General features: G+C 65.1%; 94 protein-coding genes and 1 other RNA gene (1 of these 95 running past the window's edge). 42 read left to right on the top strand and 53 right to left on the bottom strand.

All coding sequences use genetic code 11. The features are described from left to right. On the top strand, positions 1–495 hold the 3' portion of the coding sequence (locus JQ592_RS25630; protein WP_211405552.1) for a response regulator transcription factor. Its footprint begins 141 nt before the window's first position; only the last 495 of its 636 coding nucleotides appear in the window; its start codon lies beyond the left edge, outside the window; its stop codon occupies positions 493–495. A gap of 49 nt (positions 496–544) precedes the next feature. On the opposite strand, the gene JQ592_RS25625 is transcribed toward JQ592_RS25630, so the two are convergent. Beyond that, positions 545–979 carry a DUF6789 family protein gene (locus JQ592_RS25625; RefSeq protein ID WP_246820661.1) on the bottom strand — a complete coding sequence of 145 codons (435 nt, stop codon included), beginning with the start codon at positions 977–979 and terminating at the stop codon, positions 545–547. 477 nt (positions 980–1,456) lie between these two features. Between JQ592_RS25625 and nhaA the strand changes: the two genes are divergently transcribed. Then, positions 1,457–2,809: a Na+/H+ antiporter NhaA gene (gene nhaA / locus JQ592_RS25620; RefSeq protein ID WP_211405550.1), complete on the top strand. Its 1,353-nt coding sequence runs from the start codon at positions 1,457–1,459 to the stop codon at positions 2,807–2,809. 361 nt (positions 2,810–3,170) lie between these two features. On the opposite strand, the gene JQ592_RS25615 is transcribed toward nhaA, so the two are convergent. The 3 genes from JQ592_RS25615 to JQ592_RS25605 all read right to left on the bottom strand — a co-directional run bounded on the left by JQ592_RS25615 (position 3,171) and on the right by JQ592_RS25605 (position 9,725). Further along, positions 3,171–5,756 carry an EAL domain-containing protein gene (locus JQ592_RS25615; RefSeq protein ID WP_211405628.1) on the bottom strand — a complete coding sequence of 862 codons (2,586 nt, stop codon included), beginning with the start codon at positions 5,754–5,756 and terminating at the stop codon, positions 3,171–3,173. Positions 5,757–5,912: 156 nt separating this feature from the next. Next, positions 5,913–7,208, bottom strand: coding sequence for an MFS transporter (locus tag JQ592_RS25610; protein WP_211405549.1), 1,296 nt, complete (start codon positions 7,206–7,208; stop codon positions 5,913–5,915). 87 nt (positions 7,209–7,295) lie between these two features. Beyond that, complete coding sequence (locus JQ592_RS25605) at positions 7,296–9,725, bottom strand: bifunctional diguanylate cyclase/phosphodiesterase (RefSeq protein WP_211405627.1); 2,430 nt, start codon at positions 9,723–9,725, stop codon at positions 7,296–7,298. Positions 9,726–10,011: 286 nt separating this feature from the next. Between JQ592_RS25605 and JQ592_RS25600 the strand changes: the two genes are divergently transcribed. Continuing rightward, positions 10,012–11,178 (top strand): ABC transporter substrate-binding protein, encoded by a 1,167-nt coding sequence (locus tag JQ592_RS25600; RefSeq protein ID WP_211405548.1) that lies wholly within the window; start codon positions 10,012–10,014, stop codon positions 11,176–11,178. A 7-nt stretch (positions 11,179–11,185) separates the two neighbouring features. Here JQ592_RS25600 and JQ592_RS25595 read toward each other — a convergent pair whose 3' ends face one another. The 4 genes from JQ592_RS25595 to JQ592_RS25580 all read right to left on the bottom strand — a co-directional run bounded on the left by JQ592_RS25595 (position 11,186) and on the right by JQ592_RS25580 (position 15,871). After that, positions 11,186–12,163: a hydroxyacid dehydrogenase gene (locus JQ592_RS25595; protein WP_211405547.1), complete on the bottom strand. Its 978-nt coding sequence runs from the start codon at positions 12,161–12,163 to the stop codon at positions 11,186–11,188. Between the two features lie 12 nt (positions 12,164–12,175). Beyond that, positions 12,176–14,029 carry a TRAP transporter large permease gene (locus tag JQ592_RS25590; RefSeq protein ID WP_211405626.1) on the bottom strand — a complete coding sequence of 618 codons (1,854 nt, stop codon included), beginning with the start codon at positions 14,027–14,029 and terminating at the stop codon, positions 12,176–12,178. 20 nt (positions 14,030–14,049) lie between these two features. Further along, positions 14,050–15,081, bottom strand: coding sequence for a TRAP transporter substrate-binding protein (locus tag JQ592_RS25585; protein WP_211405546.1), 1,032 nt, complete (start codon positions 15,079–15,081; stop codon positions 14,050–14,052). A 346-nt stretch (positions 15,082–15,427) separates the two neighbouring features. Further along, positions 15,428–15,871: a DoxX family protein gene (locus tag JQ592_RS25580; protein WP_211405545.1), complete on the bottom strand. Its 444-nt coding sequence runs from the start codon at positions 15,869–15,871 to the stop codon at positions 15,428–15,430. A 96-nt stretch (positions 15,872–15,967) separates the two neighbouring features. Between JQ592_RS25580 and JQ592_RS25575 the strand changes: the two genes are divergently transcribed. The 7 genes from JQ592_RS25575 to JQ592_RS25545 all read left to right on the top strand — a co-directional run bounded on the left by JQ592_RS25575 (position 15,968) and on the right by JQ592_RS25545 (position 25,226). Beyond that, positions 15,968–16,888 (top strand): LysR family transcriptional regulator, encoded by a 921-nt coding sequence (locus tag JQ592_RS25575; RefSeq protein ID WP_211405544.1) that lies wholly within the window; start codon positions 15,968–15,970, stop codon positions 16,886–16,888. Positions 16,889–17,031: 143 nt separating this feature from the next. Further along, on the top strand, positions 17,032–18,519 hold the full coding sequence (locus JQ592_RS25570) for a caspase family protein (protein ID WP_211405543.1): 1,488 nt from the start codon (positions 17,032–17,034) through the stop codon (positions 18,517–18,519). Positions 18,520–18,758: 239 nt separating this feature from the next. Beyond that, complete coding sequence (locus JQ592_RS25565; protein ID WP_211405542.1) at positions 18,759–20,438, top strand: SulP family inorganic anion transporter; 1,680 nt, start codon at positions 18,759–18,761, stop codon at positions 20,436–20,438. Positions 20,439–21,016: 578 nt separating this feature from the next. After that, a complete protein-coding gene (locus tag JQ592_RS25560; RefSeq protein ID WP_246820660.1) occupies positions 21,017–22,276 on the top strand; it encodes an ABC transporter substrate-binding protein in 1,260 nt (419 codons plus the stop codon). 154 nt (positions 22,277–22,430) lie between these two features. Further along, positions 22,431–23,273: a carbohydrate ABC transporter permease gene (locus tag JQ592_RS25555; RefSeq protein WP_349630490.1), complete on the top strand. Its 843-nt coding sequence runs from the start codon at positions 22,431–22,433 to the stop codon at positions 23,271–23,273. Positions 23,274–23,276: 3 nt separating this feature from the next. Further along, positions 23,277–24,128, top strand: a complete 852-nt coding sequence (locus JQ592_RS25550) for a carbohydrate ABC transporter permease (RefSeq protein WP_211405539.1) — start codon at positions 23,277–23,279, stop codon at positions 24,126–24,128. A gap of 6 nt (positions 24,129–24,134) precedes the next feature. After that, a complete protein-coding gene (locus JQ592_RS25545; protein WP_211405538.1) occupies positions 24,135–25,226 on the top strand; it encodes an ABC transporter ATP-binding protein in 1,092 nt (363 codons plus the stop codon). A 148-nt stretch (positions 25,227–25,374) separates the two neighbouring features. Here the strand turns inward: JQ592_RS25545 and JQ592_RS25540 are convergent, their stop codons facing one another. From JQ592_RS25540 to JQ592_RS25530, 3 genes are all read right to left on the bottom strand, one after another. Next, on the bottom strand, positions 25,375–25,734 hold the full coding sequence (locus tag JQ592_RS25540; RefSeq protein ID WP_211405537.1) for a hypothetical protein: 360 nt from the start codon (positions 25,732–25,734) through the stop codon (positions 25,375–25,377). A 116-nt stretch (positions 25,735–25,850) separates the two neighbouring features. Continuing rightward, complete coding sequence (locus JQ592_RS25535) at positions 25,851–27,173, bottom strand: Spy/CpxP family protein refolding chaperone (protein WP_211405536.1); 1,323 nt, start codon at positions 27,171–27,173, stop codon at positions 25,851–25,853. A gap of 90 nt (positions 27,174–27,263) precedes the next feature. Next, positions 27,264–28,688 carry an FAD-binding oxidoreductase gene (locus tag JQ592_RS25530; RefSeq protein WP_211405535.1) on the bottom strand — a complete coding sequence of 475 codons (1,425 nt, stop codon included), beginning with the start codon at positions 28,686–28,688 and terminating at the stop codon, positions 27,264–27,266. An 86-nt stretch (positions 28,689–28,774) separates the two neighbouring features. Between JQ592_RS25530 and JQ592_RS25525 the strand changes: the two genes are divergently transcribed. Together JQ592_RS25525 and JQ592_RS25520 are read left to right on the top strand one after the other, a co-directional pair. Continuing rightward, the gene (locus tag JQ592_RS25525; RefSeq protein ID WP_211405534.1) at positions 28,775–29,281 is read left to right on the top strand and encodes a thioesterase family protein; all 507 of its coding nucleotides are present in this window, start codon (positions 28,775–28,777) and stop codon (positions 29,279–29,281) included. Between the two features lie 239 nt (positions 29,282–29,520). Next, complete coding sequence (locus JQ592_RS25520) at positions 29,521–30,858, top strand: IS1182 family transposase (RefSeq protein WP_211405533.1); 1,338 nt, start codon at positions 29,521–29,523, stop codon at positions 30,856–30,858. A gap of 223 nt (positions 30,859–31,081) precedes the next feature. Here JQ592_RS25520 and JQ592_RS25515 read toward each other — a convergent pair whose 3' ends face one another. Continuing rightward, positions 31,082–31,255, bottom strand: a complete 174-nt coding sequence (locus tag JQ592_RS25515) for a DUF1328 domain-containing protein (RefSeq protein ID WP_008556598.1) — start codon at positions 31,253–31,255, stop codon at positions 31,082–31,084. 230 nt (positions 31,256–31,485) lie between these two features. Here JQ592_RS25515 and JQ592_RS25510 point away from each other — a divergent pair, with 230 nt between their 5' ends. The 8 genes from JQ592_RS25510 to JQ592_RS25475 all read left to right on the top strand — a co-directional run bounded on the left by JQ592_RS25510 (position 31,486) and on the right by JQ592_RS25475 (position 39,860). Then, positions 31,486–34,071, top strand: a complete 2,586-nt coding sequence (locus tag JQ592_RS25510) for an ATP-dependent helicase (protein ID WP_211405532.1) — start codon at positions 31,486–31,488, stop codon at positions 34,069–34,071. 276 nt (positions 34,072–34,347) lie between these two features. Beyond that, complete coding sequence (locus JQ592_RS25505; RefSeq protein WP_211405531.1) at positions 34,348–34,635, top strand: type II toxin-antitoxin system HicB family antitoxin; 288 nt, start codon at positions 34,348–34,350, stop codon at positions 34,633–34,635. An 88-nt stretch (positions 34,636–34,723) separates the two neighbouring features. After that, entirely contained in the window at positions 34,724–35,140 is a 417-nt protein-coding gene (locus tag JQ592_RS25500; RefSeq protein WP_211405530.1) for a hypothetical protein, read from the top strand. Then, positions 35,140–35,811, top strand: coding sequence for an OmpA family protein (locus JQ592_RS25495; protein ID WP_211405529.1), 672 nt, complete (start codon positions 35,140–35,142; stop codon positions 35,809–35,811). The genes JQ592_RS25500 and JQ592_RS25495 overlap by 1 nt, the downstream gene beginning before the upstream one ends. 173 nt (positions 35,812–35,984) lie before the next feature. Continuing rightward, a complete protein-coding gene (locus JQ592_RS25490; protein WP_211405528.1) occupies positions 35,985–36,503 on the top strand; it encodes a DUF962 domain-containing protein in 519 nt (172 codons plus the stop codon). A 29-nt stretch (positions 36,504–36,532) separates the two neighbouring features. Beyond that, a complete protein-coding gene (locus JQ592_RS25485; RefSeq protein WP_211405527.1) occupies positions 36,533–37,564 on the top strand; it encodes an NAD-dependent epimerase/dehydratase family protein in 1,032 nt (343 codons plus the stop codon). Between the two features lie 27 nt (positions 37,565–37,591). After that, positions 37,592–38,218, top strand: coding sequence for a methyltransferase family protein (locus tag JQ592_RS25480; RefSeq protein ID WP_211405526.1), 627 nt, complete (start codon positions 37,592–37,594; stop codon positions 38,216–38,218). Between the two features lie 337 nt (positions 38,219–38,555). Then, positions 38,556–39,860: a PQQ-dependent sugar dehydrogenase gene (locus JQ592_RS25475; RefSeq protein ID WP_211405525.1), complete on the top strand. Its 1,305-nt coding sequence runs from the start codon at positions 38,556–38,558 to the stop codon at positions 39,858–39,860. A gap of 3 nt (positions 39,861–39,863) precedes the next feature. On the opposite strand, the gene JQ592_RS25470 is transcribed toward JQ592_RS25475, so the two are convergent. Both JQ592_RS25470 and JQ592_RS25465 read right to left on the bottom strand, forming a co-directional pair. Next, the gene (locus tag JQ592_RS25470; RefSeq protein ID WP_211405524.1) at positions 39,864–40,688 is read right to left on the bottom strand and encodes an aspartate dehydrogenase; all 825 of its coding nucleotides are present in this window, start codon (positions 40,686–40,688) and stop codon (positions 39,864–39,866) included. Positions 40,689–40,723: 35 nt separating this feature from the next. Further along, positions 40,724–41,641 carry a LysR family transcriptional regulator gene (locus tag JQ592_RS25465; RefSeq protein WP_211405523.1) on the bottom strand — a complete coding sequence of 306 codons (918 nt, stop codon included), beginning with the start codon at positions 41,639–41,641 and terminating at the stop codon, positions 40,724–40,726. A 125-nt stretch (positions 41,642–41,766) separates the two neighbouring features. Here JQ592_RS25465 and JQ592_RS25460 point away from each other — a divergent pair, with 125 nt between their 5' ends. Then, on the top strand, positions 41,767–43,065 hold the full coding sequence (locus JQ592_RS25460) for an MFS transporter (protein WP_211405522.1): 1,299 nt from the start codon (positions 41,767–41,769) through the stop codon (positions 43,063–43,065). 21 nt (positions 43,066–43,086) lie between these two features. Then, on the top strand, positions 43,087–44,160 hold the full coding sequence (locus tag JQ592_RS25455) for a tartrate dehydrogenase (RefSeq protein ID WP_211405521.1): 1,074 nt from the start codon (positions 43,087–43,089) through the stop codon (positions 44,158–44,160). A 36-nt stretch (positions 44,161–44,196) separates the two neighbouring features. Here the strand turns inward: JQ592_RS25455 and JQ592_RS25450 are convergent, their stop codons facing one another. Further along, positions 44,197–45,051, bottom strand: a complete 855-nt coding sequence (locus JQ592_RS25450) for a tetratricopeptide repeat protein (RefSeq protein ID WP_211405520.1) — start codon at positions 45,049–45,051, stop codon at positions 44,197–44,199. 12 nt (positions 45,052–45,063) lie between these two features. After that, positions 45,064–45,708 (bottom strand): FecR family protein, encoded by a 645-nt coding sequence (locus tag JQ592_RS25445; protein ID WP_211405519.1) that lies wholly within the window; start codon positions 45,706–45,708, stop codon positions 45,064–45,066. Positions 45,709–46,142: 434 nt separating this feature from the next. Between JQ592_RS25445 and JQ592_RS25440 the strand changes: the two genes are divergently transcribed. Further along, on the top strand, positions 46,143–50,228 hold the full coding sequence (locus tag JQ592_RS25440; protein ID WP_211405518.1) for a VCBS domain-containing protein: 4,086 nt from the start codon (positions 46,143–46,145) through the stop codon (positions 50,226–50,228). Positions 50,229–50,255: 27 nt separating this feature from the next. Here the strand turns inward: JQ592_RS25440 and JQ592_RS25435 are convergent, their stop codons facing one another. After that, complete coding sequence (locus JQ592_RS25435; RefSeq protein WP_211405517.1) at positions 50,256–51,194, bottom strand: LysM peptidoglycan-binding domain-containing protein; 939 nt, start codon at positions 51,192–51,194, stop codon at positions 50,256–50,258. A gap of 152 nt (positions 51,195–51,346) precedes the next feature. Further along, entirely contained in the window at positions 51,347–51,943 is a 597-nt protein-coding gene (locus JQ592_RS25430) for a CGNR zinc finger domain-containing protein (RefSeq protein ID WP_211405625.1), read from the bottom strand. 142 nt (positions 51,944–52,085) lie between these two features. Here JQ592_RS25430 and JQ592_RS25425 point away from each other — a divergent pair, with 142 nt between their 5' ends. After that, a complete protein-coding gene (locus tag JQ592_RS25425; protein ID WP_211405516.1) occupies positions 52,086–52,937 on the top strand; it encodes an alpha/beta fold hydrolase in 852 nt (283 codons plus the stop codon). A gap of 42 nt (positions 52,938–52,979) precedes the next feature. Here JQ592_RS25425 and JQ592_RS25420 read toward each other — a convergent pair whose 3' ends face one another. Continuing rightward, a complete protein-coding gene (locus JQ592_RS25420) occupies positions 52,980–53,459 on the bottom strand; it encodes a MarR family winged helix-turn-helix transcriptional regulator (RefSeq protein WP_211405515.1) in 480 nt (159 codons plus the stop codon). A 100-nt stretch (positions 53,460–53,559) separates the two neighbouring features. Here JQ592_RS25420 and JQ592_RS25415 point away from each other — a divergent pair, with 100 nt between their 5' ends. Both JQ592_RS25415 and JQ592_RS25410 read left to right on the top strand, forming a co-directional pair. Continuing rightward, complete coding sequence (locus tag JQ592_RS25415) at positions 53,560–54,768, top strand: ABC transporter substrate-binding protein (protein ID WP_211405514.1); 1,209 nt, start codon at positions 53,560–53,562, stop codon at positions 54,766–54,768. Positions 54,769–54,782: 14 nt separating this feature from the next. Continuing rightward, the gene (locus JQ592_RS25410) at positions 54,783–55,961 is read left to right on the top strand and encodes a cytochrome P450 (protein ID WP_211405513.1); all 1,179 of its coding nucleotides are present in this window, start codon (positions 54,783–54,785) and stop codon (positions 55,959–55,961) included. A gap of 35 nt (positions 55,962–55,996) precedes the next feature. On the opposite strand, the gene JQ592_RS25405 is transcribed toward JQ592_RS25410, so the two are convergent. Continuing rightward, complete coding sequence (locus JQ592_RS25405) at positions 55,997–56,716, bottom strand: hypothetical protein (protein ID WP_211405512.1); 720 nt, start codon at positions 56,714–56,716, stop codon at positions 55,997–55,999. A gap of 288 nt (positions 56,717–57,004) precedes the next feature. Between JQ592_RS25405 and JQ592_RS25400 the strand changes: the two genes are divergently transcribed. Continuing rightward, positions 57,005–57,928 carry an ABC transporter ATP-binding protein gene (locus tag JQ592_RS25400; RefSeq protein ID WP_211405511.1) on the top strand — a complete coding sequence of 308 codons (924 nt, stop codon included), beginning with the start codon at positions 57,005–57,007 and terminating at the stop codon, positions 57,926–57,928. Beyond that, complete coding sequence (locus tag JQ592_RS25395) at positions 57,925–58,686, top strand: ABC transporter permease (RefSeq protein ID WP_211405510.1); 762 nt, start codon at positions 57,925–57,927, stop codon at positions 58,684–58,686. Before JQ592_RS25400 ends, JQ592_RS25395 begins: the two co-directional genes overlap by 4 nt. Before the next feature lie 108 nt (positions 58,687–58,794). Here JQ592_RS25395 and JQ592_RS25390 read toward each other — a convergent pair whose 3' ends face one another. Further along, positions 58,795–59,118, bottom strand: a complete 324-nt coding sequence (locus tag JQ592_RS25390; RefSeq protein ID WP_211405509.1) for a hypothetical protein — start codon at positions 59,116–59,118, stop codon at positions 58,795–58,797. 324 nt (positions 59,119–59,442) lie between these two features. Here JQ592_RS25390 and JQ592_RS25385 point away from each other — a divergent pair, with 324 nt between their 5' ends. Together JQ592_RS25385 and JQ592_RS25380 are read left to right on the top strand one after the other, a co-directional pair. Then, positions 59,443–60,228: a L,D-transpeptidase gene (locus JQ592_RS25385; protein ID WP_246820658.1), complete on the top strand. Its 786-nt coding sequence runs from the start codon at positions 59,443–59,445 to the stop codon at positions 60,226–60,228. A 38-nt stretch (positions 60,229–60,266) separates the two neighbouring features. Beyond that, a complete protein-coding gene (locus JQ592_RS25380; protein ID WP_211405507.1) occupies positions 60,267–61,265 on the top strand; it encodes a glycerophosphodiester phosphodiesterase in 999 nt (332 codons plus the stop codon). Between the two features lie 107 nt (positions 61,266–61,372). Here the strand turns inward: JQ592_RS25380 and JQ592_RS25375 are convergent, their stop codons facing one another. Continuing rightward, positions 61,373–63,652, bottom strand: coding sequence for a spermidine synthase (locus JQ592_RS25375; RefSeq protein ID WP_211405506.1), 2,280 nt, complete (start codon positions 63,650–63,652; stop codon positions 61,373–61,375). A gap of 221 nt (positions 63,653–63,873) precedes the next feature. On the opposite strand from JQ592_RS25375, the gene JQ592_RS25370 reads away from it, so the two are divergent. Next, positions 63,874–65,484, top strand: a complete 1,611-nt coding sequence (locus JQ592_RS25370; protein WP_211405505.1) for a phytoene desaturase family protein — start codon at positions 63,874–63,876, stop codon at positions 65,482–65,484. 163 nt (positions 65,485–65,647) lie between these two features. Beyond that, positions 65,648–65,962 carry an excalibur calcium-binding domain-containing protein gene (locus tag JQ592_RS25365; RefSeq protein ID WP_211405504.1) on the top strand — a complete coding sequence of 105 codons (315 nt, stop codon included), beginning with the start codon at positions 65,648–65,650 and terminating at the stop codon, positions 65,960–65,962. A gap of 234 nt (positions 65,963–66,196) precedes the next feature. Here JQ592_RS25365 and JQ592_RS25360 read toward each other — a convergent pair whose 3' ends face one another. Beyond that, positions 66,197–66,352: a Flp family type IVb pilin gene (locus tag JQ592_RS25360; protein ID WP_092021903.1), complete on the bottom strand. Its 156-nt coding sequence runs from the start codon at positions 66,350–66,352 to the stop codon at positions 66,197–66,199. Between the two features lie 163 nt (positions 66,353–66,515). Here JQ592_RS25360 and JQ592_RS25355 point away from each other — a divergent pair, with 163 nt between their 5' ends. After that, positions 66,516–67,403: a 50S ribosomal protein L11 methyltransferase gene (locus JQ592_RS25355; protein WP_211405503.1), complete on the top strand. Its 888-nt coding sequence runs from the start codon at positions 66,516–66,518 to the stop codon at positions 67,401–67,403. Positions 67,404–67,524: 121 nt separating this feature from the next. Here JQ592_RS25355 and JQ592_RS25350 read toward each other — a convergent pair whose 3' ends face one another. After that, the gene (locus JQ592_RS25350; RefSeq protein WP_211405502.1) at positions 67,525–67,704 is read right to left on the bottom strand and encodes a hypothetical protein; all 180 of its coding nucleotides are present in this window, start codon (positions 67,702–67,704) and stop codon (positions 67,525–67,527) included. 186 nt (positions 67,705–67,890) lie between these two features. Between JQ592_RS25350 and JQ592_RS25345 the strand changes: the two genes are divergently transcribed. The 3 genes from JQ592_RS25345 (at position 67,891) to JQ592_RS25335 (ending at position 72,055) form a co-directional block, all read left to right on the top strand. Beyond that, a complete protein-coding gene (locus tag JQ592_RS25345) occupies positions 67,891–69,720 on the top strand; it encodes an aminopeptidase P family protein (protein ID WP_211405501.1) in 1,830 nt (609 codons plus the stop codon). Positions 69,721–70,021: 301 nt separating this feature from the next. Beyond that, positions 70,022–71,299, top strand: coding sequence for a multidrug effflux MFS transporter (locus tag JQ592_RS25340; RefSeq protein ID WP_211405500.1), 1,278 nt, complete (start codon positions 70,022–70,024; stop codon positions 71,297–71,299). A 96-nt stretch (positions 71,300–71,395) separates the two neighbouring features. Next, the gene (locus tag JQ592_RS25335; RefSeq protein WP_211405499.1) at positions 71,396–72,055 is read left to right on the top strand and encodes a methyltransferase family protein; all 660 of its coding nucleotides are present in this window, start codon (positions 71,396–71,398) and stop codon (positions 72,053–72,055) included. 126 nt (positions 72,056–72,181) lie between these two features. Here the strand turns inward: JQ592_RS25335 and ligA are convergent, their stop codons facing one another. From ligA to rsmH, 20 genes are all read right to left on the bottom strand, one after another. Next, positions 72,182–74,329 (bottom strand): NAD-dependent DNA ligase LigA, encoded by a 2,148-nt coding sequence (ligA, locus tag JQ592_RS25330; RefSeq protein WP_211405498.1) that lies wholly within the window; start codon positions 74,327–74,329, stop codon positions 72,182–72,184. A gap of 177 nt (positions 74,330–74,506) precedes the next feature. Beyond that, the gene (gene recN, locus JQ592_RS25325; protein WP_211405497.1) at positions 74,507–76,195 is read right to left on the bottom strand and encodes a DNA repair protein RecN; all 1,689 of its coding nucleotides are present in this window, start codon (positions 76,193–76,195) and stop codon (positions 74,507–74,509) included. A gap of 16 nt (positions 76,196–76,211) precedes the next feature. Further along, positions 76,212–77,114 (bottom strand): outer membrane protein assembly factor BamD, encoded by a 903-nt coding sequence (locus JQ592_RS25320; RefSeq protein WP_211405496.1) that lies wholly within the window; start codon positions 77,112–77,114, stop codon positions 76,212–76,214. Positions 77,115–77,357: 243 nt separating this feature from the next. Further along, positions 77,358–78,320 (bottom strand): UDP-3-O-acyl-N-acetylglucosamine deacetylase, encoded by a 963-nt coding sequence (gene lpxC / locus JQ592_RS25315; protein ID WP_211405495.1) that lies wholly within the window; start codon positions 78,318–78,320, stop codon positions 77,358–77,360. A gap of 360 nt (positions 78,321–78,680) precedes the next feature. Continuing rightward, positions 78,681–80,468 (bottom strand): cell division protein FtsZ, encoded by a 1,788-nt coding sequence (gene ftsZ, locus JQ592_RS25310; RefSeq protein WP_211405494.1) that lies wholly within the window; start codon positions 80,466–80,468, stop codon positions 78,681–78,683. 87 nt (positions 80,469–80,555) lie between these two features. Further along, complete coding sequence (gene ftsA / locus JQ592_RS25305) at positions 80,556–81,878, bottom strand: cell division protein FtsA (protein ID WP_183241735.1); 1,323 nt, start codon at positions 81,876–81,878, stop codon at positions 80,556–80,558. Further along, positions 81,875–82,897, bottom strand: coding sequence for a cell division protein FtsQ/DivIB (locus tag JQ592_RS25300; RefSeq protein WP_211405493.1), 1,023 nt, complete (start codon positions 82,895–82,897; stop codon positions 81,875–81,877). The genes ftsA and JQ592_RS25300 overlap by 4 nt, the downstream gene beginning before the upstream one ends. 348 nt (positions 82,898–83,245) lie before the next feature. Continuing rightward, positions 83,246–84,232 carry a D-alanine--D-alanine ligase family protein gene (locus JQ592_RS25295; protein WP_211405492.1) on the bottom strand — a complete coding sequence of 329 codons (987 nt, stop codon included), beginning with the start codon at positions 84,230–84,232 and terminating at the stop codon, positions 83,246–83,248. Positions 84,233–84,353: 121 nt separating this feature from the next. Beyond that, positions 84,354–85,274 carry a UDP-N-acetylmuramate dehydrogenase gene (gene murB, locus JQ592_RS25290; RefSeq protein WP_211405491.1) on the bottom strand — a complete coding sequence of 307 codons (921 nt, stop codon included), beginning with the start codon at positions 85,272–85,274 and terminating at the stop codon, positions 84,354–84,356. 4 nt (positions 85,275–85,278) lie between these two features. After that, positions 85,279–86,682, bottom strand: coding sequence for a UDP-N-acetylmuramate--L-alanine ligase (gene murC / locus JQ592_RS25285; RefSeq protein WP_211405490.1), 1,404 nt, complete (start codon positions 86,680–86,682; stop codon positions 85,279–85,281). 122 nt (positions 86,683–86,804) lie between these two features. After that, a complete protein-coding gene (murG, locus tag JQ592_RS25280) occupies positions 86,805–87,905 on the bottom strand; it encodes an undecaprenyldiphospho-muramoylpentapeptide beta-N-acetylglucosaminyltransferase (protein WP_211405489.1) in 1,101 nt (366 codons plus the stop codon). Between the two features lie 109 nt (positions 87,906–88,014). After that, positions 88,015–89,166, bottom strand: coding sequence for a putative lipid II flippase FtsW (gene ftsW, locus JQ592_RS25275; protein ID WP_211405488.1), 1,152 nt, complete (start codon positions 89,164–89,166; stop codon positions 88,015–88,017). A gap of 101 nt (positions 89,167–89,267) precedes the next feature. Further along, a complete protein-coding gene (locus JQ592_RS25270; protein WP_211405487.1) occupies positions 89,268–89,561 on the bottom strand; it encodes a hypothetical protein in 294 nt (97 codons plus the stop codon). Positions 89,562–89,596: 35 nt separating this feature from the next. Next, positions 89,597–90,994: a UDP-N-acetylmuramoyl-L-alanine--D-glutamate ligase gene (gene murD / locus JQ592_RS25265; RefSeq protein WP_211405486.1), complete on the bottom strand. Its 1,398-nt coding sequence runs from the start codon at positions 90,992–90,994 to the stop codon at positions 89,597–89,599. 118 nt (positions 90,995–91,112) lie between these two features. Beyond that, a complete protein-coding gene (mraY, locus tag JQ592_RS25260) occupies positions 91,113–92,216 on the bottom strand; it encodes a phospho-N-acetylmuramoyl-pentapeptide-transferase (protein WP_211405485.1) in 1,104 nt (367 codons plus the stop codon). Between the two features lie 156 nt (positions 92,217–92,372). Continuing rightward, positions 92,373–93,752: a UDP-N-acetylmuramoyl-tripeptide--D-alanyl-D-alanine ligase gene (locus JQ592_RS25255; protein WP_211405484.1), complete on the bottom strand. Its 1,380-nt coding sequence runs from the start codon at positions 93,750–93,752 to the stop codon at positions 92,373–92,375. Continuing rightward, on the bottom strand, positions 93,749–95,221 hold the full coding sequence (locus JQ592_RS25250; RefSeq protein WP_211405483.1) for a UDP-N-acetylmuramoyl-L-alanyl-D-glutamate--2,6-diaminopimelate ligase: 1,473 nt from the start codon (positions 95,219–95,221) through the stop codon (positions 93,749–93,751). The genes JQ592_RS25255 and JQ592_RS25250 overlap by 4 nt, the downstream gene beginning before the upstream one ends. Before the next feature lie 84 nt (positions 95,222–95,305). Further along, entirely contained in the window at positions 95,306–97,060 is a 1,755-nt protein-coding gene (locus JQ592_RS25245; RefSeq protein ID WP_211405482.1) for a peptidoglycan D,D-transpeptidase FtsI family protein, read from the bottom strand. Next, positions 97,057–97,449, bottom strand: a complete 393-nt coding sequence (gene ftsL, locus JQ592_RS25240) for a cell division protein FtsL (protein WP_063689346.1) — start codon at positions 97,447–97,449, stop codon at positions 97,057–97,059. Before ftsL ends, JQ592_RS25245 begins: the two co-directional genes overlap by 4 nt. Before the next feature lie 3 nt (positions 97,450–97,452). After that, positions 97,453–98,442 (bottom strand): 16S rRNA (cytosine(1402)-N(4))-methyltransferase RsmH, encoded by a 990-nt coding sequence (rsmH, locus tag JQ592_RS25235; protein ID WP_211405481.1) that lies wholly within the window; start codon positions 98,440–98,442, stop codon positions 97,453–97,455. Positions 98,443–98,948: 506 nt separating this feature from the next. On the opposite strand from rsmH, the gene JQ592_RS25230 reads away from it, so the two are divergent. Then, a complete protein-coding gene (locus JQ592_RS25230) occupies positions 98,949–99,731 on the top strand; it encodes an N-acetylmuramoyl-L-alanine amidase (RefSeq protein WP_211405480.1) in 783 nt (260 codons plus the stop codon). A gap of 93 nt (positions 99,732–99,824) precedes the next feature. Here the strand turns inward: JQ592_RS25230 and JQ592_RS25225 are convergent, their stop codons facing one another. Both JQ592_RS25225 and JQ592_RS25220 read right to left on the bottom strand, forming a co-directional pair. Beyond that, a complete protein-coding gene (locus JQ592_RS25225; protein WP_211405479.1) occupies positions 99,825–101,060 on the bottom strand; it encodes an RNA polymerase sigma factor in 1,236 nt (411 codons plus the stop codon). A 121-nt stretch (positions 101,061–101,181) separates the two neighbouring features. Further along, a complete protein-coding gene (locus JQ592_RS25220) occupies positions 101,182–101,535 on the bottom strand; it encodes a YciI family protein (RefSeq protein ID WP_211405478.1) in 354 nt (117 codons plus the stop codon). Positions 101,536–101,685: 150 nt separating this feature from the next. Between JQ592_RS25220 and rnpB the strand changes: the two genes are divergently transcribed. Next, an RNA gene (gene rnpB / locus JQ592_RS25215) (RNase P RNA component class A) lies at positions 101,686–102,165 on the top strand. Between the two features lie 191 nt (positions 102,166–102,356). Here rnpB and JQ592_RS25210 read toward each other — a convergent pair. Beyond that, a complete protein-coding gene (locus tag JQ592_RS25210; protein ID WP_211405477.1) occupies positions 102,357–102,815 on the bottom strand; it encodes a DUF983 domain-containing protein in 459 nt (152 codons plus the stop codon). Positions 102,816–102,864: 49 nt separating this feature from the next. Between JQ592_RS25210 and JQ592_RS25205 the strand changes: the two genes are divergently transcribed. Next, the gene (locus tag JQ592_RS25205; RefSeq protein WP_211405476.1) at positions 102,865–104,235 is read left to right on the top strand and encodes a PLP-dependent aminotransferase family protein; all 1,371 of its coding nucleotides are present in this window, start codon (positions 102,865–102,867) and stop codon (positions 104,233–104,235) included. Between the two features lie 110 nt (positions 104,236–104,345). Here JQ592_RS25205 and JQ592_RS25200 read toward each other — a convergent pair whose 3' ends face one another. Continuing rightward, on the bottom strand, positions 104,346–104,606 hold the full coding sequence (locus JQ592_RS25200) for a hypothetical protein (RefSeq protein WP_211405475.1): 261 nt from the start codon (positions 104,604–104,606) through the stop codon (positions 104,346–104,348). Positions 104,607–104,822: 216 nt separating this feature from the next. Between JQ592_RS25200 and JQ592_RS25195 the strand changes: the two genes are divergently transcribed. Then, complete coding sequence (locus JQ592_RS25195; protein ID WP_211405474.1) at positions 104,823–105,566, top strand: sulfite exporter TauE/SafE family protein; 744 nt, start codon at positions 104,823–104,825, stop codon at positions 105,564–105,566. Positions 105,567–105,596: 30 nt separating this feature from the next. On the opposite strand, the gene JQ592_RS25190 is transcribed toward JQ592_RS25195, so the two are convergent. The 4 genes from JQ592_RS25190 to JQ592_RS25175 form a co-directional block, all read right to left on the bottom strand. Next, positions 105,597–107,003: an MATE family efflux transporter gene (locus tag JQ592_RS25190; protein ID WP_211405473.1), complete on the bottom strand. Its 1,407-nt coding sequence runs from the start codon at positions 107,001–107,003 to the stop codon at positions 105,597–105,599. Between the two features lie 66 nt (positions 107,004–107,069). Next, positions 107,070–108,869, bottom strand: coding sequence for an ABC transporter ATP-binding protein (locus JQ592_RS25185; protein ID WP_211405472.1), 1,800 nt, complete (start codon positions 108,867–108,869; stop codon positions 107,070–107,072). A 520-nt stretch (positions 108,870–109,389) separates the two neighbouring features. Beyond that, complete coding sequence (locus JQ592_RS25180) at positions 109,390–110,973, bottom strand: DHA2 family efflux MFS transporter permease subunit (RefSeq protein ID WP_211405471.1); 1,584 nt, start codon at positions 110,971–110,973, stop codon at positions 109,390–109,392. A 29-nt stretch (positions 110,974–111,002) separates the two neighbouring features. Further along, the gene (locus tag JQ592_RS25175; RefSeq protein WP_211405470.1) at positions 111,003–112,298 is read right to left on the bottom strand and encodes an HlyD family secretion protein; all 1,296 of its coding nucleotides are present in this window, start codon (positions 112,296–112,298) and stop codon (positions 111,003–111,005) included. A 193-nt stretch (positions 112,299–112,491) separates the two neighbouring features. On the opposite strand from JQ592_RS25175, the gene JQ592_RS25170 reads away from it, so the two are divergent. Together JQ592_RS25170 and JQ592_RS25165 are read left to right on the top strand one after the other, a co-directional pair. Beyond that, positions 112,492–113,127 carry a TetR/AcrR family transcriptional regulator gene (locus JQ592_RS25170; protein WP_211405469.1) on the top strand — a complete coding sequence of 212 codons (636 nt, stop codon included), beginning with the start codon at positions 112,492–112,494 and terminating at the stop codon, positions 113,125–113,127. A gap of 42 nt (positions 113,128–113,169) precedes the next feature. Beyond that, on the top strand, positions 113,170–113,505 hold the full coding sequence (locus JQ592_RS25165; RefSeq protein WP_211405468.1) for a DUF6665 family protein: 336 nt from the start codon (positions 113,170–113,172) through the stop codon (positions 113,503–113,505). A 104-nt stretch (positions 113,506–113,609) separates the two neighbouring features. Here JQ592_RS25165 and JQ592_RS25160 read toward each other — a convergent pair whose 3' ends face one another. Then, positions 113,610–114,818, bottom strand: coding sequence for an extensin-like domain-containing protein (locus JQ592_RS25160; RefSeq protein WP_211405467.1), 1,209 nt, complete (start codon positions 114,816–114,818; stop codon positions 113,610–113,612). Positions 114,819–115,343 lie beyond the last annotated feature (525 nt).

Below are 115,343 nucleotides of genomic sequence, written 5' to 3'. Positions count from 1 at the left end.
GGCTGCATTCTTCTGGATGTCAGGATGCCGGGCATGAGCGGGCTCGAGTTGCAGAGCCGCCTGACCGAGCGCGGCTCGACATTGCCCATCATCTTTCTGAGCGCTTATCCTGATGTCAGCATCACCGTGAAGGCGATCAAGGCGGGTGCGGACGACTTCTTCATCAAGCCTGTTGGCGCGGATGATCTCTTAAGCGCTATCGCACGCGCGATCGCGCGGCATCGCAATGCGCGCGAACTCGACGGCGAGCTGGAAGCACTTCGGGACCGGCTTTCGACGCTCACCCCGCGCCAGCGGCAAGTCTTCCAGATCATCGTCCAGGGTAAGACGAGCAAGCATGCCGCGCGCGAGCTCGGCAGTACCGAGCGGACCATCAAGGCGCATCGGAGCGCGATCATGGACAAGCTTCAGGTCCGTTCGGTGGTCGAAATGGTCAGGATCGCCGAGCGGCTCGGCGTGCTCGGCGCCAAGGACGAGCCAGGCGCGACCGGATGAGCGGGACGCGGTACTGGTGCTGGACATGCGCTGATCACATTCAAACAAGTCAGGAATTGAGTGCGCCGTAAACCATGCCCAGTGTTACACTGTAGATTAGGAGCATTGCCAGCGAGAACAGTGCGGGTGAAATGCCAAGTCCAACCTGGAGTGCGAATAGCCCAAGGCCGATCATAGGAAAGAACACCAGTCCCATAATCGCCCATCCGAGCACGCCGTATATCATTCCTTTGATAGCACCGACGTTGCCTGGCAGCCATCGATAAAGATGTCCAAAGATGAAACTGACGAAGGTTGAGCCATTCAGGAATGAAAGTAGCCAAGGCACCACCGGATGGATTGCAGTGCCGGTTACATGGCTCAGCGTCGCCTGGAGACTTTCGTAGGGCTGGAATGACGGAAGCAGTCCAGCCCAAGATTTGAAATACATCAGCAGGGAATGCGCGATGCTTCCGCACAACCCTGCAACAACTGCCTTCCACATCCTATCGCCTGAAGGCATGATATCGGTCGCTCATTGTCAGGAGTGGCTTTCCAAATACCACGCGGTCGCTGCTACTGGTGGCGATCCTTGACGCAATTCGACTGAGGGCGTCAGGCTTGCCTCGTCGAGCAGGCAAGCCACAACCTGCGCGGGCAAGACCGCCTTGCAGGTCGCGAAGACGTTGAGAACTGCTCAAGCGTGAAGGGAAGCATGCTGCAATCGTCGCCGATATGGCTTCACTAAAGCGTAGAGAACTGCGCTGCGGCGGTGTTTGATGCGGATCAACGTCGTCTAGCCGACCTACCGGGGGGCGTTCAGTCGAGCACCGTTTCTGACCCAAAATAGGCATTAGCGACGGTCATTCTTCCAAGGTTGAATTGTCGCCATCCCGATGTATAACGGCGTTCGGGTGCTCGCTGCATTGAGCAGCGACAGGTCAAGCGATGGTCGGGCCGCCACGCGGAAAGCGTGCGCCCCATGAACGATAGCCCTTCATTTGACGATCTGCCGAGAGCCCAGCGGCTGGCGGAACAGGCCCTCGGCACCCTTCATCGGTTCCTGCATGTCGAGGCAGTCAGTGGTGCCACGCTTCTCGTTGCCGCCGCCGCTGCACTGATCTGGGCCAACTCTCCGTTCGCACATAGCTATCATGCCTTTTGGAATCTTCCGCTCACAATCGGTGTCGGGGAACACATCTTTTCCCGGTCGCTGCACTTCTGGGTCAACGACGCGCTGATGACAGTCTTCTTTCTCGTTGTGGGCATGGAGATTCGGCGCGAGGTTCATGAAGGCGCACTGAGCAAACTCGACCAAGCCATTCTGCCGCTGGTCGCGGCGACTGGTGGAGTCATCGTCCCCGCGCTCATCTATCTGAGCCTCAATGGCGATTCGGCTAAAGCGCAAGGCTGGGCCGTGCCAACCGCGACAGACATCGCCTTTGCCGTTGGGATGCTCGCGCTGCTTGGACGAACGATTCCGGTCAATGTGCGGGTCTTCCTGCTTGCTCTGGCGATCATCGACGACATCATTGCGGTACTGATCATTGCCCTCTTCTACACCGCCAGCCTTCAGCTTGGCGGTTTCATCATCGCATCAATTGGCGTTCTCGCGGTTTTGGGATGTCAGCGGATTGGGATCGGTTCTGCGCCCTTTTACGTACTGCCCGGTTCTTTGGTTTGGATTGGGTTCATGGTAGCCGGGATCCATCCAACCCTTGCAGGTGTCGTGCTCGGGCTGATAACTCCGGCACGCGCCATATCAATGCGGGAGCCGCCGCTGGAAGTAGTGTCGCGAGTGCTCAAGCAGTTGCGAAGTAGCGATGCGGTGAGGGCAATGGATCCGCACCTGTTGGAGCAACCGCTGCGAGACCTTCGCGTAGCTCACCGCGAGATATTGCCGCCGGTGTCGCGGGTGCAGATGGCAATGCATCCGTGGGTGGCTTACGTCGTCATGCCGATCTTCGCGCTGGCGAATGCCGGCGTCAGCCTAGCGGGCGCTGATCTCTCCGCTGGGAGCCATCAGGTGATGATGGGCACTGCGCTTGCCTTGGTCGCTGGGAAACCGCTTGGCGTCGTCGGCGCGACTTGGGTCGCGGTACAACTGGGCTGGTGTCGCCTTGCTCCTGGCGTTTCGTGGGGTGGCGTCTGTCTGGTCGGCCTGCTGGCTGGGATCGGCTTTACCATGTCGATCTTCATCTCGATGCTCGCCTTCTCCGATCAAGGATTATTGAGGGCGGCGAAACTGGGGGTACTCCTCGGCTCGCTTGTCGCCGCCACACTAGGCCTTGGCTGGGGCATCACCTACGTTCGACGTCAGGGAAAGTTACTCTAATGTCATTCAAGGCTCCGCACGTATCTTTCGTATCATTCGCCGTTGAAGTTCTACCCTCCGGGATTACCCAGGTGATGATCGTCGAAACTGGCTTGCACCTAAATCCGAAGCATCCTTCGTACAATCGATCCGCCGTAGAAACTCTCATCTCGGCCGCGCAAAACTATGTTAGCGCCAACATAGAAGGTCCTGCCTCCATTCGGCTTGTTTCGACCCGAAGCGGGGAAATCTGACAACCTAGATTTTGTCGGCAATTGGCCCATCGCGATATACGGCGCTGCCGCACGAACTTGGTCGCTATAGAAGCAAAGCGGACGTAGTCATCAGTCACATGACGCCGCCGGGTTGATAGGCAGACGGCCTAAGCCGACCGCTTCACCGCCTCGCGTTCCACCACCGCAACATCCAGCCGCCCCAGCATCGCCCTCGCCTGCTCGGCGCAATGCTCGATCAGCCAGCGCTCGAAGGCGACGGGGGCGAGCGCGGGGGCGTAGAGGAAGCCTTGCACGACGTCGCAGCCGAGCTCGGCCAGCGTCCGGCGCTGGCCTTCGGTCTCGACGCCTTCGGCGACGACGGTCATGCCGAGGCCCTGGCCGACGCGCACCACGGCGGTGGCGATCGCGAGCGCGCCAGCGTCACGCTCGATATCGCGCATAAAACTGCGATCGATCTTGAGCTCGCAGATCGGCAGATTGGCGAGGCGGCTGAGGCTGGAATAGCCGGTGCCGAAATCGTCCACCGAGAGCCCGACGCCGAGTTCGCGGATCGCGTTCATGGTCTCGAGCGCGGCGACGCTGTCCTGCATGAACGCGCCCTCGGTGATCTCGAGCATCAAGGCGTCCGGCGGTAAATCGTATTCGGCCAGGATGTCCTTGAGGCGCGCGGCCAGCGTGACGTTGCGGAAATTGATCGGCGACAGGTTCACGGAGACGCTGGGGATATTGAGCCCGGCGCCGCGCCAGCTCGCCATCTGCCGGCAGGCCTCGCGCACCGACCACAGGCCGATCTGCTCGATCAGGCCGCACTCCTCGGCGAGCGGAATGAATTTTGCCGGCGAGACGTCGCCGAGCTCGGCATCATGCCAGCGTGCCAGCGCCTCGACACCGTGGATGGCGCCGTCGCAGCTGCGGATCTGCGGCTGGTAGCTGAGGCTGAGCGCGCTTTCCGCGATGGCACGGCGCAGCGCAGCGATCAGCGCCAGCCGCTGCTCGGTGAGCCCATTCATCTCGGCGCTGAACAGGCGATGAGTGGAGCGGCCGGCCTGCTTGGCCATGTACATGGCGGCATCGGCCTGCTGCATCAAGGTGTCGATGTCCGTCGCGTGATCGGGATAGAGGCTGATGCCGATGCTGGCCGACATTTGCATGTGCTTCGACCCGAGCCGCAAGGGCGCGGCCAGCGCTTCGGTGATCCCGGCCGCGATGCGCTCGGCGGCCTCGGCGTTGCGTTGCGGCAGCAGGATGACGAACTCGTCGCCGCCGAGCCGTCCCAGCATGTCCTCGGGGCCGATATGCTCGCGCAGGCGCTGCGCGAGCTGAATCAGGAGCTCGTCGCCGGCGGCGTGGCCGAGCGTGTCGTTGACGTCCTTGAAATGATCGACGTCGAGGAAGGCCAGCGCGACATGGCTGCCGGTCGGGCAGGCATCGATCGCAGTCGTGATCAGGTGCCGCAGCTGCGCACGGTTCGGCAAGCCGGTGAGCATGTCGTGATAGGCGAGCCGCGCGATTTCGGCGCGCGCCTCCTTGCGCTCGATCGCGAACGCGCCGAGGTTGACGCAGGCATCGACGATCTGGCGGTGCCATCTGCTCGGCGCCCGCGGTTCGCGATAATAGAAACCGAAGGTGCCGATGACCCGGCCGTCCTTGGCCTTGATCGGCGTCGACCAGCAGGCGCGCAAGCCCACTTCGAGCGGCCGAGCCTTGTAGGGCTGCCAGCGCGGATCGGCATCGATGTCGGCGACCAGAACCGGAATGCCGTAGAAGGCTCCGGTTCCGCACGTCCCGACCTCGGGACCGATCGCGATGCCGTCGAGCGAACGGGAATAGTCCTCGGGCAAGCTCGGACCGCCCAGCGGATGGAGCAGGCCGGCGGCATCGACGTGCAGCAGCGAGCAGACGACGCCGGGCGCGATCTGCTCGACGCGGCGGCACAGCCGATCGGCAATCTCGGTGATCGGCGCCTCGTCGGCGAGCGCCGCCATGATCAGCTGCTGCAGCGAGCGCAGCTGCCGGGATTCGGTGATGTCCTCGAGCAGCGCGAAGATGTGCTTGACCCGGCCCTTCTTGTCGCGGAAGGCGTCGATCCGGGCAGAGACCCAGATCTCCTCGCCGTCCTTGTCGTAGACGAGCGCCTCGACCTCACCGGGGTGGCCGTCGGTCACAAGGCGCTTGACGAGGTTCTCAACGGCCTTGCGATCGGTGTGGCGGCCGGCGATCAGCTCGCCCGCGCGGCGCCCTTCGGCCTCCTCGCTGGTATAGCCGAACAGCGCCGTGAACGCGGAATTGACGTAGACAATGCTCTGCTCGACGTCGGTGACGATCACCACGCGGGTGGTCTGGTCGGAGACCGCGTGGAGAAGCCCGATCCTGGCGCCGCGTTCGGCATCGAGGGTGACGTCGCGCGCGAACACGATGCGATGGGTCGCGCCGTCGACCGTCGCCGACGACATCGACACGAGCGCCTTGATACGGCTGCCGTCGCGCCGCACGAGGCTGATCTCCTCGCGGAAATCCGCGGCCGCACCGGCCTCGAGACATCTGAGGGTGAGAACGGCGGCATCGCGGCCGAGCACCGCGGTGGCGGCGAGCTTCCAGATCCGCTCCGCGGCGGGGTTGAAATGCGTGATGCGATGCGCCTCGTCGACGATGACGATGCCGTCGTCGGCGCGTTCGAGCGCGGCGCGCAGCAGGTCCGGAATGTCTGTCACAAGGCGATCGGAGGCGAACATCGTCTGACCCGGCGGCATCGGGAAATGCGGAATCGGCGAGAGGTTTAACGCTCCGATGGTGTCCAAGACGTTCTTGCAATCATTCCGCGTTCGGCCAAGACGCGACATGCTTAACGTTCGGCGAAAAAAGCGAAGATATCTTGATGCGTCCGGAACCTATTCGGATGCCGGTTTGAGCTTGTGCAGCCGCCCGGCTACGGCACGCACCTTGCCCGGCGACGCCTGCCAGATCGCGAGCGCCGACAAGCCGCTCACGACCATCGCAATGGCGAAGGCGAGCGTGTAGTCGCCGGCGCGATCGTAGAGGAAGCCCGTGACCCATGGACCGGCCGCACCGCCCGCGAGGGCCGCCAGCATGATGGTGCCGAAGATGCTGCCCTGGTGCCTGCCCTGGAAAATCTCGAACACCACCGCGCCCATGATCGAGGTGAGGCCATAGCCGAGTGCGCCTTGCGTGAACACCATGACGTAGACGAGCCAGAGCGACGGCAGATATTTCAGCGCGATCAGCGCGCCGAAGCAGACGACAAAACCTGCGCAGCTGATCGCCCAGACCCACTCGCGCCCGATGCGGTCGGAGACATGGCCGAGCACGATCTGGCCGGGAATGCCGAGCAGGCTGACGATGCCGAGCGCCCACACCGCGACAGAAGGGCTGAAGCCGATATCGAGTAGGAATTTCGTTTGATGCACCTGCACCGCGTACCAGATGTACAGGCCGGAGAAATAGCCGACCGCAATCCACCAGAACCGCGCGGTTGCGACGGCGCGTTTCAGCGTCCATTCGGTGTTGACCCAGACGGGATCGACCACGTTGGAGATCGGTTTTGCCGTGCCTGCGCCAGGTGCGGCATCGCCGTCCGGCTGAAGGCCGATATCCTCGGGGCGCTTGTGCAGCAGCAGATTGATCGGCGCCAGCGCGATCAGGACCAGCAGGCCCATCGCGGTGCAGGCGGTGCGCCAGCCGGTCTGCTCGATCATGTGCTGCACCCATGGCAGCAGCGTCACCGAGCCGATGCCGACGCCGGCGAAGGCGATGCCGATGGCAAAGCCGCGCTTGCGGATGAACCAGTTCGGCAGGAACAGCGACTGGCCGGAATAGCCGAGACAGACGCTGCCGGCGCCGACCATGACGCCGATGGTGACATAGAGATGCCAGGGCTGGCTGGTGAGCGGTGCCAGCAGCAGTCCACCACCCATCAGCGCGACGCCGAGCTCCATCACGGCGCGGGGACCTCCGCGATCCATCAGACGGCCGATCAACGGGCTCGCAACGCCGGAGGCCACGAAGCCGAAGGAGAAGGCGCCCGCGGTGATGCCGCGCTCCCAGCCGAATTCGGAGATGATCGGCGGAAAGAACAATGAGAAGGCCGTGCGTGCGTTGACGCCGATGGCCATGGTGACGAAGGTCACGGCGACCACGACCCAGCCGTAGAAGAACGGAAGCCGCATTTTTTATTTCATCCCTAGACGATCCTTCGGACCATCTGAGGGTGTCCGGGTCAAGCGCTTTTCGCGCATGCCCGTCGGGCGGTAAGCTCAGGCGGCGTCGAGCTGCGAAGGCTGGACGGACTCGTCGAATGCGATCTCGTCGACCGGCTGCGGACGCCCGAACAGATAGCCTTGGGCAAAATTGACGCCGAGCGCCCTCAGCCGCTCGAACTCCTCGGCCGTCTCGACGCCCTCGGCGGTGACCGACATGTCCAGCCCGCGCGCCAGCGTCACGATCGAAGAGATGATGGCGGATGAGCGCGGCTGGTGCGTGAGGTTGCGGATGAACGACTTGTCGATCTTGATCTTGTCGAACGGGAACGCGGTGAGATAGCTGAGCGACGAATAGCCCGTGCCGAAATCGTCGAGAGCCAGCTCAATGCCGACGCTCTTCAGCCGCTCCATGAAGGCGTGGTTCTCGACGCCGCGCTCCAGCAGCACCGATTCCGTGATCTCGATCTCCAGCCGCTCGGGTGACAGGCCGGAATCCGCCAGCGCCGCGCAGATCATCTCGAACAGCTCGGCTTCCTTGAACTGGATCGGCGAGAGATTCACGGCGACCATCAGGTCGGAGGGCCAGCCGGCCGCATCCGCACAGGCGCGCCGCAGCACGAATTCGCCGAGCGGAACGATCAGGCCGGTCTCCTCGGCCAGCGAAATGAACTGATCCGGCGGGATCAATCCGCGGCTCGGATGCCGCCAGCGCACCAGCGCCTCGAAGCCGCGCCGTGCCCCGCTCGTGGCATCGACGAACGGCTGGTAGTGCACCTCGAGCTGGCAGCGCGCGATGGCGTCGCGCAGATCTCCTTCCAGCGTGTTGCGCGCCTCGAGCTCGGCCGACATCGCCTCGTCGTAGACGGTGAAGCAGTTGCGGCCCGCCGATTTGGAGCGGTAGAGCGCAAGGTCGGCCTTCTTCAGCAGCTGCTCCTGGTCGGTGCCGTGATCCGGCGCGATCGCAATGCCGATGCTGGTGCCGATCTCGACGCGGTGACCGGGCAGCAGGAACGGCTGCGCCACGAGCTTGGCGATCCGTGCCGCGAGCTCGGTCGAGCCGGCGCGCTGATCCTCGCAAGCTTCCTGGATGACGGCGAACTCGTCGCCGCCGAGCCGCGCCAGCACGTCGGTGGCGCGCAGCGCGGATTTCAGCCGCTGCGCCACCTGACGCAGCAGCACGTCGCCGGCGCCGTGTCCGAGGGAGTCGTTGACGTTCTTGAAGCGGTCGAGGTCGAGCATCAGGATCGAGAAGGTCGCGCCGTTATCGTCGAGCTGGCGGTTGAGCTCGTCGAGCCGGGCGAGGAAGAAGGCGCGGTTCGGCAGGCCGGTCAGGATGTCGGTCTGCGCGAGCTCGAGCACCCGCCGGTTCGCCAGCGACAGCCGCCGCGAATTGCGGCTGGCGAGCATGAGATAGGTCGACAATGACAGCGTGAGCAGCATGCCGACGATGAGGACCGCGACCGCGCGATCATAGGCCGTCTCCAGCGCGCCGCCGGCCGTCGGCATGGCGCGCACCTGCCAGTCGGTATCGCCGATCTTGAGACCGCCCGACCAATGCAAGGTCCGCGCGACGTCCCGCATCGACTGCGGCGCGGTGGCAGCGGACGAATAGTCCGGCAGCATGTCCTCTAGGCTGACGATCTGGCCGGTGAAGGGCGGATAGACGTTCACGCTGACCGCGGGGCTGGCACCGGTGGTCACGCGAATGGACTGGATCAGCAGCGGCAGATCGAAGACGCCGACCACGAAGCCGGCCAGATTGCGACGCCGGTCCGCGACCGTGTCGCGCGAGGTTCCCTTGGCGTAGACGGGAATGGCGACGAGGACGTCGGGCAGCCGGCCGCCCTCCTTGGGTTCGTAGAGACGGGTGCGGATCGCCGCAAAGCGATCGTTGTCGCGGGCGCGCTCCAGCACCGCAAGGCGTTCCGGGATGCTCGTGTAATCCATGCCGTAGACCTGTGACGTCTTCGGCTGCGTCGAGTAAAACACGGGGAAATATTCGTCGCTCTGCGGCGCGGCTGCGAAGGCATCGCCCTGGAGCGCCTTGATGCGGTAGCCCGACACGCCGTCCGCGACCGCGGCGGCCTCGTATTCGGCCCGCTCCTTGCGGTTCACGCGCGGCAGCCAGGCGATGCGCAGCATGCCGGGATGGCGCTCGAACAGGCGCGCGCTGAAGGTCTCGAACTCGCTGCGGGTGATCTCCTCGTTGGTCGATTCGAACAGCGTGCGCAGCGCGACGAGCCTGGAGATGTACTCGCCCATGCCGTTCTGCATGACGATCGCTTCGGTTTCGGCCGCGTTCTCGAACTCGATCCTATTGACGCGGTTTTCCCAGCGCGCGACGGCGGCGGCGCCCACGATCGAGAACAGAAGCCCGACGGCGACAGCGACCAGCGCAGGGCGATAGAGCCCGAGCAGCGGCGCGGCACGCCACCATCCGGTCTTACGCTTCCGATCCTGATCGTTCTGATCGCGGCCGCCCATCTTGATCCGCACGTCCCCATCGCGCGGCGGCCCGAACTTCTGGTTGAGCCGCCGGAACCACTATCGGACAAGGATCGAGGTTAAGAACTGCACAATTTCGGAACAAGAGCGCCCCGCAATGCGCGGCTTAGTTAACGACTGCCCTGCAAGTCGCTGCAGACTGGAAATAACTTGCCGGTTTTACCCGGAGTCATACGGATGATCGATGCGGCGCCGGTTAGCGAGCTGTTCAGCCTGCAGAACTATTGTTTCGAACACGCTCATCCCGCACCCGGCAAGCATCCCGATGACCCGATCGCGATCCGCGACATGCCTCGCCTTGACCATCGCATTGCTGGCCGCAAGCCTGCTGCCGGCGAAAGGCGGCGAGGCCGGCGTCAGCGACGATGCAATCCTGTTCGGCCAGGCGGCCGCGCTCGAGGGCCCCTCCTCCGCACTCGGACAGCGCATGCGGCAAGGCATCGTCGCGGCGTTCACCGAGATCAACGCCAAGGGCGGAGTCCACGGTCGCAAGCTCCAGCTCATCAGCCGTGACGACGGCTATGATCCCGACCGCTCGGTCGCGCAGACGCTGCGGCTGATCGAGGACGACAAAGTGTTCGCGCTGATCGGCGCGGTGGGCACGCCGACCGCGATGGCGACGATACCGATAACCAGTTCCCGGAACATCCCCTTCATCGGCCCGTTCACCGGCGCCGAGTTCCTGCGCGACCTCGAGCTTGCCAACGTCGTCAACATCCGCGCGAGCTATGGCGCGGAGGCCGAGGCCTGGGTCAAGCACCTCACCGAGGATCGGCAGTTCACCCGCATCGGCATCTTCTACCAGGACGATGCCTTCGGCCGCGATGGCCTTGCCGGCGTGAAGCGCGCGCTCGCCAAGCGCGGCCTCGAGCTCGCCGCCGAAGGCACCTTCGAGCGCAACACCCGCGCGGTCGGCATGGCGTGGCGGACGATCAAGCGCGCCGAGCCCGAGGCCATCGTCATGGTCGGGACCTACGGGCCCTGCGCCGAGTTCATCAAGCTCGCGCACCGCAGCGGCTCTTTTCCGACCTTCGTCAACATCTCCTTCGTCGGCGCCAATGCGCTCGCCAAGGAGCTCGGCCCCGACGGCGAAGGCGTCATCGTCTCGCAGGTCGTGCCGTTTCCCTGGGATCGTTCGCTCAAGCTCGTCGCCGATTACCAGGCGGCGCAGCAGGCATTCGACCCGACGCTGACGCCGGACTTCGTGTCGCTCGAAGGCTATCTCTCCGGCCGCCTCACCGCTGCGGCGCTGGAAAAGGCAGGACCGCAGCCGACGCGCGCGAGCCTCTTGCGCGCCGTCAACGAGATCGGCCGCTTCGACATCAGCGGCAGCATCGTCACCGTCGGCATGCGCTCGATCGACACGCCGCCGAAGGTGTTTCTGACGGTGATCCAGAAGGACGGAACGTTCAAGGCGGTGGACCGGCTGTAGGGCCGCTTCACGGTCGCCGTGTCCAGCGCTCGGCGTTGACGGCGCCCTGCGGCACCTCGCCCCTGACGATCGCTTCCACCTGCCGCACGGTTTCCAGCGACTGGTATTCGATCGCCTGCGGCGTCAGGCCGCCGACATGCGGGGTCGCGATGACGTTGGGAAGCCTCGCCAGCTCCGGCGTCGGCATCTGGTCGGGGGCGCGGCCGACATCCATCGCGGCACCGGCGATCCGGTTCTCGCGCAGCGCGCGGGCCAGCGCGGCCTCGTCAACGAGATTGCCGCGCGAGAGATTGACGAAGGCGGCATGCTTCTGGATGCGCGCCAGTGCCGCCTCTCCGATCAAATTCTCGGTCTGCTCGTTGGCGATGGCGAGGCAGACGACATAGTCCGACGCAGCGAGGAGCTCGTCGAGACTGACCTGCCGGATCGCGCCATCGCTGACGGTTGCGAAGGGATCGGAGACCAGCACCTCCATGCGCAGCACCTTTGCGATCTCGGCGAGATAGCGCCCGATGCTGCCATAGCCGATGATACCGATCCTGCTGCCGGCGAGCTGGCGGCCCATCCGCGCCTCGGGCTTGCGGCCGGCCTGGTAGTCCGCCGTCGTCCGCGACACGCCGCGGGAGAGATCGACCATGAAGCCGAGCGCGAGCTCGGCGACGGCCTGCACGAAGCCCGGGCCGGCGCGGGTTACGAGCACGCCGGCCTCCGAGGCCGCGTCCACGTTGACGTTGCGGATGTCGACCGCACAGCGGACGAAGGCCCGCAGGCGCGGCAGTTGCGCAAAGATCTCGCCGCGCCCTTCCGTCATGCGATCGGCAACGATGATGTCGGCATCCTCCGCGGCGCGCACGAGGCCGGCGGCGTCCAGGGTTTCATCGCTCTCGTGCAGGATCACCTCGGCGGTCGCGCGCAGGCCGTTCAGGCTGCGATCGCCGTAGTAATTGCGCCGCATCTCCGGCGTGTGCGCGAGCAGGACCTTCACGACAAGACTCCTTCAGTAGCCGAATGCCCGCGGCAGCGCGGTCGAGAGCCATGGCACGAAGGCGATGACGAGCAGGCAGAGGAACAGCAAGCCCAGATAGCCCATGATCGGCTTCACCGTCTGCTCGATCGGGACGTTGCCGATCAGACAGGCGCCGTAGAGCCCGAGCCCGAGCGGCGGAGCGAACAGGCCGATGCCCATCGCGATGACCAGCACGACACCGAAATGCAGGGGATCGACGCCGAGCTGCACCGCCACCGGCAAGAGCAGCGGCCCGAAGATGATCAGTGCGGCGGCGCCCTCCAGCACCGAGCCCATCACGATCAGCACGACGATGGCGAGCAGGATGAACAGCCAGACGCCTGAGGTCTTCGACAGCCCCAGCATGAAATCGCCGACCGCGTGCGGCACCTGCTGCAGGGTCAGCGTGAAGGCGAGCGACTGCGCGGCAGCGACGATGAAGAGTACGAGGCCCGCGCGCGTCGCGGCCTGGACAAAGCTGTGCGCGGCCGTCCTGAAGCTGAGCTCACGGAACACCACGCTGCCGACGACCAGCGCATAGGCCACGGCAAAGGCGGAGATTTCGGTTGCCGTGGCAAAGCCGCTCTTGAAGCCGAAGAAGATCATGAAGATCAGGCCGAACGAGGCGATCGCGCCGCTCCACAGACCCGATACCGGCAGTTGCGGCTCGACGTCCGCCGCCGCCATCGGCCGCTTGCCGAAGATGATGGAGACCGCGATGAGGACAGCCGCCATCAGCGCCGACGGCAACAGGCCTGCGACGAACAGACCGCCGATCGACAGGTTGGCGACGAAGCCGAGGATGATCAGGTTGATGCAGGGCGGAATGGTTTCCGCCATCACCGCGGAGGCCGCGAGCAGCGCCACCGCGCCGCCTGGATTTTGCCTGGAGCGGCGCGCCGCCGGGATCAGCACCGAGCCGACCGCGGCGACATCGGCCATCTTCGACCCTGATATGCCCGAGAACAGCACCATCGAGGCCACCATCACGACGTTGAGGCCGCCGCGCATCCGCCCCACCGCGCGCTGCAGCAGCTCGATCAGGCGCACCGACATGCCGTTGGCTTCCATGAGGTAGCCGACGAGGATGAAGAACGGGATCGCGAGCAGCACGAAATTGTCGATACCGCGCGCCATCTGCTGGGCGAAGATCACGCCGGGCAGCGCGCCCTCGACCCAGATGAAGATCAGCGCGGCCAGCGCCAGCGCAAAGCCGATCGGCAATCCGCCGAACAGGGTCGCGAAGAAGCCGATCAGCATCAAGGTGCCCGCCGACGGCACCGAGGCCGGCGACAGATAATCCCAGGCGAGATAAAGGCCGCTCACGACGATGATCGCGACCAGGCCCCTGACGATATCAGGAAGCGGCCGCGCGCAGAGATGGTCGATCGCGAACACCGTCATGAACAGCGCGCCGATGCCCATCGGGTAGAAGGTCAGCTCCAGCGGCAGGCCGGAGCCGGTGGTCTGTCCCGCCGTCAGCGAGCCCAGCTTGATGGCGTGATAGGCGACGTAGCCGGAGATCAGCACGATCAGAAGCGCGCTGGCGGCATCGACCAGCGTGCGCAGCCGCGCCGGCAGGAGATCGCGGAAGAAGGACACGCCGACATTCTCGCCGCGCGCGAGCGCGCTCGCCGCGCCGAAGAAGGCCGAGCCGACCATCAATCCGCGCGCGACGTCGTCGGACCATTCGACCGGCGCATTGAAGAAGAAGCGCAACAGCACGGACACACAGACGACCACGAGGTCGGCGGCGAGCAGCATGGCCGCGATCGCGTCGCTGACGCGAAGCAGAAGTGCCATGCTGCCGTGGCGGCCGCCCGAGAGGGGCACGGCGGCTGTCATCGCCATTTCTGACTTGGCCATCAGGCTTGCGTCGCGCGGATCATGTCGATGACCGGCTTGGATTCCGGCCGCGCCTTGATGAAGTTCTCGTATTGAGGCGCGACGCGCTTCTTGAAGGCTTCGCGGTCGCATTCGGCCACCGTCACACCCTTCTCGGTCAAGGCCGCCAGCGCCTCCTTCTCGACCGCGAGCCCGTGGGCGCGGGTGTCGACCGCGGCCTTCTTCGCGGCATCGAGGAAGCCCTCGCGCAGCTTCGGATCCATGCGGTTGTAGGTCATGTCGCTGAAATAGATCGCGAGCGGCGAGAAATTGTGCTGCGTCAGCGCATAGGATTTTGCCGTCTCGAAGAACTTGCTGGCCAGGATCGTCGGCGGGTCGTGCTCGAGTCCGTCCAGCACGCCGGCCTGCAAGGCCGTGTAGATCTCGCCGAACGCCAGCGGCGTTGCGGCCGCGCCCATCAGGCGCAGGCATTCGGTGATGACGGGGTTCGGCAGGGTGCGGATCTTGAGCCCGGCGAGATCCTCCGGCGTCTTCACCGGCTTCTTCGCCAGCACGCTGCGCGAGCCGAAATTATAGGCCCAGGCAATGATGCGGATGTTGCCGCCCTTGAGCAGGGCGTCCTCGATCGGCTTGGCGGCGCCGGAATCGAACGCCTTGGTCTGCTGCGGGAAGCTCGAGAACAGGAAGCCGAGGTCGAAGGTGCCGACCAGCGGCACCAGGTTGGCCGAGATCGACGAGCCCGACACCATGAGGTCGATGACGCCGAGCTTTACGGAATTGATGACGTCGATTTCCTGGCCGAGCTGGTTGTCCGGGAAGAAGGCGACCTCGACCTGCTCGCCGAGCCCGTTGCCCTTCAAATTCTTGACGAGGTTGTCGTAATAGACGCGGCCATTGGCGTATTTGGGATCGTTCGGCAGCGAGGAGGAGCATTTCAGCTTCAGCGTCGCAGCTTCGGCGCGGCCGATGATCGCGGGAGAGAGCACGAGGCCGGCGGTGACCGCCGCCGATGACTTGATGAACGCGCGACGGTTCACGGGCACGATGGTCATGGTGCGGTCTCTCCCCAATTATTCTTCTTGCAGCCGCGATCGTTGCCGCGGCGTGTTGGCTCGACTGTATGGCCAAAGCGACGACACAGGCAAGGGATGCGGCCGGCGGCGTCGCGATGGCGCGAGCGACAGGCGCTCTGCAGAAACCGCGACGGAACGCCTTTATTTATCGGTGTTTTCGCGCATCCCGCACGGCAGTCCTGCCATGCAGGATTGAGAGGGATCGATCCAATTCAGGTATGGATCAATGCCGAACGCATATTGATTGGATTGGTACGAAGCAGACGAACGAAAGCCGCGGGATCGTGATCCCGCGGCTCTAAAGGCTTGAGCGAATGCAGTGATGTCAGCGCGAATGCGCGGCGCTGAGCTGGCCGCCCGCAGCCTGGACATCACGCGAGGGACGCAGCGCGCAGGCGCCGTCGCCGAGCAGGGCCTGCGCCGCGAGCGCGATCGCCCAGAAGGCGGGAAATTCCCAACCGCCCTTGGGATTGGTGAAGAAGAAGCCGGCCGCGCCGTGCACCGTGAAGATCGCACCGAGCAGGATCGGGATTCCGGCCAGTGCCGCATAGCGGGTCCAGACGCCGAGGATCAGCGCGACGCCGCTCAGCACTTCCACGGTCATGATGAGATAGGCGAGCTCGGGCGGGAAGCCGAGGCTGCCGAAGAACTTTGCGGTGCCAGCCGGGGTGAACACGAACAGCTTCAGGCTGGCATGGGCGAGGAACAGCGCGCCCAGGGTCACGCGCAGCACCAGCGCGGCGTACGGGGCGGTACGGGAATCGATCATGGCGGGTCTCCTTTGCGGCGCAACATGATCTATTCTCAGTTCGATGATAATCTGCTATTTTCGAAATATACTTCACACCTGTAGAGTGAGATAGGTTTGCTCGACCGTCTGACCAGCCTTGAGGTCTTCGCGAAAGTCGCCGCGGCCGGCAGCCTCTCCGGCGCGGCCCGGGCCATGGGCCTGTCGCAGACCATGGTGACCAAGCATGTCGCCTCGCTGGAGGTGCGGCTCGGCACAAAACTGTTCCACCGCACCACCCGGCGGCTCTCCATCACCGAGGCCGGACGGAGCTATCTGGAATCCGCCGAGCGCATCCTCGCCGACATGGAGACCGCCGACGCCGCGATCGCGCGCGAACGCGTCGAGCCGCGCGGGCTGCTGCGCGTCAACGTCCCCGTCGTGTTCGGCACAAGGCAGATTGCGCCTGCGATCGCGGAGTTTTCGGCAGCCCATCCCGAGGTCACCGTCGAGCTCGGTCTCAACGATCGCCTCGTCGACCTCGCCGAGGAAGGCTGGGACCTCGCGATCCGCATCGGCAGCTTGCGCGACTCCAGCATGGTGGCCCGAAAGCTCGCGCCGAACCGCCTCGTGGTCTGTGCCGCACCTTCCTATCTCGCCAGGCACGGCACGCCGCGCACCGTCGCCGACCTCGCCGGGCACAATTGCCTCGGCTACACGCTCTCGCAGCAGGCGAGCGCGGCGGAATGGCTGTTCGGCGTCGAGGGCGAGATCCGCGTCCAGGTCAGCGGCACCTTGCGGGCCAACAATGGCGATGCGCTGCGCGCGGCAACGCTGGCCGGCCTTGGCCTCGCGCGACAGCCCACCTTCATCATCGCCGACGATCTGCGCTCAGGCGCGCTCGTCGCGCTTCCGCTCGACCAGCCCGAGATCCAGACGTCGGCGGTGCATGCGGTCTACCTGCCCGACCGCCGCCCGCCGGCCAAGGTGCGCGCCTTCATCGACTTTCTCGCGGCGCGCTTTGCACCCGTGACGCCCTGGGACCGCGGACTGCCGTGACGCGCTACGGCCGGACGCGCCAGCCGGGCAGACATCCTGCCCGATTTGTCGCACGCCAAGCGTGAGCCAGCGCACAGACGGCGTCATGGTCCGGACGTAGAAAAGGTGGCATCATCGCGCGCATTGCCGATGGAGGTGACATCATGCGCCGTCCAGTCCTTTCCAATTTGCTGCTTGCGTCCGGCCTTCTTGCTCTCACACAACTGACGATGCCGACCGATGCCGCGGCTGAAGCGCGGCTTGCGCTGGTGATCGGCCAGTCCGCCTATCGCACCGTGCCGGAACTGCCCAACGCCGCCAACGATGCCAAGGGCATGACGGAGCTGCTCGGCAATGCCGGCTTCACCGTCACGTCGGCAGCCAACCTCGGTCAAAACGAGATGCGCGCCGCGATCTCGGACTTCGCCGGCAAGGTCAGCGCCAGCGGCGCCGACACCGTCGCGCTGGTGTTCTATGCCGGCCACGGGCTTCAGATCGACGGCGAGAACTATCTCGTGCCCGTCGACCTCGATCCCAAGCGCGAGGCCGACATTCCGCTCCAGGGCGTGCGGCTGAACGACATGCTCAACACGCTCGGCGCGCTGCCGACGCGGGCGCGCATCTTCATGCTCGATGCCTGCCGCAACAACCCGTTCCCCGCGCTCGGCGGCGCCGGCCACGGGCTTGCGATCGTCGACACCAAGGCCGGCGCGCCCGGTTCCTTCATTTCCTATTCGACCTCACCCGGCGCCGAAGCCGAGGACGGCAACGGCATCGACAGCCCCTACACCACGGCCGCGCTGACCATCGCCAAGCAGCCCAATCTGCCGATCGAGGAGGTGTTCAAGCGCATCCGCGTCGCGGTGGCGCAATCGACCGACGGACGGCAGATCCCCTGGGAAAGCTCGTCGCTGACGACCGATTTCAGGTTCTTCGGCGGCGAGAGCAGTGGTCAGCCTGCTCTGCCGGGCGCCTCCGCCATGGCGCTCGCCAGCGGCACGCGCAGCGTCGCCGATTGGCGCAAGGATTTGCAGGGCAAGGAGCCGAGGGCCGCCTATGAACTCGTGATCGCGGACGACACCGTGGAGGCGTATCAGGCCTATATCGAGCTCTACACGCAGGACGCCCGCACGCCGCGCCTGCGCACGGTGGTGGAGCGCCGGCGCCAGATGCTGGCCTGGGAGCGCGCGGTCGCGATCAACACCCGCGCCTCGTTCGAGGCATACCTCGCGAACTGGGACAACAGCGATCTCGCGGCAACCGCGCGCAGGCTGCTGCTCCGCGTGCAGAACCGCAACTATGCGCTGCCCGTGGCTGCGGCGGCCGCCCCCGCTCCGGTTGCCGTCGCGATGGCGCCGACCTGCCCGTGCTCGACGCCCACGCCTCCGGCGAGCCCCGTCAACCCGGCCGTGGCGCCAATCATCAAGAAGCGCGTCGACGACACGCCGCCGAAGCGCAAGGTGGTCGAGACGCCGCCGAAGCCGCGCCGGCCGCCGCCTGAAGACGTGGTCTACGAGCGCGCACCGCCGCCGGATCGCGGCCCGCCTCCTGCCGCCGTGATGCAGGGCATCGGCCTTGGGATTGGCATCGGTATGGGCCTGGGTGGTGGCGGCCGCGGCGGCGATTATCACAACGACCGTGGCCGGTACTGAGAGGACCTCACGCGATACGGAGGACAGATATGTCCTCCGTCATTGCGAGCCAACGGGTCCGCGCGAAGCGCGGCCCGATGACAGGCTCCGCGAAGCAATCCAGAGTCCCACCGCGGAAAGATTCTGGATTGCTTCGCTTCGCTCGCAATGACGACGGATGTAGAGAGATTGCGTCTACCGCCTTCCAATCCGGAAATGCTGTAGTCTAATCGACCGACACAGGCTTTCCGGGGACCTCGATGCCGCACGACGCCGACGCCAAGAGCTCAAATGAGCACGCATGGCCGCTGTTCCGTTCGCTCGCCTCCTATTCGCTGCCGGGCGACCTGATGGCGGGGCTGACGCTGGCGGCGATTGCGATCCCCGAGCAGATGGCCACGGCGCGGCTCGGCGGTTTTGCGCCGCAGATCGGCTTCTTCGCGTTCATGGCCGGCTCGCTCGGCTTCGCGCTGCTCGGCAGCAACCGCTTTCTCTCCTGCGGCGCCGACTCCACGATCACGCCGATCTTCGCCGGCGGGCTTGCGGCGCTCGCCGCGGCTGGCTCGCCGGAATATCAGGGTTACGCGGTTGCGCTGGCGCTGATGGTCGGCGCGATGATGCTTGCCGGCGGCGCCTTCCGCCTTGGCGGCATCGCCAACCTCCTGTCGGTGCCGGTCATGGTGGGCTTTCTCGCCGGCATCTCCGTTCACATCATCGTGTCGCAATTGCCCGGCGTGCTGGGACTGAAGTCGCCGAGCGGGCCGACGCTCGATCGCATCGGCGTGCTCGCCGGCGAGCTTAGCCGCAGCAATCCCTTCACGCTGTGCATCGGCCTCGGCGTGCTCGCGACGGTCTTCGTCTCCGAGACAATCAGCGCGAAGATTCCAGGCGCGCTGATCGGGCTCGCCGCTGCGACGCTGGCCGTGATCGGTCTCGGCCTCGAAAGCAAGGGCGTCAGCGTCGTCGGCAGCGTGCCGGGGACGCTGCCGCGGCTCACCTTGCCCGAGCTTGCGCCGGAGCATTGGGTGCATCTGGTATCGCTCGCCTTCGTGATCACGGTCGTGGTGATGGTGCAGACCGCCGCGACCACGCGCTCGTTCCCGTCCGATCCCGACAAGCCTGCCGACGTCGACCGCGACTTCCTCGGCGCAGGCGCCGGCAGCGTGCTGTCCGGCCTGTTCGGCGCGTTTCCGGTCAATGCCAGCCCGCCGCGCACGGGGATCGTCGCCGAGACCGGCGGACAATCGCAGCTCGCGGGGCTTGCGGCGGCGGCAATCGTGCTGGCGCTGCTCGCATTCGGCACCGGACTATTGCAGCACGTTCCGGACGCGGCGCTCGGCGGCATTCTGCTGTTCGTCGCGCTGCGCATCGTCCGCGCGAAGCAGATCTTGACGATCTACCGCCAATCCCGAAGCGAATTCCTGCTGATCGTCGCGACCGCCGCCCTGATCATCGTGCTGCCGATCCAGCAGGGCGCGTTTCTCGGCATCGTGCTGTCGCTGCTGCACGGCATCTGGAGCACGACACGGGCGCGGCTGGTCGAGTTCGAGCGCGTGCCGGGCACCACGATCTGGTGGCCGGCCCATCCGCACATCAGCGGCGAGCGCATCGACGGCGTTGTCGTGATCGGGCTGCAGGCGCCGCTGTCGTTCCTCAACGCACCAGGCTTCCGCAGCGACGTGGCGAGGGTGCTCGGCACGGCGACGCCGCAACTCCTGGTGCTGGAAGCGAGCGGCATGGTCGAGATCGACTTCACCGCCGCGCAGATCCTGCTCGAGGTCTTCAAGGCGTGCAGCGAACAGGGCGTCACCGTCGCGCTGGCACGGCTGGAATCGGTGCGCGCGCAGGACGCGTTCGAGCGTTTCAGATTGTATGACGCCCTGCCCCGCGAGCACGTCTTCCACAGCGTGGACGAAGCGGTGCGCAAGCTGGCGAAATAGTCGCCTTCACGCGGTCCGCCGCCCAAGGGGGCGATGCTTTTGGTCGCCGGCCAGTTCACGGAGCGAGACCGTGGCCTCCGCGTCAAAGCTAGCACTTGATTTCCTGCTGCGACGGGCGAGAATGACGTCGCGCCAGCTTCCGGTACCGAACTTCATATAAGACGGGGAAAACCCGCTTGGCCGCGGCTATACCGTCGCTGCGCGGGAGGGATCGTTATGACGGTAGGGCTCAAGCGCTGGCCGCCGCGCCGACATGATCCAGGCCGCCGGTCGTATGGCCGTTACGATTGGGAGCGATGCAATCGCGCCGCTGCACCGCGAAGAACGCCCCCTGGTTCGCGGCGAACTGGCCACCCCGGCGCTGCAAGCGGAACACCACCAATGATCATAGAGCCAATGCAATGCGCAGGCATCAACGCGCGCATGTGTTGAACCACGGAGACGTACTCGACTGAAAGGGACTCCAAGCCGGCGCAAGACTGGCCGTAGGGCATCAGCTCGGACACATCGAGGAGGGATGCATGACGACAGTAACCCGACGTAACGTCCTCAAGGGCGGTACCGCGCTTGCCGGCGGCATGGCCGGCATCCTGGCGGTTGGTAGGGCGCCCGCCTATGCGCAAGCCGCCACGGTGCACTGGCTGCGCTGGACCGACTTCGTTCCGGCGTCAGATCAGCTGCTGCGCAACGAAATCGCAAAGGAGTGCGAGAAAGCGCTCGGCATAAAGCTCAATATCGAGACCATCAACGCCAACGACATCCAAGCCCGCATCACCTCGGCGATCCAGTCGGGGTCAGGCCCCGACGTCGTCTGCGTCCTCAACAATTGGGGGCAACTTTACGGCGAGAGCGTCATAGACGTCAGCGACATCGCTGAGGAACTCGGCAAGAGTCAGGGCGGCTTCTACGATACATCCCGCGCTGTCGCCAATGACGGCAAGAAATGGATCGCAGTGCCGTGGTGCATTGTCGGCCTGCAGATCGCATACCGAAAGTCCTGGTTTGCCGAGATCGGCTACACGGATGGAAAATTTCCCCAGACATGGGAAGAGTATCGCGAGGCCGGCAAGAAGCTGAAGGCAAAGGGACGGCCCATCGGCCAAACGCTGGGTCACACCTTCGGCGATGCGCCCGCCTTCGCCTACCCCTACCTGTGGTCCTGGGGTGGCAAAGAGGTCGAAGCAGACGGCAAGACGGTTGTGTTGAACAGCCCAGCAACGGTCGAGTCGGTGAAGTTCATGGTCGCCTTCTGGAAGGACGCCCACGATGAAGGCGGGCTCGCCTGGGACGATTCCAACAACAACCGCGCTTTTCTGTCCGGGACGTGCAGCGCCACGCTCAATGGCGCCTCGATCTACATCGAGGCTCTGCGCAAGCCGGATACCTACAAGACGGAGGCAGGCGGGCAACTTAAGGACGACATCCTGCACGCCGCGCTGCCCAGGGGCCCCGGCGGGCAGTTCAGCTATCACGTCCCGTTCTCGAACCTCCTGATGGGTTATTCGAAGAACCAGGATGCAGCGAAGAAATTCCTTGGCTGGATTCACTCCAAGGATGTCTACAACAAGTGGTTCGTCTCCCAGAAGGGCTTCTCGGTCGGCCCGACCACGGATTGGGAAAAGCACAAGCTGTGGGGCGACGACCCGATCATGCTGCCCTACAAGCAAGCGGCGCGCACAGGGCGCTTCGCTGGCTACGAAGGGCCCTCTACGCGCAAGGCAGCCGAGGTCGTAACCAAGTACATCATCATTGATATGTACGCAAAGGCCGTCCAAGGCATGCCCGCCGAGGATGCCGTGAAGAGGGCAGAGGCCGAGCTCAAGAAGGTCTACGCCTGAGACTTGCCGTCCCTCCCCGTTTTCCTGGGGCAAGGAGTCTTTCGGCCGACGAGGATCGAACATGGCGATAAGCGCGGTTTCCGATACCACGCTCCGCGAGGCGCCCCCTCCCCGGCGACACCGTTTGCTCGAGGACGAGCGTTGGCTGGCATTCGTGCTGCTGGTGCCGACCATCGTGCTACTCGGCATGTTCATTGCTTATCCCTTCATGCGAGGAATCTTGCTGTCGGTCACCAGCTCGCGTGTCGGCATGCCCGGCGACTTCGTCGGCCTCGCCAACTTTTACAAGATCTTCAATGACGGGATCTTTCGCACCTCCGTCTACAACACTTTCCTCTATACGGGTGTAACCACCGTCTTCAAGCTGGGGCTCGGGCTGTGGCTGGCCATGCTGCTCAACCGCAATTTCCGTGGCAAGGCGCTTGCCCGTGCCTTCATCCTACTGCCGTTCATTATCCCGACGGTGCTCTCGACCTTCGCCTGGAAGTGGATGTTCGACCCGACGTTCAGCGTTCTCAATTGGCTCCTCTACCATCTCGGTTTGATCACCGGTCGGATCAATTGGCTGGGCGATCCGGACCTCGCCATGATCTCGATTATCATCGTCAACATCTGGCGCGGGGTGCCGTTCTTCGCCATCAGCCTGCTCGCGGGCTTGCAGACCATCAGCCCTGAACTCAACGAGGCCGCCGCCATCGACGGCGCCAAGCCGTGGCAGCGATTCTGGCACATCACTTGGCCGCTGCTGCTGCCCGTGACCATGGTCGTGATGCTGTTCTCGGTGATTCAGACGTTCGCCGACTTTCAGATCGTTTATGTGATGACGGGCGGCGGACCGGCCAACGCAACGCACCTGTTCGCCACCTACGCTTATCAGATCGGAATCGGCACCGGCCTCTTGAGCGAGGGCGCCGCCATCTCGCTCGCCATGTTTCCGGTGCTGTTTCTGGTCGTCATCGTCCAACTTCTGTACATCCGCCGCGTGGAGGTTCGCTGAGCCATGATCGAAGGCGCAAGGTGGCGAAAGTGGGTGTTCTTCTACGTCCCGATGGCGTTGTTCCTGCTTTTCCTGCTGTTCCCGTTCTACTGGATGGTGATCACTTCGGTGCGGCCGGACGGAGAGCTTTACCGGCCGTGGAATTCGATCAACTACAATCCGTTCTGGACTTGGAAACCGACCGCGGACCATGTCAGGTACCTGTTCGAGGAGACGCTGTTCGCATCGTGGCTCTGGAACACGACATTCATCGCGCTTGCGTCAACCGCCATCTCGCTCGTGTGTGGTGTAGCCGCCGGCTATGCTCTGTCGCGGCTGAACTTTCCTTTTGCCGGCAGCCTGGGCACCGCCATCTTCATCACCTATCTGGTGCCTCAGACGTTGCTGTTCATTCCGCTGGCTGAGATCATACGCAATTATCGGCTGGGTGACACGCCCTGGTCACTGATCCTGACCTATCCGACCTTTCTTATTCCATTCTGCACCTGGATCATGATGGGCTACTTCAAGGCGGTCCCGAAGGAGCTCGAGGAATGCGCGCGCATTGACGGCGCCTCGCGCTGGCAAGCGATGCTCTATATCGTCATCCCGGTGGCGATCCCGGGCATCCTCTCGGCCGGCATCTTCGCTTTCACGCTGTCGTGGAATGAGTTCATCTATGCGCTCGTGTTCCTGTCCTCGCCCGAGCAGAAGACCGTGCCGGTCGGCGTCACGTCGGAGCTGATCCGCGGCGATGTATTCTACTGGGGGCCGCTGATGGCTGGGGCCCTGCTTGGATCGATACCGGTTGCGATCGCCTATTCGTTTTTCGTCGAGCACTACGTCGCGGGATTGACCGGATCAGTGAAGGGCTGACAGCGAATGGGCCAGGTCGTCCTCAAGGGGATCAACAAATTCTTTGACGGCGTGCACGCCGTCAAAGACGTCAACCTGCAGATCCGCGACAAGGAGTTCATGGTGTTCGTCGGCCCCTCCGGCTGTGGCAAGACGACGACGCTCAGGATGATCGCCGGGCTCGAAACGATCAGTTCCGGCGATATCTCCATCGACGGCAACGTGGTCAATGAATTGGCGCCCATGGACCGCGACATCGCCATGGTGTTCCAGAATTACGCTCTCTACCCGCACATGACCGTGTACGACAACATGGCATTCGGCCTGAAGATGCGTAAATTCGAAAGATCGGAAATCAACAAGCGCGTACTGGAGGCGGCTGACATCCTCGGCATCGGCGAATTGCTCACGCGCAGGCCACGCCAGCTCTCAGGCGGTCAGCGTCAACGTGTGGCGTTAGGCCGTGCCATCGTGCGCCACCCCCGCGTGTTCCTGTTCGACGAACCACTGTCGAACCTCGACGCCAAACTGCGGGTGCAGATGCGCGTTGAGCTGAAGAAGCTGCATCTGCGTCTCGGCACCACAGCCATTTACGTGACTCACGATCAGGTCGAGGCTATGACGCTGGGTGACCGGGTCGTCGTCATGAAAGACGGCGTGGTGCAGCAAGTGGGGGAGCCGCTCGAACTGTATAATCATCCCTCCAACAAGTTCGTCGCTGGCTTCATAGGCTCCCCAGCCATGAATTTCGCGGCCGTTACGGTGACCGAGGCGAACGGATCGCTGATCGCCGAGAACTCCGGCCTGCGCATCAAGCTGCCGGACGAGACCGCGCAGCGGCTGCGCGGCCGTATCGGACGCGAGGTCATGCTCGGCGTGCGGCCGGAGGACCTCACCGTGGCGGGTGGCGCTGATCTCGGCCACCCATGCTTCGATGCTGTGATTGAGGTGGTCGAGCAACTCGGCTCGGAAATCCTGCTCGATATGAAGGTGGGCGAGAGTATCATGGTGGCGAGCGTCGAGCCGACCGCTGGGGTGAGTGTGGGCGACAAGCTGCGCGTTGCCATGCGGCCTTCCAGGCTTCACGTTTTCGACCCGCAGACCGAGGCGGCCATCTGACGCCAGCAATGCGGGCCTCGCTTACCGGATTTACGAGTTCACGCCCTTAGAGCCATTTCCGTTCCGATGGAATCGGAACGGGGCTCGGGATTCTTGTTTTGACGCGTTTTCTTTACGCGAACCGGTATCCACTTCGCTCGAAAACGCTCTAGGCCAACACGGGATAATCCCGCTGCACGGTCTCGCGGATCCAGCTGGCATGGATGGCGCGAAACAGGATCTGCGCGGTCTTGAGATCGCCCGCCTCCATGCAGAGATCGACGATGCGATGGACCGCATCATCGCGCATCAGTCCATCCGAGATCTTCATCGCGATCTCCATCGCGACCTTGGCCGCGCGCTCGTAGCGCGCGCTTTCGTGCTTGTCGTTGCGCGCAGACCCCGCCGCGCTCGCGGCCGCCGCCTCGCAAATCGCACGAATCCGCGCGGCGGCCTCGATGTCGCCGAGCGGCGCCTCGATGGCTTCATCCCAGATGTCCTGTCGCGTCCTGCGCGCGAACCACTTCATCGCCTCACCATCCGCGATCTTCGAGCCGTCATCTTGCCGCGCTTCAGCCCTTTCTCCAGCATAGAGATGGCCATCGAGATCGGCGAGGCGATTTTTCCGTCACGCTCCATACGCGTTCAGGACGTCCGACGTGGTCCGATGGCCTCGAACTGCGCCTTCTGTTCGTCAGTCAGCGTGGCGTAGAAATCCTCCAGCGCCGCGCGCACCGACTTGATGCCATCGAGCATCAAATCGAGCCGCTTGCGGACCGCGGCCATTCGTGCCGGCGGCGTCATCACGTCGCTCGGCTCGCAGGCCGCCTTGAGCGATGCGCCGACCTTGGCACTGGTATCCTGGAGCACCTGTAGCGCGGCGCGCTGCGTGTCGTTGGGATGAAGCCGGGCCTCGATGTCGGTGCCAGGCCAATCGAGCGCGGCAGGCGCAGCGCAAGTCTGCACTAGCGATCCTCCCCCGCTGCCGTTGGAAGTCGTTGTGCGACGCTGATCTTCCGCCAGCGCGTTGAACCGCGCCTTCTGCTCGTCGGTGAGCGAGCCATAGAACCTGTCGAGGGTGGGCTGAACGAGATCGACGGCTTTCACCATCGCCTCGACACGCTGCTGCATCGACGCCAGCCGGCCGGGAGCCGTCGCCGCGACCTGCGTCGGGCAGGATGTGCGGATCAGCGCGGCAGCGTCGATCGAGGCATTGCCGAGAGCATCGAGACTGGCGCCTTGCGCCTCGGTCGGCTGCACCGCCGCGGCGATCTGGTCGATCGGGAGACCGACGATCGCGCGCCGGTCGCTGCCGCACAGCTGATCCAGCGCAACACCTCGGGCCCGCCGCCGGCCCTGCGGGGGCTGCGGCATATAGGCCGACAGGCCATCATAACCGTAGGGGCCGAAGAGGCCGGCATAGATGTCCGGATAGCCGTAGCCCCAGAAGCCGAGACCGTCGCCCCAGATCGTGTAGTCGTAGAGATCGTTATAGGCGAACGGCCAGAACAGCGGTCCGACCCAGCCGTAGAAGCCGCCTGGATGTTGCCACCATCCATTGCCGGCGCCATGCCAGCCAACCAAGGCAGCCGCAGCCGCAATCTGCGCCCGCGCTGCCGGGTTGCTGATCAGACGACCGTTGCGGAAAGCGCTGGAATGCAGGTTGAGAGCATTGCGGAAGTTCGCAGGGCGCACGGACGCATTGCGGATCTGACCGAAATTCGAACCGTGTCGGCCGCCGGTTGCAAACCGCATCGCGCCATGATGGCCGCCCCCATGCGCCTGCCCGAAGCCGTGGCCACGGAAATGGCCGCCGCCGTGATGGCCACCGCCATGATGGCCGCCATGCCCGCCGCCGTGACCACCGCCATGGCCGCCACCGTGACCACCACCGCCCTTGCCCAGAGCCGTCCCTGCCAGCATGCAGGCAAGCGCCATCACGGCAATTCCAATGACCGGTCGCAACATCACATCCTCCCGAAAGAAGCCGCGCCATGAGGCATCGGAAATTTGTCGGGAATTGGAACCGGCGGGACTGCCGAAAGTTCCCGGTCCGCGCTACACCTCCGGCACGATCTTGCCGGGATTGAAGATGTTGAGCGGATCGAGCGCCTTCTTCAGGGCCCGCATCGCATCCAGCGCCTCGGGACCGAGTTCGGCCTTGAGGTATTTCTGCTTGCCCTGGCCGATGCCGTGCTCGCCGGTGCAGGTGCCGTCCATCGCCTGTGCGCGCTCGACCAGGCGGTGCATGAACTCCTCGCCGCGCGCCATCTCGTCGGCGTCGTTGGTGTCGCAGACCAGCGAGCAGTGGAAATTGCCGTCGCCGACATGGCCGACGATCGGCGACAGCAGGTTGAGCCGCTTGAGATCTTCCTCGGTCTCGCTGACGCAGTCGGCAAGCCGCGAGATCGGCACGCAGACATCGGTTGCGACCACGCCGATGCTGTCGCCGGGGCGCAGCGCCTTCACCGACCAATAGGCGTCGTGCCGCGCCTGCCACAGTTTCGTGCGATCCTCGGGCTTGGTGGTCCAGGAGAATTCGCCGCCGCCGCAGTCCTTTGCGATCTCGCCGAAGGCCTTGGACTGCTCGGCGACCTCGATCTCGCTGCCGTGGAATTCCATCAAGAGCAGCGGCGTCTCCGGCAGTGTCAGCTTCGAGTAGGCGTTGCAGGCCTTCACCTGCGCGGCATTGAGCAGCTCGATGCGGGCGACGGGAATGCCGGTCTGGATCGCCAGGATCACGGCCTGACACGCGCCGTGCACGGTCTCGAACGACACCGCGCCGGCCGCAATCGTCTCGGGGATGCCGCGCAGGCGGATGGTCAGCTCCGAGATGATGCCGAGCGTGCCTTCGGCGCCGACGAACAGATGCGTGAGGTCGTAGCCCGCGGACGATTTCTTGGCGCGCGTGCCTGTGGTGATGATCTCGCCGTCGCCGCGCACCACCTTCAGCGCCAGCACGCTGTCGCGCATGGTGCCGTAGCGCACCGCATTGGTGCCGGAGGCGCGGGTCGAGGCCATGCCGCCGAGCGAGGCGTCCGCGCCGGGATCGATCGGGAAGAACAGGCCCTGGTCGCGCAGATGCTCGTTCAGCGCCTTGCGGGTGACGCCGGGCTGGATCACGCAGTCGAGGTCCTCGGCGTGTACCGCGAGCACTTTGTTCATGTCGCGCAGGTCGATCGAGATGCCGCCCGCGGGTGCGTTGACCTGGCCCTCCAGCGAGGTGCCGGTGCCGAAGGCGATGACGGGCACGCGGTTCTTGGCACAGATCCGCACCACGTCCTGGATGTCGGCGGTCTCCTGCGCCATCACCACGCCGTCCGGCGGCTGGTTGACGATCCACGTGGTGGTATGGCCGTGCTGCTCGCGGACGGCCTGCGAGGTGATGAGGCGGTTGCCGAAGCGTGCGGCAAGCTGTTCCAGCGCGCTCGCGAGGGCTTTCGGCTCCGGCCGCGGCGGATTATTGGTGATGGTCGTACCCACGGAAATTTCCTCCGACAGAACAACCGTGGCAAAGGACATATAACCGGTCAAGTCAAGGGACCGGACGCATAGCTTGGGAAGGACACATGCCGGAGACCGCCGCCACAGCGCCTAATGCGGAGCCGTTCCGCTCCTCGATCATGCAGGTCGAGCCGCAATGGATCGACTACAACGGCCATCTCAACATGGCCTATTACAACGTGATGTTCGACCGGGCGATCGACGAGTTCTGGCTCGAGCTCGGGATGGGGCCGGCCTACATGAAGGAGCGAGGGGGCTCGAGCTTCACCGCCGAATGCCATGTGCGGTACTTGCGCGAGATCCATCTCGGCGATCCCGTGCAGATCCTGGTGTGGCTGCTGGAAGCCGACGACAAGCGGCTGCACACCTTCGAGGAGATGAGGCACGGCACCGAGGGCTGGCTGTCCGCGACCTCGGAGAACATGTCGCTGCACATGGACATGGAGGCGCGGCGCGTTGCGCCGTTTCCGCCCGACATCCAGCAGCGCATTGCAGGTATCGCCAGGGCTCACAGTGTCTTGCCGCGGCCCGAGGGCATCGGCCGCAACGTGGCGATGCCCTCGAAGCGGTAAGTTCAGCGCGATCGCGCAGAGAATCTTAGCAGCGGCCTGAGCGCTTAGCCTCGTCCTTCGAGACGACCGCTTCCAGCGGTCTCCTCAGGATGAGGCTAAGCAGCATCTCTGCCCGTCGAAACTGCTGTCGCACACTCCGCCCTCATCCTGAGAGCGTGAGATTCTTTTGGTAGGAATCAGTATTTGCCACGGCGGCGATGCTGTGATTCGGTGGGGTTGCGCGCGAAGCAGGGCTGACGATGGCTGACGAGCAATTGTTCGAGGGGTTGCCCGAGCAGGAGAGACCTCAGGCCGAAGGCCGCGGTGCGCTGCGGCTGCGGGTGCCGGAACGCAGTCAGATCGGCATGCAGGTGGCGGCATTGGACGACCTGATTGCCGATGATCATCCGGTGCGCTCAGTCTGGGCATTCGTCGAGGGGCTGGATCTATCGGCGTTGCACGACGTCATCAAGGCGCGCGAGGGGCGGCCCGGACATCCGCCGGCAGCGCCGGAACTGATGTTGGCGCTGTGGCTGTGGGCCACGGTCGATGGGGTGGGCAGCGCCCGCCAACTGGACCGGCTGTGCCGCGATCATCTGGTCTATCGCTGGTTATGCGGCGGGGTGTCGATGAACTATCACAGCCTGTCGACCTTCCGGATTGCACATATGGCAGTTTTGGAGCGGCTGCTGGCGCAGGGCGTGGCGTCGATGATGGAGGCCGGCTTGGTGTCGCTCGACACGTTGGCGCAGGATGGCTTGCGGGTGCGTGCAAGTGCCGGAGCGAGTTCCTTCCGTCGGCGTCCGCGGCTTGATGATCTCCTCACCGCGGCGCAGGCGCGAGTGGCGCGCCTGCGCGCCGAAGTCGAGACGGATCCGGCGGCCGGCGATCGTCGTCAGCGCGCAGCCAAGGAGCGTGGCGCCCGCGAGCGCGAGGCGCGGATCGCGGCGGCGCAGGAGCGCATGAAGGAATTGGAGGCCGAGCGGGAGCGGCGCGAGAAGACCAACAAGAAACAGGTGGCCAAGCAGAAGGAGCCGCGCGCTTCGACCACCGATGCCGATGCGCGGGTGATGAAGATGGCCGATGGAGGATGGCGCCCGGCATATAACATGCAGATCATATCGGCGCCGGAACCTCAGCTGATCGTTGCGATCGACAGCGATACCAGCGGCTCGGATCGCGGCCTGGCACGACCGGGGATCGAGACGGTGCAGGCTGAAGGCTACGAGCCCGCCGACTATTTGGTCGATGGCGGCTTCACCAAGAGCGATGACATCGAGTGGGCCCATGCCAAGAACATCAAGCTGTGGTGCCCGGCTGGGCAAACCAAGCACGGCACCGACCCCTATGCGCCGAAGAGGGATGACGGCGTCGGCGTCGCGGATTGGCGTAAACGCATGCAGAGCGAGGACGGCAAGGCATTCTACCGATTGCGCGCCGAGCACGAATGCATCAATGCCCACGCCCGTCGCATGGGCCTGCGCCAGCTATCGCTGCGCGGCAAGATCAAGGCGCGTATCCATCTACTGTGGTTCGCCCTCGCTCACAATATGATGCGCTTCTTCGCCTTGCACGCCAAGGCGCAGGTCGCCGCATGAAGAGCAGTCCAGGTCACCAGGCGATCACAACGCCCCGCAGCACTGGCCCGACATCGCCGGGGCGGGCCAGATCGCGCTCCCCCGGGGCTCCTCAACCGCATCGCTCACGCTCGCCGCCTTCCCGCCCATCATGGTGAAACTCGCCCGGCAAAAGCGAATCATTCTCACGCTCTGAGGGCCCGCCGGAGGCGGGCGTCTCGAAGGATGGGCCGCAGGGAAACACCTATATCCTGTTGCGGCCGCGGGCGAGGCCGACCACGGCCGAGACCAGGAACAGGACGACCGCGATGAAGAAGATGATCTTGGCGATCTCGATCGAGGCGCCGGCGATGCCGCCGAAGCCCAGGATGCCGGCGATCAGTGCGATAACCAGAAACGTCACAACCCAGCCTAGCATGGTCAAACCCTCGTCTTGATGTCTCTCGGCACGGCTGGCCGCGCCACCTGCCAGACAATCTCGACGCGGGAACGATGGTTCCGGCACGTATAACGGCGAAATTCGCGCCTGCCGCAGGAACAAATCGGCCTGCCGCGTACGTGGAAAACCCGCATCGCCGCCCCATATAGGCAGCAATCCCTGTTAAGAAGGCTCCCTCCCGTCACCCCGCGGTGCCATCGTGGGGCCAAATGATTCGCATGACCGAGCCGAGCAAGATCACCAGCGTACCCGACCACCAGCCCGCAGCCGGCGGCATCGCCGCGCGTGCACGCGCCTCGGTGGGTCCGAAATACCTCTCCGGGCTCAATCCGGAGCAGCGTGACGCCGTGGAGACGCTGGACGGTCCGGTCCTGGTGCTGGCCGGCGCCGGCACCGGCAAGACGCGCGTGCTGACGACACGCATCGCCCATATCCTGAGCCAGGGCCGCGCCCGCCCCGCCGAGATCCTGTCGGTGACCTTCACCAACAAGGCCGCGCGCGAGATGAAGCACCGGCTCGGCCAGATGCTCGGCCACGCCGTCGAAGGCATGCCGTGGCTCGGCACCTTCCACTCCATCGGCGGCCGCATCCTGCGTTTCCATGCCGAGCTGGCGCAGCTCAAATCGAACTTCACCGTGCTCGACGTCGACGACCAGGTCCGGCTGCTCAAGCAGCTGCTGCAGGCCGAGAACATCGACGACAAGCGCTGGCCGGCGCGCATGCTGGCCGGGCTGATCGACGGTTGGAAGAATCGCGGCCTGATGCCGTCGCAGGTGCCCTCGGGCGAAGCCGCGATGTTCGCCAACGGCAAGGGCGGCAAGCTCTATACGAGCTATCAGGAGCGGCTGAAGATTTTGAACGCCGCCGATTTCGGCGATCTCCTGCTGGAGAACATCCGCATCTTCCGCGAGCACCCGGATATCCTCAGGCAATACCAGCAGCGCTTCAAGTTCATCCTGGTCGACGAGTACCAGGATACGAACGTCGCGCAATATCTGTGGCTGCGGCTGCTGTCGCAGGCGCCGTCGTCTACCTTCGCCTCTCCCCGCTTGCGGGGAGAGGTCGCATCGCAGAGCGATGCGGGTGAGGGGGACTCTCCGCAGACCGAGCTCGTGGAGACTCCCCCTCATCCCGACCTTCTCCCCGCAAGCGGGGAGAAGGGGAAGACCAAAAACATCTGCTGCGTCGGCGACGACGACCAGTCGATCTATGGCTGGCGCGGCGCCGAGGTCGACAACATCCTGCGCTTCGAGCACGATTTTCCCGGCGCCAAGGTGATCCGCCTCGAGCGCAACTACCGCTCCACCGGCCACATCCTCGCCGCCGCCTCGCACCTGATCGCACATAATGAAGGCCGGCTCGGCAAGACGTTGCGCACCGAGGACGTCGAAGGCGAGAAGGTCACAGTGACGGGCTCGTGGGATTCCGAAGAGGAAGCGCGCGGCATCGGCGAGGAGATCGAGCAGCTGCAGCGCCAGGGCGAGAAGCTCAACGAGATCGCGATCCTGGTGCGCGCGTCCTACCAGATGCGCGAGTTCGAAGACCGTTTCGTCACGCTCGGCCTGCCCTATCGCGTGATCGGCGGCCCGCGCTTCTACGAGCGCGCCGAAATCCGCGATGCGCTGGCTTATCTGCGCGTCATCAATTCGCCGGCGGACGATCTCGCCTTCGAGCGCATCGTCAATACGCCCAAGCGCGGTCTCGGCGATGCCACCGTGCAGATGCTGCACGACCACGCCCGCAAGCGCCGCATTCCCCTGTTCGAGGCGGCGCGCGCCGTGGTCGAGACCGACGAGCTGAAGCCGAAGGCGCGCGGGAGCTTGCGCGACCTCGTCGCACAGTTCGACCGCTGGCGCGCCCAGCGCGAGGTCACGGCGCACACTGATTTGGCCCAGATCGTGCTCGACGAGAGCGGCTACACCGAGATGTGGCAGAAGGATCGCTCGGCGGACGCCGCGGGCCGACTGGAGAATCTGAAAGAGCTCGTGCGCTCGATGGAGGAGTTCGAGAACCTGCAAGGATTCCTCGAGCACATCTCGCTGGTGATGGACCGCGACGGCGGCGCCGAGGACGACGCGGTGTCGCTGATGACGCTGCATTCGGCCAAGGGCCTCGAATTCGACAACGTGTTCCTGCCGGGCTGGGAGGAAGGCCTGTTCCCGAGCCAGCGCACGCTCGACGAACAGGGCCGCGCCGGCCTGGAGGAAGAGCGCCGGCTCGGCCATGTCGGCCTGACCCGCGCCCGCCGCCGCGCCATGATCTATTTCGCGACCAACCGGCGCATCCATGGCACCTGGTCGACCACGATCCCCTCGCGCTTCCTCGACGAATTGCCCGCGGCCAATGTCGAGATCACGGAATCCAAGGGCGGCTCGGCCTGGGGCGGCACCGGCGGCTACGGCGCCTCGCGCTTCGACGACATGGAGGCGTTCGGCTCCAGCTACACGACGCCGGGCTGGCAGCGCGCGCAGGCCAACCGCAACCGCGGCGGCGGCCGCAATAGCGGCGGTCGAAGCGGCGGCTTCGAGGAAGAGGCCGCGACGTTCTCGTCCTCCTCGTCATCAGGCCCCGATTTCGGCAGCTTCTCCTCGCGCCGCCGCGGTCCCCTGACCATCGAGGGCGAGCTGGTCGCCAAATCGACCGGCACGACCTCGGAATTTTCGCTCTCCGACCGCGTCTTTCATCAGAAATTCGGCTACGGCCGCGTCACCAAGATCGACGGCAACAAGCTCACCATCGCCTTCGACAAGGCCGGCGAGAAAAAGGTCGTGGACAGTTTTGTGCAACGGGCGTGACCTCAGGCCCAAGACTTCCGCAATCGGCCAACCGTGGCGTCGGCTCTCATAACTTTGCCGTTTGGCTTTATCAGGAGAACGCTTCCAGTCGGGAGGTCAAAGGTCTCCTCGATCTTTCGCTTAATAGTCTTGAGAGCTCCGTCTCTGTGCGCTCGTTGATATCGGAGTCCCTTCAGTGCGCGCTTCGCCTTCTTCGCCACCGACTCCCCCCACCTTGTGCAATGATGCTAAATAATTGACGCACAATCTTAGATCGTCCCAGCGAACGGATCAACCATGCCTCACTACGTTGCCATCATCGAGGACGCCGACCCGGACGCCGTCAGCCTGTGGTTTCCCGACCTGCCGGGCTGCATCTCCGGCGGCGACGACGTCGACGAGGCCCTGGAGAATGCGCCCGAGGCGCTCGCCTTCTATGCGCAGGAGCTGAGCGCGGACGGCCGCCAGCTTCCCCCGCCGAGGACGTTGGACGAGCTCAAGGCTGATCCGGAGGTTGCCGAGGACCTCAGGAACCACCTGGTCGCCGAGATCGAATTTCCGGCCCGTACCGACGCCGCCGAGTGAGGACTGTTCGCCGCACTCGCCGGACTCTCGACAGTTCTCCCCCGAACGCCCCTTGACCACCGCGAACTTCCCCGTATCAGATAAACCCATGGTCCGGGGCTCCATCACATTGATCGTGCTGGCATTGGTTATGCCGTCGCTTGCGGCGGCGGAGACCATGAGCTTTGGCGATTCGATCGGAAAGCTGGCAGCGAGTTGCGGCGCGGAAATCGTCGCCAATTGCCGCGGCGTCAATCCGGATTCGACCCGCCTGAAGGAGTGCCTGTCGCGCAACCGCGACGTGCTCTCGCCGCAGTGCGCGAGCGACTATCTCGGCGTCTTCGACGCCATCCAGAAGCGCGTCGCCGCGCGCGTCACGGTGGCGAACGCCTGCCAACGCGAGATCGTCAAGGTCTGCGGCGGCTCGACCAAGGAGACCAGCAAGTCGATCCCCTGCCTGGTCTCGACGCCCAAGGGCATCAGCAACAACTGCCTGAAGGCCGTCGACGACGCGGGGTATCGCTGATGCGCGCGAAGAGGCTCTCTACCGCCGGACTATGCGTCGCGCTCGGTCTCGCCTTGCTTGCAGGCACTGCTGCCGCACAGACGGCGGCGCCGACCCGCGATGACATCGTCGGCAAGCTCAACCATTTCGAACAGGCCGCCGAGGTCGACCTTCCCGCGCTGAAGCAGCAGGTGATGGAGCGCGCCAAGGCCAGGATCAAGAACGATCCCGGTCCGGTGAACCGCCCGCTGATCGCGCCTGACCTCGCGAGCCTGCCCGCCTTCAACGCGCAGATCCAGTTCGATGCCGACACGCCGATCATCCAGCCGGCGTCCTACCAGACCGTCGGCCGCATCGCGGACGCGCTGGTTCATTCCTCGCTGCTGCCCTACACCTTCCTGATCGTGGGCCATGTCGAATCCAATTCGAAGACGCGCGAGGCCAACGCGATCCTGAGCCAGCGCCGCGCCGACGCAATCCGCGACGTGCTGGTGAACACGTTCAAGATCTCGACCAAGCGGCTGCATCCGATCGGTCTCGGTGAGGAGCAGTTGCTCGACCGGGCCAAGCCGACCTCGGCCGTCAACGGCCAATTGCAGATCCTGACCTATGCCAAGTTGCCGGAGGACGCGCCCGCGCATCCGGCTGCGACACCTGCGCCTGCGGCGAAAAAGCCCGCCAAGAAGCGGTAAGCAGACGCTCCCAAGCGTCCGACGGAACCCTTTGAAGTCCTGACCGTTTTGTGATCTGTCCCACAGCGCGACGGTATGGTCTTGCGCGACAATAGTGCCGGTTTGTGCACCGCTCTATCCGGTGCTATAGGCTTTTTTCGTCCTTCCCCGACCCCGTGCTGCATGAGACCAAGATGGGTGGCTTTTTTCAACGCCAACTTGCCGTTTATGTCGAGTACCATCGCGATCCCCGGAACACGGCGATGCATGTGGTGGGTATCCTCCTGCTGTTCACGGGCGCGGTGATGCCGCTGACGCTGGTGAAGGTCCCGCTGTTCGGGTTCGAGCTCAGCCTGGCGGTGATCCTGGCCTTGCCGGTCCTGATCTACTGGCTGCTGCTCGATGCGGCGCTCGGGGCCGGCATTCTGGCCGTCTCCATCGTGCTGTTCTCGATCGCGTCGACCATCGCGGCGCAAGTCAGTACCGTGACGATGTGGGCGATTTTTGCCGCCCTGGTCGCGCTCGGCTTGGCCGCGCAGACCATCGGCCACAAGGTTTTTGAGGGGCGCGAGGCCTCGCTGTTCACGTTTCCCTCGCATCTTTTGCTGGGACCGATGTTTGTCATGGCAAAATTATTCATTGCACTGGGCTTCCGTCGCGACCTTGCCGCGATTCTGGCGCCTCTTCCGACCAATTCCCTTTCAACCCGATAGCTCCAGAAGCGAAACAGCAAACCTTCTTCATGGCTCTCGTACTGGTTACCGGTGGCAGCGGTTTCATCGGACATCATCTCGTAGAAGCGCTCCGCGCCCGTGGGCAGCGGGTACGCGTTCTCGATGTCCGGCCGCCGGCCGCGACGAACACTGACGTCGACTATGTTCATGGCTCGGTGCTCGACGGCGCCGCGGTCGATACCGCGCTGGCCGGCGTCGATCAGGTCTATCACCTCGCCGGCCTGCCCGGCATGTGGGTCGCCAACAAGCAGGACTTTCACGACGTGAATTGCCGCGGCACCGAGGTCGTGCTGGCGGCCGCGATGAAGCGCGGCGTGTCGCGCTTCCTGCACTGCTCGACGGAATCGATCCTGTTCCCCTATACCGAACTCAACGGCGTTCCCGCCGAAGAGGCGCTGCAGCCGGCCGACGCGATGCCGGGCGCCTATACGCGCTCGAAGTCGCTCGCCGAACATCATGCCGCCAAGGCCGCGGCCGAGGGCTTTCCGCTGGTGATCGGCACGCCAACCATGCCGATCGGCGCCGCCGACCATAATCTGACGCCGCCGACCGCGATGCTCTGGTACTTCCTGCAGAAGAAGGTGCAGCCGCATCTCAACTTCCTGGTCAATCTCGTCGACGTCCGCGACGTCGCGACGGGCCTCGTGCTGACCATGGAGCGCGGCCGCATCGGCCAGCGCTACATCCTCGGCGGCGACTGCGTCCCGCTCGGGCGGATCCTGCGGATGATGTCGGCGATGAGCGGCCGCCGCCAGTTCCCGGTCGTCGTGCCCGGCAAGGTCGCCGAGCTCTCCGGCATCATGCTCGAATATCTGGCCGACAACTTCACGCGCCGGCCGCCCAACGGCACCGCCGAGGGCGTGCGCATCGCGCTGGCCGCGAGCGATCTTTCGATCGGCAAGGCACGCACCGAGCTCGGCTATTCGCCGCGCCCGATCGAGCCGGTCCTGCGCGAAACCATCACCCATCTGCTCGCCCGCAACGGCCAGCAGCCCTCCGGCGCCATCGAGCATCACGCGCTGTCCTCGCGCGCGGGCTGAAGCCGCCGCCTAACGCAAAGAACCTTCATGTCCTTCGATTTCAGCAAGCTTCTCTCTGTCGCCTGGGGTGGCTGGACCACGACCTGGCCGACGCAACTGCTCGCCCTGATCTGGCTCGCCTGGCTCGCCAGCTGGGTCGGCGCTTCGTTCTGGCAGGGCCGCACCCAGAAGCAGGTGCTGACGCTGGAATCCGGCCGCTATCGCATCCCGATCCTGGTCGGCGGCATCCTGTTCACGCCGTGGACCGCGGAAGTGCTGAACGAGAAGCCGCTCTGGGTCTTCAGCAACACGGCTGTCTACATCACGGCGCTGATCGTGCTCGCCGGCATCTCCTTCACCTGGTGGGGACGGCTGCATCTCGGAAAATTCTGGTCCAATACCATCACCCACAAGGAAGATCACCGCGTCATCGATACCGGCCCCTACGGCATCGTGCGCCATCCGATCTACACCGGCCTGATCGCCGGCATGCTCGCGACCGGCATCGCGGTCGGCACCGTGACGGCGATCCTCGGCGCGATCCTGATCTCGCTCGGCATGTGGCAGAAGGGCCGGATGGAAGAGGTGTTCCTGTCGAAGGAGCTCGGCGAGGACGCCTACGGCGCATACTGCCGCCGTGTGCCGATGATCATTCCGTTCCTGTCGCCGCGGTGAGCTCCCAAGCGCAAGACCTGTAGCCCGCATGAGCGAAGCGACATGCGGGACCAGTTGACCCGGATATCGCTTCGCTCATCCGGGCTACGGGAACTCATTGCGCGGCACAGGTCCTCTGCTCTCCATGCAAATTTGGTCATCTGCCATTCCGCGGGAATAGGCGGCCGTCGAGTTCCGCGACGTTGACCTTTTTACCGCCAACCAGTTGGATGCGCGCGCAACGAGGCACGACGACATTCATCGTGGATCTGGAGAGGTCGACGATCAGGCCTGAGCCCGCGCGGGGTTTGGGCGATCCGGCGTTGAAATGTGCCTCAGGGTTCGACAGGGGCTTCTCATGACCTTTTCCAGTATCTTCGCGCAGTTCGTCGCTCTCCTCGGCGGCATCGCGCTGCAATGGCGCAAGCTCTCGGGCACCGACCCCGCGCCGGCCTGGGGCCAAACGCCCGCCATTCCCGAAGCGAAACCGCAAGGCGCGATCCCGACGCTGAAAATGCCGAGCGCGCGCGGCTGGAGCGAGGGCCAGAAGCCGACGGTCGCGCCCGGGCTCAAGGTCAATGCGTTCGCGACCGGCCTCGACCATCCGCGCTGGATCGAGGTGCTGCCCAATGGCGACGTGCTGATCGCGGAGGCGACGCAGATCGCAGGCGCCCCACGCAGCGTGTTTCACTACGCGATGCAGGCGACGATGCGGCGCGCCGCGGCGCTCGGCGTCTCCGCCAACCGCATCACGCTCTTGCGCGACAAGGATGGTGACGGCGTCGCCGAAGTTCGCGGCGCCTTCATGGAGAATCTCAACCAGCCGTTCGGCATGGCGCTGGTCGGCGACACTTTTTACGTCGGCAACACCGACGGCGTGATGGCCTTCCCTTACGTCGCCAATGCCGACCGCATCACTGCGCCGGGCAAGCGGCTGACCACCTTCAAGCCGGCCGGACACTGGACGCGCAGCCTGCTTGCCAGCCCCGACGGAAAGAAGCTCTATGCCGGCGTCGGTTCGCTCAGCAACATCGCCGAGATGGGCATGGAGGTCGAGCAAGGCCGCGCTGCGGTCTACGAGCTCGATCTCGCCGCCGGCACGCATCGCATCTTCGGTGCCGGTCTGCGCAATCCCGTCGGCCTCGCCTGGGAACCGAACACGGGCGTGCTCTGGACCGTCGTCAACGAGCGCGACGGGCTCGGCGACGAGACGCCGCCCGACTATCTCACCTCGGTGCGCGATGGCGGCTTCTACGGCTGGCCCTATTGCTACTGGGGCAAGACGGTAGACGATCGCGTGCCGCAGGACCCGGCGATGGTCGCCAAGGCGCTCCAACCGGACTACGCGCTCGGCGGCCACACCGCCTCGCTCGGCCTGTGCTGGATGCCCGCCGGCACCCTGCCCGGCTTCCCCGACGGCATGGTGATCGGCCAGCACGGCTCGTGGAATCGCAGCAAGCTGTCCGGCTACAAGCTGGTGTTCATCCCGTTCGAAAACGGCCGGCCCTCCGGCCCCGGTCGCGACATCCTGTCGGGCTTCCTGTCCCCGGACGAGAAGGAATCCTACGGCCGCCCGGTCGGCGTCGTGATCGGCCCCGACAAGAAGTCGCTGCTGATGGCCGACGACGTCGGCAATGTGATCTGGCGCGTCACGGGGGCGTAAGAGCTACGTCCCGACACACAGCGTGGCGCGCTGCTTGCGCAGCAGCGCGATCACCGACAGCGCCGTGATGATCCCGGTCTTGGGATTTTCGGACGGAATGTTCTCGATGCCCATCGAGAACCGCGCCGAATCCGCCTCGACCTCGATGCGATGAACATTGCGCGTGACGGTGGGGTCGGCCCAAACCTGAATCTGGGTGCGATCGGGTCCGATGCCGGCCAGCGACAGCGCAACGGCGACGTTGACGTTGGCCGGAAAGCCCTTCGCCGCTTCGCGCGCGCTGCCCTCGAACAGCTTCAGCGGCTCGCGCAGCTTGTCGATGTCGATGTTGTTCTGGACGATGAACGGCGCGCCCTTCAGCCCGTCGATCGGCTTGCGCGTGACCATCTTGACGGAATGGATGGTACCGATCGCGGCGGCGTTGACGGCATCGAGGCCGATCAGCGCGCCGGTCGGCACGATGATGCGGCCGCCATTGGCGCGGGCGAGATCGACGAGATCGAAATTGTCGAGCAGGCCACCGACGCTGACCACGACTGCGGCCTTGCCGCGCTTCACCGCAGGCTCGACGATCGCACGCAGCTGGCTGCCCGGCGCGCATTCGACCACGATGTCGGCGACGTCGCCGAGCTGATCGATCGGCATGATTTGTGGCGGCCGGCGCAGGCCGTTGATGAAGGCCTGATGCTTGGCGGGGTCGCGCACCGCCACGGCCGAGAGCGACAGGCCCTCGACACCCTGATCGAGCGCGGTCGCGATCTTGGTACCGATCGAGCCCAACCCTGCAATGGCCACCCGCAATTCGCTCGAAGCCGTCTGATCCGTCATCACCATCCCTCTGTCCAGGCCGATGTCATAGCCTCTCACGCCTCCCGCGCATAGCTGCGCAGGCGGGCCTCCAGAACGGCCAGCATGGCATCGCGGGCCGGATCGCGCGAGCCGCGCAACCAAGCGGCGGCGAGCGGCAGCCGGCCGACGGGCCCGCTCTGCCTCGGCTGCAGCGGCACGAAGCGGACGCCTGAGACCGCCATCCGCGTAGTCCAGCGCGGCACGATGGCGACCCCGAGCTTCGTTGCCACCAGATTGATGATGGTCTGCTTCTCGTCGGCGACCTGCACGATGCGCGGCGTCAGCCCAGCCTGCTCGAACAGTTTGATGGTCAGGTCGTGGCTGTGCGGCCGCGAGCGGCGGTCCGGCACCAGCATCGCCTCGTCGGCGATCTGCGCCAGCGTGACCGATTTGCGTGCAGCGAGCGTGTGCCGCTGCGGGAACGCGACGATGGCGGTCTCCTGGAGCAGATCGCGGAATTCCAGCCGCTTGTCCGCGTTGTCGGGCGGGCGGACGAAGGCGAGATCGAGCGCGCCGGTCAAAATCTTCGGCAGCAGCCGGACGGTCTTGTCCTCGAGCAGCTGCACTGCGATGTCGGGATGCTTGTCGCGGAAGTCGCGCAAGAGCAGCGGCAGCAATCCCGCCGCCGCGCTGTCGATGGCGCCGACCCGCAGCCGCCGCGCGGTCCCCGCGCGCGAGCGATTGCGTAAGTTGTTCTCGACCGCCTCGACCTTGGCGAGGATGGCGCGGGCATCACGCAGCAACGTCGCACCGTCTTCCGTGAGCGACACCGCGCGCGTGGTTCGCGCGAACAGGCGCGTGCCGAGATCCTCCTCCAGCAGCCTGATCTGGCGCCCGAGCGCGGAGGGCAGCATCTGGAGCTGCTGCGCCGCATGGCCGAAATGCAGCTGCTCGGCCGCCGCCACGAAGCATCGAAGCTGATGCAATTCCATCCAGTGTCCTCTCGTCTCGCCCGGCGAGGATTATATCATTTTTTTGTATAAACCAGCGCCAATTGAGTTCATCTCCTTTCCCCGCCTAGGGTCGCTGCCGCACAACGAAAAACCGGGAGGCCAGGGTGGCGAGCGAGATTCAGACGCGCGTGCTGCGCAAGATCACCTTGCGCATCGTTCCCTTCATCATGCTGCTGTACTTCGTGGCCTTCATCGACCGCGTCAATATCGGCTTCGCCTCGCTGACGATGAACAAGGACATCGGCCTGTCGCCCGCGGTCTATGGCTTCGGCGCCGGCATCTTCTTCTGGGGTTATTTCCTGTTCGAGGTGCCCTCAAACATCATCCTGCACAAGATCGGCGCGCGGATCTGGATCGCGCGGGTGATGATCACCTGGGGCCTCGTCTCCGTCGCGATGGCCTTCGTGCAAGGGCCGACCAGCTTCTACGTCCTGCGTTTCCTGCTCGGTGTCGCCGAGGCCGGCTTCTTTCCCGGCATCATCCTCTACCTCTCCTACTGGTTCCCGGCGCGGCAGCGCGCGGCGGTGACCGCACTGTTCATGGCGGCGGCGCCGCTCTCGACCGTGCTGGGCTCGCCGATCTCGGGCGCGCTGCTGGAGATGGACGGACTGCTCGGCTTTAAAGGTTGGCAATGGCTGTTCGTGCTGGAGGCGCTGCCGGCCGTGCTGCTCGGCTTCGTCGTGCTGGGCTTCCTGACCGACCGCCCGGAGAAGGCAAAATGGCTCGCTGATGACGAGCGGCGCTGGCTGGTCGAGACCATGAATGTGGAAACCACCAGCAAGGCCGCGACCGCGAGCCACAGCATCTGGCGCGGGCTCGCCGATCCGCGCGTGCTGGCGCTGTCGCTGATCTATTTCGGCACCTCGGCCGGCCTCTACACGCTCGGCGTCTGGGCACCGCAGATCATCAAGCAGTTCGGCCTGTCCTCGCTCCAGGTCGGCTTCCTCAATGCATTGCCGGCAACCGCCGCCGTCGTCGCCATGATTCTGTGGGCGCGGCATTCGGACCGCACCGGCGAGCGCACCTGGCACGTCGTGTGGGCCTGCCTGATCGCCGCCGCGGGCCTTGCCTATGCCGGGCTCGCGACGGGCGTGGTCGCGGTGCTGGTCGCGCTGACGCTCGTGAACATCGGCATCTCCTCCGCAAAGCCGCCGCTGTGGAGCATGCCGACGCTGTTCCTGTCCGGCCCTGCGGCCGCAGCGGGGATCGCCACCATCAACTCGATCGGCAACCTCGGCGGTTTCGCAGGTCCCGCCATGATCGGCTGGATCAAGGACCAGACCGGCAGCTTTGTCGGCGGCCTCTATTTCGTCAGCGGCCTGCTCGTTCTCTCGGCGGCCCTGACCCTGCTATTGTCGCGAGCGAAAACCGCGCCCGTCGAACCCGTCCCGCAATCCCACTGATCTCTCAAACGGAGCCTTCCCATGCGCACCCATTCGATCGCTGCCATTCCCGCCGACGGCATCGGCCCCGAGGTGATCTCGGCCGGTGTCCGTGTGCTGGAGGCGCTCGCAAAACGTAGCGGCGACCTCGCCTTTAACGTCAAGACGTTCGATTGGGGTTCGGACTATTACAAGAAGCACGGCGTGATGATGCCGGCCGACGGTCTCAGCGAATTGAAGAAGTTCGATGCGATCTATTTCGGCGCGGTCGGCGCCCCCGATGTGCCCGACCACATCACGCTGTGGGGCCTGCGCCTGCCGATCTGCCAGGGCTTTGACCAATACGCCAATGTGCGGCCGACCAAGATTCTGCCGGGCGTCGCCTCGCCGCTGCGCAATGTTGGCGTCGGCGATCTCGACTGGGTGATCGTGCGCGAGAATTCGGAAGGCGAATATGCCGGCATGGGCGGCCGTGCCCACAAGGGCCTGCCGGAAGAGGTCGGCACGGAGGTCGCGGTGTTCACCCGCGTCGGCGTCACCCGCATCATGCGCTATGCGTTCCAGCTCGCGCAGTCGCGTCCGCGCAAATTCCTGACCGTCGTGACCAAGTCGAACGCGCAGCGCCATGGCATGGTGATGTGGGACGAGATTGCCGCAGAGGTCGCCGGCGAATTCCCCGATGTGACCTGGGACAAGATGCTGGTCGATGCGATGACCGTGCGGATGACGCTGCATCCGAAGAGCCTCGACACCATCGTTGCAACCAACCTCCACGCCGACATCCTCTCGGATCTCGCCGGTGCACTGGCGGGCAGCCTCGGCGTCGCGCCGACCGGCAACATCGACCCGCAGCGCCGCTTCCCCTCGATGTTCGAGCCGATCCACGGCTCGGCCTTCGACATCACCGGCAAGGGCATCGCCAATCCGGTCGCGACGTTCTGGACCGGCGCGCAGATGCTCGAGCATCTCGGGGAGAAGGATGCGGCCAGCCGGCTGATGGCGGCGGTCGAGCGCGTCTGCGCGGCGGGCGTGTTGACGCCTGACGTCGGCGGCAAGGCGACGACAAAGGACGTGACGGATGCCGTGATCGACGCGATCCACGGCTCGAACGTCTAGTGGGCTAACGCGAATTTCGGCTGGCTAATTCTGACGTCACTGCACGCCGTAGCGGGCGAATTCGTCGGCGACCTTGAGGTTGATGAGCTTTGCTGCCGAGACGTCGCGATCGCCGCCGGCGTTGTCGCCCTGCCTGAGCCTGGCAAGTCCGCGTCCGTAGAGCGCGCTTGCCAGGTTTGGCGCCAGGCGCAGCGCGGAGCTGTAGTCGTCGATGGCAGCAGTGAGCTGTCCCATCTTCAGATGGATCAGTGCGCGTGAATCGTAAGTCGCGGCATCGTTCGATCCCGACTGTATCGCCCTGTCGCAGTCATCGAGGCCGGCCTGCAGCTCGCCGATGATCGCTCGGGCCCAGCAGCGTCCGCTGCGAGCCCACGTCAGATTCGGATCGAGCCGGATGGCCTCGTCGAAATCCCGCGCGGCCCGATCATACTGGTTCAGCTTCAGGTGGGCTTCGGCGCGGTTGGCGAAGGCGCTGCCATAGGCAGGGTTGAGCCTGATTGCCTCGTCGAAGGACTTGACCGCGTCCTCATAGGCTCCCTTCCTCAAATAGGCGACGCCGCGATTGTTCACCGGCTTGACATAGCCTGTGGCGAGTTCGATCGCCCGATTGAAATCGCTGATCGCGCGGTCGTACTCCGCCGCTGCGGCATAGGCGTTGCCGCGATTGTTGTAAGCCACAGCCAGCGACTCCGGCTTGGCATCGCCCGAGTCGATGAGCGCCGTGCAGCCGGCGATCCGGGCTTGGGCCGGAATGCGGTCCGTGCCGTTGCACTGCTCAATGCTCTGGAGGTGACTTTTCTTCTGCGGCTGCTGCGCGACCGCCGGCGAACCGAGCGACAGCAGCACGAGAATGGGCGCGACGCTATCGATGATGGCGGCCCTGATCGTCATGTCCGTGTCGCGTCAGCATCCTCTGCAGATGTTCGGCCTGGGACCGCTCCCCTGCTCGGGCATTGCAGTCGTCACGCGCTTCTTCACTAATTTGCTCTTGCCCTCTTCGATGAGGGTCGAAAACTTGACCGCACCGTCATCCGCAATTTCGATATGCGGCGTGGTGCCCCGGATTCCCATCGTTGCAACGGGCGTGTCGACTTTCATGTCGCCGCTCTTCGCGATCTGGCCGGCGACGAAGGTCGCCGTTCCCTTGGCCAGATTGAAGAACGTCGCGTTGGACTTGCCGTCCGGCTCGTACACGTACTCATCCAGGGTCATACGCGCGTTGCTCGACAGATTGAACGACGAGCCATCGCTGAAATTGATGCTGACCCGGCTGTCTGCCCCGGTTCGCACGACGTCGCGCAGATAGACGGCATCGCCGACCTTGGTTTGCGCGGCCGGATCGCCGAGCTTCGCCTGGACGACGACCGCGCCTGCATGCTCGATCGAGACCGAACCTGCAACGGCGACGACCTTGCCGATGGGTTTCGGCACAACGTCCTCGGGGCCGCGTGTCATGGGATTGACTTGAGCCTGCGCTGGCGCAGCAAGAATGCTCGCCGAGGCCCAAATGAAACCAGTGACAAAAACTGCAATCGTATGCCTGCACATGACCCACCCTTTCCGAGAAGATCTGCGTGGCGCTTGATGGGAGCTATATAAGCCGCGACCAAGCTCGCAATTCGTGCATTGTCAGTATCTACAACCTGGATCGATCCTAACGGACCGGTCCTCCAGAAAAAGCAATTCTTCCGTGCGTGATCTTAGGCCCAAGCCGTTTGCCTGGCCAGCGAAAGTGGGCTAGGTTCCGCCTAGCTCAACCGTCAACTTCTTGAGAGCGCAAATTGCTGTCGCGGAGAGGCATCTCCGCTGAACCTGCCATCATCTTGGCCATACCTATAGAGATGCAATTTTTTATCAGACGTCATCGGCGTGCAGGCCTGGGGTTGCTAACGCCAAAAATTGCGCCCGTGGTGTAGCAAAACCGACAAGAAGACCACGGCACCGCGCCGAGCCCGAATTATTCGGCGCGCGAGGCCACGGCCATGTCAGTTGCTTTTGGCGTTGGACCCCAGGATGGGGTCACTAAGGCATTACCCCTCGAGATCATCGGTATCGTTCAGAGCGCGTCGGGATGCGTCACCCTGACGCGCGCCGGCGGCGCGCCAACACAGGTCAGCATTGGCGACCTTGTTTGCCGCCATGACGTGATCGAAACGGCTGCGGATGCGCAGATCGGGATTCGGCTTCTCGACGACACCATATTCAACGTCGCCAGCGGAGCTCGCGTCGAACTGCGCGAGTTCGCCTCCGAATCCGACGCCACTTCGCGTTCGACGGTCGTTGCGGTCACCGGCGGAAGCTTTGCGTTCGCGGCCGGCCGACTGGCAAACAGCGGCACCCTGACGGTCGACACACCCCTTGGCAGCGTTCGCGGCCGCTCCCATGCGACCGGCTTCGGTATCCTGACGATGGCGGCACTGACTTTTTCGTTGGTGAAAGAAGCGCAAGGCGCGGACCCGGACGCCGCGTTTCTTGATAACGATACGCTCACTTACAAGGACCTTCAGCACGGCGCCTTCGAGCTCATCACCAAGGAGCGGGTGCCGCGGCACATCATCGTCGATGATCCAGGCGAAACCGTCATCCTGAACAGAATCGGCTCCTCGGTCATCGTAAACCAGGTTGCCAACAGCGCTGCTCGCATGGAGGAGCTGCACGCAGCTCAACAGGACGTGCTCGCCAATCTCACGCGAGGCCCGACAGGATCCAGTACGCCACCTGGCGTCATCGCCCCCTCGCTGCAACACATCAACTTCAACTCGGATAACGCGCCGGCGCCGCTAAACCTGCTTCCGCCACTGTCGCCGGCCGACATTCCCTTGATCGTACGCCCGCCGCCGTCATTGAACGTGCCGGGCGGGCCCACCGAAATCGACACGATCGCATTCAACGACACGTTCAGCGCGACAACCGGTACTTTCACCGCCAGCAGCCCGATCAATTCCGCCCTCACCTTTGGCCTCAGCGGCGGGACGGCCGGCACCACGGTCCTGGACGGAGTGACCTACGATCTCTCGCAGACCGGTGCGTATGGCACCCTCTATCTCAATAGCGCATCCGGTGCCTACACTTTTGTTCCGAATGCGGATGCGATCAATGCCCTGTCGTCGCCGACGACCATGAGTTTCGTCGTCACGGTCTCGGACAGCGGGTTCTCGACGAGCCGAACATTCGTCGTCAACATCCTCGGCGTCAACGACACTGCCATCATCTCCGGCAACGCCGCCGGCACAGTGGTGGAGGCGGGCGGCGTCGCCAATTCGGTGCCGGGCGCGCCGAGCGCAACCGGCACGCTTACAGACGTTGATGTCGACAATCCGCCCAACACCTTCACGACAGTCAGCTCGCCGACGAGGAGCGCGGGCGGCTACGGCACCTTCACGATGACCGCCGGCGGCGTGTGGACCTACACGCTCGACGATAGTAACGGTACGGTAAAGGCGCTGAATGCCGGCGATACATTGATCGATCAGTTCACCGTGACCACGATCGACGGCACGCCGCAGCTGGTGACGATCACGATCAACGGCGCGAATGACGCCGCAATCATCTCCGGGACCACGACCGGTTCAGTCGTCGAGGCGGGCGGCACTTCGTCCGGCACGCCGGTCGCGACGGGCACACTTCTCGCCGCGGATGTCGACAATCCCGCCAACACATTCGTGGCGGTCACCGCGCCGACGGCAAGCGCGCAAAGCTATGGCAGCTTCACCATCACCGCGGCGGGCGTGTGGACCTATACGGTCGACAACAACAACATCGCAGTGCAGGCGCTCAATAATGGCGGCACGCTGACGGACAGTTTCACGGTGACCTCGGCCGACGGCACCGCACAGACAGTGACGATCACCATCAACGGCAGCAACGATGGGGCGGTCATTTCCGGAACGGCGACCGGCGCGGTGATCGAGGCCGGAGGTGTGGCCAATGGTACGCCCGGCATGCCGACCGCGACCGGAACGTTGACCGACCTCGATCCTGACAATGCGGCCAACACCTTCACCCCGGTAACGACGCCAAGAACGAGCGCGGGCGGCTTCGGCACCTTCACGATGACGGCGCTGGGCACGTGGACCTACACCCTCGACAATAACAACGGCACCGTGCAGGCGCTCAATGTCGGCGATACGCTGAACGATCAGTTCACCGTGACCACGGTCGACGGCACGCCGCAGCTGGTGACGATCACGATCAACGGCAGCAATGACGCCGCCTTCATTTCCGGAACGACGGCGGGGTCGGTGCTCGAAGCCGGCGGCATCGCCTCCGGTACGCCCGTCGCGACCGGCACGCTCACCGATACCGACCTCGACAATCCGGCCAACACCTTCACGGCGGTGACCTCGCCCAGGGTCAGCGACGGCGGCTACGGCACCTTCACGATGACCGCGTCGGGGCTATGGACCTATACGCTCGACAACAACAACGCCGTGGTGGACGCGCTGGATGTCGGCGACACGCTCACCGATCATTTCACGGTCACGGCGATCGACGGCACCACGCAAGAGGTGACGGTCGCCATCCATGGCGCCAGCGACGCGGACCCCAACGACTTCGACAATCTGGCGACGGGATCAACCGTTGTAACCGATCCCCCGTTCGTCTATGGCACGCCTGGACACGACAGCGTCGCCGGTGGCGGCAGCGTTTCCCAGATCGTCTATGGCGGCGCCGGCGACGACACTCTGAACGGGACCGGCGTGAACGACACCATCTTCGGCGGATCCGGTGACGATACGATCAAGGGCAACAACGGGGCCGACCTCATTTACGGCGGCTCCGGGCAGGACACTATCGACGGCAGCAACGAGAACGACACCATCATCGGCGGCTTCGGCGCGGACCAGCTCACGGGCAGCAACGGCGATGACGTCTTCGTCTATCTGTCGGCGGTCGATTCCAGAGCCGGCCGGTTCGATACGATCACCGATTTCAGATCGGGAAGCGACAAGATCGATTTGACGGCGCTCGGCGCGCTCGGCTTCGTGATCCTGGCATTGAGCTCGACAAGCTCGTCCGTGCCGCCCCACACCATCGCCTGGATCTACGACAGCTCGGCCAACGAAACCATCGTGTATGTCAATCCGACCGATCAAACCCTCCAGATCGGCGATTCCAGCCTGCTGGAAGTTCATCTCCAGGGCGTCGCGACCATCGATTCGTCGGACTTCATCGTGGATCAAGCCGCAGCGCCGGTCCTGGCGGCGAGCGACACCCTCGATCCGACCGCGGCCACGCTAGGCGATGCGGCGGTCGTGACATTGAGTACCTCCGACGCCTCCACCGAGGTGACGGACAGCAGCGGCTCTGTTTCCCTGGACGGAAGCTCGACCGCAATCGATGTGAGCTATCCTTTCGATATCGATCGGGATCACAGCGGGTGGAGCAACGAGATCACCGCTTCCGCCCCGGACGAGACTGCAACACTCGCCGGCCTCTCGGAACCGACAATCCATTCGCTATCGATGGAGCCCTTCAAATTTGTCTTCGAACCACCCCGGACCGACGACAGCATCCATCCAAGCGGAATCGGCGCAACCGGCATCACGGAGCAAAATCAAGCCACAGCTTTCAGCACGCCGGATGCGCTCCTTGCCATCGACCAGCATCTAGATCACGGCAAGGCTGCCGAGGCTCATGGCCATGCCAGCCTTGCCGATACCGCCAGTGCGCTTCTTGATAGCGCCACCCAGAAAGGCCTTGGGAACGGCGGCAACGCTCATTCGACTCCATCTCACGGAAGCGAGCACAATCATGATTCGAAGGAGGCGTCCGACAGGCCCAATGACCAACCTCATTCTGCGGCAGACGGCACTCCACACGGAAACGCGCAGGCCCATCCGTCCGGACCAGGCGATTCCTTCAAGTTCCTGACTCCGGCAATCGAGAAGTCGGGCATCGCATTTGTGGACGATCTCCCGGCGCCGCCCGATCATCATGAAGGCGTGGCACATGCCTACGGACATGGTGGCGCCGCGGAAGCGGGCGAGGTCCCGCAGCTGGACGATGGCGCTCACGGCGTGGGCGGCTCAGGCGGGCCTCATTTGCCGCACGATCTCCTGGTGTGAGCTCGATCTGCTGAAACCGCTCTTGCTTTACTTCCGCCCGGCGGGCGGCGGCGTCGCCAACGCGGCGGGAGGCTCCGGCGGCGTCAGATGGCGCGGGACGATGATGGTCTGGCCCGGGGTGAGCTGCGCGTTCTCTGCAAGCGAGTTGCTCTGCGCGAGCGTCCACAGCGGCACGCGATTGGCTGCAGCGATGCTCTCCAGGGTGTCGCCGCGGCGCACCGGCACCCGCACGCCGCTATCCCACAGTTCGACCAGCGTATCCGCGGGCACGAGATAGCGCAGCGGCACGGCATCGGCCTGGGCCTGCGGCGGAATGCGCGGCAGCTGCGTCACCATCTCGACGATCTGGCGATGGATGTCGTCGGACTTCTCGATATTGATATGCGAGACGCGGCTGTTCTCTTTCAGATCGTAGCTTGCGTAATGGCCGCGGAAGCCGGGCACCGCCACGACGTCGCCGCCGCCGAGCACGCTGTCGGACAGGAAGATGTTGATGAAGCGCTCGACATTGAGCGGCACGTCTCCGGTCGCGTGCGCGGGATCGATGGCAATCACGAGGCTGATCGGGATGTTCTCCTTGGCCGCCATCTCGGAGATGACGACCGAGCACAACCCACCCATGGAGTGGCCGATCAGCACGATCGGCGCCGGGCTCTCCTTGTAGCTGGCGATGGCTCGGTTGCCGATCAGCCGGCAGATCGTGAATTCATAAACGTCGGCCGAAAAGCCGGCCTGCGTCAATTTCTCGCTGAGCCGGTCCATGCCGGTCGAGAAGATCGGCCCCATGGCACCGCGGAACAGGTAGATTTTCGGCGGCGGCAGCGGCTCGGCGGGCGGAGCGGGAGGCGGCGCTGTGGCCGTCACGGCCGGGCGCTTCGACTTGGCGGGTGAGGCCACGGCTATGCCGTTGCTCAAGGCGAGCAGCGCAACCGCTGCCAGCACGACTAGCCGCCTCAAATCAATCATCAGTTCAGCAGTCCCACCACGGGAGGCAAGGGCCTCTCCCAAACCGGCTTAGTGACGACCGATTTGGCGGATTTTGGGGCGCGGGAACCGGGGCGCGACGCACCGCCGCGCGCATCAAGGCTCCGTGACCGGACGGGCATGCTCCCGGCCCGTCACTGCCTGCCCTTGAGCCGGCTGCGATGTGCGGCCTGCTTGGCGCGATTGCCGCACACTGCCATGATGCACCACCGCCGTGCGCGCCGGCGGGTGTGATCGGCGAACAGCATCGTGCAATTGTGGCCCTCGCACGCCTTCACGTCGGAAAAGTCTTCCTCGCAGACGAACTTCGCCATCGCCTCGCCGATGGGCAGCAGCAGGGACTCCGGTGATTGCCAGTGCCGTTTCCTATGCAGCGCAAGACCATCCTGGCCGTGACGAGGCGCGATTTGCAGGAACGCCGCATCGCGCTCCAGGATGCTGTTCAACGGACCAAGCTCGTGCAGCGCCTTGCCGGTCAGCGGCCGGCCCGCATGCTCCAGCACAAAGCCCCTGAACCACTCGCGCAAGGCGCGGGCCTGATCGGCAACCTTGTCGAGCTCACCCGGCCTCACGCGCGCCTTCAGCGCATCCAGCTCCTCCGCCGGCACCAATTTGGCCTGTGCCAGCCAGTCGACCAGGCCGTCGCCATGGTCGAGCCAATCGACGGGCGTATCGACCGGCGTCGCCACCGAGTTGAGAAAATCGAGGCCGAGCGAGTCGGCGATGAACATGGCGGGCGGTCTGTCCACGAGCGGTCCTTGGCCGGCGAAACATGTCCGCCTTTAGTAACCTGTAAAATGCGTATTGACAAGTTATGCGAGCGAATCATAACCTGTATTTAGGCTATTAACAGGTTACCATATGGAGACGGTCATGACCCGGACCACCTACCGCACCGCCGACGTCGATGGCTTCAAGGTGTTCTATCGCGAGGCCGGCTCTCGAGGTGCGCCGAAGCTGCTGCTGCTACACGGCTTCCCCAGCGCCGGCCACATGTTCCGCGACCTGATCCCCCTGCTCGCCGACAAATTCCACATCGTGGCGCCCGATCTTCCCGGCTTCGGTCAGTCCGACATGCCGGCGCGCGAAAGCTTCCGCTACACCTTCGACAATTTCGCGCAGGTGATCGAGCGTTTCACCGAAGTGATCGGCTTCGATCGCTTCGCGATCTACGTCTTCGATTACGGCGCGCCGACCGGCTTCCGGCTCGCGCTGCGTCACCCCGAACGGATCACCGCGATCATCTCGCAGAACGGCAACGCCTATGAGGACGGCCTCAGCAACGGCTGGACTCCGATCAAGGCCTATTGGCAGGATCCCTCGCCCGACAACCGCGAGGCGCTGCGTGCCTTCCTCACGCCGGAGGCGACGCGTTGGCAGTACACCCATGGCGTCCCCGATCCGACGACGGTGTCGCCGGACGGACAGAACCTCGACAATTTCTATCTGGCGCGTCCCGGCTCGGACGACGTGCAGCTCGACCTGTTCGGCGATTACAAGAGCAACGTCGCACTCTATCCGTCATTCCAGGAGTATTTCCGCAAGCACAAGCCGCCGTTCCTCGCGGTCTGGGGCAAGAACGATCCGTTCTTCATTCCGCCCGGCGCCGAAGCGTTCAAGCGCGACAACCCCAATGCGGTCGTGCAGTTCTTCGACACCGGCCATTTTGCGCTGGAGACGCATGCGAAGGAGATTGCGGAGAGCATTCGCGCGTTCCTGAAGTGACGTGAGCAGTGGCGAGCGTCGATTGCCACATCGCGCGCCGGCCTAAAGCGGCAGCATCCGGTTCAAGAGGTCGAGCAACGTGCGCTGCTCGGCCTCGCTCAGCGGAGCCAGCATCTTCCGATTATACGGCTCCGTCAGCCTTGCCCCCTCGGCAATGAGCTTTGCACCCTTTGCCGTGAGCATGAGCTCGACCGCACGGCGGTCCGCCTTGGAGCGGTTGCGCTTGATGAAGCCGGACGATTCGAGCTCGTTCAGGATCTTGATCAGGTTCGGCAGGCGCAGTCGAAGCAGGCTGGCAAGGCTGCTCGGCGGCACGCCGGGATTGTCGCGAATGACGGCGAAGATCGCATAGGTCGCCGGCGTCAGGCCCAAGGCCGCGAACTCCTCGTAGAAGCCCTCGAAGAACTTCAACTGCGCGAGGCGCAGCATGAAGCCGGGCGTGCGCTGAAGCGCACTCAGATCCAGCGTTTTCTCCTGCTGCTCAGCAGATTTGGCTCCGGATTTCGGGGTCTTCGAGCTCATGATTTGCAATCCCTGGGCGGGCCGAATTGACACTCTCAAAAATAGCTATAAAATATAACTATTATTAAGCGGCACCAAGACCGCCCATGGGAGGGACACAATGAACAGCAAATTCCTGCATAAATTGTGCACGTTGGCGGCAATGCTGACCACGGCGCCGGTGTTCGCGCAGGACGTCGTGAAGATCGGCATCCTGAACGACCAATCCGGTCCGTTCGCGAGCTATCAGGGCATCGGCTCGGTCGTCGCCGCCAAAATGGCGGTCGAGGATTACGGCGGTAAGGCCGCCGGCAAGCCGGTCGAGGTCGTCGCGGCCGACCATCAGAACAAGACCGATATCGGAATTGGCATCGCCCGGCGCTGGTACGAGAACGAGAGCGTCGATGCGATCTTCGACATTCCGAACTCGTCGATCGCGCTCGCGGTGGCCGGCATGAGCGCAGAGAAGAACAAGGTGTTCGTCGGATCGGGCGCCGGCACGGTGCTGCTGACCGGCGAGAAGTGCACGCCGAATACCGTGCACTGGACCTACGACACCTATGCCTACGGTCGCGGCCTCGGCAAGGCGATCGTTCAGCAGGGCGGCAAGAAGTGGTTCTTCATCACGGCCGACTACGCCTTCGGTCACGATCTGGAGAAGCAGGCCGCCGAGGCCGTGAAAGCGTCGGGCGGCGAGGTGCTCGGCAGCGTGCGGCATCCGCTGGGGACGGCCGACTACGCCTCCTTCCTGCTTCAGGCCCAGGCATCGGGCGCGAACGTCGTCGGCTTCGCCAATGCCGGCGACGACACCATCACCTCGATGAAACAGGCCGCCGAGTTCGGGCTGACCAGGGATCACAAGCTGGTCGGATTGATTCTGGGCATGAACGGCCTTCCCGCGCTCGGGCTGAAGTTTGCGCAGGGCGCGCAGATCATGAACCCGTTCTACTGGGATCTCAACGACGGCACGCGGGCGTTCGCAAAACGCTTCGCCGAGCGCATTCCGTCGAAGGCCTATCCGAACGACATGCAGGCCGGCGTCTATGCCTCGGTCATCCACTACCTCAAGGCGGTCGACAAGGCCGGCAGCGCCAAGGACGGCAAGGCTGTCGTCGCCGCGATGAAGGAGATTGCGACCGACGATCCGCTGTTCGGCAAGGGCTATATCCGCAAGGACGGACGCAAGATCCACCCGCTCTACCTGCTCCAGGTCAAGGCACCGGAGGAATCGAAGTCAGCCTGGGATCTCTTGAAGGTCGTTGCCACCATCAAGGGCGAGGACGCATTCCGCGCCGAGAACGAAGGCCAGTGCCCGCTTAGCAAGCCATAGAAGCGGAGCTGGCCATGAGCGGCATTGCATCCAGCCCGGTCGACCCGTTTGCGCCTGACTTCCTGATCGACCCCTATCCTGCCTATCAGGCGCTGCGCGCGCTCGGGCCTGTGTTCGAACTGGAGCGGTACGGCGTGTGGGCGATGGCCGGCTATGCCGAGGTCGAGCCGGCGCTGAAGGACTGGAAGACGTTCATCAGCGGCGAAGGCGTCGGGCTCCACGGCATGAACCCGGCGCTGCCAAAACCGCTGACGCTGCAGATCGATCCACCCGACCATGACAAGGGACGGCGGGTTCTTGGCCGCACGCTGTCGCCCGGCGTCGCAAGGAAGCTGCGCGAAACGTTTCAGCGCGAGGCGGAGAAGAAGGTCTCGGAGCTGATCGACAAGGGCACGTTCGATGCCGTGACCGATCTTGCGGAAGCCTATCCGATGAAGGTGTTTCCGGATGCGATCGGCATCCGGCCGGACGGCCGCGAGAAGCTTTTGGCCTGGAGCACGTTCGTGTTCAACAGCTTCGGCCCGGAGAACGGGATACTCGCGGCTTCACGAAAGGAAGGCCTCGCGGCGCAGAGCTGGATCATGGAATGCTGCGCACGAGATGCGCTACGGCCCGACAGCCTCGGCATGATGATCTACCAGGCGGCCGACGAGGGCGAGATTAGCGAGCACGAGGCGACGCATCTGGTGCGGCCGTTCCTCACTGCCGGGATCGACACCACCGTCAACGGCATCGGCAACACCTTGCTCGCGCTCGCCACCCATCCGGACGAATATCGCAAGCTGCATCACAAGCCGGAGCTGGCACGCAATGCTTTCGAGGAAGGCCTGCGCTACGATTCACCGGTGCAGACGTTCTTTCGCACCACCTCGCGTGACGTCGAGATCGGCGGCGGCGTGATCCCCGCCCACCGCAAGGTGCTGCTGTTCATGGCCTCGGCCAATCGCGATTCCGTGCGGTGGGACGGACCCGATCGCTTCGAGGTCGAGCGGGTCGCGACCGGCCATGTCGGATTCGGCGCCGGCATCCACGCCTGCGTCGGCCAGATGATCGCGCGTCTGGAAGGCGAATTGATCTTCAGCGAGCTCGCAAGGCGCGTGAAGACGATCGAGCTCGCGGCCGAGCCGAAACGCAGGCTGAACAATTCCCTGCGCGGGCTGGAGAGCATGCCGGTGCGTGTGACGGCCGCTTAGGCGCCATCACACGACCCGGGCACGGAGCGATGCGCTCAGTTCCTCGCCGGAGCCGTTGCCGCCGCGGCACGCGCGGACCGCGGTGCGCCGGGCTCCGCAACGGGAGCCGCCGGAGCGCGCGAGCGCATGATCGCGGCGTCGATCTCGGCGATCACGCGGCGCTGGATCGCCTCGTTCTTGTCGATCGAGATGTGGCCGACGCCGGTGCCGCGCACGTCGACATTGTCGAGCTTGCCGCGCAGGCCTGCGGCGGCCCGCACCGGCTCGCCGGGGCCGTCGCCGATATAGATGTTGATGTAGCGTTCGGCACCGGTCGAGAGCTTGGTCTTGAACACGGAGTCGAGGCCGATCGCGAGCTTCACGGGCACGCCGAGCTGGTTGAGCTTGGCAATCATGTCCGGCAGCGCGGTCGCGCCGGAGGAATGGCCGACCAGGATGATGGTCTTGATGCGGCCGGCCCTGTAGGCGGTTGCGGCTTCATCGGCGAGCGAGGACCAGGAGACGAAATTGGCGACGGTCACCGGGATGCCCTGCGCCTGGAGCCGGGCACCGATCGTGTCGAGCCCGAGCGAGAAGATGTTGAGCACGCCGCGCAGCAGATAGACATGCGTGGTCGCGGCCGCGGCTTGGGTCGGCGCGGCCTTGGCGGTGGACGGGCTGATGGCAACAGCTGACAGCAAAAGCAGACAGATCGCCCACGCGCGGAGGGCGGGCAATTGGCTGGCGCCGGCGGTGTGACGGCCGTTCGGTCTCATCGATGTTTTCCCTGGGGACAATACGCTTCGCGATTGGCCGGAATCGTAGCCACGGCCCGCTCGCAGACGCAACAAAGAGCCGCGTGAGCGACAATCTTAGCAGCAACCCGTGGCGGTTGCGCAACACTTGCCCGGAACCTGCCACCGAAGGGCCTGTTTTGAGACCATTTTTCTCCAGCCAATTGCGACCGGGCAAGGGCATTCCTATCTCAGGGCTCCGCTGACCCGCCCTTCCCGGCAGGTTCCAGCCTCCCTCCCCCAGCCTTTGCCCCCAGCCTTGCGGCCATCATGTCCTCCATCATCTCCGTCGCCAATCTGTCGAAGACCTATGGGTCCGGCTTCAAGGCGCTCAAGAACGTCAATCTCGATATCAAGCGCGGCGAGATTTTTGCGCTGCTCGGGCCGAACGGCGCCGGCAAGACCACGCTGATCTCGATCATCTGCGGCATCGCCAACCCGAGCGAGGGCCGGGTCCTCGTCGGCGGCGAGAACATCCAGACCTCCTACCGCAAAGCGCGCTCGCTGATCGGCCTCGTGCCGCAGGAATTGCACACCGACGCCTTCGAGAGCGTGTGGGCGACCGTGAGCTTCTCCCGCGGGCTGTTCGGCAAGCCGAAGAATCCTGATCACATCGAGAAGGTGCTGAAGGACCTCTCGCTCTGGGACAAGAAGGACAACAAGATCATCACGCTCTCCGGCGGCATGAAGCGCCGCGTGATGATCGCCAAGGCGCTGTCGCACGAGCCGCAGGTCCTGTTCCTGGACGAGCCCACCGCCGGCGTCGACGTCGAGCTGCGCAAGGGCATGTGGGAAGTCGTGCGCACGCTGCAGCAGTCCGGCGTCACCATCATCCTCACCACGCATTACATCGAGGAAGCCGAGGAGATGGCCGACCGCATCGGCGTCATCAACAAGGGCGAGATCGTGCTGGTCGAGGACAAGACGACCTTGATGCAGAAGCTCGGCAAGAAGCGGCTGACGCTGCACTTGCAGAACAAGATCTCGTCGCTGCCGGAGAGCCTCAGCCAGTACGAGCTCGATCTCTGCGATTCCGGCGCGACGCTGGTCTACGACTACGACACCAAGGGCGAGCGCACCGGCATCACCAGCCTGCTCAGCGACCTCCGCAACGCCGGCATCCGCTTCAACGATCTCGACACGACGCAATCGTCGCTCGAGGACATCTTCGTCGACCTCGTGAGGACGTCATGAATCACCGCGCCATCCGCGCCATCTACCTGTTCGAAATGGCGCGCACCTGGCGCACGCTGCTGCAAAGCATCGTCTCGCCGGTGGTTTCGACCTCGCTCTATTTCGTGGTGTTCGGCGCCGCGATCGGCTCGCGCATCAGCGAGGTCGAGGGTGTCAGCTATGGCACCTTCATCGTGCCGGGCCTGATCATGCTCTCGGTGCTGACGCAGAGCATCGCCAACGCCTCGTTCGGCATCTACTTCCCGAAATTCACCGGCACGATCTACGAGATCCTGTCGGCGCCGATCTCCTATTTCGAGATCGTGCTCGGCTATGTCGGCGCCGCCGCGACCAAGTCGATCATTTTGGGCCTGATCATCCTGGCGACCGCCGGGCTGTTCGTGCCGCTGCACATCCATCATCCGGTCTGGATGCTGGCCTTCCTGGTGCTGACGGCGGTGACGTTCAGCCTGTTCGGCTTCATCATCGGCATCTGGGCCGACGGCTTCGAGAAGCTGCAGATGATCCCGATGCTGGTGGTGACGCCGCTGACCTTCCTCGGCGGCAGCTTCTACTCCATCGACATGCTGCCGGCGGGCTGGCGCACGGTCGCGCTGCTCAACCCGGTCGTCTATCTGATCTCGGGCTTCCGCTGGAGCTTCTACGAGATCGCCGACGTCAGCGTGTCCGTCAGCATCGGCATGACGCTGGCGTTCCTGGTGGTCTGCCTCGGCGTGATCTGGTGGATTTTCCGCACCGGGTACCGGCTGAAGAATTGATTGCTGTGCCGTAGCCCGGATGGAGCGTCAGCGTAATCCGGGACCGGCGTCACGTCAGGCTCCAGCGGCCCCGGATTGCGCTTCGCTCCATCCGGGCTACGGAAGTCTTCACCGATAGCAATGAAAGCGGTGATAGCCATCGTAGTAACCGCGGCAGTGGCGATAGTGGCGGTGGGGAATGCCGAGCACGCCCTCCACCGCACCGACGGCGCCGCCGACACCGGCGCCAACCGCGCCACCAACCACGCCTCCCACGGGCCCGGCGATCCGGTTGCCTTCATAGGAGCCTTCCTGGGCGCCGCGCACGATGCCTTGAGCATGACCAGCTTGAGGCAACGCCAGCAGCGCGAGCAGAACGGCGGCGGCTGCGAACAGCAGGCGGACGGGGAAGCCGGCCGGCAGGACGGCGGCGGTAACACGGGCTTTGTTCATCTTCAGTCCCAGGGGAAGTAAAGGGGTAAACGACGGCGAAAGCGGCCAATCGGCAGGCCATCATCAACGCACCGCGCGGCCAAATGGTTGCGCCTTTGTGACGAATTGTCGGCGATGTGAACGCATGTCCGCTCGCGAAAATGTCAGCATCGCAGCTAACGGCGCGGCACAAAGCGGCCTTGCTTACATCAGGCATCGCGTTAACGATGGGCGGGCGGGCCGCTGGAACGGAAGCCGGATTGCAGGCATATTGCACGCCGGGGGACGGAGAGCCGCGGCGCTAGCGTGAACAGGCCGGAGGCCAGAACTCAAATGCGTTTTCAGATGCGTTCATTTTTTATCGCTTTCACCTCCCTGATGCTTTTGAGCGCGGGCACCGCACAGGCCAAGGTCGAGATCACCGTCGACAAGGACAATCAGCAGATGACCGTCGCGGTCGACGGCGTCGCGCGCTACCACTGGCCGGTGTCGACCGGAATCCCCTCGCGCGAAACGCCGAACGGCGCCTTCCGCGCCTTCCGCATGGAAGAGGATCACTTCTCCAAGGAATTCGACGACGCGCCGATGCCGCACGCGATCTTCTTCACCAAGGTCGGGCACGCCATCCACGGCACGGACTCGGTCGGCCGGCTCGGCTCGCCGGCGTCCCATGGCTGCGTGCGCCTGTCGCGCCAGAATGCCTCGACACTCTACGCGCTGGTGCAGCAGCAGGGCGTGCTCAACACCACGGTGACGCTGACCGGCTCGGCTCAGGTGGCACTCGCACGCAATCCGCGCGGTCGCACCAACACTGCCGTGGCCCGCGCTCCGCAGCAGCCTGCCGAAGAGCAATACGCCACGTCAGGCGATCCCGTGAATCTCGCACTGCCGCAGCAGCCCGCGCGCCGCTACATGCCGCAGGATGACAACTACATCTATCCGGCGGATGGCAGCGACACCGGCGCGCGCTATCCGGCACCGCGCCCGATCACTCGCCCCTATGGCACGCAGGCCTATCAGCAACTGCCGCAGCCGACCTACGACCAGGGCTATGGCCAGCAGGGCTACTATTATCAGCAGCAGCAGCCTCGCCAGTATTATCAGCCGCGCGGCTATTACTATCAGAACTGACGCGGCCGCCATTAGCCGCCCTCGCCGGTCGAGGCGCCATGCCGTCACGTGCCACGACAATCCTGACCGTGCTCTCGGTTCTCGCCGTGGGACAAGCCATTGCAGGAGAAGCGATGGCCTTCGATCTCGAGGCGCATCGCGGCGGGCGGGCGCTGCTGCCGGAGAACACCCTGCCCGCCTTCGCCAACGCGCTGTCGATGGGCGTGGACACGCTGGAGCTCGACGTCGGCGTGACCGCCGATGGCGAGGTCGTCATCTCGCATGAACGCGGGCTCAATCCGGATCTCGCACGGGATGCGCGCGGCGCCTACATTGCACCGCCCGGAACGCCCTTCGTCAGGCTGCCGCTCGCTGACGTCAGGACCTACGACGTCGGCCAGATCCGGCCAGACAGTTCTTACGCGAAGCAATTCCCCGAGCAGCGCGCCGTGCCGGGGACACGCATCCCCACGCTGAAGCAGCTGTTCGCGCTGGTGCGCAAGTCCGGCAACACCAATGTGCGTTTCAACATCGAGACCAAGATCGATCCCAACCATCCGGACGAATCCCTCGATCCGCAAGGATTCGTCACCACGTTGCTTCGGCTGATCGAGGCCGAAAAATTCTCCGATCGCGTCATGATCCAGTCGTTCGACTGGAGGACCCTGCAGCTCGTGCAGCAGCAGGCACCAAAAATACCGACGGTGTACCTGACGCTCCAGCGCGGCTCGGCTCCGACGGTGGCGCTCGACAAGGCCACGAGCTGGACCGCGGGTTTCAGCCCGGCCGATCACGGCGGCTCGCTGCCGCGAACCATCAAGGCCGCGGGCGGTGCGATCTGGTCGCCCTATTTCGGCGACGTGACCGCGGCGCTGGTCACTGAAGCCCATGCGCTCGGACTGCGCGTGGTGGTCTGGACGGTCAACAAGCGTGAGGACATGGCGCGGATGATCGAGACCGGCGTCGACGGGATCATCTCGGACAATCCGGACCTGTTGCGGCAGGTCGCCGGCGAGAAGGGAATTGCGCTGCCGGCGGGGACGCCGGTGGAGCCTTAGCGTCCCGTCGCCTTGTAGCCCGGATGGAGCGCAGCGCAATCCGGGGCCGCTCGCGCGTTGGACGCAGTTCCCGGATTACGCTTTCGCTCCATCCGGGCTACGGACCATCACTCCCCATCCCTCAAACGCCGATACAGCGCGCCCAGGATGTTCGAGTAATCGTCGGTCCAGACCCGCACCCGGTCGTCCGCTTCGGTCTGCTCCCACGATTTTGAGGCGGCGAGCTTGCCGACGTCTTCCTCCTCGCGCGCGGAGATGACGACGTCGGTCGAGAAGATGTAGTCGGAATCGCGGCCCGAATCCTCGTTGAAGACCCAGCTCTTGAGATCGTTGGCGTCGGCGATGCCGACCACGACAGTCTCGAGATCGAGATGGCGGTTGGAGACGTGCATCACCACGGCACCATGGGGCGCGAGCTTGTCCTTGTAGATCTTCATCGCCTCTTCGGTCGCAAGATGGATCGGGATCGCATCGGACGAATAGGCATCGACGATGATGAGATCGTAGGCGCCGTCGGGCTCCTTGGCGAAGGTGAGACGCGCGTCGCCGATCACCGGCTTCAGGTCCGGCAGGCAGCTCGAGATGTAGCGGAAGTTCTTCGGATCGCGCGCCGCATCCACCATGGACTGGTCGATCTCGAAAAATGTCCAGTCTTCGCCCCGCGCGGCGGCGCAGGCGAGCGTGCCGGAGCCAACGCCGATCGCGGCGACCTTGAGCGGCGCGCCCTTGCGCTCGCGGATCGCGGTGACAGCCTGACCGATGCCGCCGTCCTTGTGGTAGTAGGTGATCGGCTCGGGCCGGCCGCTCACCGGCGTGCCGTCATTGTTGCGGAAGCGCTCGGCGCCGTGGATGGTGGTGCCGTGCATCAGCACGTGGAAATAGCCGCCGGGCGTTTCCACGATCTTGTGCACGCCGAAGAAGCTGCGCACGGTGGTGACGCGGCCCTCGTCCGCCGGATAGATCCGGATCAACGCCAGCGCCAGCGCGACGGTGGCAAAAATCTTCCAACGGCTGGCATTGAGCGCCAGTGTCAGCAGCGCGGCGAGCACGCCGACGGAGCCGGCGACCCAGACGCGGTGATCCTCGAACCAGGTCGAGAGCTCGCCCGTGGTCGTGGACGGCGCGATGAGCGCCACCGCGAGCGCGGCGAGCGCCAGCCAGTACCATCTGACGATGCCGGCGAGGCGCTCGCTGGCGGACGGTCGGCACAGCGCGGCGAGCGCGATCAGGATCGGGTACTCGGCGATCCAGGAGAAGGTGAAGGGCGCGACGAGGCCGGCAAACAGGCCGCCGACCATGCCGCCGAACGACAGCGCGACATAGAAGCCTGTGAGATATTTGGCGGCCGGCCGGGTCCGCGCCAGTTCGCCGTGACAGGCCATGGCGATGACGAAGAAGCACAATTGGTGACCGCCGAGCGTCAGCAGCAGGTTCTGCTCGCCGCCGAACGCCAAAAGGACGACGACGCCCGCGATCGCGACCGGCTGGAGCATCAGCATCCATTTGTGCGGCAGCAGCGGCCGCGACTGGAACACCACGACCCAGGTCAGCAGGTACAGCGATAGCGGCAGCACCCAGAGCAGCGGCGCCGCCGCGACGTCGGTCGAGATGTGCGCGGTCACCGCGATGAGCAGGCCTGACGGCACCGCGGCGAGGAAGATCCAGCGCAGCCGCGTCAGCAGGCCGGGCGCCGGTGCGTTGACATCCTCGGTTCGCGTATCGGCCACAGTGAGCTTCGGCGATCGCAGCAGCAGCACGCCGCAGGCGCCGATCAGGAGAATCAGCAGACCATAGCCCGCGGTCCAGAACCGGTTCTGCGTGTGCAGCGAGAACATGGGCTCGAGCAGGAAGGGATAGGACAGCAGCGCCAGGAAGCTGCCGATGTTGGAGGAAGCATAGAGGAAATAGGGATCGTGCCCGGCGGGGTGGCCGGTGCGGACGAACCAGGCCTGCAGCAGCGGATTGTTGGCGGCCAGCGCGAAGAACGGCAGGCCGATCGAGACCACGAACAGGCCGAGCAACCAGAACGCGTAGCCCGAGGCCGGCGGCTCGCCGTAGGCGGAGGCAATGCCGAGCGGCAGCGTGGCGAAGGCCAGCACCAGCAGCACCAGATGCACCGCGACCGGAACGATCCGGTTCCTCGCCTGCATCAAGAGATGCGCATAGGCATAGCCCGCCAGCAGCAGCGACTGGAAGAACACCATGGCCACCGACCACACCGCCGGCGAGCCGCCGAGCCGCGGCAGCACCATCTTCGTGAACAGCGGCTGCACCGAGAACAGCAGCAGCGCGCTGACGAAGATCGCAGCGGTATAGACCGTCAGCAGCAGCCGGTTGCGCGACGACGACGGCTGCTCCGTGGCGGCGGGTTGCACGATCGAATCCATGGAAGCTCCGGCTCAAACCCCGGCGGGCGCCGGACCGCGCGCAATGGAGCACAAGGCGCCTGAACGGGCAATAAAGGGGCTCGTGATGTTGCAGCAACCAATGCTTGATATTAGAGGGTCGTTCCGGGGCGATGCGGAGCATCGAACCCGGAACCTCGAGATTCCGGGTTCGCGCTATGCGCGCCCCGGAATGACAGCAGGCAGAACAACTCGAATCTCTCATGATCGAAACCGACGTCCTCATCATCGGCGCTGGCCATAATGGCCTCACCTGCGCGGCTTATCTCGCGGCGGCGGGCCTGCGCGTGCGTGTGGTCGAACGGCGCAAGGTGGTCGGCGGGGCGGCGGTGACGGAGGAGTTTCACCCCGGCTTTCGCAATTCGGTCGCGGCCTACACCGTGAGCCTGCTCAATCCGCAGGTGATCAGTGATCTCAAGCTCGCCGAACAGGGCCTGCGGGTCGTCGAACGACGCGCCCAGAACTTCCTGCCCGCGCCTGACGGCAGCTATCTCCTCATCGGCGAGGGACGGACCAAAGCGTCAGTCGCGCGGCTCAGCGAGCATGATGCGGAGGCGCTCGACGGCTTCTCGCGCGAGCTGGAAGAGATCGCCGACGTGCTCCGGCAATTCGTGCTGCGCGCGCCGCCGAACCTGCTCGACGGTTTTGGCACGAATGCGATCCGCGAAGCCGTGAACGCATTGCAGAGCGCCAATATCCTGCGCGGCCTGACGCTGGAGCAGAGCCGCAGCCTGCTTGATCTGTTCACGCGCTCGGCCGGCGAGATGCTGGACGAACGGTTCGAGCATGATCTGATCAAGGCGCTGTTCGGCTTCGATGCCATCGTCGGCAATTACGCCAGCCCCTACGCGGCAGGCTCGGCCTATGTGATGCTGCATCACGCCTTCGGCGAGGTGAACGGCAAGAAGGGCGTCTGGGGCCATGCCATCGGAGGCATGGGCGCGATCACGCAAGCGATGGCGCGCGCCGCCAGGGATCGTGGCGTCGCGATCGACACCGATGCCGGCGTGCGCGAGGTGATCGTCGAGCGCGATCGCGCGGTCGGCGTGGTGCTGGAGAACGGCGAGACGATCCGCGCGAAATATGTCGCGGCCAACGTCAATCCAAAGCTGCTGTATACGCGGCTGATCGCGGCCGATGCGCTGCCGCAGGACTTCCTCGCCCGCATCAGGCACTGGAAGAACGGCTCCGGCACCTTCCGCATGAACGTAGCGCTGGACCGCCTGCCCTCCTTCACGGCGCTACCAGGCGAGGGGGATCACCTCACCTCCGGCATCATCCTGGCGCCAAGCCTTCCCTACATGGATCGCGCGTATCTCGACGCGCGCGCGCAGGGCTGGAGCCGACAGCCCGTCGTCGAGATGCTGATCCCCTCGACGCTCGACGACACGCTCGCGCCCGCCGGCAAGCATGTCGCGAGCCTGTTCTGCCAGCACGTCGCGCCGGAGCTGCCCGACGGAAAATCGTGGGACGACCATCGCGACGAGGTCGCCGATCTCATGATCGCAACGGTGGATGCTTACGCGCCGGGTTTTGCGTCGAGCGTGCTCGGCCGCCAGATCCTCTCCCCGCTCGATCTCGAGCGGCAGTTCGGCCTCCTCGGCGGCGACATCTTCCACGGCGCGCTGACGCTGAACCAGCTGTTCTCGGCACGGCCGATGCTCGGCCATGCCGATTATCGCGGCCCCCTGAAGGGTCTCTATCACTGCGGCTCCGGCGCCCACCCCGGCGGCGGCGTCACCGGCGCCCCCGGCCACAACGCGGCGCGCGTGATCCTGCGGGACCACCGCGCGCTGTTCGGAAGCCGTGGATAGGTCTGTGGATGGGCTGTGGACAGGCTGTCGAGATGCCTGTGGTCAGGCGGGACGCTTCTCGCCTTTAGGGCGTCGGGGCATTGATGGCGCTTTTCCAGTCCGGGTGTCTTGTGAAGGATGGCAATCGATATGCTTGGCGGTAAGCTTCGCAAGGGAGCGGACCATGGGAGATTCGAGGCGATGGCGTCGGAGATGGGAGCCTCATGGCTGGAGGCCTCCAAAGCCGCCCCGGGCTGACTATGCGCTGGTTGCTGCAATATCAGCTCTAGTTGGCGCAACCCTATGCTGGGCCATTCTGTGTCAGTTTACTTGGCATCCGCTGACGCTGTTCAAGCACATCGCCGCATTCCCTGATTGCTCAGCGGCACGCGCCGTTAGCTTGGCTCCAGCTCTTCGCGGTCAGCCGGGATATTGGCCGCGGCACGATGCCGATAACGACGGGATTGCCTGCGAAAACTTTCACAGAATTTCAAACTGAGACACTACCGGTCAGGCAAGGAACCCGATCCGGGCATGATGGGGGAAAGGCGGTGGACAACCACGGGACAGCGAGGGGATGAGCCGGTGGATGACGCCCTGAAAAAGGGCTGACGGCCTGTGGACATCGCCAGGCCCCCAAAACGAACTCGCCCGCCGAGGGCAATTCCCCGCGCGGGCGCTCGTCTGGACATCTATGAAGAAAATGGCCCCCGCTGGAAATCGGAGGCGGAAATTACTTCAAGGAGCTGCTAATCGAACCGAACTTATCGTTCATCGTGCTGCCCAGGCTGTTCACCACGGTGATGATCGCCAGCGCGATACCGGCCGCGATCAGGCCGTATTCGATTGCGGTCGCACCGGATTCGTCGGACCAGAACTTCAAAACCATGCGCTTCAAGACGTGCCTCCGTTTCAATCACAAGCTGTGTTGGTCAGCCCCAACAGCCGAAAATCTACGGGGTGCGACCTTCGGTCCAGTTAATCCTGGGCTTCAAGTTATGCGGAAAATTGCACGCAAAAGTTCCAAAAATTGAGCCGATGGAACCCTGAGAATGCAGCCTTCCCCCACCCACCGCGCCAGTTTCTCGATCGGCACCGAGGCCGCCGCAAGGCGTGTCGTCGACGTGCTCACCGAGGTTTTTTTCGAGGGTGACGCAGCGGTCGCCGCGTTCGAACGGCCGGACGGCCAATGGGACGTCACGCTGCATTTCGCTGAGGCGCCGGACCAGGCGGGCTTACGCGAACTCGTTGCAAATTCAGCAGGAAATGAGATCGCCGACACGCTTGCCTTCGACACCGTCGAGGCCAAGGACTGGGTCAAGGCGAGCCTGGAAGATCTGGTCCCGGTGCCTGCCGGGCGCTTCGTCGTGCACGGCAGCCATGACCGCGACCGCGTGGCGCCGAACAAGCTCAAAATCGAGATCGAGGCGGCGCTCGCCTTCGGCACCGGCCATCACGGCACCACGCGCGGCTGTTTACTCCTGCTTGACCATGTCCTGAAGAGTTCCCGCCCGAGGAGCTTGCTCGACCTCGGCACCGGAACCGGCGTGCTGGCCATCGCGGCGGCGAAAGCACTGCACCGCGCGGTGCTGGCCTCCGACATCGACCCGCCCTCGGTGCGGGTCGCCGCCGAGAACGCGACCCTGAACGAAGTCGGTCATCATGTGCGGGTGATCCGCGCCACCGGCTTCGCCGCGCCGGATTTTGCCAAGGCCGGCCCGTTCGACCTGGTGCTGGCCAACATCCTCGCCAACCCGCTGCGGCAGCTGGCGAGCCCGATGGCGCGGCATCTGGCGCCCGGCGCCCGTGTCATCCTCTCCGGCCTGTTGACGCACCAGGCCCCCGCCGTGATCGCCGCCTATCGCGCGCGCGGCCTCGTGCCGGTGCGGCATCTGAGGATCGAGGGGTGGAGCAGTTTGTTGCTGAGGAAGGTGGGGTAAGCGAGGTGCCGTAGGGTGGGCAAAGCGCAAGCGTGCCCACCATAACGATCGATAACCGTGGAGGATGGTGGGCACGGCGCAAGGGCGCCTTTGCCCACCCTACGACATGCCCGTTGCCGCGCTACTCCGCCGGCTTGTCGTCCCGGCGCACGACGCGCTTGCCCCGCAGGGCGCGTCTCGCGCGGCGCTCGGCGAAACGGTCGATCATCTGGCTGATGAGGCCGCGCGGCTTCTTCGGTGCCGTTGCGGCCGGGGCGCGGCGCACCGGCGGCGAGATCTTCTCAAACGTGAACGCTGGCATCGTGTGTCCCCTCGCCGTTGAGATGAACCACTTGCTCGAATTTCCCTGTTATCCGGACGAAGCGCAACTGCCGCATCCTTTACTCCACTCAATTCGAATGGAACATTTTCAAGCACAGTCCATGCCAGATGCGATGCAAATGCGTCTAGATTGCGGACCGATGCCCATGATCCTAGAGTGATCCACATGTTCGAAGCGCACTTCCAGACATTCGAGGAGCCCGAGGCCGGCGTCGCCTTGACTGCGCGCCTTGCCGCACTCCGCGAAGAACTCGCCCGCCGCAAGCTGACCGGCTTCGTCATTCCGCGCGCCGACCAGCAGCAGAACGAATATGTGCCTCCGTCGGAAGAGCGGCTGGCCTGGCTGACCGGATTCACCGGTTCGGCGGGCTTCGCGGTGGTGCTGGCCCGCGAGGCCGCGTTGTTCGTCGACGGTCGCTACACGCTCCAGGCGGCCAAGCAGGTCGATGCCAAGGCCTGGGCGGTGGAATCGCTGATCGATCCGCCGCCGGAGAGCTGGGTGTCGGCGCATCTGAAGGCGGGCGATCGCCTCGGATTTGATCCTTGGCTGCACACTTTTGCGGCAGCCGAGCGCCTGTCCGCCGCCTGCGCCAAGGCCGGCGCCGAGTTCGTCGCCGTCGACGGCAATCCGGTCGATGCGATCTGGCAGGACCGGCCGCAGCCGCCGCTGGCCCCCGTCGCCGTGCACAGCCTCCAGCATGCCGGCGTCACCGAGGCCGAGAAGCTGACGCAGATCAGGGGCGAGATCGCCAAGCTCGGCACCGACGCGCTGGTGCTGTCGGACAGCCATGCGGTGGCCTGGACCTTCAACATCCGCGGCGCCGACGTCGCGCATACGCCGCTGCCGCTGTCCTACGCGCTGGTGCCGAAGGACGGCCGCCCCACCATCTTCATCGACCACCGCAAGCTCTCCAACCTCTCGCGCGACCATCTCGAACAGTCCGCCGACGTGCGCGAGCCCGATGCGATGGCGCCGACGCTGATGGCGCTCGCCAAAAGCGGCGCGGCGATCGCGCTCGACAATGCGACTGCGGCCGAGGCGCTGAGCCGGCTGATCGCGGGCGCCGGCGGCAAGCCGGTGCGCGGCAGCGACCCGATTGCATTGTTGAAGGCGGTCAAGAACGCGACCGAGATCAAGGGCACCAAGACGGCCCATGTGCGCGACGCCGTGGCGCTGGCGCGTTTCCTGGCGTGGGTCGATCGCGAAGCACCAAGCGGCAAGCTCACCGAGATCGACGCGGTCGAGGCGCTGGAGACATTCCGCCGCGACACCGGCGCGCTCAAGGACGTGTCGTTCCCGACCATCTCGGGCACCGGCCCGAACGGCGCCATCGTGCACTACCGCGTCACCCGCAAGAGCAACCGGCGGATCGCGCCCGGCGATCTCCTGCTGATCGATTCCGGCGCGCAATATGAAGACGGCACCACCGACGTCACGCGCACCATGGCGGTGGGCGAACCCACGTACGAGATGCGCGACCGCTTCACCCGCGTGCTGCGCGGCCACATCGCCATCGCGCGCGCGGTCTTCCCCGACGGCACCACCGGCGCACAGCTCGACACGCTGGCGCGGCAATATCTCTGGGCCGCCGGCGTCGATTTCGAGCACGGCACCGGCCATGGCGTCGGCAGCTATCTCTCGGTGCATGAGGGGCCGGCCCGGATCTCGAAGCTCGGCATCACGCCGCTGAAGCGCGGCATGATCCTCTCCAACGAGCCCGGCTACTACAAGACCGACGGCTTCGGCATCCGCATCGAGAATCTCGAGCTCGTCGTCGCCGCCGACATCAAGGGCGCCGAGAAGCCGATGAACGCCTTCGAGACGCTGACCCTGGCGCCGATCGACCGCCGGCTGATCGACGTCGCCATGCTGAGCAAGGACGAGCTCGACTGGCTCAACGCCTACCATGCGCGCGTGCGGGCCGAGGTGCGACCGGCGCTGGACGAGGCGACCAGGGCCTGGCTCGATCAGGCGACGGCGGAGCTGAAGGCGTAGCGCGCATAGCGCTACGCGATTTGCGCAAGGCTGCCCCCTCACCCACAGCCGTCATGCCCCGCGAAGGCGGGCATCCAGTACGCCGCAGCGTCTCCGTATCCCACTTCCGTCTCTGGAATACTGGATTCCCCGCTTTCGCGGGGAATGACATTGCACTTGTGGAACGAGATGTGCGCCCAATCGGTCGCCATCGCGCTGCAATCATAACCGTCCCAAAATCCGAATAGCCGCATTCCGAAACGCCGATATCCGTCTTGCGTGAGCACGCTACAGTCGATTCGACTTCGAAAGACGGACACTTATGCACGGCATGATCAGCAGGCCGCCGGAAGCGGCAACGAAAGACATCGCGAGCTCGCGCGCGATGCTGCTGTTGCTCGTCTGCATGACGGGCGTCGCGCCGATCTCGCTCTACATGCTGGTTCCGGCGCTCCCCGTGCTGGCGACGAATTTCGGCAGCGACATCTCGATCGCGCAGATGACGGTGTCGCTTTACATGGTCGGCATCGCCTGCTCGCAACTGATCATGGGCCCGCTGTCCGACAAGTTCGGGCGGCGCCCGGTGCTGCTGGCAGGGCTCGCGCTGATGGTCGCGGCGAGCATCGGCTGCGTCTTCGCCGAGAGCCTGCCTCAGCTGATCGCAGCGCGTTTCTTCCAGGCTCTCGGCGGGGCTACCGGTATGGTGGTGAGCCGCGCCATTATCCGCGATCTCTACGAGCGCGAGCGCATCGGCGCCATGATCAGCCTCGTCATCGCCGTCATGATGATCGCACAGATGCTCTCGCCGCTGACCGGCGGCCTGATCGAGACCGCGTTCGGCTGGCGCGCGATCTTCTACGCGATCACCGCAGGCTCTCTTGCGGTCGCGATCGGCATCGCGCTCGCGCTGCCGGAGACGCGCCGCGACCGTGCGGCCGGCAGCGGCTTTCGCGGCGATGTCGGCAGCCTGATCAGGAACCGCGCCTTCGTCGGCTACGTGCTGTGCCAGGTGCTCGCCTCGCAGATCATCTTCACCTTCGCCGGCGGCGGTCCGTACATCGTGGTCACGCAGATGGGCCGAACCACCGTCGAATATGGTGCGTGGTTTGCCACCAGCAGCCTCGCCTTTCTCGTCGGCAATCTGCTCTGCGTGCGCTTTGCGCCGCGCCACTCGCTGGAGAAGCTGATCTGGTTCGGGCTGGCGCTGCAGCTCGGCGGCAGCATCTTGAACCTGCTCTGGAGCTTGACGGGACTGAACGCGGCCCCACTCTGGCTGTTCGGCACCCAGATGATCGTGATGGCCGGCAACGCCATCGTGATGGCAAATTCCGCGGCCGGCGCCATCAGCGTCCGCCCCGAGGCCGCCGGCACGGCGTCGGGCGCGATGGGCTTTCTGCAACAGGGCCTCGGCGCGCTGATGTCGCAGTTCGGCGCCTATCTCGGCGGCCATTCCACAACGACCCTGCCGCTGACCTCGGCGGTCCTCGCGATCTCGCTGCTCTGCGCCTGCACGATGATCTTCGTCGTCCCCCGCCGCGAGGTCGTGGTGAGCGAGGCGCTGATCGAGCAGGCGGAGGAGGAAGAGGCGGGGATGATGTGAGGCATGGCACGCGGTGCGCGGCGCCATAGGCCACTGGCCGGAATCCGGGGTGACGTGTGGCACTACTTCGCCTCCTCTGAAATGGTAAAGTAGCGGATGCCAGTCTCGGCTTACCTCACGGCAGGTCTGTTCGTGGTCGCGGCGGCCGCCGCATTGTTCGCAGCGGCCGGCACGGTCGCCATCCCGGGCTTTTGGGCGTATCTTGCAATCCTGGCCGTTGTCATGATCGTTTCGTTTGCGGCGCTCGATCCGGACCTCCTGCGCGAGCGTATGCGGCCGGGCGGCAAGAAGCCGCCGCTCGCGTTGAGGGTCTTCACGCTCGTTCTGTTCATGCATTGGATCGTTGCAGGGCTCGACCGTGGTCGTTTGCATTGGAGCGACGACGTGCCCGGCTGGCTGCAAGGCATTTGCCTGTTCACGTTCGCAGCCGGCTACGCTCTGGCACTATGGGCCATGCGCGTGAATCGGTTTTTTTCCTCTGCAATTCGCATCCAGACCGACCGCGGCCAGTACGTCGTCACCACGGGACCCTACGCCTTCGTCCGCCATCCCGGATACACTGCCGGGATTCTGATCATAGCGGCAAGCGGACCCGCACTCGGGTCCTGGCTCGCGGCCGTGCTCGTTGTGATCTTCAGCCTGCCGTTTCTGCTCTATCGCACTATTACGGAGGATCGAATTCTTCAGGCAGAGCTTGCGGGCTATTCTGATTACGCCGCGCGCGTCCGATGGCGGCTCATCCCGGGGATTTGGTGAAAGCCGAACCTCATCTGGGAAGCATGCTCCTCACCAAACCGGGCCGTTGCCATCTCACAGAGGAAGCAAGCAAGCCATATCCAAAGGTGGCCCGACTCGGACAAGGGGAGAAGGAAAAAACAACGATCACTCCCCGATCAGCTTCAGCCACTCATCCTCGGTCAGCACCTTGACGCCGTGCTTGTTGGCTTCCGCAAGCTTCGAGCCCGCGCCGGGGCCGGCGACGACGAGGTCGGTCTTCTTCGACACCGAGCCCGACACCTTGGCACCTAGGCGCTCCGCGGTCGCCTTGGCTTCATCCCGCGTCATCTTCTCCAGCGAGCCGGTGAAGACCACCGTCTTGCCGGCGACGGGCGAGTTGCTCTTCGGCTTCTCGGCATCGACGATCTCGACCTCCCTGGTCAGGCGCTCGACGATGCCGCGATTGTGGCTCTCGCCGAAGTAATCGGCGATGCTCTTGATCACGGTGTCGCCGATCTGGTCGAGCGCATCCATATCTGCCATCGCCTCCTCGTCGCCCTTGGCGACCTTGAGGCAGGCGTCATGGAAGGCGTCCCAGGAGCCGTAGCCGCGCGCCAGCGCCAGCGCCGTGGTCTCCCCGACATGGCGCATGCCGAGCGCATAGACGAAGCGCTCCAGCGCAATTTTGCGCCGGCTCTCGATGGCCCCGAACAGGTTGCGCACCGAGGTCGCGCCGTAGCCCTCGATCTCCTCGAGCTTGAGCTTCGAATTGCGCTTCTCCAGCGTGAAGATGTCGGCGGGCTCCTTGACCCATCCCTCGTCGAAGAAATACTGAAGCTGCTTCTCGCCAAGACCGTCGATGTCGAAGGCGCGGCGCGAGACGAACAGCTTGAGGTGCTCGATCTTCTGATAGGGGCAGGCGAATTCGCCGGTGCAGCGGGCGCGCGACCCCTCTTCGCCCGTCGCGGTCTCCTCGCGCGTGACATCGGTATGCAGCGGGCACGGGCACTTCTTCGGGAACTGAAATTCCTTGGCACCGCGAGGCCGCTTGTCGAGGACGACGTCGACCACCTGCGGGATGACGTCGCCGGCGCGCTGGATCACGACGGTGTCGCCGATCCTGATATCGCGGCCCTCGCGCAGCACCTCGCCCTTGTTGCCGATGCCCTTGATGTAATCCTCGTTGTGCAGCGTGACGTTCTGCACGATCACGCCGCCGACGCCGACCGGCTCGAGCTTGCCGACCGGCGTGAACGAGCCGGTGCGGCCGACCTGGATCTCGATGTCGCGCAACACCGTCATGGCGCGCTCGGCCGGGAATTTATGCGCGATGCCCCAGCGCGGCGTGCGCGAGACGAAGCCGAGCCGCTCCTGCCAGTCGATGCGGTCGACCTTGTAGACGACGCCGTCGATGTCGTAGTCGAGTTTTGCGCGCTGCTCCTCGATCGAGTGATGAAACGCGAGCAGCTCCTCGACCGAGTGACACAGCTTGGTCAGCGGATTGGTCTTGAAGCCGCAGCGCTCGAACCAGCCGATCATGCCGCTCTGCGTCTCCTCCGGCATCGCGCTCATCTGGCCCCAGGCATAGGCGAAGAAGCCTAGGGGGCGCGAGGCGGTGATGGCCGGATCCTTCTGGCGCAGCGAGCCTGCGGCCGAGTTGCGCGGATTGGCGAAGATGGTGTCGCCCGCCGCCTTCTGCCGCTCGTTGAGCGCGAGGAAGGCCTTCTTGGTCATGTAGACTTCGCCGCGCACCTCGCAGATGTCGGGAACGTTGCGGCCCTTCAGCTTCTGCGGCACGTCCTCGAGGGTGCGGATATTGGCAGTGACGTCCTCGCCCACCGCACCGTCGCCGCGCGTCGCCGCAGTGACGAGCTCGCCGCCCTCATAGCGCAGCGACATCGAGAGGCCGTCGATCTTGGGCTCGGCGGAGAAATTGACCTTGTCGTCGTCGAGCTTCAGGAAACGCACGATGCGGCCGACGAAGTCGCGCACGTCCTCTTCCGCAAAGGCGTTGTCGAGCGACAGCATGGGCACGGAGTGCCGCACCTTCCTGAAGCGCCCGGACGGTGCGGCTCCGACCTTCTGCGAGGGCGACTCTGCGTCGACGAATTCAGGAAAGCGTTTTTCGATCGCATCGAGGCGCTGACGCAGAGCGTCGTACTCGGCGTCGGTGATGGTGGGCGCATCCTCCTGATAGTAGCGCTCATTGTGCCCCTCGATCTCGAGCGACAACCGCATGTGCTCGACCTTGGCCTGTGCCTTGGTGAGGTCGGCGACGTCGCGAAGCGGTTTGGATTTTGCTGCTCTTGCCATGGTGCTTGGATACGACGGAGCGGGCGGGAGGGTAAAGGCGGTAAAAGTCTCGTGCCCCGGACGCAGCGCAGCGCTTCTTCAGCGGTGCGCTGCAGAGCCGGGGCCCATGCGGCGGCATTCTGGGTCCCGGCTCTGCGGAGCAGCGCTATGCGCTGCGCCGCGTCCGGGACAAGTGAATCAAGCCGTCGCCGCCTTCAGCAGCCTCTCCGCGGCCGCCCTCGCCTCGGCCGTGATCTCGGCGCCGGCGAGCATGCGAGCGATCTCCTCGCGGCGGTGTTCGGCGGCGAGCGCATTGACGCGGGTGGCGACGCGCTTGCCCTTGTCGAGGGCGTCCTTGGAGATGAGCAGATGCTGGTCGGCCCGCGCGGCAACCTGCGGGGCATGGGTCACGGCCATCACCTGCACCTTGCCGGCAAGCCGCGCCAGGCGCCCGCCGATGGCATCCGCGACCGCACCGCCGACGCCTGTGTCGATCTCGTCGAACACCAGCGTCGGCGCCGAGCCGCGATCGGACAGCACGACCTTGAGCGCCAGCAGGAAGCGCGACAGCTCGCCGCCGGAGGCGACCTTCATCAGCGGCCCCGGCTTGGTGCCCGGATTGGTCTGCACCCAGAACTCGACGCGGTCGAACCCTTGCGGGCCCGGAGTGGCTTCGTCGGTCTCGACCTGGGTCATGAATTTGGCGCGTTCGAGCTTGAGCGGGGCGAGCTCGGCATTGACGGCCTTGTTGAGCTTTTCCGCCGACTTCTGCCGCGCCAGCGACAGCTTCTTGGCGGCGGCCGCATAGCGGCTATCTGCCTCGATCGCGGCCTGCTCCAGCTTCTTCAACTGCGAGGCACCGGCGTCGATCAGCACCACATCGGCGGCGTATTTGGCGGCGAGCGCCGCGAGCTGGTCGACCGGGGTCGAATATTTGCGCGAGGCGGCACGCAGGGCGAACAGCCGCTCCTCGATGCGTTCGAGCTCGGCCGGGTCGAAGTCGGTCGCGGCCAGCGCGGCTTGGAGATGCTGGTCGGCTTCCTCCAGCGCGTTGATTGCGGCGTCGATCGCCTTCACCGCGGGCTCGACCAGCGCCGGCGAGTTGACGCCGCGGCGCTCAAGCCGGCGCACCGCCGCCGACAGGGCCGCGACCGGCGAATGGTTGCCGCACACCGCCTCCTCCGCCTCGCGCAAATCGGAGGCGATCTTCTCGCCCTGCATCATCGTGGTGCGACGCTGGGCCAGCGACGTCTCCTCGCCCTCCTTCGGCGCGAGCTGCTTCAGCTCGTCGGAGGCGTGGCGCAGATAGTCGGCCTCGCGCGCGGCGCGCTCCATGCCGGCGCGATGCTCTTCCAGAGCGGTATTGGCGGTACGGCGGGCGTCCCACAGCTCTTCGACCGCTGCGACGTCCTTCTCCAGGCCGGCAAAGGCGTCGAGCAGGCGGCGATGCGTGGCGGCATCGACCAGCGCGCGCTCGTCATGCTGGCCGTGGATCTCGACCAAGGCGGTGCCGACCGCCTTCAGCGTCTGCACGCTGATCGACTGGTCGTTGATGAAGGCGCGGGTGCGGCCGTCGGCGAGCTGGACCCGGCGCAGAATCATCTCGCAAGACTCTGCAACGCTCGCGTCGTCCAGCCCGTTCTCGGCCAGGATCTTCGTCGCGGGGTGATTCTTCGGGATATCGAAGACGGCGGTGACCTGCCCCTGCTCCGCGCCGTGGCGCACGAGGCCGGCATCGCCGCGGCCGCCGAGCGCCAGCGCAAAGGCATCGAGCAGAATGGATTTGCCCGCCCCGGTTTCGCCGGTCAAAACGGCAAGGCCGGTGGCGAATTCGATATCGAGCCGTTCGATCAGGACGATGTCACGGATCGACAGACGCGCCAGCATGGAACCCCAAAATTTCCTAGCCGAGGCCCATCTTCTTGAAGGTCTTGCTGATCCAGGACCCCTGATTCTCGCTCGGCTCGAGACCACCCGATTTTACAAGATTATAGGCGTCCTTGTACCAGCGGCTGTCAGGAAAATTGTGGCCGAGCACGGCGGCCGCGGTCTGCGCCTCGCCGACGATGCCGATCGCCATATAGGCTTCGGTCAGCCGGTAGAGCGCCTCCTCGACGTGGCGCGTGGTCTGGTACTGGGTGACGACGGCCTTGTAGCGGTTGATCGCGGCGGTGTAGTCGCGCTTCTGCATGTAGTAGCGGCCGACGTTCATTTCCTTGCCGGCGAGCTGGTCGCGGGCGCCCTCGATCTTGGCCTTGGCGGAGGTCGCATATTCGGACGTCGGATATTTGCGCACCACCTCTTCCAGCGAGGCGATCGCCTTCTCGGTGCGGCTCTGGTCGCGGCTGATGTCCGGGATCTGGTCGTAATGCGAGGCGGCGATCAGGTATTGCGCATAGGCCGCGTCCGGGCTGCCGGGATGCAGCGTGACGTAGCGGGTGGCGGCGCCGATGCAGCCGTCATAGTCGCCGCCCTGGTAGGAGGCGTAGGCCGACATCAGCAGCGATTTGCGGGCCCAATCGGAATAAGGATGCTGGCGGTCGACCTCCTCGAACTTCTTGTTCGCCGCCTTCATGTCCTTCTTCTCGTTCATGAGGTACAGGCCCTCATTGTAGATCTTGTCGGCGGGCTCCTCGACGAAGGTGTCGTCCTTGGCGGTGAACTTGTCCCAGAGGTCGCCGGTGCCGCAGCCGGCCAGCGGCAGCGCGAGCAGGACGAAGGTGACAGCCTGGAGCAGCCCACGGGCCGCAATCGAGGCCTTTGGCGAAATCGAAAGAGATCCGCGCGTCATACGCTGTGCCGACATGAGTTTTGCCCTGACGCCCTGTGATGCAGTGCCCGCCAGCCCATGAATCCCGTCATGGGCGCGAAATGGTGCGTGGTGCCTGCCATGCGACCACGCCGGTGTATCCAAAAACGATCCTTAACCGACCGGATAGGCAGGCATTTCGCCCGGATTAAGGCGAACATGCCGCAATGCTAGCCGATCATGGTTACCAGGAGTTTCCCGGGGCAGGTTGCCGTCATATGCCCGCGGCGGCTGGTCCCTTCAGGACACGTCCGGCCCGTAGGCCGCAGCGATCCGGCCGCCGACAATGCCGCGACCGACTTCGCCCACTGGACGGGTGGTGCGACGCACCGCCTCGCCCTCGACCACGCGCCAAGCGGTACGGTCGGCAAGCAGAGCGGTCAGGACGGCGTGGTTGAGCTTGTGGCCGCCACGGACCGAACGGTAGGCGCCAAGCAGCGGCAGGCCGGCCAGCGCGAGGTCACCGATCACGTCCAGCACCTTGTGACGGGCACATTCGTCGGCGTAGCGCAGGCCCTCGGTGTTGAGCAGCCGCTCCTCGTCGAACACGACGGTGTTGTCGAAGGAGGCGCCGAGGGCATAGCCCGCGCTCCAGAGCCGGGCGACGTCGCACATCAGACCGAAGGTCCGGGCACGGCCGATTTCGCGGCGGAAACGTTCCGGGTTGAGCTCGAGTGCGTAGCTCTGCTGGCCGATGACGGGATTGGTGAAGTCGATCTCGACCTCGGCGCGGAACCCGTTGGCATAGGGCCGGATCTCGCCGAAGGAGTCGCCGATCTTGGCCGAGATCGGCTTCAAAACCTGGATGAAGCGGCGCTGCGCGGACTGGGTGACGATGCCGGCCTGGTCGATGGCGGCAACGAAGGCCGCGGCGCTGCCGTCCATGATGGGCACTTCCGGCCCGTCGAGCTCGATCGTGGCGTTATCCACGCCCATGCCGCGCAGTGCAGCAAGCACATGCTCGGCGGTCGAGACGAGCGGACCGTTACGATCGCCGAGGACGGTGGCGAGGTCGGTCGCGATCACCTGATCGGCGGTCGCCTGAACTTCGCGGTCACTTCCCTCGAGGCCCGTGCGGACAAAAATAAAACCCGCGTCGATAGGCGCAGGCCCAAGCGTGAGAGTGACGGGAAGACCGGAATGAACGCCGACGCCGGCCACGGTGGCTTGCGCACGAAGCGTTGTTTGCCGGCTAAATTTCATCAGGAACCCGCCCCACTACGACCCATTGCGACTTATACTCGACCCAACCGATCGGCCTAGACCGTCGTGCGAATCCGTATCCCCAAGTCACGGCAAACCATAGTTGCTGCCTCAAACAGCGCCAACTCACGGTTTTTTACCGATTGTTACCCCAAACCTGCCGTATTCGCGCCAAGGCTTAACCAAATTGGGCCGAGGTTTTGGGCCGCTGCCGGCGGGTTCACTGAACCACCGAATACATAATTAATGATTTAAAATCAGTTGCTTGGCTATGCAATCCGGTCATTTCCGGGAGCAAAGGAAAGGTCCCGGCAAGCTTCTCGCCGGGACCTTTTTTCGTCTGCCTTATTGTAACAATCCTCAGGTCGCCTGCCGCCGCAGGAAAGCCGGGATATCAAGATGGTCGTCACCCTGTGGCGCCGGCGCAACAGGCGCGGGACGGCCATGCATGTCGAGGCCCTGCGGCGCGGGACGTCGGGCATACTCCGATACCGGCTCGCTAGCCGCGATCTGTTGCGCCACGGTCTTCTGCGCCCGGCGCTCGGGCAGCGGCGGCATGGCGGGACCGGCGGTGCGAGCGGCCACCGGCGGCTCGCTCTCCTCCTCGCGGCGGCCGAGGCCGACATTGGCAAGGCGCTGCAGCAGTGACAGGCGGCTCTTCTGCGGGGCCTCTTCTTCCACCTCACCGCGGGCCTGACGAAGCTCGGCCTGGGCCGGCATCGGCAGCTCGTCGATCCGCGGCATCCTCGGCGCACGGACCGGCGGACGCTCGGCCTGCGGGGGGATGAAGTTTTCCGGCGTCATCGGCTCCTGCATCGCGACCGGGGCCATGTCAGGCTCCGGGAACAGGGTCGGCTTCTGCGCGATCGGCCGCACGGTGACGTCGCCATAGGTCTGCGGCGCTGGCGCCTGCGGGACCTCAGCAACGGCAGCCGCGATGGCGGCGAGCGCCGCGCGCTCGACGTTCGGGCGCGGAGTAGCCGGAGCCGGAGCGGAGGCCGGGACCTGGGCTTCCAGCTTCTGGGCACGTTCGGCCAGACGCTGGTTATCAGCGCGCAGACGCGCGGTGAGGTCGGCGAGACGGCTCTCGGCGGCCGCGGCTGGAGCTGCGGGAGCCTGCTGCACCTGCGGCGCAGCGTTCGCGACCGGAGCGGAGGTCGCCTGGCTGTTGCGGGCGATCGCAGCCTGCTCGATGCCGGTGGCGACGACCGAGACGCGGATCAGGCCGTCGAGGGCTTCGTCGAAGGTGGCGCCGACGATGATGTTGGCGTCCTGGTCGACTTCCTCGCGGATGCGGGTCGCGGCCTCGTCGACCTCGAACAGGGTGAGGTCCTTGCCGCCGGTGATGGAGATCAGGAGGCCCTTGGCGCCCTTCATCGAGCTATCGTCGATCAGCGGGTTGGCGATCGCAGCTTCCGCGGCGGTCAGCGCGCGCTTGTCGCCGGAGGCTTCGCCGGTGCCCATCATCGCCTTGCCCATCTCACGCATCACGGCGCGGACGTCGGCGAAGTCGAGGTTGATCAGGCCTTCCTTGACCATCAGGTCGGTGATGCAGGCAACGCCCGAATAGAGCACCTGGTCGGCCATCGCGAAGGCGTCGGCGAAGGTGGTCTTCTCGTTGGCGACCCGGAACAGGTTCTGGTTCGGGATGATCAGGAGCGTATCGACGACCTTGTGCAGCTCGTTGATGCCGGCTTCGGCGGTGCGCATGCGGCGGCCGCCCTCGAAGTGGAACGGCTTGGTGACGACGCCCACGGTGAGGATGCCCATGTCGCGCGCGGTCTTGGCGATCACGGGTGCAGCGCCGGTGCCGGTGCCGCCGCCCATGCCGGCGGTGACGAACACCATGTTGGCGCCCGAGAGATGGTCGCGCAGTTCGTCGATCACCTCTTCCGCCGCAGCGGCGCCGACGTTCGGCTGCGAACCTGCGCCGAGGCCCTGCGTGACCGCCGTGCCCATCTGCACGATGCGCTGCGCCTTCGACATCGTCAGCGCCTGCGCGTCGGTGTTGGCGACCACGAAGTCGACGCCCTGCAGGCCCGCCGTGATCATGTTGTTGACGGCGTTGCCGCCGGCGCCGCCGACGCCGAACACGGTGATCCGGGGCTTCAGTTCGTGAATATCAGGAACATTGATGCTGATGGTCATGGTTGCCTCTCGATCACGCGCGCGTGGGTTCGCCCCGGCCGGCGGCCGCGGGAGTTGGTGAAAATGGGAAATTGCGGAAAGGAGTCATCAGAAGCCCTCGCGTAGCCATCGTCCCACCTTTCCGAAATAACCGCCGGTCCCTGTCCTGACCTGCTGCCGCGTATGCCGCGGTTCGACATGTTCCTGGTGAACATATTGCGGGTAGACGAGGAGGCCGGCCGGCACCGCGAACGCGGCGTTCTTCGCCTCGTTGGGCAGCCGGCCGAAGCCGAGGGGACGTCCGACCCGCACGGGCCGGCCGAGTATCTGTGTTCCGAGTTCGACGAGACCGGTCAGCTGCGAGGCACCACCCGAGAGCACGACGCGGCCGTTGGGCTCTGACGCGAACGGCGAATCCTTCAGCCTGTCCCGGACCATTTCGAAGATTTCCTCGGCACGGTGCTTGACGATATTGGCGATGGTGGCGCGGGAGACGATCTGCGGCAGATCCTGCTCGTCACCGGCTGTCGGCACAGACATCAGCTCACGCGAGTCCGATCCGCCGGTGATGACGGTCCCGTATAACGTCTTGATTCGCTCGGCATCGGCAATGGTCGCGGAGAGTCCGCGCGCAAGATCCATCGTGATGTGTTGCCCGCCGACCGCAAAACCGGCCGCATGCACGAAACGGCCGCCGGAATAGACCGCGATCGTGGTGGTGCCGGCGCCCATTTCGACGACGGCAGCGCCGAGATCGGCCTCGTCGTCGGTCAGCACCGACAATCCGGCGACATAGGGGCTCGCTGCCATGGCTTCGACATTGATGTGGCAGCGCTCCACCGCGAGCATCAGGTTCCGCGCCACGGTGGCATCGCAAGTGACGACGTTCATGTCGACGCCGAACTGGTGCGCGACCATGCCGCGAGGATCGCGGATGCCCTTGACGCCGTCGAGCGTGTAGCCAACCGGCAGCGCGTGCAGCACGGTGCGGCCCTCGCCGGTGGCGTGGCGCATGCCGGTGGAGGTGACGCGGCTGACGTCGGCGGGCGTCACGGCGCCGCCGCGGATGTCGGCGGCGGCTTCGACGAGCTGGCCGGAGAGCCGGCCGCCGGACACCGAGAGCAGCACGGACTCGACCCGCACCTTGGCCATCTTCTCCGCCAGCGCGACGGCCTGGCGCACCGCCTGCTCGCATTCACCGAGATCGATCACCGCGCCGGCCTTCATGCCGCGCGCCTGGATCTGGCTGTAGCCGATCAATTCCACCGCGTGGGTGCGACCGCGCAAGGCTTCGCTCGGCGCCGACGGCTTCAGCCGCGCGATCATGCAGGCGATCTTGCTGGTGCCGATATCGAGGCAGGCGACCAGACCGCCGCGCTTGTGCGGCATCTGGCGCGTCTTCGGCGTCTGGGTGCGATCAAGACCGGTCATGCAGCGTCCCCGGCCTTCTTTTTCTTCTTGTCCTTGAACTGCTCTTCGCGCGCCTTGGCGGCGTCGTCGGACAGCTGCACCACCAGCCGATCCGGCAGGCGCATGTCGACGGCGACGATGTCGCGGGAGAACAGCCGGTCTTCCTTGTCGAGCCTGGACAGCATCGCCAGCGCGTTGCCGACGTCCTGCTCGGGCAGGCGGATGTCGAGGCCGTCCTTCAGCCTCAGGTTCCAGCGCCGCTCGCCGACATAGACGGCGGCCTTGGTCACCGCATTGACCTGCGGATAGCGCGCCAGCAGCGCCAGGAAATCGCGGGCCTGGGTGTCGGCGCCCTTGCCGACCACGAGCGGCAGCGACAGGAAGCGGCGCGAGACGTAAGGCTCGAGCACGGCGCCATCATCGGCGATGACGGAGAGGCGGCCGGCCTCCTGCCAGAGCGCGAAGGCCTGGCGCTCGGTGATGTCGATCATCAGCCGACCCGGATAGAGCTTCAGCACCGTCGCATCCGCGATCCAGGGATTGGCCTTGAGCTTCTCGCGCACGACGTCGGCGTCGAGGAACAGCAGCGAGGAGCGGCCGCTGACGCCGCCGATCGCGAGGATCTCGTCCTGGGTCAGCTGCTTGCGGCCGTTGATCACCACGGAGGTGATGCGGAAGCCGGCGGAATTGGCCATGGCGTTGCGGGCGTCGCTGACCGCCGTGATGAAGTCCTGGAGATGGCCGCCCCTGACGATGCCGAAGCCGCAGCTCCCGATCAGCAGCAGCACGGTCATGGTGATCCCGACCCGGCGCGGCAGATAGCGCTCGACCAGCGCGACCACGCGCGGCGGCGGCTCGCGCTCGACGACGGCCTTGGCCCTGGCTTTGGTCTTGATCTTGGCGGCAGCGCGCTTCTCGTCACGCTTGTCCTGCACCCACTCGCGCAGAAGCACGACCGCTCCGATAGCGGCCGCCTTCAGGTCAGCTTGGGGCCTCAGCGATCTGAAAAGCGACCGGGTGAGGCTTCCTGCTCCATCCATTGCACGAGCTCGTCAACAGTTTGCCCGCGACATCGCGCGGATCCTGGCGAACATGACGTCTCGGTGCCGGGGCCGGGTGCTGGTCTTCAGCAGAAGAAGCCTCTCCCCTTCAAAGCGTTCGCTGGAGGGTGACATCACCCGCCACAGCTCACGCGCCGGCAGCCAAAGCGCCATATGCGCCGCCAGCGTTAACCTTCGGATGTCCTGGTAAACAAAAGGTAAAGTTCGTTAACGCCGGACGCTTTTTGCCCAGCCATGTGAGGCATTTATGCCGCGATGTCCGGCATTTTACCGGATTTGGGCCCCAAATCGGGCCGTTTCGCCCGCCCGGCCGTTAACCAGTCCTAACTATTTCCGCACGCCCCGCCCGGCGAGCTCGACCAGGCCGTGCAGGAAATCGACGAACGCGATGCCCTCCGCCTTCAGCGCCTTGGGGTAGAGCGACGACTTGGTCAGCCCGGGCAGCGTGTTGGTTTCGAGGTAGACAAGGCCCCTTTCCGAGACGATGAAGTCCGACCGGGAATACCCGGTGCAGGACATCGCCCGGTGCGCCAGCATCGCCTGCTCCTTGAGCGCGGCGGTGATCTCGGGGGCGAAACGACCGGGGCAGATCTCCTGGGTCGACTTCAATAGATATTTCGCGGCGTAGTCGAAATTGCCCTCGCCCGGAATGATCTCGATCGGCGGCAGCGCGATGATCGAGCCGTCGGCGCGCTCCAGCACGCCGCAGGTTGCCTCGACACCGGCGATGTAGGGCTCGATGACGTACTCCTCGTGCCTGGCCGCGTTGCGGACGGCGACGAGATCCTGCTTGGCGTTGACGAAGATCAGGCCGTAGCTCGAGCCGTCGCGCGCAGGCTTTGCGATCAGCCGGCCATATTCGGCGAAGGCCTCGTCGATGTCTTCGAGCGCAACGTTGGCCGGCGGCGTGACGCCGCCGAGCGCGGCGAAGCGCTTGGCCGCGATCTTGTCGAAGGCGAGATGCGAGGAGGCCGAGCCCGAGCCGGTGAACGGCACGCCGCGCGCCTCGCACATCACCTGCAATTCGCCGTTCTCCGCGCTTCCTCCATGCAGGCCGAGCACCAGCACGCGATCTTCCGCCTTGGCCCGGTCGAGCGCCTGCGCGAGCGGAATGCCTGATGTGCCGGGTTTGAACTCGTCCTCGAACGGGCGGGCATGTTCGAGCAGCTGCTTGGACTGCACCACATGCACCTTGTCCTCGACGTCCCACCACCAGAGGTCAGCCTCCGGCAGCGCCTGATGCAACGCCTGCGCCGAGGCGACCGAAACCAGACGCTCGCGGTTGGAGCCGCCGAAGAGGATGGTGATGCGCATGTCTTCAGTTACCTATCCAGTTGTCATTCCGGGGCGATGCGCAGCATCGAACCCGGAATCTCGAGATTCTCAGGTGCGCAATTGCGCACCATAGTTGCGCTTCGCGCCCCCGGAATGACACTCACGCGGGAATCCCGATCCGCTTGATTTCCCAGTGCAGCTCAATTCCCGAATTCGCCTTCACTCGCTCGCGCACGGTCTCGCCGAGCGTCTCGATGTCGTGGGCGGTGGCATCGCCGGTGTTGATCAGGAAATTGCAATGCATCTCCGACACCTGCGCGCCGCCGACGCGCAGGCCACGGCAGCCGGCGGCATCGACCAGCTTCCAGGCCGAATGGCCGGGCGGATTCTTGAAGGTCGAGCCGCCGGTCTTTTCGCGGATCGGCTGCGCGCTCTCGCGGTGGCTCTGCACCTCCGCCATGCGCGCGCGGATTGCATCAGTATCCCTGATCTCGCCGCGAAAACGCGCGGAGGTGAAGATGATGGAGGGATCGACGCCGCTGTTGCGATAGACGAACTTCATGTCGGCGTTGGAGAACACGTGCTTCGTGCCGTCGCGCCCGACGCCGCGCGCTTCGATCAGCACGTCCTTGGTCTCCCCGCCATTGGCGCCCGCATTCATGCGCAGCGCGCCGCCGATCGTGCCGGGAATGCCGAAATAGAATTCGAGCCCGCCGATATTGGCGCTTGCTGCCACCTCAGCCACGCGCTTGTCGAGCGCGGCAGTGCCTGCGGTGACGATGTCGCCGCTCGCGGTCGCCTCGCCGAAGGCGCGCGGTGCCAGCCGGATCACGACGCCGGCAATGCCGCCATCGCGCACGATCAGATTGGAGCCGACGCCGATGACATAGACGGGGATGTCGGAAGCAAGATGCGCGAGGAAGTAGGCGAGATCGTCCTCGTCCGCCGGCGTGAACAGCACCTGTGCGGGGCCGCCGACGCGAAACCAGGTGAGCTCGGCCAGCGACTGGTTGGCGAGCAGCCGGCCGCGAAGTTCGGGCATCGCGGCTTTGAGTGAAGGTGTGATGTCGGGGAAGCTCACCGCCCTACCCCAGCGCCTTCAATTCGCCGGGCAGTGCATACGCCCATTGCGTGATGTTGCCGGCGCCAAGGCACACGACGAGATCGCCGGATTTCGCCAGTCCCTTGACGATGCCGGCGAGCTCTGTTGCTGCCGGCAGCGGGATCACCTCGCGATGACCATGCGCGCGCAGGCCCGCAACGAAATGATCGCGGTCGATGCCTTCGATCGGCGCTTCGCCGGCGGCATAGACCTCGGCGACGACAACCGCATCGGCGTCGTTGAAGCAGGTGCAGAATTCCTCGAACAGCGACTGCAAGCGGGTGTAGCGATGCGGCTGCACCACGGCGATCACCTTGCCGGTGTAGGAATCGCGCGCCGCTTTCAGCACCGCTGCAATCTCCACGGGGTGATGGCCGTAATCATCGATCACGGTGACGCCGTTCCATTCGCCGGTCTTGGTGAAGCGGCGCTTGACGCCGCCGAAGCCTGCGATCGCCTTGCGGATCGCCTCGTCCGAGACACCGAGCGCGTGAGCGACTGCAATCGCAGCCGTCGCATTCGAGGCGTTGTGCCGACCCGGCATCGGCAGCGCGAGGTCGGCGATCTCATGCGTAGCGCCGGTCTTGCGGTCGCGGATCACGACCTTGAACTTCGAGCCGCCACCACCCGCGGTGAGATCGACCAGCCGCGCATCGGCCTGCGGATTCTCGCCGTAGGTGATGATACGCCGGTCCTCGATCTTGCCGACGAGGCTCTGCACCACGGGATGGTCGATGCACATCACGGCAAAGCCGTAGAACGGCAGGTTCTCGACGAAATGGCGGAACGCGTCCTGCACGGCCTCGAATGTCTTGAAGTGGTCGAGATGCTCGGGATCGACATTGGTGACGATCGCGACATCGGTCGGCAGCTTCAGGAACGTGCCGTCGCTCTCGTCGGCCTCCACCACCATCCAGTCGCCGGCACCTAACCGCGCGTTGGAGCCGTAGGCATTGATGATGCCGCCGTTGATCACGGTGGGGTCGAGCCCGCCGGCATCGAGCAGCGTTGCGACCATCGTGGTCGTCGTGGTCTTGCCGTGGGTGCCGGCGATGGCGACGCAGCTCTTCAGCCGCATCAGCTCGGCCAGCATCTCGGCGCGGCGCACCACGGGAATGCGGCGTTCGCGCGCCGCCATCAGTTCCGGATTGTCGCGCTTGATCGCGGTGGAGACCACGACGACCTCGGCACCGTCGACATTCTCGGCCTTGTGGCCGACCGAAACCTTCGCGCCCTTCGTGCGCAGGCGGTCGAGATTGTAGTTGTCGGAAGCGTCGGAGCCCTGCACGGCGTAACCGAGATTGACCAGCACCTCGGCGATGCCGCTCATGCCGATCCCGCCGATCCCGACGAAGTGGATGGGTCCGATCTCGCGCGGCAGTCTCATGCTCTGTTCCCTGACCTTGCCGCCGGAAAGGCGGCATCTGGCGAAGGTCACGGCCAAATCAGCCGCGCGCCCTTCCTACTGGATGCCCCGCTTTGGAAGGCCATGACAAGGGCTTTTTCGCGTCAGAGTCCCGCGATCTTGACCACCAGATCGGCCAGCCGCTCGGCGGCATCGAGCCGCCCCGCCCCCTTCGCGGCCGCAGCCATCGCGGCAAGGCGTGCCGGTTCGGCGGCGAAAGCGGAGATTTCGGCGGCGAGGCGGTCGGAGGTGAACTCGGTCTGCGGGATGCGGATCGCACCGTCGACCTTGGCCAGCACGCCGGCATTGGCGAACTGATCCTGGTCGATCGAGCCCGGCAGCGGCACCAGGATCGAGGGCCGTCCGATTGCGGCAAGCTCGGCGACGGTGCCGGCGCCGGAGCGCGACACGATCAGATGATTGGAGGCGAGCCGCGCCGGTAAATCGGTGAAGAACGGCGCGAGCTCGAACTTGATCTTGAGCTTGTCGTACACCGCGCGGACACGCGCCGTGTCCTCTTCGCGCACCTGCTGGGTCAGGATGAGGCGGCTCCACAGCGCTGGCTTGAGTCGCTCGATCGCGCCCGGGACGATGTCGGCCATGATGCGCGCGCCCTGGCTGCCGCCGACGACGAGCAGGCGCAGCGGACCGTTGGTTTCCGGCGCAGTGTATTGCACGGCAGCCGCCGCGAGGATCGCGGGCCGCATCGGTGTGCCGACCGTCGTGGTCTTGCCTGACAGCGCCGGATCGCGATCGAGCACGCCGGGCAAGGATGTCGCGATGGCACGGACGCGGCTCGACAGGAACCGGTTGGCGCGACCGAGCACCGCATTGGCGTCGTGGATGATGCCGGGGACGCCTGCGAATTTTGCGGCGACCAGCGGCGGCAGCGTCGGATAGCCGCCGAAGCCGACGACGGCGGCCGGCTTCAATCGCTTGATCAGGCCGTAGGCCGACAGCGTGCCGAGGGCGAGCGTGAGGCCGGCATAGGCGAGCTGCAACGGATTGCGGCCACGCGCGGTCTCGCTTCTGACGACGTCGATCATGTCCTTGCTGAACAGCCCGCTATAGCGCAGCGCGCGCTCGTCGGTGACGAGGCGGACGCGAAAGCCACGCCGGATCAGCTCGACGCCGAGCGCCTCGGCCGGAAACAGATGGCCGCCGGTGCCGCCCGCGGCGAGAAGAATCAGGGGGGAGGTGTCCATAAGCGCCCTTTTACAAGGCCTTTGCCGTCATTGCGAGCGCAGCGAAGCAATCCAGACTGTCCCCGCGGAGGGATTCTGGATTGCTTCGCTGCGCTCGCAATGACGAAGACTACGCGTAACTCCGCATCGCCTCGGCATGGCCGCTGGCCTCGACCTCGGTGCGCGGGCGCAGCCGCGTCAGCGCCAGCATCATGCCGACGCCATAGGCGAGCGAGACGATCGAGGAACCGCCATAGGAGATGAACGGCAGCGTCATGCCCTTGGCGGGGATGAGCTGCAGGTTCACCGACATGTTGATCGCCGCCTGCACGCCGAACAGGATCGCTAACCCAGAGGCCGCGAAGCGCGAGAACATGTCCTCATTGGCATAGGCGCGCGACAGCGTGCGGATGACGACGAAGGCGAACAGCGCCAGCATGGCCAGGCACAGGACGATGCCGAACTCTTCGGCGGCGACCGCGAACACGAAGTCGGTGTGGCTGTCCGGCAGGCTGCGCTTGGCGATGCCCTCGCCCGGCCCGAGGCCGAGCCAGCCACCGTTGTAGAAGGCCTCCATGGCGGTATCGACCTGGAAGGTGTCGCCCGAGGCCGGGTTCATGAAGCGCTTGATGCGGCCCGCGACGTGCGGGACGAACAGGTAGGCGCTGAACAGTCCGGCCGCGGCGGCGCCTGCAAGCCCGAACACCCAGATCATGCGCATGCCCGCGATGAAGAACAGCGAGCCCCACACCATCAGGATCAGCATGGTCTGGCCGAAATCCGGCTCCATCACCAGCAGCGAGACCAGCATCAACAGCAGCACCAGCGCCATCGAGGTCGCCGGCATCTCCGGCCGCTTGGTCGATTCCGCGAACAGCCAGGCCGCGATGACGACGAAGGACGGCTTTGCGATTTCGGAGGCCTGGATGTTGACGCCGAGCAGCGTGATCCAGCGCCGCGAGCCCTTCACCTCGGGGCCGATCGCGAGCGTCACCACGATCAGGATGATGCTGACGGTGAAGATCATCAGCGCCGAGCGGCGGATTGCGCGCGGCGACAGGAAGGACACCCCGAGCAGCACCAGGCAGGACGGGAGGAGGAACATCACGTGGCGGCTGAAGAAGTGGAAAGGATCGAGCCCGATGCGGGTCGCAACCGGCGGGCTCGCCGCCAACGACAGGATCACGCCGGTGAGCATCAGCGCCAGGATGGCGCCCATCAGCGGCTTGTCGACGGTCCACCACCACTCGGAAAAGGGGGTGCGTTCTTCACGGGAGAGCATGGGCGGCCGCTTTCGGACAGAGGTCCGTCCATTGGTCGCCGAGGTTGGTTACCGGGGGGTTAATGGGATCGGTAACTTTTGAGGGAAGAGTTCGTGCCGGACTACGGCCCAGATGCCCTGACGAACCGATACGGCACGCCGCCAAAGGCGAGGGTCAGCACGCCATCCTCGGGGAACGAGAATTCGGTGCGTTCAACTTGTGGCGCCGAGGGCTGGTCGGTGACAATCGTCGAGCCCTCTACTCGGTATCGAAGATTGATGATCTGACGCTTGCCCTGCTCGCGAATGGTGTAGCGCAGCCCGCCATTCTCATCGAACTCGAGCAGGACATCTCCCAAGCGGGCCAGCGCCACCTTGTCGGTGTCGTCTATCAGCCAGGCGCCCAGCAAGCTCATACGTCATTCCACCCGGGGCGTTAATGTCGGCGTATTCACACCACCGGCTTCACACCCGGCAGCGTCTGCACCAGCTCGCGGAACTTCGCACCGCGGATCTCGAAGTTGCGGTACTGGTCGAAAGAGGCGCAGGCCGGCGACAGCAGCACGACGGCGTCGGCGAGGCCGGAACGTTCCGCATCGCGCGCGGCGTGCTCCACCGCAACGTCCAGCGTCTGGCTGATCTCGTGGGGCACTTGTCCCAGCGTGCCCGAAAATTCCTGCGCGGCCTCGCCGATCAGATAGGCCTTGCGGATGCGCGGGAAGAAACCGGTCAGGCTGGTGATGCCGCCTGCCTTTGGTTTGCCGCCGGCGATCCAGAAGATGTCGGCAAAGGACGACACCGCATGCGCGGTGGCGTCCGCGTTGGTGCCCTTGGAGTCGTTGACGAACAGCACGTTGCCGCGGCGCCCGACCTGCTCCATGCGATGCGCAAGGCCCGGAAAGCTGCGCAGGCCGTTCTGCAGCACATCGAGGCTAATACCCATCGCGAGTGCAGCCGCAGCAGCGCAGGCCGCATTCTGCGCATTGTGCAGGCCGCGCAGCGAGCCGATGCCGCCGAGCGCGGCGACCTCGCTGCGGGCGCCGCCCGAGGCGCGCACGATATTGCCGTGCTCGAAGTAAATGCCTGTGGCGAGGGGATTCTTGACCGAGATGCGCACCACGTTCTTGCCGGCGCGGTCGAGCCGGTCGGCGACATCGCGGCAATAGCCGTCGTCGACACCGACGATCGATGTGCCGCCCGCCTGCACGCCCGCGACAAGGCGCTCCTTCACGGCGGCGTAGCGCTCGATGGTGCCATGCCGGTCGATATGGTCTTCGCTGACATTGAGCAAAATGCCGACGGAGGGATCGAGCGAGGGCGTGAGGTCGATCTGGTAGGACGACATCTCGATGACGTGGACGCGGCCCATGCGCGGCGGCTCCAGCGACAGGATCGCGGTGCCGATATTGCCGCCCATCTGGGTGTCGTAGCCCGCGACCTTCGTGAGATGTGCGATCAGCGCCGTCGTGGTCGACTTGCCGTTGGTGCCGGTGATGGCGACGAACGGCGCGTCCGGCGCGTGGCGCCGCCGCTCGCGGCAGAACAGCTCGATGTCGCCGATCACCTCACAGCCTGCCTCGCGCGCCTTCAGCACGCTCCAGTGCGGCACCGGATGGGTGAGCGGAACGCCGGGCGCGAGCACGAGGGCGGCGAAATTGGCCCAGGAGACATTGCGCAGATCCGCGGTGATGAAACCGGCCTGCGCGGCCTTGGCGACGTTCTCGGCATTGTCGTCGGCGGCGACCACCTCGGCACCGCCCGCCTTCAGCGCATGGCAGGAGGCGAGCCCCGAGCCGCCGAGGCCGAACACCGCGACTGTCTTGCCGGCGAAGGATGTGACGGGGATCATGCTTGGGCCCCTGTCATTCCGGGGCTCGCGAAGCGAGAACCCGGAATCTCGAGATTCCGGGTTCGACGCTGACGCGTCGCCCCGGAATGACAGCAAAATTGGATTACGGCGACCACCATCAGCGCAGCTTCAGCGTCGACAGGCCGGCGAGCGCCAGCATCACCGAGATGATCCAGAACCGGATCACGATCTGCGGCTCGGTCCAGCCGAGCTGCTCGAAATGGTGATGGATCGGCGCCATGCGGAAGATGCGCTTGCCCGTCAGCTTGAACGAGACCACCTGCACGATGACGGAAACCGCCTCCAGCACGAACAGGCCGCCGATCACCGCGAGCACGATCTCATGCTTTACCGCGACCGCGATCGCGCCCAGCATGCCGCCGAGCGCGAGCGAGCCGGTGTCGCCCATGAAGATCGAGGCCGGCGGCGCGTTGAACCAGAGGAAGCCGAGGCCCGCCCCTAACAGCGCGCCGCAGAGCACCGCGAGCTCGCCGGTGCCGGCGACATATTTGATCTGCAGATAATCGGCGAACACGGCGTTGCCGGCGAGATAGGCGATCATCGCAAAGCTCGCGGTCGCGATCATCACGGGCACGATTGCGAGGCCATCGAGGCCGTCGGTGAGGTTCACCGCATTGCCGGCGCCGACGATGACGAAGGCACCGAAGACGACGAAGAACCAGCCGAAATGCAGCACGGTGTCCTTCAGGAAGGGGATCGTCAGCGCGGTCGATGCGGGATCGCGGTTCAGCCGCACCAGCGCATAGCAGGCGACCAGCGCGATCGCCGCCTCGATCAGCAGGCGAAGCTTGCCGCCGAACCCGGTCGTGGTCTGCTTGGTCACCTTGAGGTAGTCGTCATAGAAGCCGACAAAGCCGAAGCCGAGCGTCACGGCGAGCACGATCCAGACATAGGGATTGAGCGGATTGGCCCACAACACGGTGCCGACCGTGAGGCCGGACAGGATCATCAGGCCGCCCATGGTAGGCGTGCCCTTCTTGCTCAGATGTGACTGCGGGCCGTCGGTGCGGATCGGCTGGCCCTTGCCCTGGCGGATGCGTAAGTGGTCGATGATCCAGGGCCCGAACAGGAACACGAACAGCGCGCCGGTGACGATGGCGCCGCCGGTGCGGAAGGTGATGTAGCGGAAAACGTTCAGGAGGGTGCGAAACGCACCCAGACTCGGAAATGTATTCGAGAGTTCGATCAGCCAGTAAAACATTCAGACGGTCCTATGGCGCCTTTCGCACGCGGTCTTGGCCCTTGGCCTCACCATGCCTTACGCGCATTCGCTTCATCATGGGTCGGGCGACCTCTGGGACAAATAATGGCTTGGTGCCGCAAACGGTGGGATTGGGAACAGCGCCTTCCAAGCAGTTTACGCCTTTGCCTGCAAGGCGGCCACTAGGCCCGGCACAAACTTGTTGACCCAGAACATCTTCTTGCTGCCCTTGACAACCACGACATCGCCTGCCTCCAGCAGGTTCGCGACCTCACCCGGCTTCAGCGTGGCGGGATCGTCGTGCCAGCCGAGGCCCTTGCCAGCCGGCAGAACGTCATAGAGGTGGCGCATCAGGGGGCCGACGCAGTAGACGCCGTCGATGCCTTCGAGATGCCTGGTGAGGCCGGTGTGGTAGCTCGGTGCGTCATCGCCCAGCTCCAGCATGTCGCCGAGCACCGCAATGCGGCGACCGCCGGTCATGTGGCGCGCCTGCAGGCTCTGCAGCGCCGCAGCAACGCTGGCCGGATTGCCGTTGAAGCTGTCGTCGATCACGGTGACGCCGCCGACCGCCTGCTCGACGCCGCGGCCGGTCATGATGCCGACCCGGTCGAGCTTGATCGCGAGCGTCGCCGCATCGAGGTTTGCGGCACGGATCGAGGCGAGCGCGGCAAGCGCATTCTGGACGCGGTGCGGCGCGCCCGGCGTCAGGCTGAAGGCGATCTCCTTCTTGCCGATCATGGCCACGACCTGCCAGCTCTCGCCGTGCGGCGCGTGCGCGACCTCGTGCACCTCGGCATGCTCGCCGAAGCGCACTACCTTGCCCTTCCACTCCGACGCCTTGATCCCGGCGGGCAGCACCAACACGCCGTCCTCGGGCAGGCCGACGGCAATCGACACCTTCTCGCGCCTGATGGCTTCGAGCGAGCCGAGCTTTTCCAGATGCACGGGCTGGACGTTGACGACCAGCGCGACGGTCGGCCGCGTGAGTTCGCTCAGCCGCGCGATTTCGCCGGTCTGGTTCATGCCCATCTCGACGACCCAGAGGCTGGCATCTGCCTTCGCATTGCACAGCGTCAGCGGCACGCCCCAGAAATTGTTGAAGCTCGACGGGCTCGCATAGGCGTCGGGATAGGCCGCCAGGAATTCCTTGGTGCTGGTCTTGCCGGCGCTGCCGGTGAGCCCGATCACCGGCCCATGGAAGCGCGCGCGTGCCGCGCGCGCGAGGCCCCAGAGACCGTCGATCAGCGTGTCCTTCACGACGATCTGGGGGATGCGGATGCCCGCGATCTCGTGCGGCACGATCATCGCAACCGCGCCTGCGGCTTCCGCCTTGTCCGCGAACTCCCAGCCGTCGCGCGCGCTGGCGAAGGCCGAGATGAAGCCGCCACTCGGCGTGCCGCTGAGGGCGACGAACAGGCTGCCCGGCTTTACCAGCCGACTGTCCTGGGTGACGAAGTCGATCGGCGTATCAGGAAATGATCCGGCTACGCCAAGCGCACGCGCGACCTCGGCAACCGTCCAAATTGGCGCGCTCATGCAATCCTCGACGCTAGTGCGGCGGCGACCGCCTCGTGATCACTGAAGGGCAGCACTTCGCTGCCGACGATCTGCCCGGTCTCATGTCCCTTGCCGGCGATGAGCAGCGCATCGCCGTCTTCCAGTTCCTCGATCGCGACGCGAATGGCCTCGGCGCGGTCACCGATCTCTCGGGCGCCCTTCGCAGCGGCGAGGATCGCAGCGCGGATCACTTCCGGCTTCTCGCTGCGCGGATTGTCGTCGGTGATGATGACGCCGTCGGCGTTCTCGGCCGCGATCCCGCCCATGATCGGGCGCTTGCCGGCATCGCGATCGCCGCCGGCGCCGAACACGACGATCAGCCTGCGCTTCGCATAAGGCCGCAGTGCCTGCAGCGCCTTCGCCAGCGCGTCGGGCTTGTGCGCGTAGTCGACGAAGATCGGCGCGCCGTTGCGCTCGCCGACGCGTTCAAGCCGGCCCTTGGCGCCTTCGAGATACTCGAGGCTGGCAAATACCTTTGCGGCATCGCTGCCGGTGCCGATGGCAAGACCGGCCGACACCAGCGCATTCTCGATCTGGAACTCACCGACCAGCGGCAGCCGGATCGCGTAGCTCTTGCCGCGATGCTCGACCGTCAGCTTTTGCGAGAAACCTTCGACGACGGCCTCGGTGAGACGAATGCCCTCGCCTGCTCCATCGCCATTGCGTCCGACCGCCACCACGCGCAGCCCGCGCGACTTCGCGGCATCGATCGCTTCCGCCGAGCAATCGTGATCCGCCGAGATCACGGCAGCACCGCCCGGTGGGATCAGCTCGCGGAACAGGCGGAGCTTTGCGGCGAGGTAATGCGCGACGGTCGGATGGTAGTCCATGTGGTCGCGCGAGAGATTGGTGAAGCCGCCGGCGGAGACGCGCACGCCGTCGAGACGATATTGGTCGAGCCCGTGCGAGGACGCCTCGAAGGCGAGATGCGTGACGCCTTCGCGCGCGATCTCATCCAACTGCCGGTGCAGAGCGATCGGATCCGGCGTCGTCAGCGAGCCGTAGACCGTGCGTTTCGGCGACACGAGACCGATGGTTCCGATGCTGGCCGAGGCGTGCCCGAGCCGCTCCCATATCTGCCGCGTGAACGCGGCGACCGAGGTCTTGCCGCTGGTGCCGGTCACCGCGGCGATGGTCGCGGGCTGCGACGGGAAGAATCTTGCCGCGGCCAGCGCCAGCGCGCGGCGCGGATTGGCCACCGCGATGAACGGCACCTTGCAGACGGCCGGCGCGTGCTCTCCGGCCACGGCGACCGCGCCAGCCGCAATCGCGGCATCGATGAAGCGGGCGCCGTCGGTCTTGCTGCCCGCGAGCGCAAAGAACAGATCGCCCGGCCTGACCAGGCGGCTGTCGAGCGCAACGCCGGTCACCTCGAGCGCCGCGACAGCGGGCTCGACTGCGGCATCATTGCCCAAAACATCCTGACCTAGGAGGTCGCGCAGCTTCATGGTGTTCCAGTCGACATGCCGCGCCGGGGAAGCCGAATCGTCAGGAAAAGCCGAATCAGCACCGGCGACGGCCACCCCGGTTGATTACTGGGTTGTCCTGGATGCTGCAAGAATAAGGCGCTCGGACGGCGGCAGGTCGAACCGCGGCTCGACGCCCAGAAGCGGCGCGATCCGCTCGATGACCTTGCCCCCGGTCGGTACCGCGTTCCAGCCCGAGGTGATGAAACCCTTGGTTTCCGGAATCGCCTGCGGCTCGTCCAGCATCACCAGGATCTGATATTTCGGATCGTCGCAGGGCATGATCGCGGTGAAGGAGTTGAGCACGCGCTTCTTGGCGTAGCGGCCGTTGATGACCTTTTCGGACGTGCCGGTCTTGCCGCCGACATAATAGCCCTTGACGTCGGCGGTCTTGGCGGTGCCGATCTCGGCATTGAGCCGCATCAGGAACCGCATCTTGTCGCTGGTCTCGGTCTTGATCACGCGCTTGGCCATCGCGGCCGCTTCGGATTCGCTACGCTTCATGAAGGTCGGCGGAATCAGATAGCCGCCGTTCACCAGCGCGTTGATGCCCATCACCGCCTGCAGCGGCGCCACCGACATGCCCTGGCCGAACGCGATGGTCACCGTGTTCAATTCGCCCCAGCGGCGCGGGATCAGAGGCGCTGCGCTCTCCGGCAGCTCGGTGCGCAGCCGCGTCAACTGCCCCATCTTGGCGAGGAACGCCTTGTGCGCCTCGACGCCCTGGCCGAGCGCGATCCGCGCGGCTCCGATGTTGGAGGAGAAGGTGAACACTTCCTTGGTGTTGATGAAACGTCCGAGCGGGTGGCTGTCGTGGATGGTGAACTTGCCGTAGTGCAGGTTTCCGCGCGCATCCCACGACGAGTTCAGGTTGATCTTTCCGGAGTCGAGCGCCATCGCCAGCGTGAACGCCTTGAAGGTCGAGCCCATCTCGTAGACGCCTGTGGTCAGGCGGTTGATACGATCGGGATCGTGCGCTTCCTTCGGATTGTTCGGGTCGAAATCCGGGAGGGACACCATCGCCACGATCTCGCCGGTCTTGACGTTGGAGACGATGCCGGAGGCAGCCTTGGCGTGGAACTTGTCCTTGGCCTTGAGCAGCTCGTCACGCAGCGCGTGCTCGACGCGCAGGTCGATCGACAGCTCGATCGGCTTTTGCAGCCGGTCGGTGGCGAAGCCGGCGCGGTGGAGATCGGCGAGGCCCTGATTGTCGAGCCACTTCTCCATGCCGGCGATGCCCTGGTTGTCGATGTTGACGAGACCGATGAGGTGGGCGACCTCGTTGCCGGTCGGATAGACGCGCTTGTTCTCGCGCAGGAAGCCGATGCCGGGAATGCCGAGCTTGTGGATGTCCTGCTGCTGCTTCGCCGTGACCTCGCGCTTCAGCCAGACGAAGCCCTTGCGCGTCTTCAGGCGCTCGCGCACCTCGGCCTCGTCGAGGTCGGGCACGGTGGCGGTCAGAAGCTCGATCGCCTCGTCCTTGTCGATGATGCGGCGCGGCTCGCCGAACAGGCTCGAGGCCTTGACGTCGGTGGCGAGGATGGCGCCGTTGCGGTCGACGATGTCGGGCCGCGCGGTCGCGACCACCTCCTGCGACGCCGCACGGCGCGCACTGTGCGCGTCGGCGCCGATCGCGAACATCACGAGCCGGCCCCCGATCAGGGCATAGACCGACGCGAAGGCGAGCATGGCGAGGCCGACGCGGGCGCGCGCCTTGGCCGCGCGGTCGACATTGCGCCCGTAGAGCAGGCTGCGGATCAGCCGCTGCCGCCAAGGCTCGGTCGGCTTTTCCGTGGGCTTTGCAGGCGTTGCCGGGCTCATTGCTTGTCCTCGGGCTGAGGCACGGAGCCCGTCACGGTGTCGGGATCGCTCGCGGCTTCGATGGTGTTGAGCATGGCGCCGATCGGGTCGGGCTCGCCGGGCCTGAACATCCGCGGCGGACGCTCAGGCAGATTCTTCAGCGAGTCATATTGCGTGCCGTTGACCGGCTTGAGCGGCAGATGCCGCTCGGACAAGCCTTGCAGGCGCAGGGGCGCATCGAGCTTGGCCCATTCGGAGCGCAGCGCGGCGATCGCGTCGCGCTGCTCGCGGATCTCCGCATGCAGCCGCAGCACCTTCTCGGTGCGCGCGGTGGAGTCCATCTTGATCCGGTAGACATAGGCCGCCGCGAAGATCAGCGCGCCGATGACGAGGAGGTGGATGATGCGCATGCGCTAGCCTCCCCTCATCACGTCGGAGAGTTTTGGCCAGGACGATTGCTCGTCGTCGCCATGCGCAGGCGCATTGGTGCGCTCGGCGGCACGCAGCTTGGCGGAACGCGCGCGCGGATTGTTCGCGACTTCTGCTTCGCCGGCAACCACGGGGCGCCGGGTCAGCAGCTGGAAGCTCGGCGCAGCCTGCGCCACCTCCGGCAGATGCCGCGAGCCGCCGCCAGTCTTCGAGCGCTCGGAGAGGAAATTCTTGACGATGCGGTCTTCCAGCGAATGGAACGAGACGACGACGAGACGGCCGCCGGGCCTGAGCACGCGCTCGGCCGCCGCGAGCGCGGTCTGGAGTTCGTCGAGCTCTTCGTTGACGAAGATGCGCAGGGCCTGGAACGTCCGCGTTGCGGGATGGATGTCGCCGGGCTTGGAGCGCACGATCCTGCCGATGAGATCGGCGAGCGCGCGCGTGGTCGTGAACGGGGTCTCCTGCCGGTCGGCGACGATGGCGCGCGCGATGCGGCGCGACTGCCGCTCCTCACCGAAGAGATAAATGATGTCGGCGAGATCGCCTTCCGAGGCACGCGCGACCACATCGGCCGCGGTCGGTCCCGCCTGCCCCATGCGCATGTCGAGCGGGCCGTCGAGGCGGAACGAGAAGCCGCGGCCGGCCTGATCGAGCTGCATCGAGGACACGCCGACATCCATCACGATGCCGTCCACGCCATCGATGCCTTGCGCCGCGCAAACTTCGGCGAGATTGGAGAAGCGGTCCTCGACCAGCGTCAGCCTGCCCGCGGCGCGCGCGACCAGCTCGGCCCCGCCTGCAATCGCGGTGCGGTCGCGATCGATGGCGATCAGCCGGGTTCCCGGCACGTCGAGGATGGCGCGGCTGTAGCCGCCGGCGCCGAAGGTGGCGTCGACATAGATGCCGCCCGCGCGCGGGGCGAGATGTTCGATCGCCTCGCGGCCGAGCACGGGAATGTGAGGAGCGGTGCTCATGCGCCACGCCTGCCGAACGACCATGACAGATCGGGGGCGAACCAGCCCATAACGCCTCGAATGATTCCGCGTCGCGGCGGTTCCACGACCAAGTCCCAGTCCAACATGGTTACCGAGCCCGATCGTCCCGGGCCGCAAACCCAGAGTTCCCAGTGGAATTTGTCGGGCAGCCATGGGATTTCGAGCCAAAATACGCTTTGGCCGCCTCCGGACGCGGGTCGGCTCTTCATCTCTCAGTAACGGCCCTTAGCGTTAAGAAAGCGTTGATCGGCTCGTTACAAGTCGAAAAGGTGAGGCGATGGTGATGCCTCATCCACACACCCTGTCTAAAATGCATCCGTTAACCGCGTCGCGCGATTGCGCACAGCGGAGGGTAAAGGAATAGTAAAGAGAAGGGCTTGGCCCACTCTCCTGTCCGACTTGAGCTGCTTATGTCGTCCGGTTCGCCGTCTGGAACTGATTCGAAGCGTCAACGCGTTCTCCCGGTTCCCAAGGCCGCGGCGAACATGCGGACGTTCGAGCCGGATTCCTCGATCGTCTCGGACATCATCCCCTCGCCGAACTATGGCGAGCGCAACAAGGGGCGGCAGGTGGACATGATCGTGCTGCACTACACCGGCATGCCCGACGTCGAGGGTGCGTTGGCGCGGCTGTGCACGGCGGGCACGGAAGTGTCGGCGCATTACGTCGTGCTGGAGGACGGCCGCATCGTGCAATGCGTTCCCGAGGCCAAGCGCGCCTGGCACGCCGGCGTCTCGTCCTGGGCCGGCGAGGACGACGTCAATTCCTGCTCGATCGGCATCGAGATCGTCAATCGCGGCCACGACTGGGGCTATCCGGAGTTTCCGCTGCGCCAGATCGCGGCCGTGATCGCGCTGTGCCGCGGCATCATACTCCGCCGCAAGGTACCTGCGCACCGGGTGCTCGGCCATTCCGACGTCGCCCCCGCGCGCAAGAAGGATCCCGGCGAAAAGTTTCCGTGGCATTCGCTGGCCAATTCCGGCGTCGGTCACTGGGTGACGCCCGCACCGGTCGTGCGCGGCGAGAGCCTGATGCTCGGCACCATCAGCGACGCGGTGCTGAGCATGCAGCAGGCGCTCGCCAGATACGGCTACGGCGTTCCCCTCACCGGCAAATACGACGCCGCGACCATGGAGGTCATCACCGCCTTCCAGCGCCATTTCCGCCCGGCGCGGCTCGACGGTGTTGCGGATCACTCCACGCTGTCGACATTGCAGGCGCTATTGGCGAGCCTGCCGGCGGATGGGACGCCGGTCGCGTCGAAGTGACGGCGCCAGCCGTCATTCCGGGGCGCACGAAGTGCGAACCCGGAATCTCGAGATTCCGGGTTCGATGCTTCGCATCGCCCCGGAATGACGGTGCTAGTTGTCCATCTCCCTCATACGCCGCGCATACAACCGTCGCAGCGGCTCCAACTGTGTCGCAGCCGTAGCCGCGACATACGCCTCCATCGCCTCGTCCTTCCGCCCCAACCGTCGCAACAGATCCGCGCGCACCGCTGGCAGCAGCTCATAGCCATCGAGTCCGCCGCGCGCCGCGGTCGCATCGACGAGATCGAGCGCGCGTGCCGGGCCGTCGACCATCGACACCGCCGCGGCATGATTGAGCTCGATCACCGGCGACGGATTGATGCGCAGCAGCACCTCGTACAACCCTGCAATCTGCGGCCAGTCGGTCGCCTCGAAGCTCGGCGCGCGCGCATGCAGCGCGGCGATCGCGGCCTGCACCGCATAGGGTTGCGGCCGGCCGGGTATGCGCAGCGCGTCGTCAACCAGACGCAGGCCCTCCTCGATCTGCGTGCGATCCCAGAGCGTGCGGTCCTGCTCTTCCAGCAGCACGATGTCGCCCGCGGCGGTTTTGCGGCCGGCGCGGCGCGCATCGTGCAGCAGCATCAGGGCCAGGAGGCCCTTGATGCCGCTGCGATCAGGCATCAGCCGGTCGAGCAAGCGGCCGAGCCGGATGGCTTCGACGGCGAGATCCGGTCGCATCAGGTCTGCGCCTGACGTTGCAACATAGCCTTCGGTGAAGACGAGATAGATTACGGCGAGCACGCCATCGAGCCGCGGCGCCAGCGCCTCGCGCTCCGGCACCTCATAGGGAATGCCGGCAAGCCTGATCTTCTGCTTGGCGCGGACGAGCCGCTGCGCCATCGCCTCCTCGCCGACGAGAAAGGCGCGCGCCACCTGCGCCGTCGAGAGCCCGCACACGGTGCGCAGCGTCAGCGCCACCCGGACCTCCGGCGCGAACGCGGGATGGCAGCAGGTGAAGATCAGCCGCAGCATGTCGTCGTCGAGCGTTGCCGTCGCCTCGTCGGCGCTCAGCGTGTTCAGCTCGAGCTCATGCACCAGCGCCTGCTGCTTGCCGCGGAAGACGGCCTGGCGGCGGATGCGGTCGATCGCCTTGTGCTTGGCGACATTGACCAGCCAGGCACGCGGGTTGTCGGGCACCTCGGACAACGACCAGCGCTCCAGCGCGACCGCAAATGCGTCCTGCAGCGCGTCCTCGGCCAGATCGAAATCGCCGACGAGGCGGATCAGCGTGGCCAGCGCCCGCCCCGCCTCGTCGCGGAAGATGGTTTCGATCTCGCTCGGGGTCATTGAATGATGCTTTGCACGTCATTCCGGGGCGTGCGAAGCACGAACCCGGAATCTCGAGGTTCTCTAGTGCGCAATTGCGCACCATAGTTCGGCCCTTCGGGCCGCCCCGGAACGACAGTGCTCACTTGTCGTACACCCAGATCGGCCGCACCTCGATCGACCCGATGCGTGCGCTGGGAATCCGCGCCGCAATCTCGATCGCCGCGTTGAGATCCTTGGCTTCGACGAGGTAATAGCCGCCAAGCTGCTCGCGCGTCTCCGCGAACGGGCCGTCGGTCGTCAGCGTCTTGCCGTCGCGCACGCGCACGGTCGTGGCGGTGGTTGTCGGCCGAAGCCGGTCGCCGGCCTTGAAATTGCCGCTCTGGACGATGGCTTGCGTGAAGGCCTGATATTCGGCCAGCATCTTCTGGCTGGTCGCCGCATCGTTCTTCGCGTACTCGACCTCGTTCTGGTAGATCATCAGCAGATACTGCATCGCTTCACTCCTGTTGTTCGGCTGTGTCGCCGACATCCAGTCGAACGGGGCGCGCTCCAAACGACATCTTCAGGATAAATTATTTGCAGGCCGCGTGCGCTGTGATCTCGGCTTGACGGAACCGTCACAAATGCTCCATGCGTAGTCCCGTCAGTCGGCCGGACGGCCGCTCCGGCAGGTGCCGAAAGGCCGCCGGGGAGGAAAGTCCGGGCTCCCTTGACATGCGGTGCCGGATAACATCCGGCGGGGGCAACCCCAGGGAAAGTGCCACAGAGAACGAACCGCCCGCCGTCGCCCCTTCGGGGCTTTGGCGCGGCAAGCCCGCGGGCCTGCCGTGCCGTAGCAGCGTAAGCTGCGTAGGCAGGTAAGGGTGAAAAGGTGCGGTAAGAGCGCACCGCGGCGCCGGCAACGGGGCCGGCATGGTAAACCCCACCGGGAGCAAAACCGAATAGGGACGGCGTAGCGGGCTGTTCGCGAAAGCGACAACGCCGCGGGGCGATGTCAGGCCCGCCGTCCGGGTAGGTTGCTCGAGGCCATGTGCAAACATGGTCCCAGAGGAATGGCCGTCACGTATCGCTCGCGCAAGCGGGCGGTGCCCTACAGAACCCGGCTTACAGGCCGGCTGATATTCTAAAGCGCTTTCGAGCGAAGTGGAGTTCCGGTTCGCGTCAGGAAAGCGCGTCTTAACTAGGAAGCAACGAGGGGTTCGATGCTGACCGCATCGGACCCCTCACCATTTTTTGCCGCTGCTTACGCCACGATCTCCTGCAGCGTCTTCATCAGCGCCTCCGGCGCCGTCGCGCGATGTAAACGCCGTCGCTTCAGGCCGCGCGCGTATTCACTTTTGCCAAGACCGGCGCACCTGCCTCGCGCCGCAACTTGCCGGCCTCAAAGCCATGCATGCCGAGCTGCCATTGCAGGCCGACGATGGCGCCTTTGGTCGGCTGCAGCAACGCAAGCGAAGCGAACAGCGTCACCGGCAGCCACACGGCCAATTGCAGCCACACCGCAGGCGCATAGGCGGTCTCGATTGCGAGGATCGCAGGCACGACGAGGTGACCGACCACGACCATCACCAGATAGGCCGGAAAATCATCGGCGCGCTGGTGGAACAGCTCCTCGCCGCAATGATCGCAAGCCTCGGCCACTTTCAGGAAGCGTCCGAACATGTGTCCTTCACCGCAGTTCGGGCACTTGCCGCGAAAACCGCGCCACATCGCCTTTGCCAGGGAAACTGAACCGGTCGTCATGACGACACCTCTTCCGTTCTGATGATCCATACAATAATATCCTGCATCCATACATTCAAAGGATATTGGCCTAAATTGCATGGATTGGACTCCTACAATCTCGGAGCTGAGCGGGCCGCTTTACCAGCGCATCGTCGACGCCATGGAGGCCGACATCGCCGCCGGGAGACTCGTGCGCGGCCAGCAACTGCCGACGCAGCGCGCGCTGGCAAAAGCCCTCGGCATCGACCTCACCACCGTGACGCGCGCCTACACCGAGGCGCGGCGCCGCGGCATCATGGAGGCCCGCGTCGGCCAGGGATCGTTCGTGTCGGAGACCAGCGCACGCCGCGCAGTCGACCTGCCGCATCCGGTCGCGATCGATCTCTCGATGAACGTACCGCCGCATCCGCTCGAGGCACAGCTCGACGAGCGCATCGTCGCGGGGCTGGAAGCCCTCCGCGCGCAATCGGGCCTGACCGCGTTCCTGAACTATCAGCCGCCCGGCGGCAGCGTGCATGAGCGCGAGGTCGCAGCGCGCTGGATGCGCGCACGCGTCCCGCACGCGCACGCCGACAGGCTTGTGATCTTTCCCGGCGCGCAGACGATCCTGTTCAACCTGCTCGCCCATCTCGCGCGCCCCGGCGACATCGTGTTGACCGAAGCCCTCACCTTCCCCGGCATCAAGGCCGCCGCCGCGCGGCTCGGCGTCAAGCTCGTCGGCATCGCCATGGATGACGGCGGCATCTTGCCCGATGCGCTGGCAAAGGCCTGCCGGACGCACAAGCCGAAGGCCGTCTATCTCATTCCGACGCTGCACAATCCGACCACGGCAACGCTGTCTTCCGAGCGCCGCAATGCCATCGCCAGGATCATCCGCGATGCCGATACGGTCCTGATCGAGGACGACGCCTACGGGCTGCTCGATCGCTCGGCTTCGCCGATCGCGAACCTCATTCCGGACCGGACTTATCTCGCGACCACGCTGTCAAAATGCATCGCACCTGCACTGCGTGTCGCCTATCTGGTGACGCCTGACGGCGACACTCAGCTTCAGATGCGCGGCCATCTGCAGGCCACCGTGCAGATGCCGGCGCCACTGATGGTCGCGCTGGTGACGCACTGGATCGAGACCGGCATCGCCGACCGCATCATCACTGCCATTCGCAACGAGGCGGTCGGGCGTCAGCAGCTCGCGCAGCGTGCATTGAAACGCTTTCAATTCCTCGCCAAGTCTGCGGCGCATCATCTATGGCTGCGGTTGCCGGAAGGACACCCCGACGTCGCGGCGCATCTGCTGCGGAATGGACTCGCGATCGTGGCCGGCGATGCCTTCACCGTCGATGGGACGGCCCCACATGCCGCACGCGTCTCGCTGGGCGCGGCGCGCAACAGGGCCGAGTTGACGGAAGCGCTGCGCATCCTGATCGGCGCACTGCACAAGCCCGCCGACACCAGGCAGATCGTCTAGCGCAGGATCCGGACCCGAAGGGCCGCGTTAGCGCAAAGTGCGCAGCGGTTTTCCCTCGCGACAAAGGCGGAACGCGTTTGCGCGGAGATCATGCTCAAACAATAAGTCTCTTATTGATGATGCCGGCGATGGCGCGGGCGGACGGCAGGCGCAACGGCTGACGGATAAGCCGCATAGGCCTCGCTCGGGGCCACTGCCTCGCCACGGGCTGCGCGCCCCGCGGGCGTGAGCTGGCCGCCATTGAGCACATCGCGGTCGGGATGCGCGGCCTGATAGGCTGCAGGCTCGGAAAACTGCGCCTGCGCCAATGTCGGTGTCAGGGCGGCGGCCGATAACAGCGCGGCCGCAACGGCAATGTTCATGCGGGTCATGATCATGCTCCATCATCTCATCAGGGACGGTGCGGCGTGACGCCCGGCAGGCCCCAAGATTAAAGTACGGGCGTCATGTAGGCGCGTCTTCCGCGAATGCCCGCCCTCCGGGATCACGCTTGCGTGCGGTTTTGAAATTGACCTCGATGGCCGCGGCTGTGCTATGCGGGCAGTGGCGATCAACAGTTCGGGATCGCCCATTTCAAGGACAGTCTGTTGGAAACGACCACCTACGCGCTGCTGCTGCTCGGTGCATTGGCCGGGGGCTTTGTCTCGGGCCTTGCCGGATTCGGAACGGCGCTGATGGCGCTCGGGATCTGGCTCTACGTTCTGCCGCCCTCGCTCGCGGTTCCGCTGGTGCTGATCTGCTCGGTGATCGCGCAGACCTCGACACTGCCGTCGATGTGGAAGAGTTTTGATCTTTCGCTGGTCTGGCCGTTCCTGATCGGCGGACTGATCGGCGTGCCGCTCGGGACCATGATGGTCGCCTCCGCGGATCCAATAGCGTTCAAGCTGAGCGTCGGCGTGCTGATCCTGATCTTTTCGAGCGCACTGTATTTCAACAAGAGGTCGCTCGCCGTCAAGTTCGGCGGCCGGATCGCCGACGGCGCGATCGGTTTTGCCGGCGGCATACTGGGCGGACTTGCCGGACTATCCGGGCCGCTGCCGATCCTGTGGGCCAACATCCGCGGCTGGAACAAGCACGAGCGGCGCGGCATCTTCCAGCTCTTCAATTTCACGGTGCTCGCCACCGCCCTGGCGTTGCAGACGGCGTCGGGCCTCGTCGCCTTCAAGGTTGTCTGGCTCGCAGCTGTCGCGTTTCCGGGCACGCTGATCGGCGCATGGGCGGGCGCGCGCGTCTATCGCGCGCTGAACGACAAGCATTTCGGCGATGTCGTGCTCGGCCTCTTGTTCCTGTCGGGGCTCACCCTCGTCTGGAACAGTCTTGGCGCGCACTGACGCGCACGCCAACACAACAATCAGCCATCGCTACGCCGGTGCACGCGCGGGAGGCGCTTCAGGCTCAGCCTCCATCTGCACCGGAACCTCGGGGTGCCGCAGTGGCGCCAGACGCTTGCCGAACTCGCGGTGTAGCAACCACACGCTCAGCGCGGCCTGAAGCGTCGTCGTCGCGATCGACAAATACCAGACATGCTCCATCCGAAAGCCCGGCCACGTCGAGAGCCAGATCGACGGCAGGGAATAGGTGAGGACCCGCATTGCCGAGGTCACCAGCACGGGCTTGGTGTTGCCGAGCCCCTGGAACGTGCTGGAGGTGGTGAAGATCAGCCCCTGCGCCACCATGTTGAACGAGACGATGCGCAGGAAGAGCGACGCAACTGCCATCGTCTCCCGATCATTCGAGAAGCCGGCAAGCAACAGACCTGGCGCGAGCTGCGCGAGGATCAGGAAGACAATCATCACGGCAGTCGCGACAAGCGCCGCCTTGACAAAGGTCTCCCGCACACGCGCGCCATTGCCGGCGCCGAAGTTCTGGCCGGCGATGGGCCCCGCAGCCAGCGCGACGGCGAGCGCAGGCATCTGGATCAGGCCGAGGAGACGCGTGCCGATACCAAATCCGGCCTGCGCCGCCGGGCCGAAAACGCTCAGCACATAATAGCCCACGGCCATGATGATGAAGACCATCACGAACTCACCGCCAGCGGGCAGGCCGACATTGAGGATTCTCTTCCACTGCCGAAGCTGAGGCCGCCATTGCGCGGGATGAAAGGCGACGTAGCGCTCCAGCTTCAGGAAATACGCGAGCAGCATCAGCACGCCGATGAAGACGGCAATCGAGCTTGCGAGGCCGGCCCCGGCGACCCCAAGCGGATGCCCGGTGCCCCAGCCCGAGATCAGGATCGGCGCCAGCGCTATGTTGATGCCCACCGCGAGCGCCTGCACCAGCATGCTCGGCCGCACGATGCCGGTCGCCCGCAATGCGGACGCCATCACTTGCGTCGCGAATTGCAGCGCCAGCGCCGGCATGAACCAGAGCAGATAGACGGTGCCGGCTTCGACCGTTGCCTCATCGGCCGCGACCGCGCGCATATAGGGACGCGACAGCGCGAAACCCGCAACCAGTGTCAGCAGCCCGAACAGCACCGACAGGACGACCGACTGGTTGAACACCAGATTGGCATCGCCACGGTCCTTGCGGCCCACGGCATGCGCCACCAACGCAACCGTGCCGACGCCGAGCACCTGCATTAGGGCATTGACGAGAAAGCCGGCGTTGCCGGCTGCGGCGACGCCCGCGATCGCAGCCTCGCCCAGGCTCGAGACGAAGTAGAGGTCGACGAGCTGGCAGATCATGATCGTGATCATGCCAACCACGATCGGTGGCGCCATGCTCAGAATGTGGCCCACGATGGAGCCGCGCGTCAGATCTTTCATGTCAGTCCATCCCTGCCCTGATCCTTCGCGGCCTGCGGACGTTCTCCTCCGTCCGCAGGCCGCGCGTCATTCCGCTGCTGCGATCTGCCCGAGCTCCACCACCTGGCGCTCGAACAGGCCGCGATAGATGCCTCCCGGCTTGTTCGCGAGCAGAGCATGCGTGCCTTGCTCGACGATCTCGCCGCGGTCGAACACCAGGATCCGATCGAGGCTCTTCACCGTCGACAGCCGGTGCGCGATCACGATCGAGGTACGGCCTTTCATCAGCCGTTCCATCGCCTGCTGGATCAGCGCCTCCGATTCCGAGTCGAGGCTCGACGTCGCCTCGTCCAGGATCAGCACCGGCGCATCCGCCAGGAATGCGCGCGCCAGCGCCACGCGCTGTCGCTCGCCGCCGGACAATTTCACGCCGCGCTCGCCGACGAGGGTGCCGTAGCCCTTCGGGAGGCGCAGGATGAAGTCGTGCGCGTTCGCCAGCCGCGCCGCCTGCTCGATCGCCTCGAGGCTGGCGCCGGGCCGGCCGTAGGCGATGTTCTCGGCGAGCGAGCGGTGAAACAGGATCGGCTCCTGCTGCACGATCGCGATCTGGCTGCGCAGCGATTGCTGCGTCGCCAGCGCGATGTCCTGCCCGTCGACCAGCACGCGGCCACCCGTGACGTCGTAAAGACGCTGCACCAGCTTGACGAAGGTGGTCTTGCCGGAGCCGGAGCGGCCGACGAGACCGACGCGTTCGCCGGCGCGGATCCTGACCGACAAGCCGTCGTACAGCGGCGCGCGATGGCCGCCATAATGGAACGTGACGTCGTCGAACACGATCTCGCCACCCTCGATCGCGATCGGCCGCGCGCCCGCGGCATCGACAATCCCGATCGGCTCGTCATGGATCGCCACCAGTTCGTCCATGTCGTTCACGGCGCGCTGCAGATTGTTGATGTGCATGCCCACGTCGCGCAAATAGGCGTGGATGACGTAGTAGCTCGTCAGCACATAGGTGACGTCGCCGGGCGAGGCATGCCCCGAGATCCACAGCAGCACCGAGCCGCCTATCACCGAGGCGCGCAAGGCCAGCAGCAGCGCGAGCTGCGCCATGGCCGTGTAGTTGTAGCGGAACCAGGTCCGCCGCACGCGCACGCGCCAGCGGTTGACGACGCGGGCGAGCCGCGCATCCTCACGCGCCTCCGCGCCAAAGGATTTCACCACGGCATTGCAGGTCAGCGCGTCCGCCAGCGTGCCACCGACCTTGGTGTCCCAGGCATTGGAGATGCGCGCGGCCGGCGCGATGTACCGGGTCGAGAACAGCACGGTGATGGTGACGTAAAAGAGCGCTCCCACCGCGATCACCGCGCCGAGCGACGCCCAGTGCAGTCCGATCAGGACCACAGAGCCGATCAGCACCAGCAAGGACGGCGCCAACGCCATCAGGATGGTGTCGTTGAGCAGGTCGAGCGCCCACATGCCGCGCGTGATCTTGCGCACGGTGGAGCCGGCAAAGGAGTTGGCGTGCCAGTCGGTCGAGAAACGCTGCACGCGCATGAACGCATCCTGCGCCACCTCCGTCATGGTCTTCAGCGTGAACGGCACGATCGCCTGGAGACCGATCAGCCTGAGCACCACGGAGGCTGCGCCGAGCGCCACGATGGCGCCGAACGCGACCAGCGCGGCGTGGCGCGCGTCGGGGTCGGACGAGCCGCGCGTCAACGCATCAACCAATTGTCCGGAGAAAACCGGCATGAACAGGTCGGCGACGGTCGCGCCCAAGAGGCCGCCGGCGACGACCAGCGTACGCGCCGGCTGCTTCAGCCAGTGCTTGAACACGAAGGGCAGCACCACGCGTATCGCCGCGGGCTTTTTTGACAGAGCGGTCATGGCATCATCCGGCCGCTTCGCGCGGGCCGGCTCCATCGATGGACGCAGAGCGGCCCGAAGGCCTGAACGGCGTCACGTAAGACTGATTTTGACTTGGGAAGCGGAGCGATCGGGACGCCTGGTCGAAACCTTGGCCCAATCGAAGCTGGCGGAAGAGGCCTCTAACAGGCCGCGTACATACCGAACCAGGAGATCATCGAGCGCGGGCGTACGATCTGCGAAAGCGACGAAATCATGCAAATCTCCCCGGTTCGAATGAATGAGGGACGCTTTATAGATGTGTCACGGGCGATTTGCAACGGGCCCCGCGCAAGATCACGGACGAGTGTTGCAAATTAGTGCGGGGTGCCTTGGCCCGGATCGCCGCCACAACCTCCGCGTCATGCCCCGCGAAGGCGGGGCATCCAGTACGCCGCAGCGGATGTGGTGAGACCGAGCTCCTTAACGCCGGCCTCTGGAATACTGGATCGCCCGCCTTCGCGGGCGATGACACCGAGTGTGTTGCTCGCCCTATGGTCGCCTAATGCGCGTCGCCGCCGCCGGCCAGCGAGGCCGGCTTGTTCAGCAGCGTGACCAGCAGGCTGAGGCCGAGATAGAACACCGTCAGCACGAAGAAGGCATCGCCAAAGCTCATCACCACGGCCTGGCGGTGCACGATCTGGCTGAGCTGCTTCATCGCCATCAGCGCGGAATCGCCGAGCCCCTGGAATTTCTGCTGGAGCATGGTCAGCGTTTCGGTCGCGGTGGCGTTGCCCCAGGTCACGCGCTCCTGCAGGCGCGTGATGTGCAGGTCGGTGCGATCGTTGAGCACGGTGTTGATGACGGCGAGCCCGACCGCGCCGCCGAGGTTGCGCATCAGGTTGAACAGGCCGCTCGCGTTCTTCACCCGGTCGGGTGCCAGCGTACCGAGCGCGATGTTGTTGGTCGGCACCATCGCGAACATCATGCCGATGCCGCGCAGGATCTGCGGCACCAGCAGCTCGTAGAAATCGTAGTCGCGCGTGATCCAGGTCATCTGGTACGAGCCGATCGCGAACACGATGAGGCCGAACGCGATCATGTAGCGCATGTCGATCTTGACCATGAGACGGCCGACCAGCGGGGCGACCAGGAACATGGTGATGCCCGAGACGAACATGGTCTCGCCGATCATCAGCGCGCTGTAGCCGCGCACCTCGGCGAGATAGCGCGGATAGATGTAGGTCAGGCCGTAGAGGCCGATGCCGATGCAGAACTGCAGGACGCAGCCGACCGCGAAATTGCGGTTGGAGAAGGTGCGCAAGTTGACGATCGGCTCGGCCGCCGTGAACACGCGCCAGAAGAAGGCGATCGCCGAGATCGCGCAGATCCAGGCGCAGATCGCCACCGAGGTGTCCTGCATCCATTCATATTGCGGACCTTCCTCCAGCACATATTCCAGCGTGCCGAGGAAGCCGGCCATGAACAACAGGCCCCACCAGTCGAAGCGGTCGAGCAATTCGAAATGCGGCTCGTCGAAATCGACCAGCGCCAGCACGCCCAGGGTGATGCCGATGCCGGGCACGACGTTGATGAAGAACAGCCAGTTCCACGACATCGCATCGGTGATGTAGCCGCCGACCGTCGGCCCGATCGTGGGAGCCAAGGTCGCGACAAGCCCGATGATGGGACCGACGATGTGGAATTTCGTGCGCGGGAAGACGGTGTAGGCCGAGGCGAACACCGTCGGGATCATGCCGGCGCCGAGAAAACCCTGCAGCGCGCGCCAGAGGATCATCTCCTCGATCGTGGTGGCGAAGCCGCAGAGCAGGCTCGAGACCGTGAAGCCGGCCGCCGAGATCGCGAACAGCAGCCGCGTGCCGAAGGCGCGCGACAAGAACCCTGATAGCGGGATCGCGATGACCTCGGCGATCAGATAGGCGGTCTGAACCCAGGAGACTTCGCTGGAGCTCGCCGACAGGCCGGCCTGGATTTCGCTTAAGGACGCCGAGACGATCTGGATGTCCAGGATCGACATGAACATCCCGAACACCATGATGATGAACGCGAACAGCCGCTTCGGCGCGATGCGCTCCGAAGCGGGGTTCGCCATCATGGCGGGTGAAGCGGTGGTGGCGTTGGCCATGGTCTGACCTCGCAGCGCTCGGGTTGTGGCTACTGCGGATGGATCATGGTGGGATCGTCGAGATCGACCTCGCTGTCGGCGTCGGCCGCGCCCTTGTTGGTGTCGACCGTGGCGTAGACCGACATGCCGGCGCGGAGCAGGTTCTGCTTCGCCACCGACTTCGGCACGCGGATGCGGACCGGCACGCGCTGCACGATCTTGGTGAAATTGCCGGTGGCGTTGTCGGGCGGCAGCAGCGTGAACACCGAGCCTGCGCCCGCCGCGATGCTGTCGACCACACCGGAGAACTTGCGCATACCGTAGGCATCGACCTTGATCGTCACCGGCTGGCCGGGACGGATGCGCTTGAGCTGCGTCTCCTTGAAGTTGGCGTCGATATAGACCTCGTCGAGCGGCACGACGTTGCCGAGCCGCTGGCCGACCGCGACGAAGTCGCCGGCGTTGACCAGGCGATTGGAGAACGTGCCGCTGACCGGCGCGCGCACCGCGGTGAAGGCGAGATCGCGCTCGGCCTTCGCGAGCGAGGTCTTGAGCTCGGCGAGCTGCGCTTGCGCTTCGGCCTGCTGCGCCTTGGCGACATCGACATTGCTGACCGCGACGTCATAGGCGGCCTGCGCAGCCTTGACGGCGGCGGCGCCCTGGTCGCGGCCGGCCTCCGAGCTCTCGAAGGTGGCGCGCGAGGCAAAGCCCTTGCTGCTCAGCGCCTGCTGGCGCTCATAGTCGAGGTCGGCGCGCTTGAGGCCCGCTTCCGCGGAGACGAGCTGCGCCTTGGCCTGCGCGACCTGGCTGTCGAGGGCTGCGACCTGGCGGCCGATGCGATCGATGGTCGCCTGCTGGGTCGCGATCTTCGTCGCCGCGGAATCGACCGCGATCTTGTAGTCGCCGTCGTCGATGCGGAAGAGGATGTCGCCGGCGCGCACAATGGTGTTGTCGCCGGCAAGGATCGAGGAGATGTGGCCGGCAACGCGCGCGCCGAGCATGGTGTTGTTGGCGCGGACATAAGCATCGTCGGTCGAGATATAGAAGCGGCCGACCAGCGTGTAATAGCCGGCATAGCTCGCAGCCGCGAGCGCCAGCACGAGACCGACGCCCATCAGGACGAATTTGCGCTTGCCGGATTTCGGCGCGCCGGCAGCAGCAGGCGCGGCCGGCTTGTCGGTCACGGGCTTCTCCGGCGCCTCACTGCGGCGCTTGGTTTCCTCGGCCACGTGGGAGCGCAACTGCTCGGCGAGGACCGCAGGCCTCTCGGCCGCAGCTTCATCGTTCGCCGTCTCCACCGTTTCCTGGCGAATGACGCGCGCAGCCTGGTCTCTCGATACGGCCATCAAGACCTCCCAAAAAAAGCGCGACCAACGACGGCCGTCCTCGACCGGTTCCTTTCGCTCATTCCAAATATCATTGACCGAACGGTTCGGTCAATATACATATTATCCCGGACCGGACCCTACTGGCCCGAATCCTTTATTTGCGTTTCATAGGTCGGTACCTCGTCCAGAAACCTTCCGAGACCCTGAACCAATGGTTGTAGCCGCCAGCGAACGTCTGCACGTCATCCAGGAGGAGGACAGCTCCAAGCGCCGTCAGATTCTCGACGGGGCCCGCAAGGTGTTCATGGATCTGGGTTTCGACGGCGCCAGCATGGGCGAGATCGCGCGCGCCGCGCAGGTCTCCAAGGGCACGCTCTACGTCTACTTCGCCGACAAATGCGCGCTGTTCGAAGCCATCCTCGAGCAGGAAGCGCTCCAGCACGGCCAGGTCGTGTTCAATTTCGATCCCGCCCGTGACGCCGAGACCACGCTGAAGGAGTTCGGCCGGGCCTACATCCACCTGCTCTGCCGGCCCGGCGGCGGATCGGCGATCCGCACCGTGATGGCGATCGCCGAACGCATGCCCGATGTCGGTCGCCGCTACTATGCGCGGGTGCTGGACAAGACCATCAACCGCCTCTCCGATTATCTCAAAATCCATGTCGCTTCCGGCGATCTCAAGATCGACGATTGCGACCTTGCGGCGTCGCAGTTCATGGAACTGTGCAAGGCCTCGCTGTTCCTGCCCTTCGTCTTCCAGGCCGCGCCCGCACCGTCGGAAGAGCGCATGACCGAGGTGGTCGACAGCGCGACGCGGATGTTCCTGGCGGCGTACCGGGCGAAGTAGCGCGCGTTGCGCAGGCCGGTCCCACTGCGTTATATTTGCGGCATGTCCCGTGATCTTCGCCCGCCTGTCGATTTCCTCCATTACGAGATCGTCCAGGAACAGGCGTCGGCGCTTGGGCGGATGGGCCGCACGCTCGAACAGGCGCTAGCGCGTTTGCGCGAGTTCGACACCGCTCACGCCGCCACGGGGACTGCGGCCTCGACAGCGAGGCGCAGGCTGGTGATGGAAGCAGGTCACGCACTCTGGATGTTCGTGGTGCAACGTGAGGCGACCGGCCTGCGCGACAGCCGCCATATCATGCGCACCTACAACGTCCCCGGCGAAGTGCAGCTCTGCATGGGGCTGATCCCTGCACCGTCGAAGCCCGGCGCGAAATGATTTTCTAGCTCCGTAGAGCAGCGCGTCCGTAGCCCGCATGAGCGAAGCGACATGCGGGAACACCGTACCCGGATATCGCTTCGCTCATCCGGGCTACGCGACTATCAATCGTCAGCGTACTCGTCTTCTTCCTGCTTGCGCGTGCTCTTGCGCGTACCCAGCGAGCCCGTGACATAGGGATCGCGCCTGCCGGCATAGGGGTTACGCTGCTGGGCGCGTCCGGCGACCTCTTCACCCGACACCGCGGCGGGCTGGCAGATCAGGCGACGGCTGGCGCGGCGCATCAGATCGACGTGGATGTGATCGTAGTGATAGACGTTCGAGCCCGGCGCCAGCACCGTGGTGAAATGCGCGCACGCGCCCGACTGCACGTCGCGCAAAAAGCCCTGCTCTTCCGGCATGCCGCGCCAGCCGTCCTTCACGGTGACGCGGCGGCCGTCGGCGAGCACGAAGGCGGAGATGTCGAGCGCGTTGCCGAAGGCGTGCTCGGAGATGTGGGCGTGCGAATTGCCGTTCATGCCGCGGCAGGAATAGGCGGAGATCTGCTTGATCTCGGCGACGCGGGTGCCGAACCATCGCATTGCCGAGGGCTGCACGGTGTCGGCGAGCCAGCGGTCGAGCTCGGACACGATCGGACAGGCCAGCGTCGCGGTCGGCTTGATCGCGACGGGACCGACGGCGGTGACGGGATTGCCCTGCGCGGGGCCAAGGCGCGGCAGCGTTTGCTGTGCCGGCGGCTGCGAATAAGGCGCGGGACCGGGCTGCCGCGCCGGATAGCTCGGCGCATTCATGTAGCGCGCCGCGCCGGCGGCATCGATGCCCTCGGGCGGCAGGTCGATCTCGTCCTCCTGCGGCGCGACGCCGGGCGCGTTGAGCGACATCGGCCCGGACGGCGCACCATAGCCGGTCGGCTGGCGCACTGTGCTCTCGGGATAGTTCGATCGCTGCGGATAGGACGATGCCGGATAATTCTGGCTCTGCGGGTAATTCGACTGCGGCTGCACCGGCCAGCGCGGCTGGTTGCCGATGCTGCCGGGCGGGCGCAACGTCTCGTCGGCAAAGCCGTAGCTGCTGGAGGCCTCGCCGATGGCGGCGACTTTCAGCGGATACTCGGCGCCGCACATGCCGGGCCCCGAGATCGGGTCGATGCGGACGATGTCCGCGCTCTCCTTGACCGCGCCGGATTTCAGGCATGCGGCTTCCGCCTCGGTCCGCCATGGTTCACGTTCGGCCTGGAAGAAGCCGCGTCCGCAACCCGCTAGCGAAACAAGGACGATGGAGCCGACGAGATACAAACGAACTCCGCGCGTCATGCGCGCACGTTCGGTGAATTTACTTAAAGACTCTTCAACACGTTGATTTCAGTGTTCTTTAACCATACCGGGCGCGGCAGCGCCGACTGCTGCTGATGACGAGCGACAGCGAGGCTGACTTTTTCGAAAAGAGACTTTCTGTTAACCATAAGGCCGCGCGCCAAGCAGCGCGCACGGAGGAAGCGACCTCATGACGTTCGCCGGGAGACTGAGCGTTATCACCGCCTACCTCGCCATGGCCTTCGTCGGCGCCATCGTGCTCGGCATGATCTAGACGGCATCGATCAACCACATAGCGGCCGCTTACCCTTCTCCCCTTGTGGGAGAAGGTGGCGCGAAGCGCCGGATGAGGGGTTGCATCAGCGGATTCCGCTGCAAAAGAATCGCTCGCGGAGAGATACCCCTCACCCGTCTCGCTGCTTACGCAGCGAGCCACCCTCTCCCACAAGGCTACGAGATTCACACATTTCGGAGGCTCCAACCATGCTTGATGGCGTGGAACTGGGTGAGGCCTCTGATCATGAC

This window comes from Bradyrhizobium iriomotense (assembly GCF_018129405.1).
GTDB classification, from domain to species: Bacteria; Pseudomonadota; Alphaproteobacteria; order Rhizobiales; family Xanthobacteraceae; genus Bradyrhizobium; species Bradyrhizobium iriomotense_B.
This window is presented reverse-complemented; position numbering and strand designations above follow the sequence as displayed.

Excerpts from the sequence above, each read along its gene's own strand:
- JQ592_RS25625 (WP_246820661.1), bottom strand. The coding sequence starts at position 979 with ATGTGGAAGGCAGTTGTTGCAGGGTTGTGCGGAAGCATCGCGCATTCC.
- nhaA (WP_211405550.1), top strand. The coding sequence starts at position 1,457 with ATGAACGATAGCCCTTCATTTGACGATCTGCCGAGAGCCCAGCGGCTG.
- JQ592_RS25615 (WP_211405628.1), bottom strand. The coding sequence starts at position 5,756 with ATGTTCGCCTCCGATCGCCTTGTGACAGACATTCCGGACCTGCTGCGC.
- JQ592_RS25610 (WP_211405549.1), bottom strand. The coding sequence starts at position 7,208 with ATGCGGCTTCCGTTCTTCTACGGCTGGGTCGTGGTCGCCGTGACCTTC.
- JQ592_RS25605 (WP_211405627.1), bottom strand. The coding sequence starts at position 9,725 with ATGGGCGGCCGCGATCAGAACGATCAGGATCGGAAGCGTAAGACCGGA.
- JQ592_RS25600 (WP_211405548.1), top strand. The coding sequence starts at position 10,012 with ATGACCCGATCGCGATCCGCGACATGCCTCGCCTTGACCATCGCATTG.
- JQ592_RS25590 (WP_211405626.1), bottom strand. The coding sequence starts at position 14,029 with ATGACAGCCGCCGTGCCCCTCTCGGGCGGCCGCCACGGCAGCATGGCA.
- JQ592_RS25585 (WP_211405546.1), bottom strand. The coding sequence starts at position 15,081 with ATGACCATCGTGCCCGTGAACCGTCGCGCGTTCATCAAGTCATCGGCG.
- JQ592_RS25580 (WP_211405545.1), bottom strand. The coding sequence starts at position 15,871 with ATGATCGATTCCCGTACCGCCCCGTACGCCGCGCTGGTGCTGCGCGTG.
- JQ592_RS25570 (WP_211405543.1), top strand. The coding sequence starts at position 17,032 with ATGCGCCGTCCAGTCCTTTCCAATTTGCTGCTTGCGTCCGGCCTTCTT.
- JQ592_RS25565 (WP_211405542.1), top strand. The coding sequence starts at position 18,759 with ATGCCGCACGACGCCGACGCCAAGAGCTCAAATGAGCACGCATGGCCG.
- JQ592_RS25560 (WP_246820660.1), top strand. The coding sequence starts at position 21,017 with ATGGCCGGCATCCTGGCGGTTGGTAGGGCGCCCGCCTATGCGCAAGCC.
- JQ592_RS25550 (WP_211405539.1), top strand. The coding sequence starts at position 23,277 with ATGATCGAAGGCGCAAGGTGGCGAAAGTGGGTGTTCTTCTACGTCCCG.
- JQ592_RS25545 (WP_211405538.1), top strand. The coding sequence starts at position 24,135 with ATGGGCCAGGTCGTCCTCAAGGGGATCAACAAATTCTTTGACGGCGTG.
- JQ592_RS25540 (WP_211405537.1), bottom strand. The coding sequence starts at position 25,734 with ATGAAGTGGTTCGCGCGCAGGACGCGACAGGACATCTGGGATGAAGCC.
- JQ592_RS25535 (WP_211405536.1), bottom strand. The coding sequence starts at position 27,173 with ATGTTGCGACCGGTCATTGGAATTGCCGTGATGGCGCTTGCCTGCATG.
- JQ592_RS25525 (WP_211405534.1), top strand. The coding sequence starts at position 28,775 with ATGCCGGAGACCGCCGCCACAGCGCCTAATGCGGAGCCGTTCCGCTCC.
- JQ592_RS25520 (WP_211405533.1), top strand. The coding sequence starts at position 29,521 with ATGGCTGACGAGCAATTGTTCGAGGGGTTGCCCGAGCAGGAGAGACCT.
- JQ592_RS25515 (WP_008556598.1), bottom strand. The coding sequence starts at position 31,255 with ATGCTAGGCTGGGTTGTGACGTTTCTGGTTATCGCACTGATCGCCGGC.
- JQ592_RS25510 (WP_211405532.1), top strand. The coding sequence starts at position 31,486 with ATGATTCGCATGACCGAGCCGAGCAAGATCACCAGCGTACCCGACCAC.
- JQ592_RS25505 (WP_211405531.1), top strand. The coding sequence starts at position 34,348 with ATGCCTCACTACGTTGCCATCATCGAGGACGCCGACCCGGACGCCGTC.
- JQ592_RS25500 (WP_211405530.1), top strand. The coding sequence starts at position 34,724 with ATGGTCCGGGGCTCCATCACATTGATCGTGCTGGCATTGGTTATGCCG.
- JQ592_RS25495 (WP_211405529.1), top strand. The coding sequence starts at position 35,140 with ATGCGCGCGAAGAGGCTCTCTACCGCCGGACTATGCGTCGCGCTCGGT.
- JQ592_RS25490 (WP_211405528.1), top strand. The coding sequence starts at position 35,985 with ATGGGTGGCTTTTTTCAACGCCAACTTGCCGTTTATGTCGAGTACCAT.
- JQ592_RS25485 (WP_211405527.1), top strand. The coding sequence starts at position 36,533 with ATGGCTCTCGTACTGGTTACCGGTGGCAGCGGTTTCATCGGACATCAT.
- JQ592_RS25480 (WP_211405526.1), top strand. The coding sequence starts at position 37,592 with ATGTCCTTCGATTTCAGCAAGCTTCTCTCTGTCGCCTGGGGTGGCTGG.
- JQ592_RS25475 (WP_211405525.1), top strand. The coding sequence starts at position 38,556 with ATGACCTTTTCCAGTATCTTCGCGCAGTTCGTCGCTCTCCTCGGCGGC.
- JQ592_RS25470 (WP_211405524.1), bottom strand. The coding sequence starts at position 40,688 with ATGACGGATCAGACGGCTTCGAGCGAATTGCGGGTGGCCATTGCAGGG.
- JQ592_RS25465 (WP_211405523.1), bottom strand. The coding sequence starts at position 41,641 with ATGGAATTGCATCAGCTTCGATGCTTCGTGGCGGCGGCCGAGCAGCTG.
- JQ592_RS25455 (WP_211405521.1), top strand. The coding sequence starts at position 43,087 with ATGCGCACCCATTCGATCGCTGCCATTCCCGCCGACGGCATCGGCCCC.
- JQ592_RS25450 (WP_211405520.1), bottom strand. The coding sequence starts at position 45,051 with ATGACGATCAGGGCCGCCATCATCGATAGCGTCGCGCCCATTCTCGTG.
- JQ592_RS25445 (WP_211405519.1), bottom strand. The coding sequence starts at position 45,708 with ATGTGCAGGCATACGATTGCAGTTTTTGTCACTGGTTTCATTTGGGCC.
- JQ592_RS25440 (WP_211405518.1), top strand. The coding sequence starts at position 46,143 with ATGTCAGTTGCTTTTGGCGTTGGACCCCAGGATGGGGTCACTAAGGCA.
- JQ592_RS25435 (WP_211405517.1), bottom strand. The coding sequence starts at position 51,194 with ATGATTGATTTGAGGCGGCTAGTCGTGCTGGCAGCGGTTGCGCTGCTC.
- JQ592_RS25430 (WP_211405625.1), bottom strand. The coding sequence starts at position 51,943 with ATGTTCATCGCCGACTCGCTCGGCCTCGATTTTCTCAACTCGGTGGCG.
- JQ592_RS25425 (WP_211405516.1), top strand. The coding sequence starts at position 52,086 with ATGACCCGGACCACCTACCGCACCGCCGACGTCGATGGCTTCAAGGTG.
- JQ592_RS25420 (WP_211405515.1), bottom strand. The coding sequence starts at position 53,459 with ATGAGCTCGAAGACCCCGAAATCCGGAGCCAAATCTGCTGAGCAGCAG.
- JQ592_RS25415 (WP_211405514.1), top strand. The coding sequence starts at position 53,560 with ATGAACAGCAAATTCCTGCATAAATTGTGCACGTTGGCGGCAATGCTG.
- JQ592_RS25410 (WP_211405513.1), top strand. The coding sequence starts at position 54,783 with ATGAGCGGCATTGCATCCAGCCCGGTCGACCCGTTTGCGCCTGACTTC.
- JQ592_RS25405 (WP_211405512.1), bottom strand. The coding sequence starts at position 56,716 with ATGAGACCGAACGGCCGTCACACCGCCGGCGCCAGCCAATTGCCCGCC.
- JQ592_RS25400 (WP_211405511.1), top strand. The coding sequence starts at position 57,005 with ATGTCCTCCATCATCTCCGTCGCCAATCTGTCGAAGACCTATGGGTCC.
- JQ592_RS25395 (WP_211405510.1), top strand. The coding sequence starts at position 57,925 with ATGAATCACCGCGCCATCCGCGCCATCTACCTGTTCGAAATGGCGCGC.
- JQ592_RS25390 (WP_211405509.1), bottom strand. The coding sequence starts at position 59,118 with ATGAACAAAGCCCGTGTTACCGCCGCCGTCCTGCCGGCCGGCTTCCCC.
- JQ592_RS25385 (WP_246820658.1), top strand. The coding sequence starts at position 59,443 with ATGCGTTCATTTTTTATCGCTTTCACCTCCCTGATGCTTTTGAGCGCG.
- JQ592_RS25380 (WP_211405507.1), top strand. The coding sequence starts at position 60,267 with ATGCCGTCACGTGCCACGACAATCCTGACCGTGCTCTCGGTTCTCGCC.
- JQ592_RS25375 (WP_211405506.1), bottom strand. The coding sequence starts at position 63,652 with ATGGATTCGATCGTGCAACCCGCCGCCACGGAGCAGCCGTCGTCGTCG.
- JQ592_RS25370 (WP_211405505.1), top strand. The coding sequence starts at position 63,874 with ATGATCGAAACCGACGTCCTCATCATCGGCGCTGGCCATAATGGCCTC.
- JQ592_RS25365 (WP_211405504.1), top strand. The coding sequence starts at position 65,648 with ATGGGAGATTCGAGGCGATGGCGTCGGAGATGGGAGCCTCATGGCTGG.
- JQ592_RS25360 (WP_092021903.1), bottom strand. The coding sequence starts at position 66,352 with ATGGTTTTGAAGTTCTGGTCCGACGAATCCGGTGCGACCGCAATCGAA.
- JQ592_RS25355 (WP_211405503.1), top strand. The coding sequence starts at position 66,516 with ATGCAGCCTTCCCCCACCCACCGCGCCAGTTTCTCGATCGGCACCGAG.
- JQ592_RS25350 (WP_211405502.1), bottom strand. The coding sequence starts at position 67,704 with ATGCCAGCGTTCACGTTTGAGAAGATCTCGCCGCCGGTGCGCCGCGCC.
- JQ592_RS25345 (WP_211405501.1), top strand. The coding sequence starts at position 67,891 with ATGTTCGAAGCGCACTTCCAGACATTCGAGGAGCCCGAGGCCGGCGTC.
- JQ592_RS25340 (WP_211405500.1), top strand. The coding sequence starts at position 70,022 with ATGCACGGCATGATCAGCAGGCCGCCGGAAGCGGCAACGAAAGACATC.
- JQ592_RS25335 (WP_211405499.1), top strand. The coding sequence starts at position 71,396 with ATGCCAGTCTCGGCTTACCTCACGGCAGGTCTGTTCGTGGTCGCGGCG.
- ligA (WP_211405498.1), bottom strand. The coding sequence starts at position 74,329 with ATGGCAAGAGCAGCAAAATCCAAACCGCTTCGCGACGTCGCCGACCTC.
- recN (WP_211405497.1), bottom strand. The coding sequence starts at position 76,195 with ATGCTGGCGCGTCTGTCGATCCGTGACATCGTCCTGATCGAACGGCTC.
- JQ592_RS25320 (WP_211405496.1), bottom strand. The coding sequence starts at position 77,114 with ATGTCGGCACAGCGTATGACGCGCGGATCTCTTTCGATTTCGCCAAAG.
- lpxC (WP_211405495.1), bottom strand. The coding sequence starts at position 78,320 with ATGAAATTTAGCCGGCAAACAACGCTTCGTGCGCAAGCCACCGTGGCC.
- ftsZ (WP_211405494.1), bottom strand. The coding sequence starts at position 80,468 with ATGACCATCAGCATCAATGTTCCTGATATTCACGAACTGAAGCCCCGG.
- ftsA (WP_183241735.1), bottom strand. The coding sequence starts at position 81,878 with ATGACCGGTCTTGATCGCACCCAGACGCCGAAGACGCGCCAGATGCCG.
- JQ592_RS25300 (WP_211405493.1), bottom strand. The coding sequence starts at position 82,897 with ATGGATGGAGCAGGAAGCCTCACCCGGTCGCTTTTCAGATCGCTGAGG.
- JQ592_RS25295 (WP_211405492.1), bottom strand. The coding sequence starts at position 84,232 with ATGCGCATCACCATCCTCTTCGGCGGCTCCAACCGCGAGCGTCTGGTT.
- murC (WP_211405490.1), bottom strand. The coding sequence starts at position 86,682 with ATGAGACTGCCGCGCGAGATCGGACCCATCCACTTCGTCGGGATCGGC.
- murG (WP_211405489.1), bottom strand. The coding sequence starts at position 87,905 with ATGGACACCTCCCCCCTGATTCTTCTCGCCGCGGGCGGCACCGGCGGC.
- ftsW (WP_211405488.1), bottom strand. The coding sequence starts at position 89,166 with ATGCTCTCCCGTGAAGAACGCACCCCCTTTTCCGAGTGGTGGTGGACC.
- JQ592_RS25270 (WP_211405487.1), bottom strand. The coding sequence starts at position 89,561 with ATGAGCTTGCTGGGCGCCTGGCTGATAGACGACACCGACAAGGTGGCG.
- murD (WP_211405486.1), bottom strand. The coding sequence starts at position 90,994 with ATGATCCCCGTCACATCCTTCGCCGGCAAGACAGTCGCGGTGTTCGGC.
- mraY (WP_211405485.1), bottom strand. The coding sequence starts at position 92,216 with ATGTTTTACTGGCTGATCGAACTCTCGAATACATTTCCGAGTCTGGGT.
- JQ592_RS25255 (WP_211405484.1), bottom strand. The coding sequence starts at position 93,752 with ATGAGCGCGCCAATTTGGACGGTTGCCGAGGTCGCGCGTGCGCTTGGC.
- JQ592_RS25250 (WP_211405483.1), bottom strand. The coding sequence starts at position 95,221 with ATGAAGCTGCGCGACCTCCTAGGTCAGGATGTTTTGGGCAATGATGCC.
- JQ592_RS25245 (WP_211405482.1), bottom strand. The coding sequence starts at position 97,060 with ATGAGCCCGGCAACGCCTGCAAAGCCCACGGAAAAGCCGACCGAGCCT.
- ftsL (WP_063689346.1), bottom strand. The coding sequence starts at position 97,449 with ATGCGCATCATCCACCTCCTCGTCATCGGCGCGCTGATCTTCGCGGCG.
- rsmH (WP_211405481.1), bottom strand. The coding sequence starts at position 98,442 with ATGAGCACCGCTCCTCACATTCCCGTGCTCGGCCGCGAGGCGATCGAA.
- JQ592_RS25230 (WP_211405480.1), top strand. The coding sequence starts at position 98,949 with ATGCGGACGTTCGAGCCGGATTCCTCGATCGTCTCGGACATCATCCCC.
- JQ592_RS25225 (WP_211405479.1), bottom strand. The coding sequence starts at position 101,060 with ATGACCCCGAGCGAGATCGAAACCATCTTCCGCGACGAGGCGGGGCGG.
- JQ592_RS25220 (WP_211405478.1), bottom strand. The coding sequence starts at position 101,535 with ATGCAGTATCTGCTGATGATCTACCAGAACGAGGTCGAGTACGCGAAG.
- JQ592_RS25210 (WP_211405477.1), bottom strand. The coding sequence starts at position 102,815 with ATGGATCATCAGAACGGAAGAGGTGTCGTCATGACGACCGGTTCAGTT.
- JQ592_RS25205 (WP_211405476.1), top strand. The coding sequence starts at position 102,865 with ATGGATTGGACTCCTACAATCTCGGAGCTGAGCGGGCCGCTTTACCAG.
- JQ592_RS25200 (WP_211405475.1), bottom strand. The coding sequence starts at position 104,606 with ATGACCCGCATGAACATTGCCGTTGCGGCCGCGCTGTTATCGGCCGCC.
- JQ592_RS25190 (WP_211405473.1), bottom strand. The coding sequence starts at position 107,003 with ATGAAAGATCTGACGCGCGGCTCCATCGTGGGCCACATTCTGAGCATG.
- JQ592_RS25185 (WP_211405472.1), bottom strand. The coding sequence starts at position 108,869 with ATGACCGCTCTGTCAAAAAAGCCCGCGGCGATACGCGTGGTGCTGCCC.
- JQ592_RS25180 (WP_211405471.1), bottom strand. The coding sequence starts at position 110,973 with ATGGCCAACGCCACCACCGCTTCACCCGCCATGATGGCGAACCCCGCT.
- JQ592_RS25175 (WP_211405470.1), bottom strand. The coding sequence starts at position 112,298 with ATGGCCGTATCGAGAGACCAGGCTGCGCGCGTCATTCGCCAGGAAACG.
- JQ592_RS25170 (WP_211405469.1), top strand. The coding sequence starts at position 112,492 with ATGGTTGTAGCCGCCAGCGAACGTCTGCACGTCATCCAGGAGGAGGAC.
- JQ592_RS25165 (WP_211405468.1), top strand. The coding sequence starts at position 113,170 with ATGTCCCGTGATCTTCGCCCGCCTGTCGATTTCCTCCATTACGAGATC.
- JQ592_RS25160 (WP_211405467.1), bottom strand. The coding sequence starts at position 114,818 with ATGACGCGCGGAGTTCGTTTGTATCTCGTCGGCTCCATCGTCCTTGTT.